Source organism: Pantoea sp. X-Soil-TKNS-1279, assembly GCF_059730565.1.
This window is the reverse complement of the sequence record NZ_AP035948.1, coordinates 1-115,343: the sequence shown is the minus strand read 5'-3', so window position 1 is coordinate 115,343 and position 115,343 is coordinate 1. Positions and strand designations below refer to the sequence as shown.

The 115,343-nt window shown below is 54.3% G+C and carries 111 protein-coding genes, 1 tRNA gene and 1 pseudogene (1 of these 113 running past the window's edge); 64 read left to right on the top strand and 49 right to left on the bottom strand.

All coding sequences use genetic code 11. The features are described from left to right. The 4 genes from fdhE to selB form a co-directional block, all read left to right on the top strand. Positions 1–774 carry the 3' portion of a formate dehydrogenase accessory protein FdhE gene (fdhE, locus tag AC6I8N_RS00565; protein WP_021183714.1) on the top strand. Its footprint begins 156 nt before the window's first position, so the window shows 774 of its 930 coding nt (coding positions 157–930); the start codon falls outside the window, past its left edge; the stop codon is at positions 772–774. Between the two features lie 114 nt (positions 775–888). Further along, positions 889–1,500 carry a glutathione S-transferase gene (locus AC6I8N_RS00560; protein ID WP_497829824.1) on the top strand — a complete coding sequence of 204 codons (612 nt, stop codon included), beginning with the start codon at positions 889–891 and terminating at the stop codon, positions 1,498–1,500. Positions 1,501–1,512: 12 nt separating this feature from the next. Continuing rightward, entirely contained in the window at positions 1,513–2,892 is a 1,380-nt protein-coding gene (gene selA, locus AC6I8N_RS00555; protein WP_497829823.1) for an L-seryl-tRNA(Sec) selenium transferase, read from the top strand. Continuing rightward, a complete protein-coding gene (gene selB / locus AC6I8N_RS00550) occupies positions 2,889–4,757 on the top strand; it encodes a selenocysteine-specific translation elongation factor (RefSeq protein WP_497829822.1) in 1,869 nt (622 codons plus the stop codon). The genes selA and selB overlap by 4 nt, the downstream gene beginning before the upstream one ends. Positions 4,758–4,869: 112 nt before the next feature. Here the strand turns inward: selB and glyS are convergent, their stop codons facing one another. Continuing rightward, positions 4,870–6,939 (bottom strand): glycine--tRNA ligase subunit beta, encoded by a 2,070-nt coding sequence (glyS, locus tag AC6I8N_RS00545; RefSeq protein WP_497829821.1) that lies wholly within the window; start codon positions 6,937–6,939, stop codon positions 4,870–4,872. A gap of 9 nt (positions 6,940–6,948) precedes the next feature. Next, positions 6,949–7,860, bottom strand: a complete 912-nt coding sequence (gene glyQ, locus AC6I8N_RS00540) for a glycine--tRNA ligase subunit alpha (protein ID WP_021183708.1) — start codon at positions 7,858–7,860, stop codon at positions 6,949–6,951. Between the two features lie 335 nt (positions 7,861–8,195). On the opposite strand from glyQ, the gene AC6I8N_RS00535 reads away from it, so the two are divergent. The 10 genes from AC6I8N_RS00535 (at position 8,196) to AC6I8N_RS00490 (ending at position 18,537) form a co-directional block, all read left to right on the top strand. Next, positions 8,196–8,588, top strand: coding sequence for a RidA family protein (locus AC6I8N_RS00535; RefSeq protein WP_021183707.1), 393 nt, complete (start codon positions 8,196–8,198; stop codon positions 8,586–8,588). Positions 8,589–8,597: 9 nt separating this feature from the next. Next, positions 8,598–9,569 carry a D-2-hydroxyacid dehydrogenase gene (locus AC6I8N_RS00530; RefSeq protein WP_497829820.1) on the top strand — a complete coding sequence of 324 codons (972 nt, stop codon included), beginning with the start codon at positions 8,598–8,600 and terminating at the stop codon, positions 9,567–9,569. A 150-nt stretch (positions 9,570–9,719) separates the two neighbouring features. Next, positions 9,720–10,613, top strand: coding sequence for a transporter substrate-binding domain-containing protein (locus AC6I8N_RS00525; protein ID WP_497829819.1), 894 nt, complete (start codon positions 9,720–9,722; stop codon positions 10,611–10,613). Positions 10,614–10,646: 33 nt separating this feature from the next. Continuing rightward, positions 10,647–12,173: an amino acid ABC transporter permease/ATP-binding protein gene (locus tag AC6I8N_RS00520; RefSeq protein ID WP_497829818.1), complete on the top strand. Its 1,527-nt coding sequence runs from the start codon at positions 10,647–10,649 to the stop codon at positions 12,171–12,173. Beyond that, on the top strand, positions 12,160–13,212 hold the full coding sequence (locus AC6I8N_RS00515) for an alpha-hydroxy acid oxidase (RefSeq protein ID WP_497829817.1): 1,053 nt from the start codon (positions 12,160–12,162) through the stop codon (positions 13,210–13,212). Before AC6I8N_RS00520 ends, AC6I8N_RS00515 begins: the two co-directional genes overlap by 14 nt. Beyond that, positions 13,212–14,138, top strand: coding sequence for an ABC transporter substrate-binding protein (locus AC6I8N_RS00510; RefSeq protein ID WP_497829816.1), 927 nt, complete (start codon positions 13,212–13,214; stop codon positions 14,136–14,138). The genes AC6I8N_RS00515 and AC6I8N_RS00510 overlap by 1 nt, the downstream gene beginning before the upstream one ends. After that, complete coding sequence (gene allB, locus AC6I8N_RS00505) at positions 14,135–15,511, top strand: allantoinase AllB (RefSeq protein WP_497829815.1); 1,377 nt, start codon at positions 14,135–14,137, stop codon at positions 15,509–15,511. The genes AC6I8N_RS00510 and allB overlap by 4 nt, the downstream gene beginning before the upstream one ends. 14 nt (positions 15,512–15,525) lie before the next feature. Further along, on the top strand, positions 15,526–16,281 hold the full coding sequence (locus AC6I8N_RS00500; protein ID WP_021183700.1) for a GntR family transcriptional regulator: 756 nt from the start codon (positions 15,526–15,528) through the stop codon (positions 16,279–16,281). Positions 16,282–16,315: 34 nt separating this feature from the next. Then, positions 16,316–17,431: a mandelate racemase/muconate lactonizing enzyme family protein gene (locus AC6I8N_RS00495; RefSeq protein ID WP_497829814.1), complete on the top strand. Its 1,116-nt coding sequence runs from the start codon at positions 16,316–16,318 to the stop codon at positions 17,429–17,431. A 110-nt stretch (positions 17,432–17,541) separates the two neighbouring features. Then, a complete protein-coding gene (locus tag AC6I8N_RS00490; RefSeq protein ID WP_497829813.1) occupies positions 17,542–18,537 on the top strand; it encodes an acyltransferase in 996 nt (331 codons plus the stop codon). Here the strand turns inward: AC6I8N_RS00490 and AC6I8N_RS00485 are convergent. The 3 genes from AC6I8N_RS00485 to xylA all read right to left on the bottom strand — a co-directional run bounded on the left by AC6I8N_RS00485 (position 18,522) and on the right by xylA (position 22,418). Beyond that, on the bottom strand, positions 18,522–19,454 hold the full coding sequence (locus tag AC6I8N_RS00485; RefSeq protein ID WP_497829812.1) for a GlxA family transcriptional regulator: 933 nt from the start codon (positions 19,452–19,454) through the stop codon (positions 18,522–18,524). The genes AC6I8N_RS00490 and AC6I8N_RS00485 overlap by 16 nt on opposite strands. A gap of 181 nt (positions 19,455–19,635) precedes the next feature. Beyond that, positions 19,636–21,078, bottom strand: a complete 1,443-nt coding sequence (gene xylB / locus AC6I8N_RS00480; protein ID WP_497829811.1) for a xylulokinase — start codon at positions 21,076–21,078, stop codon at positions 19,636–19,638. A 17-nt stretch (positions 21,079–21,095) separates the two neighbouring features. Next, positions 21,096–22,418 (bottom strand): xylose isomerase, encoded by a 1,323-nt coding sequence (gene xylA / locus AC6I8N_RS00475; protein ID WP_021183695.1) that lies wholly within the window; start codon positions 22,416–22,418, stop codon positions 21,096–21,098. A 366-nt stretch (positions 22,419–22,784) separates the two neighbouring features. On the opposite strand from xylA, the gene xylF reads away from it, so the two are divergent. The 8 genes from xylF (at position 22,785) to AC6I8N_RS00435 (ending at position 30,512) form a co-directional block, all read left to right on the top strand. Further along, on the top strand, positions 22,785–23,777 hold the full coding sequence (gene xylF, locus AC6I8N_RS00470) for a D-xylose ABC transporter substrate-binding protein (RefSeq protein ID WP_021183694.1): 993 nt from the start codon (positions 22,785–22,787) through the stop codon (positions 23,775–23,777). A 20-nt stretch (positions 23,778–23,797) separates the two neighbouring features. Next, positions 23,798–25,324, top strand: coding sequence for a xylose ABC transporter ATP-binding protein (locus AC6I8N_RS00465; RefSeq protein ID WP_036625761.1), 1,527 nt, complete (start codon positions 23,798–23,800; stop codon positions 25,322–25,324). After that, the gene (xylH, locus tag AC6I8N_RS00460; RefSeq protein WP_497829810.1) at positions 25,317–26,498 is read left to right on the top strand and encodes a xylose ABC transporter permease XylH; all 1,182 of its coding nucleotides are present in this window, start codon (positions 25,317–25,319) and stop codon (positions 26,496–26,498) included. The genes AC6I8N_RS00465 and xylH overlap by 8 nt, the downstream gene beginning before the upstream one ends. Before the next feature lie 93 nt (positions 26,499–26,591). Further along, positions 26,592–27,770, top strand: coding sequence for a D-xylose utilization transcriptional activator XylR (gene xylR, locus AC6I8N_RS00455; protein WP_021183691.1), 1,179 nt, complete (start codon positions 26,592–26,594; stop codon positions 27,768–27,770). A gap of 61 nt (positions 27,771–27,831) precedes the next feature. After that, positions 27,832–27,926 (top strand) — tRNA-Sec (locus AC6I8N_RS00450). A 175-nt stretch (positions 27,927–28,101) separates the two neighbouring features. Next, positions 28,102–29,280: a tyrosine-type recombinase/integrase gene (locus tag AC6I8N_RS00445; protein ID WP_415175174.1), complete on the top strand. Its 1,179-nt coding sequence runs from the start codon at positions 28,102–28,104 to the stop codon at positions 29,278–29,280. Further along, a complete protein-coding gene (locus AC6I8N_RS00440) occupies positions 29,281–30,108 on the top strand; it encodes a hypothetical protein (protein WP_497829809.1) in 828 nt (275 codons plus the stop codon). A gap of 119 nt (positions 30,109–30,227) precedes the next feature. Next, positions 30,228–30,512 carry a helix-turn-helix transcriptional regulator gene (locus tag AC6I8N_RS00435; RefSeq protein WP_415175176.1) on the top strand — a complete coding sequence of 95 codons (285 nt, stop codon included), beginning with the start codon at positions 30,228–30,230 and terminating at the stop codon, positions 30,510–30,512. Positions 30,513–30,571: 59 nt separating this feature from the next. Here AC6I8N_RS00435 and AC6I8N_RS00430 read toward each other — a convergent pair whose 3' ends face one another. After that, positions 30,572–30,745, bottom strand: a complete 174-nt coding sequence (locus AC6I8N_RS00430; protein WP_415175177.1) for a hypothetical protein — start codon at positions 30,743–30,745, stop codon at positions 30,572–30,574. A gap of 129 nt (positions 30,746–30,874) precedes the next feature. Between AC6I8N_RS00430 and AC6I8N_RS00425 the strand changes: the two genes are divergently transcribed. The 11 genes from AC6I8N_RS00425 to AC6I8N_RS00375 all read left to right on the top strand — a co-directional run bounded on the left by AC6I8N_RS00425 (position 30,875) and on the right by AC6I8N_RS00375 (position 40,602). After that, complete coding sequence (locus AC6I8N_RS00425) at positions 30,875–31,054, top strand: host cell division inhibitor Icd-like protein (RefSeq protein ID WP_497829808.1); 180 nt, start codon at positions 30,875–30,877, stop codon at positions 31,052–31,054. Continuing rightward, the gene (locus AC6I8N_RS00420; RefSeq protein ID WP_497829807.1) at positions 31,047–31,403 is read left to right on the top strand and encodes a hypothetical protein; all 357 of its coding nucleotides are present in this window, start codon (positions 31,047–31,049) and stop codon (positions 31,401–31,403) included. Before AC6I8N_RS00425 ends, AC6I8N_RS00420 begins: the two co-directional genes overlap by 8 nt. 28 nt (positions 31,404–31,431) lie before the next feature. Continuing rightward, positions 31,432–31,713 (top strand): hypothetical protein, encoded by a 282-nt coding sequence (locus tag AC6I8N_RS00415; RefSeq protein ID WP_497829806.1) that lies wholly within the window; start codon positions 31,432–31,434, stop codon positions 31,711–31,713. Continuing rightward, positions 31,710–32,087, top strand: a complete 378-nt coding sequence (locus tag AC6I8N_RS00410; protein ID WP_497829805.1) for a DUF5375 family protein — start codon at positions 31,710–31,712, stop codon at positions 32,085–32,087. Before AC6I8N_RS00415 ends, AC6I8N_RS00410 begins: the two co-directional genes overlap by 4 nt. Before the next feature lie 9 nt (positions 32,088–32,096). Beyond that, positions 32,097–34,769, top strand: a complete 2,673-nt coding sequence (locus AC6I8N_RS00405; protein ID WP_497829804.1) for a DUF927 domain-containing protein — start codon at positions 32,097–32,099, stop codon at positions 34,767–34,769. 411 nt (positions 34,770–35,180) lie between these two features. Further along, positions 35,181–35,927: a phage polarity suppression protein gene (locus tag AC6I8N_RS00400; RefSeq protein ID WP_497829803.1), complete on the top strand. Its 747-nt coding sequence runs from the start codon at positions 35,181–35,183 to the stop codon at positions 35,925–35,927. Further along, complete coding sequence (locus tag AC6I8N_RS00395) at positions 35,924–36,475, top strand: phage polarity suppression protein (protein WP_497829802.1); 552 nt, start codon at positions 35,924–35,926, stop codon at positions 36,473–36,475. The genes AC6I8N_RS00400 and AC6I8N_RS00395 overlap by 4 nt, the downstream gene beginning before the upstream one ends. Further along, entirely contained in the window at positions 36,475–36,753 is a 279-nt protein-coding gene (locus AC6I8N_RS00390; protein WP_497829801.1) for an ogr/Delta-like zinc finger family protein, read from the top strand. Before AC6I8N_RS00395 ends, AC6I8N_RS00390 begins: the two co-directional genes overlap by 1 nt. A gap of 642 nt (positions 36,754–37,395) precedes the next feature. Next, the gene (locus tag AC6I8N_RS00385) at positions 37,396–38,715 is read left to right on the top strand and encodes a serine/threonine-protein kinase (protein WP_497829800.1); all 1,320 of its coding nucleotides are present in this window, start codon (positions 37,396–37,398) and stop codon (positions 38,713–38,715) included. After that, positions 38,706–39,413 (top strand): PP2C family protein-serine/threonine phosphatase, encoded by a 708-nt coding sequence (locus AC6I8N_RS00380; RefSeq protein ID WP_497829799.1) that lies wholly within the window; start codon positions 38,706–38,708, stop codon positions 39,411–39,413. The genes AC6I8N_RS00385 and AC6I8N_RS00380 overlap by 10 nt, the downstream gene beginning before the upstream one ends. A 340-nt stretch (positions 39,414–39,753) precedes the next feature. Then, positions 39,754–40,602: a helix-turn-helix domain-containing protein gene (locus AC6I8N_RS00375; RefSeq protein WP_497829798.1), complete on the top strand. Its 849-nt coding sequence runs from the start codon at positions 39,754–39,756 to the stop codon at positions 40,600–40,602. Here the strand turns inward: AC6I8N_RS00375 and AC6I8N_RS00370 are convergent. Further along, positions 40,559–40,957, bottom strand: a complete 399-nt coding sequence (locus AC6I8N_RS00370) for a helix-turn-helix domain-containing protein (RefSeq protein WP_497830719.1) — start codon at positions 40,955–40,957, stop codon at positions 40,559–40,561. The two genes, AC6I8N_RS00375 and AC6I8N_RS00370, sit on opposite strands and share 44 nt — an antisense overlap. A 115-nt stretch (positions 40,958–41,072) precedes the next feature. Beyond that, on the bottom strand, positions 41,073–42,038 hold the full coding sequence (locus AC6I8N_RS00365; protein ID WP_497829797.1) for an alpha/beta hydrolase: 966 nt from the start codon (positions 42,036–42,038) through the stop codon (positions 41,073–41,075). Between the two features lie 223 nt (positions 42,039–42,261). Here AC6I8N_RS00365 and AC6I8N_RS00360 point away from each other — a divergent pair, with 223 nt between their 5' ends. Both AC6I8N_RS00360 and AC6I8N_RS00355 read left to right on the top strand, forming a co-directional pair. After that, positions 42,262–43,395, top strand: coding sequence for an EpsG family protein (locus AC6I8N_RS00360; protein WP_497829796.1), 1,134 nt, complete (start codon positions 42,262–42,264; stop codon positions 43,393–43,395). Between the two features lie 238 nt (positions 43,396–43,633). Then, positions 43,634–44,668 carry an acyltransferase family protein gene (locus AC6I8N_RS00355; RefSeq protein WP_497829795.1) on the top strand — a complete coding sequence of 345 codons (1,035 nt, stop codon included), beginning with the start codon at positions 43,634–43,636 and terminating at the stop codon, positions 44,666–44,668. 67 nt (positions 44,669–44,735) lie between these two features. Here AC6I8N_RS00355 and AC6I8N_RS00350 read toward each other — a convergent pair whose 3' ends face one another. After that, positions 44,736–45,728 (bottom strand): LacI family DNA-binding transcriptional regulator, encoded by a 993-nt coding sequence (locus AC6I8N_RS00350; RefSeq protein ID WP_013507234.1) that lies wholly within the window; start codon positions 45,726–45,728, stop codon positions 44,736–44,738. A gap of 392 nt (positions 45,729–46,120) precedes the next feature. Between AC6I8N_RS00350 and AC6I8N_RS00345 the strand changes: the two genes are divergently transcribed. Continuing rightward, on the top strand, positions 46,121–47,584 hold the full coding sequence (locus tag AC6I8N_RS00345; RefSeq protein ID WP_021183684.1) for a sugar porter family MFS transporter: 1,464 nt from the start codon (positions 46,121–46,123) through the stop codon (positions 47,582–47,584). A 50-nt stretch (positions 47,585–47,634) separates the two neighbouring features. Here the strand turns inward: AC6I8N_RS00345 and AC6I8N_RS00340 are convergent, their stop codons facing one another. The 5 genes from AC6I8N_RS00340 to AC6I8N_RS00320 all read right to left on the bottom strand — a co-directional run bounded on the left by AC6I8N_RS00340 (position 47,635) and on the right by AC6I8N_RS00320 (position 51,703). Beyond that, positions 47,635–48,768 carry an ROK family protein gene (locus AC6I8N_RS00340; RefSeq protein WP_497829794.1) on the bottom strand — a complete coding sequence of 378 codons (1,134 nt, stop codon included), beginning with the start codon at positions 48,766–48,768 and terminating at the stop codon, positions 47,635–47,637. Between the two features lie 116 nt (positions 48,769–48,884). Continuing rightward, positions 48,885–49,625, bottom strand: coding sequence for a replicative helicase loader DnaC (dnaC, locus tag AC6I8N_RS00335; protein ID WP_021183682.1), 741 nt, complete (start codon positions 49,623–49,625; stop codon positions 48,885–48,887). After that, positions 49,625–50,161, bottom strand: a complete 537-nt coding sequence (gene dnaT / locus AC6I8N_RS00330; protein ID WP_021183681.1) for a primosomal protein DnaT — start codon at positions 50,159–50,161, stop codon at positions 49,625–49,627. The genes dnaC and dnaT overlap by 1 nt, the downstream gene beginning before the upstream one ends. Before the next feature lie 103 nt (positions 50,162–50,264). After that, on the bottom strand, positions 50,265–50,933 hold the full coding sequence (locus AC6I8N_RS00325; RefSeq protein WP_497829793.1) for a hypothetical protein: 669 nt from the start codon (positions 50,931–50,933) through the stop codon (positions 50,265–50,267). Between the two features lie 74 nt (positions 50,934–51,007). Continuing rightward, complete coding sequence (locus tag AC6I8N_RS00320; protein WP_497829792.1) at positions 51,008–51,703, bottom strand: autotransporter; 696 nt, start codon at positions 51,701–51,703, stop codon at positions 51,008–51,010. A 143-nt stretch (positions 51,704–51,846) separates the two neighbouring features. Between AC6I8N_RS00320 and AC6I8N_RS00315 the strand changes: the two genes are divergently transcribed. From AC6I8N_RS00315 to AC6I8N_RS00275, 9 genes are all read left to right on the top strand, one after another. Beyond that, entirely contained in the window at positions 51,847–52,407 is a 561-nt protein-coding gene (locus AC6I8N_RS00315; RefSeq protein ID WP_208724484.1) for a DNA-3-methyladenine glycosylase I, read from the top strand. A 109-nt stretch (positions 52,408–52,516) separates the two neighbouring features. Further along, the gene (locus tag AC6I8N_RS00310) at positions 52,517–53,179 is read left to right on the top strand and encodes an OmpA family lipoprotein (protein ID WP_208724483.1); all 663 of its coding nucleotides are present in this window, start codon (positions 52,517–52,519) and stop codon (positions 53,177–53,179) included. A 154-nt stretch (positions 53,180–53,333) separates the two neighbouring features. Then, positions 53,334–54,326, top strand: coding sequence for a LacI family DNA-binding transcriptional regulator (locus AC6I8N_RS00305; RefSeq protein WP_021183676.1), 993 nt, complete (start codon positions 53,334–53,336; stop codon positions 54,324–54,326). Positions 54,327–54,392: 66 nt separating this feature from the next. Further along, positions 54,393–55,418, top strand: a complete 1,026-nt coding sequence (locus tag AC6I8N_RS00300) for a LacI family DNA-binding transcriptional regulator (protein ID WP_497829791.1) — start codon at positions 54,393–54,395, stop codon at positions 55,416–55,418. A gap of 209 nt (positions 55,419–55,627) precedes the next feature. Then, positions 55,628–56,374 (top strand): sugar phosphate isomerase/epimerase family protein, encoded by a 747-nt coding sequence (locus tag AC6I8N_RS00295; RefSeq protein ID WP_497829790.1) that lies wholly within the window; start codon positions 55,628–55,630, stop codon positions 56,372–56,374. Positions 56,375–56,384: 10 nt separating this feature from the next. Then, positions 56,385–57,326, top strand: coding sequence for a sugar kinase (locus AC6I8N_RS00290; protein WP_021183673.1), 942 nt, complete (start codon positions 56,385–56,387; stop codon positions 57,324–57,326). A gap of 108 nt (positions 57,327–57,434) precedes the next feature. After that, a complete protein-coding gene (locus tag AC6I8N_RS00285; protein WP_497829789.1) occupies positions 57,435–58,715 on the top strand; it encodes an MFS transporter in 1,281 nt (426 codons plus the stop codon). Positions 58,716–58,783: 68 nt separating this feature from the next. Then, entirely contained in the window at positions 58,784–59,758 is a 975-nt protein-coding gene (gene ghrB / locus AC6I8N_RS00280; RefSeq protein WP_021183671.1) for a glyoxylate/hydroxypyruvate reductase GhrB, read from the top strand. Between the two features lie 93 nt (positions 59,759–59,851). After that, positions 59,852–61,099 carry a valine--pyruvate transaminase gene (locus AC6I8N_RS00275; protein ID WP_021183670.1) on the top strand — a complete coding sequence of 416 codons (1,248 nt, stop codon included), beginning with the start codon at positions 59,852–59,854 and terminating at the stop codon, positions 61,097–61,099. On the opposite strand, the gene AC6I8N_RS00270 is transcribed toward AC6I8N_RS00275, so the two are convergent. After that, positions 61,096–62,550 (bottom strand): aminotransferase-like domain-containing protein, encoded by a 1,455-nt coding sequence (locus tag AC6I8N_RS00270; protein WP_208725475.1) that lies wholly within the window; start codon positions 62,548–62,550, stop codon positions 61,096–61,098. The genes AC6I8N_RS00275 and AC6I8N_RS00270 overlap by 4 nt on opposite strands. 227 nt (positions 62,551–62,777) lie before the next feature. Between AC6I8N_RS00270 and AC6I8N_RS00265 the strand changes: the two genes are divergently transcribed. The 10 genes from AC6I8N_RS00265 to AC6I8N_RS00220 all read left to right on the top strand — a co-directional run bounded on the left by AC6I8N_RS00265 (position 62,778) and on the right by AC6I8N_RS00220 (position 70,668). Beyond that, positions 62,778–64,244: a hypothetical protein gene (locus AC6I8N_RS00265; RefSeq protein WP_497829788.1), complete on the top strand. Its 1,467-nt coding sequence runs from the start codon at positions 62,778–62,780 to the stop codon at positions 64,242–64,244. A 17-nt stretch (positions 64,245–64,261) separates the two neighbouring features. After that, complete coding sequence (locus AC6I8N_RS00260) at positions 64,262–65,539, top strand: ATP-grasp domain-containing protein (RefSeq protein ID WP_497829787.1); 1,278 nt, start codon at positions 64,262–64,264, stop codon at positions 65,537–65,539. Beyond that, complete coding sequence (locus tag AC6I8N_RS00255; RefSeq protein WP_497829786.1) at positions 65,527–66,234, top strand: class II glutamine amidotransferase; 708 nt, start codon at positions 65,527–65,529, stop codon at positions 66,232–66,234. Before AC6I8N_RS00260 ends, AC6I8N_RS00255 begins: the two co-directional genes overlap by 13 nt. 5 nt (positions 66,235–66,239) lie before the next feature. Continuing rightward, the gene (locus AC6I8N_RS00250) at positions 66,240–67,040 is read left to right on the top strand and encodes a 2OG-Fe(II)-dependent halogenase WelO5 family protein (protein ID WP_497829785.1); all 801 of its coding nucleotides are present in this window, start codon (positions 66,240–66,242) and stop codon (positions 67,038–67,040) included. Positions 67,041–67,069: 29 nt separating this feature from the next. After that, a complete protein-coding gene (locus AC6I8N_RS00245) occupies positions 67,070–67,570 on the top strand; it encodes a YbaK/EbsC family protein (RefSeq protein WP_497829784.1) in 501 nt (166 codons plus the stop codon). Positions 67,571–67,590: 20 nt separating this feature from the next. After that, the gene (locus tag AC6I8N_RS00240; RefSeq protein WP_497829783.1) at positions 67,591–68,496 is read left to right on the top strand and encodes an EamA family transporter; all 906 of its coding nucleotides are present in this window, start codon (positions 67,591–67,593) and stop codon (positions 68,494–68,496) included. 217 nt (positions 68,497–68,713) lie between these two features. After that, positions 68,714–69,016, top strand: a complete 303-nt coding sequence (locus AC6I8N_RS00235) for a hypothetical protein (protein ID WP_497829782.1) — start codon at positions 68,714–68,716, stop codon at positions 69,014–69,016. Continuing rightward, the gene (locus AC6I8N_RS00230) at positions 68,973–69,467 is read left to right on the top strand and encodes a hypothetical protein (protein ID WP_497829781.1); all 495 of its coding nucleotides are present in this window, start codon (positions 68,973–68,975) and stop codon (positions 69,465–69,467) included. Before AC6I8N_RS00235 ends, AC6I8N_RS00230 begins: the two co-directional genes overlap by 44 nt. Further along, positions 69,460–69,780, top strand: a complete 321-nt coding sequence (locus AC6I8N_RS00225; RefSeq protein ID WP_497829780.1) for a hypothetical protein — start codon at positions 69,460–69,462, stop codon at positions 69,778–69,780. The genes AC6I8N_RS00230 and AC6I8N_RS00225 overlap by 8 nt, the downstream gene beginning before the upstream one ends. A gap of 15 nt (positions 69,781–69,795) precedes the next feature. After that, on the top strand, positions 69,796–70,668 hold the full coding sequence (locus AC6I8N_RS00220; protein ID WP_497829779.1) for a hypothetical protein: 873 nt from the start codon (positions 69,796–69,798) through the stop codon (positions 70,666–70,668). Between the two features lie 61 nt (positions 70,669–70,729). Here AC6I8N_RS00220 and ibpA read toward each other — a convergent pair whose 3' ends face one another. Further along, the gene (gene ibpA / locus AC6I8N_RS00215) at positions 70,730–71,146 is read right to left on the bottom strand and encodes a small heat shock chaperone IbpA (RefSeq protein ID WP_013507211.1); all 417 of its coding nucleotides are present in this window, start codon (positions 71,144–71,146) and stop codon (positions 70,730–70,732) included. Positions 71,147–71,434: 288 nt separating this feature from the next. On the opposite strand from ibpA, the gene AC6I8N_RS00210 reads away from it, so the two are divergent. Continuing rightward, a complete protein-coding gene (locus tag AC6I8N_RS00210; RefSeq protein WP_036625886.1) occupies positions 71,435–71,794 on the top strand; it encodes a YceK/YidQ family lipoprotein in 360 nt (119 codons plus the stop codon). Here the strand turns inward: AC6I8N_RS00210 and AC6I8N_RS00205 are convergent. The 10 genes from AC6I8N_RS00205 to dnaA form a co-directional block, all read right to left on the bottom strand. Further along, entirely contained in the window at positions 71,772–73,034 is a 1,263-nt protein-coding gene (locus AC6I8N_RS00205; RefSeq protein ID WP_497829778.1) for a YidR family protein, read from the bottom strand. The genes AC6I8N_RS00210 and AC6I8N_RS00205 overlap by 23 nt on opposite strands. 71 nt (positions 73,035–73,105) lie before the next feature. Continuing rightward, positions 73,106–73,915: a sugar-phosphatase gene (gene yidA, locus AC6I8N_RS00200; RefSeq protein ID WP_021183657.1), complete on the bottom strand. Its 810-nt coding sequence runs from the start codon at positions 73,913–73,915 to the stop codon at positions 73,106–73,108. A 90-nt stretch (positions 73,916–74,005) separates the two neighbouring features. Continuing rightward, positions 74,006–75,295, bottom strand: coding sequence for an MFS transporter (locus tag AC6I8N_RS00195; RefSeq protein ID WP_021183656.1), 1,290 nt, complete (start codon positions 75,293–75,295; stop codon positions 74,006–74,008). Further along, positions 75,292–75,786 carry a NanQ anomerase/TabA/YiaL family protein gene (locus AC6I8N_RS00190; RefSeq protein ID WP_021183655.1) on the bottom strand — a complete coding sequence of 165 codons (495 nt, stop codon included), beginning with the start codon at positions 75,784–75,786 and terminating at the stop codon, positions 75,292–75,294. Before AC6I8N_RS00190 ends, AC6I8N_RS00195 begins: the two co-directional genes overlap by 4 nt. 80 nt (positions 75,787–75,866) lie before the next feature. After that, complete coding sequence (locus AC6I8N_RS00185; RefSeq protein ID WP_497829777.1) at positions 75,867–76,793, bottom strand: dihydrodipicolinate synthase family protein; 927 nt, start codon at positions 76,791–76,793, stop codon at positions 75,867–75,869. A gap of 36 nt (positions 76,794–76,829) precedes the next feature. Beyond that, positions 76,830–78,029, bottom strand: a complete 1,200-nt coding sequence (gene rbsK / locus AC6I8N_RS00180; protein ID WP_208724465.1) for a ribokinase — start codon at positions 78,027–78,029, stop codon at positions 76,830–76,832. Between the two features lie 187 nt (positions 78,030–78,216). Next, a complete protein-coding gene (gyrB, locus tag AC6I8N_RS00175; protein WP_208724464.1) occupies positions 78,217–80,625 on the bottom strand; it encodes a DNA topoisomerase (ATP-hydrolyzing) subunit B in 2,409 nt (802 codons plus the stop codon). Positions 80,626–80,642: 17 nt separating this feature from the next. Next, a complete protein-coding gene (recF, locus tag AC6I8N_RS00170; protein ID WP_497829776.1) occupies positions 80,643–81,728 on the bottom strand; it encodes a DNA replication/repair protein RecF in 1,086 nt (361 codons plus the stop codon). An 87-nt stretch (positions 81,729–81,815) separates the two neighbouring features. Then, positions 81,816–82,916: a DNA polymerase III subunit beta gene (gene dnaN, locus AC6I8N_RS00165; protein WP_013507201.1), complete on the bottom strand. Its 1,101-nt coding sequence runs from the start codon at positions 82,914–82,916 to the stop codon at positions 81,816–81,818. Between the two features lie 4 nt (positions 82,917–82,920). Next, positions 82,921–84,321, bottom strand: coding sequence for a chromosomal replication initiator protein DnaA (gene dnaA, locus AC6I8N_RS00160; RefSeq protein WP_021183650.1), 1,401 nt, complete (start codon positions 84,319–84,321; stop codon positions 82,921–82,923). Positions 84,322–84,923: 602 nt separating this feature from the next. Between dnaA and rpmH the strand changes: the two genes are divergently transcribed. From rpmH to mnmE, 5 genes and pseudogenes are all read left to right on the top strand, one after another. Continuing rightward, positions 84,924–85,064 carry a 50S ribosomal protein L34 gene (gene rpmH / locus AC6I8N_RS00155; protein WP_003849659.1) on the top strand — a complete coding sequence of 47 codons (141 nt, stop codon included), beginning with the start codon at positions 84,924–84,926 and terminating at the stop codon, positions 85,062–85,064. Between the two features lie 15 nt (positions 85,065–85,079). Continuing rightward, positions 85,080–85,439 carry a ribonuclease P protein component gene (gene rnpA, locus AC6I8N_RS00150; RefSeq protein WP_036625704.1) on the top strand — a complete coding sequence of 120 codons (360 nt, stop codon included), beginning with the start codon at positions 85,080–85,082 and terminating at the stop codon, positions 85,437–85,439. After that, positions 85,403–85,661, top strand: a pseudogene (yidD, locus tag AC6I8N_RS00145) (membrane protein insertion efficiency factor YidD). Before rnpA ends, yidD begins: the two are co-directional and overlap by 37 nt. Positions 85,662–85,663: 2 nt before the next feature. Beyond that, on the top strand, positions 85,664–87,310 hold the full coding sequence (yidC, locus tag AC6I8N_RS00140) for a membrane protein insertase YidC (protein ID WP_013511118.1): 1,647 nt from the start codon (positions 85,664–85,666) through the stop codon (positions 87,308–87,310). An 80-nt stretch (positions 87,311–87,390) separates the two neighbouring features. After that, entirely contained in the window at positions 87,391–88,755 is a 1,365-nt protein-coding gene (gene mnmE, locus AC6I8N_RS00135) for a tRNA uridine-5-carboxymethylaminomethyl(34) synthesis GTPase MnmE (RefSeq protein ID WP_497829775.1), read from the top strand. 58 nt (positions 88,756–88,813) lie between these two features. Here mnmE and AC6I8N_RS00130 read toward each other — a convergent pair whose 3' ends face one another. Together AC6I8N_RS00130 and AC6I8N_RS00125 are read right to left on the bottom strand one after the other, a co-directional pair. After that, the gene (locus tag AC6I8N_RS00130; RefSeq protein WP_051337947.1) at positions 88,814–89,320 is read right to left on the bottom strand and encodes a hypothetical protein; all 507 of its coding nucleotides are present in this window, start codon (positions 89,318–89,320) and stop codon (positions 88,814–88,816) included. Positions 89,321–89,331: 11 nt separating this feature from the next. Continuing rightward, a complete protein-coding gene (locus AC6I8N_RS00125) occupies positions 89,332–90,438 on the bottom strand; it encodes an XRE family transcriptional regulator (protein ID WP_497829774.1) in 1,107 nt (368 codons plus the stop codon). A 269-nt stretch (positions 90,439–90,707) separates the two neighbouring features. Between AC6I8N_RS00125 and AC6I8N_RS00120 the strand changes: the two genes are divergently transcribed. Next, complete coding sequence (locus AC6I8N_RS00120) at positions 90,708–91,298, top strand: malonic semialdehyde reductase (RefSeq protein ID WP_021183644.1); 591 nt, start codon at positions 90,708–90,710, stop codon at positions 91,296–91,298. Positions 91,299–91,389: 91 nt separating this feature from the next. On the opposite strand, the gene AC6I8N_RS00115 is transcribed toward AC6I8N_RS00120, so the two are convergent. Further along, complete coding sequence (locus tag AC6I8N_RS00115) at positions 91,390–91,899, bottom strand: flavin reductase family protein (protein ID WP_497829773.1); 510 nt, start codon at positions 91,897–91,899, stop codon at positions 91,390–91,392. Positions 91,900–92,204: 305 nt separating this feature from the next. Between AC6I8N_RS00115 and AC6I8N_RS00110 the strand changes: the two genes are divergently transcribed. Further along, positions 92,205–92,963: a 4'-phosphopantetheinyl transferase family protein gene (locus tag AC6I8N_RS00110; RefSeq protein ID WP_497829772.1), complete on the top strand. Its 759-nt coding sequence runs from the start codon at positions 92,205–92,207 to the stop codon at positions 92,961–92,963. Positions 92,964–92,995: 32 nt separating this feature from the next. On the opposite strand, the gene AC6I8N_RS00105 is transcribed toward AC6I8N_RS00110, so the two are convergent. Further along, positions 92,996–94,309 carry an NCS2 family permease gene (locus AC6I8N_RS00105; protein ID WP_497829771.1) on the bottom strand — a complete coding sequence of 438 codons (1,314 nt, stop codon included), beginning with the start codon at positions 94,307–94,309 and terminating at the stop codon, positions 92,996–92,998. A gap of 139 nt (positions 94,310–94,448) precedes the next feature. On the opposite strand from AC6I8N_RS00105, the gene yieH reads away from it, so the two are divergent. Then, the gene (gene yieH, locus AC6I8N_RS00100; protein WP_208724458.1) at positions 94,449–95,108 is read left to right on the top strand and encodes a 6-phosphogluconate phosphatase; all 660 of its coding nucleotides are present in this window, start codon (positions 94,449–94,451) and stop codon (positions 95,106–95,108) included. 90 nt (positions 95,109–95,198) lie between these two features. On the opposite strand, the gene AC6I8N_RS00095 is transcribed toward yieH, so the two are convergent. The 19 genes from AC6I8N_RS00095 to mnmG form a co-directional block, all read right to left on the bottom strand. Beyond that, on the bottom strand, positions 95,199–96,437 hold the full coding sequence (locus AC6I8N_RS00095) for an MFS transporter (protein WP_208724457.1): 1,239 nt from the start codon (positions 96,435–96,437) through the stop codon (positions 95,199–95,201). 107 nt (positions 96,438–96,544) lie between these two features. After that, complete coding sequence (gene phoU / locus AC6I8N_RS00090) at positions 96,545–97,279, bottom strand: phosphate signaling complex protein PhoU (RefSeq protein ID WP_021183639.1); 735 nt, start codon at positions 97,277–97,279, stop codon at positions 96,545–96,547. 16 nt (positions 97,280–97,295) lie between these two features. Further along, the gene (gene pstB / locus AC6I8N_RS00085) at positions 97,296–98,069 is read right to left on the bottom strand and encodes a phosphate ABC transporter ATP-binding protein PstB (protein WP_021183638.1); all 774 of its coding nucleotides are present in this window, start codon (positions 98,067–98,069) and stop codon (positions 97,296–97,298) included. Positions 98,070–98,113: 44 nt separating this feature from the next. Continuing rightward, the gene (gene pstA / locus AC6I8N_RS00080) at positions 98,114–99,001 is read right to left on the bottom strand and encodes a phosphate ABC transporter permease PstA (protein ID WP_208724456.1); all 888 of its coding nucleotides are present in this window, start codon (positions 98,999–99,001) and stop codon (positions 98,114–98,116) included. Then, complete coding sequence (gene pstC, locus AC6I8N_RS00075) at positions 98,998–99,960, bottom strand: phosphate ABC transporter permease PstC (RefSeq protein ID WP_208724455.1); 963 nt, start codon at positions 99,958–99,960, stop codon at positions 98,998–99,000. Before pstC ends, pstA begins: the two co-directional genes overlap by 4 nt. 62 nt (positions 99,961–100,022) lie before the next feature. Beyond that, positions 100,023–101,066, bottom strand: coding sequence for a phosphate ABC transporter substrate-binding protein PstS (gene pstS, locus AC6I8N_RS00070; RefSeq protein ID WP_036625694.1), 1,044 nt, complete (start codon positions 101,064–101,066; stop codon positions 100,023–100,025). A gap of 176 nt (positions 101,067–101,242) precedes the next feature. Then, positions 101,243–103,072, bottom strand: coding sequence for a glutamine--fructose-6-phosphate transaminase (isomerizing) (gene glmS, locus AC6I8N_RS00065; protein ID WP_021183633.1), 1,830 nt, complete (start codon positions 103,070–103,072; stop codon positions 101,243–101,245). 144 nt (positions 103,073–103,216) lie between these two features. Then, positions 103,217–104,587, bottom strand: coding sequence for a bifunctional UDP-N-acetylglucosamine diphosphorylase/glucosamine-1-phosphate N-acetyltransferase GlmU (gene glmU, locus AC6I8N_RS00060; RefSeq protein ID WP_497829770.1), 1,371 nt, complete (start codon positions 104,585–104,587; stop codon positions 103,217–103,219). A 221-nt stretch (positions 104,588–104,808) separates the two neighbouring features. Next, positions 104,809–105,228 carry a F0F1 ATP synthase subunit epsilon gene (locus AC6I8N_RS00055; RefSeq protein WP_013511103.1) on the bottom strand — a complete coding sequence of 140 codons (420 nt, stop codon included), beginning with the start codon at positions 105,226–105,228 and terminating at the stop codon, positions 104,809–104,811. A gap of 24 nt (positions 105,229–105,252) precedes the next feature. Further along, entirely contained in the window at positions 105,253–106,650 is a 1,398-nt protein-coding gene (atpD, locus tag AC6I8N_RS00050) for a F0F1 ATP synthase subunit beta (protein WP_497829769.1), read from the bottom strand. Between the two features lie 30 nt (positions 106,651–106,680). After that, positions 106,681–107,547, bottom strand: a complete 867-nt coding sequence (atpG, locus tag AC6I8N_RS00045) for a F0F1 ATP synthase subunit gamma (protein ID WP_021183630.1) — start codon at positions 107,545–107,547, stop codon at positions 106,681–106,683. A 52-nt stretch (positions 107,548–107,599) separates the two neighbouring features. Beyond that, positions 107,600–109,141 (bottom strand): F0F1 ATP synthase subunit alpha, encoded by a 1,542-nt coding sequence (atpA, locus tag AC6I8N_RS00040; RefSeq protein ID WP_013511100.1) that lies wholly within the window; start codon positions 109,139–109,141, stop codon positions 107,600–107,602. A gap of 14 nt (positions 109,142–109,155) precedes the next feature. Then, entirely contained in the window at positions 109,156–109,689 is a 534-nt protein-coding gene (gene atpH / locus AC6I8N_RS00035; protein WP_013511099.1) for a F0F1 ATP synthase subunit delta, read from the bottom strand. A 14-nt stretch (positions 109,690–109,703) separates the two neighbouring features. Further along, on the bottom strand, positions 109,704–110,174 hold the full coding sequence (gene atpF / locus AC6I8N_RS00030; protein WP_497829768.1) for a F0F1 ATP synthase subunit B: 471 nt from the start codon (positions 110,172–110,174) through the stop codon (positions 109,704–109,706). A gap of 106 nt (positions 110,175–110,280) precedes the next feature. Next, on the bottom strand, positions 110,281–110,520 hold the full coding sequence (gene atpE, locus AC6I8N_RS00025; protein WP_003849523.1) for a F0F1 ATP synthase subunit C: 240 nt from the start codon (positions 110,518–110,520) through the stop codon (positions 110,281–110,283). Positions 110,521–110,570: 50 nt separating this feature from the next. Continuing rightward, positions 110,571–111,389: a F0F1 ATP synthase subunit A gene (gene atpB, locus AC6I8N_RS00020; protein ID WP_013511097.1), complete on the bottom strand. Its 819-nt coding sequence runs from the start codon at positions 111,387–111,389 to the stop codon at positions 110,571–110,573. A gap of 8 nt (positions 111,390–111,397) precedes the next feature. After that, positions 111,398–111,778: a F0F1 ATP synthase subunit I gene (gene atpI / locus AC6I8N_RS00015; RefSeq protein ID WP_021183628.1), complete on the bottom strand. Its 381-nt coding sequence runs from the start codon at positions 111,776–111,778 to the stop codon at positions 111,398–111,400. A gap of 713 nt (positions 111,779–112,491) precedes the next feature. Beyond that, a complete protein-coding gene (gene rsmG / locus AC6I8N_RS00010) occupies positions 112,492–113,109 on the bottom strand; it encodes a 16S rRNA (guanine(527)-N(7))-methyltransferase RsmG (RefSeq protein ID WP_208724451.1) in 618 nt (205 codons plus the stop codon). Between the two features lie 47 nt (positions 113,110–113,156). After that, positions 113,157–115,046, bottom strand: a complete 1,890-nt coding sequence (gene mnmG, locus AC6I8N_RS00005) for a tRNA uridine-5-carboxymethylaminomethyl(34) synthesis enzyme MnmG (protein ID WP_497829767.1) — start codon at positions 115,044–115,046, stop codon at positions 113,157–113,159. Between the last annotated feature and the right edge of the window lie 297 nt (positions 115,047–115,343).

The following is a 115,343-nucleotide window of genomic DNA, read 5'->3' as shown; positions in this document are numbered from 1 at the left end:
TATCTGCGCTTTGCCGCCGTGATCGCCCAGGCACAGGAAATCGTGCTGTATGACCATCCTCTCCAGCTCGATTTGCGTGCCCGCCTGGCGCAAAGTGCCGAACAGGGCATCCCGCCGCTGGATATTCACACTTACCCGCGCGATCCCCACTGGCAACGGCTACTGCATTCGCTGATCGCCGAACTGAAGCCAGAGATGAGCGGTCAGGCGCTGGCGGTGCTGGAGAATCTGGAGAAAGCCTCGGCGACTGAACTGGAGACGCTGGCGACTGCACTGCTCGAAGGTAACTTCGCCCAGGTCAGCAACGATAAATCACCGTTTATCTGGGCGGCATTATCGATCTACTGGGCGCAGATGGCGGCATTAATTCCGGGTAAAGCCCGTGCTGAATATGGCGAGCATCGTCAGTTCTGTCCGGTGTGCGCCAGCGTTCCGGTTGCCAGCGTGGTACATATGGATGTCGGTCAGCAGGGATTGCGTTATCTGCATTGCAATCTGTGCGAAAGTGAATGGTATGTGGTACGCAGCAAATGTTCTAATTGCGAGCAGACGCGTGACCTGCATTACTGGTCGCTGGATAGCGAGATGGCGGCGATAAAAGCCGAAAGCTGTGGCGATTGCGGCACCTACCTGAAGATGCTGTACCAGGAGAAAGATCCGGCGGTGGAGCCAGTGGCAGACGACCTGGCTTCACTGGTGCTGGATGCGCGGATGGAGCAGGAAGGGTTTTCCCGTAGTAGCCTGAACCCGTTTTTGTTTCCAGGCGAAGGGTAATTCTGCGTTTTACATATTTCCGCGCATCGTAGCGGCGCGATTTATCGCGCAATATCGTGTACCGTGCCCGAAAAAAACCGCGCGATTAAGCGCGCTACACCACGGAGGCGTTCGATGAAACTGATTGGCAGCTACACCAGCCCTTTTGTGCGTAAAATTTCAGTGATCATGCTGGAAAAGGGCATCGTCTTCGAGTTTGTTAACGAATCACCGTGGAACGCTGACAGCCATGTGCCGCATTACAATCCGCTGGGTAAAGTTCCGGCGCTGGTTGATGACAACAAGCTCACCTGGTTTGACTCGGCGATCATCGCCGAAGCCATCGAGCTACGAGGTGAAGCACCTCAGCTTTTGCCTGATGACCGCTGGCGCGCGTTGCAAATCCGCCAACTGGAAAAACTGGCCGACGGCATCAGCGATGCAGCCCTGCTGATTGTACGCGAACAAATGCGCCCCGGAGATCAGCAATCCGAAGAGGTTTTGTTGCGTAACCGGGAAAAAATCCTGCGCGGTCTGGATGCACTGGAAATCGCCGCCGCTCAGGGCGATCTGCTCAACAGCAACACCCTCAATCTGGCGGATATCGCCACCGGTTGCATGATTGGCTACATTAATTTCCGCCGCGTGGTGCCGAACTGGTGCGTCAATCGTCCGGCACTGATCAAACTGGCAGAGAAGCTATTTAAGCGGGAGAGCTTTGCCCGCACTGTCCCGGCCTCCAGTTAAAAGTTCTGCTTAATGAAAAATCTGTTTAGTCAGCTGCCTGCCATTGATAGCCTGCTGCGCGACCCCGCGTTGCAGCCATTAATTGATGATGCAGGCACCGCCTTTGCCACCCGACAGCTCCGCGCGATGCAGCAAGAAGCACGCGAGTATATCCAGCAACATCAGGGACTTCCCGCCTGGCACGCTAACTGGCCGGATGAAGCGCTGCGCCGCAGTGAGCAACAGCGCCAAAGCGCGTTGCGCCCGGTGTTTAATCTGACCGGCACGGTGCTGCACACCAATTTAGGCCGCGCCTGTTTAAGCGATGCGGCAATCGCGGCTGTCACCGCCAGTCTGCGCCAGCCGGTGACGCTGGAATATGCGCTGGATGATGCCGCGCGCGGTCATCGCGATCGCGCGGTTGCCGCCCTGCTGTGCGAACTGACCGGCGCGGAAGACGCCTGTATCGTCAACAACAACGCGGCGGCGGTTTTACTGATGCTGGCGACCCTGGCACCAGGGCGTGAAGTGGTGGTTTCCCGTGGTGAGCTGGTGGAGATTGGCGGTGCGTTCCGTATTCCTGACGTGATGCGCCAGGCCGGATGCCAGCTGGTGGAGGTCGGCACCACCAATCGCACCCATTTAAAAGATTATTGCGCCGCTATCACCGACGATAGCGGCTTGTTGATGAAAGTTCACACCAGCAACTATCAGATTCAGGGCTTCACACATGCGGTGTCCGAGGCTGAACTGGTGGCGCTGGCAGAAGAACACCAGTTGCCGGTCATCACCGATCTCGGCAGCGGTTCGCTCATCGACATGACCGCATACGGTCTGCCCGCTGAACCCATGCCGCAGCAGTTGATAGCGGCGGGCGTCAGCCTGGTCAGCTTTTCCGGCGACAAACTGCTGGGTGGCCCGCAGGCGGGGATCATCATCGGCAAAAAAGCGTTGATCGCCCGACTGCAACAACATCCACTAAAACGTGCGCTGCGCGTCGATAAAATGACGCTGGCGGCGCTGGAAGCGACACTGCAACTCTATCGTCACCCGGAGAATCTTGCGGTTGCGCTACCCACGCTGCACCTGCTGACGCGTCCCGCAGCGGAAATCAGGCAACTGGCGGAACGCCTGCTGCCTGCTCTGGAGAATACGTATGGCGAGGATTTTTCGCTGACGATCGCCCCTTGTTCGTCACAAATCGGCAGCGGATCGCTACCGGTAGAACGTCTCCCCAGCGTTGCTATTACCTTCAGCCCACGCGACGGTCAGGGCGGCACGCTACACGCCCTGGCACAACGTTGGCGCGCCCTGCCGCAGCCGGTCATTGGCCGTCTCCAGGAAGGCAAGCTGTGGCTCGATTTGCGCTGCCTGACAGATGAAACCGCCTTTCTGCGGAATCTGCTGCCATGATCATCGCCACCGCCGGACATGTTGATCATGGCAAAACCGCGCTGCTACAGGCGCTGACCGGCATCAATGCTGACCGTCTGCCAGAAGAACAACGGCGAGGCATGACCATCGACCTCGGGTATGCTTACTGGCCGCAACCCGATGGCCGGGTGATCGGTTTTATTGATGTGCCAGGCCATGAGAAGTTTCTCGCCAATATGCTGGCGGGCATCGGCGGCATCCACCATGCGTTGCTGGTGGTGGCCTGTGACGATGGCGTGATGCCGCAAACGCGTGAACACTTGCAGCTACTGAGCCTCGCCGGCCAACCACCACTTAGCGTGGCGTTGACCAAAGCGGATCGGGTCGACGGCGCACGCATTGACGAAGTGCAGCAGCAGGTCGCGCAGCTCACGCAACAGCTGGGCTGGCCTGATGCCGCGCAATTTGTTACCAGCAGCACCACGTTGCAAGGTATTGATGCCCTGCGCCAGCATCTGATTGGGCTGACGGAACCCCCGTTTACTCCCCGCTACCGTTTTCGCCTCGCCATCGATCGTGCTTTTACCCTCAAGGGCACCGGGCTGGTGGTGACGGGTACGGCGCTGGCCGGAGAAGTCCACATCGGCGATACCCTGTGGCTGACCGGCGTCAACCAACCAGTGCGCGTGCGCGCCCTGCATGCGCAGAACCAGGCCGTGAGTTACGCGCAGGCCGGGCAACGTATCGCCTTAAATATTGTTGGCGAGGTGGAAAAAGCGCAAATCACCCGAGGTGACTGGTTGCTGAGTCAGCAGCAGGACCAGGGCACCACGCGACTCACGGTAGCGATTAACCTGCTGCACCCCCAGAAAAATGCGTCTCAACCGGTACACGTCCATCACGCCGCCAGCCATGTCACTGGCCGTTTAACCTTACTCAGCGAGCAGCTGGGAGAACTGGTTCTCAGCACCCCACTGTGGCTGGCGGATAATGATCATCTGATCATTCGCGACAGCAACGCGCAGCACACGCTGGCGGGTGGACGGGTGATTCTGCTGAACAGCAAAAAACGCGGTAAACGCCAGCCCGATTACCTGACCTGGCTTGAGCAGCTGGCGCTGTCTGATGATGATGAAACCAACCTGCGCGCCCATCTCAGGCATCAACCGGCTGACGACAGTGAACTGGCCTGGGCGCGACAGCTGACCCCGACCGCGATGGATGCCCTGCTCGCCCGTATTGCCCCGGTGCGTTTACATCATGCGTTGATGGACCCGGACCAGGCCAGCCGCTGGCAGCAGCAATTGTGCGACGCGCTGGCGCATTTTCACCAGCAGCACCAGGAACAACCGGGTATTGGTCACGATCGCCTGCGGCGCATTGCGCTGCCACAGGCCCCGGCCGGGCTGGTGCTGGCGTTAATCGAGCAGATGCTGGCGCAAGGGGTGATTCAGCAACGCCACGGCTGGTTGCACCTCCCCAACTTCGAACCGCGCTTTAACCCGCAGGAAGAGATGTTATGGCAGCAGGCTGGGCCGCTGTTTGGCGACCAGCCACTTTGGGTGCGGGATATTGCCTCCGCACTCCGGCAGGATGAACTGACGGTTCGCGCCCTGCTGCTGACTGCGGCACGGCTCGGTCATATCACGGCGATCGTGCGTGATCGCTACTATCGCAGCGACCAGATCCAGATCTTCGCCGATCTGATTCGCCAACGCGCTGCGCTGGGTGGCAGCACCACCGCCGCCGATTTCCGCAACCAGCTTGGCACCGGGCGTAAAGTGGCGGTGCAGGTTCTGGAATTCTTTGACCGCAGCGGTTTTACCCGCCGTCGCGGCAATGAGCACCTGCTGCGCGATGCGCGGTTGTTTAACGCCTGTTCCTCCGAACAGGCAATTTCGTAGCGGCGCGATTTATCGCGCAATTCAATGAACTGAACCGGCAAAAAAGCGCGATAAATCGCGCCGCTACACGAGCAAGGGGGCGTTTTACACGCCCCCAGTAACGCATACTGACTTACTGCAACAGCGAAATATCCGCCACTTGCAGGAACAGCTCGCGCAGTTGGGCCAGCAGCGTCAGACGGTTAATACGTACCGCCTGGTCATCCGCGTTGACCATCACTTTGTCGAAGAAGTTATCGACCGATTCACGCAGTTGCGCCAGTTCAATCAACGCATCCTGATAGCGGCCTTCTGCGAAGTACGGTTGCAGTTTGCTGCTCAGGGCCGTCACGAAGGTTGCCAGTTGGATCTCTTCGTTCTCTTTCAGCAACGAAGCCTGCACGCTGTCGTTCAGGGTTTCGGTCGATTTCGCCAGAATGTTGGAAACACGCTTGTTGGCTGCTGCCAGCGTGGTTGCCGCTTCCAGCGTACGGAAGTGCGAAACCGCCTTCATGCGGGCATCGAAATCTGCCGGACGAGTCGGACGACGTGCCAGCACCGCCTGAATGGTGTCCACGCTGTGGCCTTCTTCCTGATACCAGGTACGGAAACGACCCAGCATAAAGTCGATCACATCATCCACAACCTTCGCATTGCTCAGCTTGCTGCCGTACAGACGCACGGCTTCCTCGGTGAGGGTTTGCAGATCGAGCGGCAGGTTCTTCTCCACGATAATACGCAGCACACCCAGCGCAGCACGGCGCAGCGCGAACGGATCTTTATCGCCTTTCGGGTGCTGACCAATCCCGAAGATGCCCGCCAGGGTATCCATTTTGTCGGCAATCGCTACGGCACAGGCAACCGGGTTGGACGGCAGTGCATCACCGGCAAAGCGCGGTTGGTACTGTTCATTCAGCGCCACCGCCACATCTTCCGCTTCGCCATCATGACGCGCGTAATGCATGCCCATCACACCCTGGGTGTCGGTGAACTCGAACACCATGTTGGTCATCAGGTCGCATTTGGACAGCAGGCCAGCACGGGTCGCGTGATTCACATCAGCACCAATTTGCGCGGCAATCCAGCCAGCCAGCGCCTGAATACGGTCGGTTTTATCACGCAGCGTACCCAGCTCTTTCTGGAACAGCACGGTTTCCAGACGCGGCAGATGATCTTCCAGGCGCTTTTTGCGGTCGGTATTGAAGAAGAACTCGGCATCGGCCAGACGCGGGCGCACCACCTTCTCGTTACCGGAGATAATCTGCTGCGGATCGCTGGATTCAATGTTGGCAACGAAGATAAAGTTTGGCAGCAATTTGCCGTCGTTGGCGTAAACCGGGAAGTATTTCTGGTCACCTTTCATGGTGTACACCAGTGCTTCTGCCGGTACGGCGAGGAACTTCTCTTCGAACGTGGCGGTCAGTACCACCGGCCACTCCACCAGCGAAGTCACTTCTTCCAGCAGGCTGTCGCTCAGGTCAGCATTGCCGCCCAGCTTCAGCGCCGCTTGCTCGGCATCGGCTTTGATCTGTGCTTTACGGGCCGCGTAATCCGCCACGACCTTGCCGCGTTCCAGCAGCAGTTGCGGGTACTGATCGGCATGGTCGAGGGTAATTTCTGGCTCGCCCATAAAACGGTGACCACGGATCACGCGATCGGACTGAATTCCGAGAATGGTAGCCGGGATCAGCTCATCACCCAGCAGCAGCGTAACGGTGTGCACCGGACGCACAAACTGCACGTCACTGGCACCCCAGCGCATCAGTTTCGGGATCGGCAGCTTACTGAGCGCGGTCGCGATCATCGCAGGCAGCAGCGTCTGGGCGCTTTCGCCCTGCACCTGCGCACGATATACCAGCCATTCGCCTTTATCGGTGCTCAGACGCTCGGCCTGATCAACGGTGATGCCGTTACCACGCGCCCAGCCTTCAGCGGCTTTGGTGGCATTGCCCTCAGCATCAAACGCAGCGGCGATAGCCGGGCCACGTTTTTCAACTTCGCGATCCGGCTGTGCAGCCGCCAGGCTTGCCACTTTCAGCGCCAGACGACGCGGAGCAGCGAACCAGCTCACCTCACCATGCGCCAGTCCGGCGGCATCCAGTTCAGCGGTAACGTGCGCAGCAAAGGCTTCCGCCAGGCTGCGTAGCGCTTTCGGAGGCAACTCTTCGGTGCCAATTTCCACCAGGAAAGTTTTATCGGTCATGGCTGCCTCTTACTTGTTGTTATTGCACATCGGGAAGCCCAGCGCCTCACGGGAGGCGTAGTAGGCTTCTGCCACGGCTTTGGTCAGGGTGCGAATGCGCAGAATGTAGCGCTGACGCTCGGTGACCGAGATCGCCTTACGCGCGTCCAGCAGGTTAAAGCTGTGCGCGGCTTTCAGGATGCGCTCATACGCCGGCAACGGCAGTGGTTTTTCCAGCGCCAGCAGGTGCTGCGCTTCTTTCTCGTACTGCTCGAAGCAGGTGAAGAGGAAGTCCACATCAGCGTATTCGAAGTTGTAAGTCGACTGCTCCACTTCGTTCTGGTGGAACACATCGCCGTAGGTGGTTTTGCCCAGCGCGCCGTCGCTCCAGGTGAGATCGTAGACGCTGTCCACGCCCTGGATATACATCGCCAGACGCTCCAGACCGTAGGTGATCTCGCCAGTCACCGGCTTACACTCCAGACCGCCGACCTGCTGGAAGTAGGTGAACTGCGTCACTTCCATGCCGTTGAGCCACACTTCCCAGCCAAGACCCCAGGCACCCAGCGTCGGGTTTTCCCAGTTGTCTTCCACGAAGCGAATGTCGTGTACGGTCGGATCGATACCCAGCTCTTTCAGCGACCCAAGGTACAGCTCCTGAATGTTGTCCGGTGAAGGTTTGATGATCACCTGGAACTGGTAGTAGTGCTGTAAACGGTTCGGGTTTTCACCGTAGCGTCCATCGGTCGGACGACGTGACGGCTGCACATAAGCAGCAGCAATTGGCTCTGGCCCTAATGCGCGCAGGCAAGTCATCGGGTGAGAGGTGCCAGCGCCCACTTCCATGTCCAGCGGTTGGACGATGGTGCAGCCCTGACGCGCCCAGTAATCCTGCAAGGTCAGGATCAGGCCCTGAAAGGTCTTGGTATCAAACTTTTGCATGTTGAATTCGCACGCGATACGGGTGGATTAAAAAAGAGTGCGACAGTATACCCTTTGGTCGCGCAATGTGCAGCCGGAAATCCTGACGGTGGCATCGCGGGTAAAAACCATTAAAACGCAACAATAAGAAAATCGTATACGATTATAGTCACTCCATCACATCCCGCCCCAAAACCAATTTTAATGATTTAAAATCATACAGATAAATACATGCCACATCTGCACCACTTCGTGATGCACATCACCTTTTTTACCTCATGGTCAAAAATCGCACATTGACACTTGTATAATCGTATACGAAATTGCGGTGAAACGAATTTGATGAGAATTTGACCATGAAAACCGCGATTGCCTATCCCGGCATGAATGCCAACGACCGCCCGATGGGACCAGCACCGCTCTCTGCCGCCGTATTGCATGAGCCGATGCTGTTTATCTCCGGCCAGGTCGCGATTGATCCCTATAGCGGCCAGATCATCGGTAACGATATCGCCAGCCAGACCCGTCAGGTGTTGAAGAATGTTGGCGACCTGTTAAGCGCCGCACAGATGACTTTCGACAACGTGGTGCGCGTGACCATTTTTCTCACCGACCTCAGCACTTTTGCCGCCATGAACGAGGCGTACAGCGAATTTTTCTCGTTCCCGTTCCCGGCGCGCGCCACCGTCGGCATTCAGCTCAACCATCCTGACCTGCTGGTCGAGATGGAAGTCACCGCGATGCGTTAAGGAGCGGCGATGCATATCCATATTGAAAACGATGCCACCGGCCCGGATGCACTGCAACTCCCCGTTGAACTGCTGCGTCAGCGGCTGGAGACACACCCGCAACTGCGGAGCCACTTCACGCTGACCGAAAACAGCGACGCCACGCACAGCGCCACCTTCCTCGCGAATGCCGACATTCTGTGGGCCGGGCGCAAGCTGGCGCTCGACCAGTTCGCAGCCCCTCGCCTCAGTTGGGTACAGGTGATGTCAGCGGGTGTCGAGCAGTGGCTGCCTCATTTGCCACAAGGCGTGACGCTGACCAACGCCTCGGGGGTACATGGCGACAAAGGCGCGGAATTTATTTTGATGGCGGCACTGATGTTTAACTTCGGCATCCCTGGATTTCTTCAGGATCAGGCCCAGCGGTTATGGCGTCCGAGCTTCGGTGGCTGTGCACGGGGCAAAACCGTGCTGCTGCTGGGTGTGGGCGGCATCGGCTCCGCAGCGGCCCGGTTGCTGACGGCGCAGGGTTATCGCGTGGTTGGCGTCACGCGCAGCGGCGAATGTAGCGCTCCGGTGGAACGCTGCATCAGCATCGATGCCATCGATGAAGTGCTGCCGCAGGTGGATGTGTTGGTATCAACGCTGCCACTGACGGCGCAAACCCGCCGGTTATTGGATCGTCGCCGTCTCGACCTGCTGCCGAAGCGGGCGGGGATTGTGATTGTTGGTCGCGCCGATGTGTTTGATTACAACGCGATGCGCGAGAAGTTAAACGCGGGCGAACTGGCAGGCGCGGTACTGGATGTCTATCCGCAGGAACCGCTCCCCACTGACGACCCGCTGTGGCACACCCCCGGTGTGGTGATGACGCCGCACTGTAGCCTCGACGATCACGCCGCTTACCTTGAGGGTTGCCTTGAGGTGTTTATCGATAACCTGGTGCGCTTCCGCAGTGGTCGGGCGCTGCGTAATCAGGTGGATGTTGCTCGCGGATATTAAAGGACGCGTGATAAATCACGCCGCTACAAAACATGGGAAATTTTACGCGTAGCGGCGCGATTTATCGCGCGAATTTAAAACAGCACCAAAAAGTTCATAAATCAGAAGGTCATCGCTTAACCATTCACCATGCACCAGGGGAACCTTATTATGAAATTTGCACGCCTCGCTTTGTTGTTATCTGGCCTTACCGGCACTTTGCTGGCTGGCCTGTCCAGCGCCCATGCGGCCACTGATCCGATCAAACCCACCGCCAGCGACTTCGCCGCCATGGCGCAGTGCAAAACGCTGCAAACCAAATATCCGTCACTGAAAGGCAAAGATCTGGTGGTTGGCCTTGGTGGCTACACCAAAGGGTTTGAAGCGCCGTCAGAGAAAGATCCCAGCATCATTGAAGGTCTTGATCCTTCGCTGTTCGAACGTATCAGCAGCTGCCTCGGCGCAAAACACAGCTACCAGAACGGTTCGTTCAACGTGCTGCTGACCTCCATCGCCAGTGGCCGTGCTGATATCGGCCCGATGCTGTACGTCACCGATGAACGCCTCAAGCAGATCGCCTTCGTTGCGTCGGTACAGGTGCAGGATGGTTCCGTGGTCGCCAAAGGTAACCCGAAGAAAATCAACAGCGTTGATGATCTGTGTGGCAAAACCGTCGCCGCTGCCGCAGGCACCTACGAAGCCAACAAACTGGTTCCAGAGCAGAGCGCCAAATGCACCGCCGCCGGGAAACCGGAAGTCAGCATGCTGATGGTGCAGAACACCGACAACAGCATCCAGGCAGTGAAAAGCGGTCGTGCCGACGTTTACCTGACCGAAGCCGGTTCAGCCCGCGCCATCGCCAAAGCTGATGGCACGCTGGACAGCGCCTTCACCGTGGATCTGCCAATTATGGTGGGCTTCCCGATTGCCAAAGATAACGCCACGCTGCGCAGCGCGGTACTGGATGCCATGAAGGTGATTCAGGAAAGCGGCGCACAGAAAAAACTGCTCGATTACTGGGGCCAGGGCAGCAGCGCCGAACGCCCGGTGGTTGCACGCGGTTAATTACGTTCCTGAAAGCCTGCCGGAGATAGTGTGGTGGATGATTTCTTAAAATATTTAACCCTGCCTTATCTCTGGCAGGGCGCCGTGATCGCAGTTGAACTGCTGGTCGGCGCGTTAGCGGGCGGCATTGTGATTGGTTTTTTCCTGGCGCTGGCCAGCACCTCTAAGTATCTGTTTATTCGCTTACCGGTGAAGATTTATATCTATACCCTGCGCGGCACCCCGGTGCTGCTGCAACTGATCCTGCTGTACAACGTGCTGCCGGAATTTGGCTTGCGCTTCAGTCCGTTCACCAGCGCGCTGCTGGCATTGATGATTAACGAAACTGCCTTCTGCGCCGAAATCATTCGTGGCGGCATTATGGCAACCGATCGCGACCAAAGCATGGCGGCGCAGGCGTTTGGTTACTCGCGTACTAAAGAGATGATCCATGTGGTGATCCCGCAGGCATTGCGCGCCATCCTGCCGACGATGGGCAACGAAACCGTTGGCCTGCTGAAATCCACCTCGCTGGCCTCGGTAGTGGGCGTCAATGAACTGACCATGCGCGGCCAGGCAATTGTGTCGCAAAACTTCCTGTTTATCCCGGTGCTGGTCGCTTCCGGCGGTATCTATCTGATTCTCTCCACGCTGCTGGCCGGTGGTCAGTGGTGGATGGAGAAATTCTATAACCTCGACGAACGCGCCCGTCGCGCCCGCGCCCGGCTGGCATCGCTGCCGCAGGAAGCCGACATCACGCCGATGCACCTGCCAAAACGCCGTTGGGATACGCAAACCGCCGCGCCGGTACTGGAAATCGATAATCTGTGCGTCGAATACGCCGGGAAAACCGTTCTGAACCACCTGTCGCTCACCGTGCGTCGTGGCGAAGTGGTGGTACTGCTGGGCCGTTCTGGTTCCGGTAAAAGTACGCTGCTGAAATCGATTCTGGCGCTGACGCCGCGCCTGAAGGGCACCATTCAGACCGAAGGGCATTTTATGGGCACCGATGCCAACGGTAAGCCGCTGGCGCAGCGTCACCTGCCCGTTAACCGCGCCAAATCAGGCATCGGCATTGTGTTTCAGCACTTCGCCTTGTTCGATCACCTCACCGCGCTGGAAAACGTGATGAGCATTTTGCTGCGCGTCCAGGGTGCGCAGCCGGAAGTGGCACGCGCCAAAGCGATGCGCGCACTGAAAATGGTCGGCCTTGGTGATTTTGCGGCTTCGCTACCGCATGAATTGTCCGGCGGGCAGAAGCAACGTGTCGGCATTGCCCGCGCCCTCGCCGCCGAACCACAAATCCTGCTGTTTGATGAACCGACCTCGGCGCTCGATCCCGAACTGGTGCGAGAAGTGAACCAGACCATGCGCAGCCTGGCGCAAACCGGTATCACCATGATCATCAGCACCCACGATATTGCTTTTGCCGCTGGCGTCGCTGATCGCGTGGTGTTTCTGCAAAACGGCGCGCTGATTGAAGAAGGGCCACCAGCGATCCTGAAAAACCCGACCACGCCAGCCTTTGCCACTTTCCTTGAACACGAAAACGCCACGGAGGCGCAGCATGCTAACGCCTGAATTACCGTTTGAACACGCGGCGCGCGAGCGCCTCGGCGAACCGTTGTTTCGCTATATGCAGGGGCTACCGGCGGATGCCTTTGGCGACGAAAATGATGCCAACCATCTGGCGTTGCGCCGTTTCCGCCTGCTGCCGCGCGTGTTGCAGGGCAACGAAAGCATCGACACGCACATCACCCTGTTGAACCAGACATGGGCGGCCCCCATTGGGGTTGGAGCCTTTGCCGGGGACCGTATTTTCCATGAAGAGGGTTTGCTGCCAATTGCCCGCGCCTGCAAACGTCTGCAACTGCCGCTGGTGATCTCCGAAGAGACGGTGACGCCGCTGGCGCAGATTGGTGCGGAGTATGACCGCTGCTGGCTGCAACTGCGCGCGGCAGGTGAGGTCGCGCGGATTAAAGCGTTGATTGATCAAGCGGCAGAAAGCCACTTTAAAGCGATCGTGCTGACGGTGCTGGCACCGGTCCATCCGGTCGCTGGCCTACAACCGGGTGGGTTCTCGGTCGGCGATGCATTGAAACAACGCGGCTGGCACACCATCGGCGGCACGCTACCGGGGGTGGAACCCCTGCCGGCGTTTCCGGTATGGCGTTGGCAACAGATTGATGAAGTGGCAACGCACTGCGCCGATCGCGGTCTGCCGCTGCTGCTGAAAGGCGTGTTGCATCATGATGATGCCGCCCCGGCAGCGGCGCACGGCGTGAGTGGCTTGATCGCCTCCAACATCGGCCTGCGCCAGAGCGCGCGCTGGGTGACACCGGTCGATCAGTTACCCGATTTGCAGGCGGTGACGCGCCTGCCACTGCTGCTGGATGGCGGTATCCGCAGCGGCAGCGATGCCGTGGTCGCACGCTGCCTCGGTGCAACCTTATCACTGAGCGTGCGCCCGGTTATCACCGCGCTGGTCACTGGCGGAGAGACAGCGGTGTTTGACCTGCTTTCCGGCTGGATCAACGCCATCAGCGCCATCAGCCACTGGTGCGGGGTCAGCGACATGAACACGCTCAACGGCAGTTTTGTCACGGAGGCGCGTGACTGATGCATCACTTAATTTTCAATCAGGGCGATGCCAGCGAATCACGGATTTATTACTGCGCCCACTATCTGGCAGAAAGTCTCGGCCTGTATGCCGCGCAGCGGCTGAAAGTCTCCTTCACCACCAGCGAATCCGGTGGACATACCATTCAGGGCGGCCAGGTGCCTGCGGTGCTGAGTCGTGAGGCTGATTTAACCCTCGGCGGCCCGATGGTGGTGATGAAGCATTACCAGCAGCACGGTGCCGAGTTGCAGTGCTTCTGCGCCTCGGTCGCCGCCAACCCGTGGTTTCTCGCGGCGGCCCGACCCCAGCCCGATTTTCAACTGCGCGATTTGCGTGGCAAGCGGGTGCTGGATGTGGGTAACGTCGGCACCGCCAGCCTGACCTTTCGCTGGCTGCTGGCCCAACATGGCCTGCTGGAGGATGTCAGCATCCTGCCCGGCAGCGGCAATGCCGAAGATGACTTTGCGACCGTGGCAACGGGCGAGGTGGATTACGCGTTGCACGCCATGCATGCGCTCGCGCCTGCCATCACCCGTGGACAACTGGCGAGCGTGATCAGCCTGGCGGGCCTGTGCGGCAGGGTGCCGTGGAGCGCCTATATCGCCCGCAGCGATGTACTGCACGAGAAAGCAGAAGCCTTTGCCGCCTTTGCTACGGCAACACAGCAGGCGCTGGCGTGGATCGCGCAGCATGACGCCACTCACCTCGCTGAGCGGGTGAAACCCTGGTATCCCGATTATCGGTTTGCTGCGCTGGTCAGCGGGCTGGCGGCCTATCAGCAGGCGCAGGTGTTTGCGCCGGATAGCCGCATCCCGCGCGCCGAATTTGACCACTTCAGCCAGTTACTCGGCGCTATCGGCTGGCTCGATCCTTCTCAGCCCGTACCTTATGACGCGCTGGTGACCCAGGCAGGAGCAGAATCATGAAACAGTTAATTATCAACGGCCTGGTGGTGACAGAAAGCGGTGCCGCACCGGCAGACCTGTTAATCGAAGCAGGAAAAATCAGTGGCATTCTGACGCCAGGTGCTTACGACGGCACGGTGGATAACCTGATTGATGCCAGCGGTCTGATCGTGCTGCCGGGGGCGATTGACGTACACACCCACTTCACTGGCTCGCATGATTTCCCCGAACAGGAGCTGCGCGAAGGCACACGCGGCGCGGCGGCGCATGGCGTGACCACTATCGTCGAAATGCCCCACTCGTTACCGCCCGCCACGTCGCTCGCCAGCTTTACCGCTAAACGCAGTTGGCTGGCTGAGAATTGCTCGGTGGATTACGCCATGTGGGCCGGGCTGGATGGTCGCAACGTCCACGAACTGGCCGCGCTGGATCAAGCGGGCGCACTGGCATTCAAAGCCTTTCTCTGTAGCGGCGCGCCGAATGGTGATGCCACGGATGCGAAAGGGTTACCGCGCCTTGACGATGACGGCCTGCTGCGCGCCATGCGTGAACTGGCGACCTTCGACGGTTTGATCGGCGTTCATGCCGAGAACCACGACATTCTGATTGGTGCAGGTAGCGAACTACGCCGCGCCGGGCGTAAAGATATCCGCGCCCATGCGCTGGCCGGGCCAGAAATTGCCGAGATTGAAGCGGTAGGACGCGTGCTGGCGATTGCCGCAGAAACCGGCGCGCGCTGCCATATCGTCCATGTCAGCTCGGCACGCGCCGCCGAAACCATCATCGCCGCCAAAGAGACCGTGCGCGCCAGCTTCGAAACCTGCCCGCACTACCTGATTCTTGATGAGGAAGATCTGGTGCGCATCGGTCCCAATGCCCGCTGCGGTCCGCCGATTCGTCCACGTCCGGTCGTCGATGCGCTGTGGCAGGTGCTGCTGCGGGGCGATATCGACATGATCGCTTCCGACCATTGCCCCTACACGCCGGAGCAGAAGCTGGCCGGTGAATTCAGCATCTGGGATGCCGGTATGGGCCTGACCGGAGTGGAAACCCTCAGCCCGATGTTCTTCAGCGCGGCGCATATCGACCGTGGCCTGCCGCTGACCGAGTTTGCCCGCATGACCGCCAGCGGTCCGGCCAAAGCCTTCCGACTGTGGGGCAAAAAAGGGGCCATCGCGCCGGGCTTTGATGCCGATCTGGTGTTTTACGACGCCAGCCAGAGCTGGACGGTGAACGGGGAAAATTTCCAGGGGCTGGGCAAATGGAGCGCATTTGAAGGCATGCGCTGTCAGGGTAAAGTGGTGCGCACGCTCATTCGTGGCGTCACCGTTTACCAGGATTCCCAGATACAGGTTGAACCTGGCTTTGGTCAGTTCGTGACCCGTCAGGCATAAACAGGATGATTACCATGGCAGGAAAGTCGACCCGTAATAAAAACAGCGCCCCACTGGCACTGGAAGAACAGACCGAAAACAGCTGGAACGCGGCGCGCCCGCGTACCCTGGTCGATCATGCAGTAGATGCCATTCTTAGCGCCGCCTCCCGCGGCCTGATTCTGCCCGGCGACCGCATTGCCGAGCCGGACCTGGTGGCGAAACTTGGCATGAGCCGCGTCCCTATCCGCGAGGCGCTGCGCATTCTCGAAAGTCAGGGCATCGTGACCAGCGAACCGTATAAAGGTATTCGTCTGATGGAGATCTCCCATCAGCGGCTGGAGCAGATTATCGATGTGCGAATTCCACTGGAAACGCTGGCCTGCCGCCGGGCGATTGAAGCCGGGCGCAACAGCGCCGCGCAGCTCACCCAGTTGTACCAGGGCGTCGCCGCTATGCAGATGATGATGCAACGCGAGGATGTGTATGGCTTTGCCTCAGCGGATACCGATTTCCATCGCACGCTGTGCAGCTTTGCCCAGAACCCGGTGTTGAGCAATTTGTGGGAGTCGATTGCGCGCCAGCTTACGGTGATTTTCGGCCTCTCCACCATGGGCAAATCGATGAGCGACATTATCGAAGAGCATCAGCGGCTGATTAACGTGTTCGCGGAAGGCGATATCGCCAAAATGACCGACGAGATTGAAAACCATATCCGCATTCAGGCTCTGGATGTGGACTACGAAACCATTATTTCGCAGCGCCGACAGCAACGTTCCAGCGCCGGTTGACGCCTTTTTTTGCTTTTACACCAGGATAACCACGATGAAGATTACCAACGTCGAGGCGTTTTACCTGCGCCTCCCGGTCATTGAACAACGCACCGACAGTTCACAGGATGCGTTGTTGATTAAAATCACCACCGATGCCGGGATTACCGGCTGGGGCGAGGTGGATGGCAGCCCCTATGTCACCAAAGCCATCATCGAAGCCCCCTATTCCCACACCATGGTCACCGGCCTGAAATCTCTGCTGATCGGTGAAAACCCGCTGGAAACCGGACGGTTGTGGAAAAAAATGCATCGCGCCACCATCTACTATGGTCGCAGCGGTGCCGTGTTGCAGGCGATGGCGGGCATTGATATCGCGCTGTGGGATATCAAAGGTAAAGCGTTGGGTAAACCGATTGTCGAGCTGCTGGGCGGCGCGCTGCGCGACAAAATGCGCGTCTACTCCTCCAATATGTTCCAGTTCAGCGTGGCCGACACCGTGGCGCGTGCGAAGCACGCTATCGATACCGGTCATACCGGGGTGAAATTTGGCTGGGAGCCGTTTGGCACCGATGAAGCACTGGATTTACGCTATCTGGAAGCGCTGCGCCGCGAGATGGGCGACAGCGTGGATCTGATGCTGGACGTCGGTCATGTGTGGGATGCCAAAACCACCCTCCGTCGTAGCCAACGTTATGAACATCTGAACCTGTTCTGGATTGAAGAACCGTTACACCCGGACAACTACGCCGGTTACGGCCAGGTCTCGGCAGCCTGCCAGCAGCACATTGCGGCGGGCGAACAGGAGTGCTCAGTGGTAGGCTTCCAGCGCCTGATCGATGAAGGCGGTATCGATATTGTGCAGATTGACCTGACACGTACCGGCTTTACTCAGGCGATGGAAATTGCCAGCTATGCACACAGTCGCGGTCGTAAGGTGTGCAATCACAACTTTACCACCGATATCAACACCGCCGCCTCGCTGCATTTCCTGTGCGCGATTGAGAATGCGCTGGTGATGGAATATTGCGTCGAGCCGGGTGAGATCAGCCGTTCGCTGGCGAAAAATCCGGTACGCATCGCTGATGGCTACGCCTGGTTGCCTTCCGAACCCGGCCTCGGCGTGGAGCCGAACGAAGCGGTGATCGAAAAATTCCTCGTGCGTGATTAACCGTCCACGCGCCAGCAGCCAGATGGCTCTGAATTTCAGGCCCAAAGGTTGTTGGCGCGCCTGTCGCTGACTACCCTTCTCCACCAGGACGCTCTGCGCACGGGGAAGCTATGTCGCAAAAAATTTACTGGATCGACAACTTACGCGCCATCGCCTGCCTGATGGTGATCATCATTCATACTACCACCTGGTACATCACCGGGCCGCTGGCGGTCACCGGCATCAGTTGGGACGTCGCCAACCTGCTCAATTCCGCCTCGCGCATCTGTGTGCCGCTGTTCTTTATGATCTCAGGCTATCTGTTCTTCGGTGAGCGCAGCGCACAAGGACGGCATCTGCTGCGCCTCGTGTTGTGCCTGCTGTTCTACAGCGCGGTGGCGCTGGCGTATATCACCTGGCTGACGCCGATCAGCGAAGGGCGGTCGCTGCTGAAATTGTTGCAGAAACCGGTGTTTTATCACCTGTGGTTTTTCTTTGCGATTATCGGTATTTACCTGCTGTCACCGTTGATTCAGGTAAAAAATGTGCCACCACGCTATGTCGCGCTACTGGTGGTGGTACTGGTGGTGCTCGCCAATCCCAATACCATCAACCAGTCGGTTGGCTCGTTCCATTGGTTGCCGGTCAATTTGTATGTCAGCGGCGACACTATTTATTACCTGTTATACGCGCTGTTGGGACGGGCGATTGGCTGTATGGACACAGAAAAACGCGGCATAACCGGGCTGGCGGCACTGGCGTTTATTGCCTGTGTGGCGGGGATTGCGCTCGGCACCAAACAGATGCTGCGCATAAACGGAGCCTTCAATGATACCTGGTATCTCTACTGCGGGCCGCTGGTGTTTATTGCCGCCATCAGCGTGCTGATCTTGAGCAAAAACGTCCTTAATCGCCGTAGTTTGCCAATTTTAGCCACCATAGCGCGTTATTCCCTGCCCATTTACGGCTTTCACGCGCTGTTTATCCATTTCCTGCGCACCAATCATTACGACGATATGGCAAATCCGTGGATCGATTTGCCTTGGGTGTTTGGGGTGACGCTGCTTGGCAGCTTAGGCCTGGCAATGCTGCTCAAACGGGTGGATAAACATCATCTGGTGAGTTGATCGTCCCAGCGCTGCCTGGCACGACGCAACTGTCGTGCAGAAGAGAAACCGGCCGCCAGCGCGGCTTTTTCCGCAGCTTCGCCCTGTTGCTGGCGTTGCCGGGCAATCACCAGCCGCAGTTGCTCGTGATATTCGCGCACGCTGATGCCGAGATGCTGGCGGAACAGACGCGTCAGATGCCGCTCGCTGACGTGGGCACGCTCAGCCAGTGCCGGTAATGACCAGTCATGTTCAGGGTGTGCAATCATCACATCCTGCGCGCGGTGAATCGCCGGGTGCAGGTGATTACGGTAGCGCAGCCACGGCGAGAGTTGCGGATCATCACCGGAACGGCGGAACCACACCACCATCTCGCGTGCCACCGCCAGCGCCTGACGCGCTCCGCATAGCCGGTTAATCAGATGCAGCGCGAGATCAATACCCGCGGTGATCCCGGCGCTGGTCCAGATGCCGCCATCTTCAATAAATACGCGATTCTCTTTTACCCGCGCCGCCGGGGCCGCCGCCTGCAAACGCGGCAGCACTTCATGATGGGTGGTGCACAGCACACCATCCAGCAATCCCGCCTGTGCCGCCAGCAATGAACCGGAGCAGACACAGACCAGGGTGATGCGCTGGGCTTCAATATCCGCCCGTTGCTGCCGCAGCCAGTCACGCGCCAGCGTCGCCGCCGGGGTGTCATAGCAGGTACGCGAATCATGCACACCGGGCACCACCAACAGGCTGTTAGCCGGTAACCGTTCGGGCAGTGGCGCGATATTGCTGATGGTCATGTGGGTGGAACCGAGCACGCTGGCTTCCGGGCCGATGTAATGCAGCGAGAAGTGACCGCCAGCCAACTGGAAGGTTTCGGCCGGGCCGGTGAGATCAAGCACCATAACGCCGGGTAACGTCAGGAAAAATACGGGTTGCGGCATGGGTATACTCCGGTTAGTTCCGTTTACGTCCCGCATTAAACCCGTAGCGGCGCGATTTATCGCGCATTTCCGAACACGCTGTCGGTAAAACACGCGCGATAAATCGCGCCGCTACGTCAGTGCTCATCTTACCTGACTTTATGGCCAGACCCATGCCAATTCCGGCCATCATGCTGACGTATCAGGACATCAACGGCTTCAGTTGCTGATAGAGCCGGGCGAATACCTCACGTTGTGGTTGATAAGCCTGATGGCGAGCCGTATCCGGCTGATGGCGTTGCGCCAGTTCCGGTGTGGGCAGTTCGCAGTTGGCATCGACGGCCAACTGCGCCAGGCGTGCCGCCCCCAGTGCCGGGCCGACTTCACCACCATGACAATAATCCAGCGTCAACCCGCTGATATCCGATAACATTTGTCGCCAGTAAGCGCTACGTGCGCCACCGCCAATCAACATCACCGTCTTTGGCTGGACGCCACATTCGTGTACCGCATCCATGCCCTCCGCCAGGGCAAATCCCACCCCTTCCAACACCGCTCGCGCCAGTTCCGGCCGGCCATGCTGATGCGTCAGGCCAAAAAATGCCCCCTGCGCCTGTGGATTGTTGTGCGGTGTGCGCTCACCCGAGAGATAAGGCAAAAACCAGACCGGTGAGACATCGCTGCTCGCCCGTTCAGCTTCAGCCAAAAGCTGAGGTACATCTTCGCAGCCGGTGAGTTTGGCCGCCCAGTCCAGACAGGAGGCCGCACTGAGGATCACCGACATCAGATGCCAGCGCTGTGGCAACGCATGGCAAAAACTGTGTACCGCGCGCTGTGGGTTGCTGAGATAACCATCACTCACGAGGAAGTAGACGCCGGAGGTACCGAGCGACAGCATCCCCTGCCCCGGCTCGACCATGCCAACACCCACCGCCCCGGCGGCATTATCACCACCGCCCGCCACCAGTGGCACTGGCTGCATCCCCCAACGGCTGGCGATGTCAGGTCGGAGCGTACCGGTTACCTGATTGCCCTCGAACAGCGTTGGCATCTGGCTACGATGCAGGCCACAGGCATGAAGCAATTTATCGCTCCAGTCACGCTGGGCCACATCCAGCCACATCGTCCCCGCCGCATCCGACATATCCGTGGCGAAGTCGCCGCTTAAGCACCAACGCAGATAATCCTTTGGTAGCAAAACCTTAGCGATGCGGTTGAAAATTTCCGGCTCGTGCTGCTGCACCCATAATAGCTTGGGTGCCGTGAAACCGGGCATCATCAGGTTACCGGTGATGGTGCGTGAATCCGGCACCTGCTGCTCCAGTTGGCGGCACTGCTCACTGCTGCGTCCGTCGTTCCACAGGATCGCCGGACGTAGTACCTGTTGCTGCGCATCTAACAGCGTCGCACCATGCATCTGGCCGCTCAGACCCATCGCCTGCACATGACCAAGGTCATGTCGCTGCGCCAGCGCCTGCATTGCCTTATCGGTTGCCAGCCACCAGCTTTCGGGATCCTGCTCGCTCCATAAAGGATGCGGGCGCGACACCTGCAACGGCGCGCTTTCCACGGCAAGCACCTGCCCTTGCGTATCCAGCAACGCGACCTTAACGCCCGAGGTGCCCAAATCGATCCCGATAACCATGCTGTTCTCCTGAAAGGTTAAAAATCAAAAAGGTAATGATTGACCAGGTTTTCCAGTTGTTCCTGACGTCCACTGCGGTGCTGCGGATTAAATTGCTGTTGCTGGGCATGCTGAGCAAGCGACGCCAGGGAGAATTCCCCTTTCAGGATCTGCTGACCAAACTCACCGTTCCAGCCGCTGTAGCGCTGCGCCACGCGTTTATCCAACTCGCCATCAGCCACCATCCGCGCCGCGACTTTCAGTGCCAGCGCCATAGTATCCATCGCGCCAATGTGACCGTAAAACAGGTCATATTTATCGGTGCTCTGACGCCGCACTTTGGCATCAAAGTTTAAGCCGCCGGTGGTGAATCCGCCCGCTTTGATGATCTCGTAGAGTACCAGCGCATTTTCTTCGACGCTGTTCGGGAACTGGTCGGTATCCCAGCCGCACTGGATATCGCCACGGTTGGCATCCACCGAACCAAAAATCCCCAAGGCAATCGCGGTGGCAATTTCATGATGGAACGAGTGACCGGCGAGCGTGGCGTGGTTGGCTTCCACGTTGACTTTGATCTCTTTCTCCAGGCCAAACTGTTTCAGGAAGCCATATACCGTTGCCACATCATAATCATATTGATGTTTGGTCGGCTCCTGCGGTTTTGGCTCAATCAGCAACATGCCCTGGAAGCCGATTTTGTGTTTATGCTCGACCACCATCTGCATAAAGCGACCAATTTGCTCACGCTCCTGGCGCAGGTCGGTATTCAACAGGGTTTCATAACCTTCACGGCCACCCCACAACACGTAGTTTTCACCGCCGAGCGTTTGTGTTGCCTGCATGGCACTGCACACCTGGCTGGCGGCCCAGGCAAAAATTTCCGGATCAGGACTGGTGGCGGCACCCGCGCCATAGCGGGGATGGGTAAAACAGTTGGCGGTGCCCCACAGCAGTTTCACCCCGGTTTCCTGCTGTTTTGCCAGCAGTTTATCGGTCATTACCGCAAAGTTATCACGGTAGGTCTTCAGCGAGTCGCCTTCCGGAGAAACATCAACATCGTGGAAGCAGTAGTAAGGCACGTTCAACTTATGGAAGAACTCAAAAGCCACATCCGCCTTCAGCAACGCCCGCTCAAGCGCATCACCATTCTTCTGCCAGGGGCGATCAAAAGCGCCGACACCAAACATATCCGCACCGTTCCAGCAGAAGGTATGCCAGTAGCAGGCGGCAAAACGCAGATGCTCAGCCATAGTTTTACCGAGAATCACTTCATCAGGATTGTAGTGACGGAACGCCAGAGGATTATGGGTGTTGGTCCCTTCATAACGAACGCGATCAAGCTGGTCGAAATAGGCGTGCATGTTTTGCTCCTTAGCATGAGGACCCGAATGGTCAGCTGTGAGCCATTATTGTGGTGATGCGTTCTGCCGCTTCTCAATTACGATATTTCACACTTAACTTAAGATAATTATTATTTGTGCGTTAGCTCGCAAAACAATGTCGTTATTTCATTGCACTCCAACCCGCAATCCCGCTGCAATTCATTTTTCCGAAAACCGCCAAATATCGATCGCGCTCAAAAAATCACAAATAAACCAAAAAACGTAATGGCCGGATAAAAATCAGTAATTGATGTTGCCGGAAACTCAGGTCAACAATTCAACCGCCCTGTTCATAGCCTTATACCCTAAACAACGACAATAGCCTCCACCTACAGGATGAACACCATGAACATGAAGAAAACGCTGTTAGCCGTCTGCGCGGCCCTGGCACTTGTCAGCCACGCTGGTGCGGCAAAAGAAGTGAAAATCGGTTTGTCGATGGATGATTTACGCCTGGAGCGCTGGCAGAAAGACCGCGATATCTTTGTAAAACAAGCGGAATCTCAGGGTGCCCAGGTGTTTGTACAATCCGCCAACGGCAACGAAGAAACGCAGATGTCGCAAATTGAAAATATGATTAACCGCGGCGTGGATGTATTGGTGATCATCCCCTATAACGGCCAGGTATTAAGTAACGTGGTGGCCGAAGCGAAGCGTGAAGGCATTAAAGTTCTGGCCTATGACCGTATGATTAATAACGCCGACATTGATTTTTATATCTCTTTTGATAATGAAAAAGTGGGTGAACTTCAGGCCGAAAGTATTGTACAGCAAGTGCCAAAGGGGAATTATTTCCTGATGGGCGGCTCGCCGGTTGATAATAACGCACGTCTGTTCCGCGCCGGTCAAATGAAAGTCTTAAAACCTTACATTGATAATGGCAGCATCAAAGTCGTGGGTGATCAGTGGGTTGATGCCTGGTTACCGGAAAATGCGCTGAAAATTATGGAAAACGCCTTAACCGCGAACGGCAACCATATTGATGCCGTGGTGGCTTCCAATGATGCCACCGCCGGTGGGGCGATTCAGGCGCTGAGCGCGCAGGGGCTGGCGGGCAAAGTGGCGATTTCCGGCCAGGATGCCGATCTTGCCGCCATCAAACGCATCGAAAATGGCACGCAGACCATGACGGTGTACAAACCCATCACCCAACTGGCGACCGAAGCGGCAAAAATCGCCGTGGAACTCGGTGACGGTCAGACACCTGCCAGCAACGGCAAACTTAACAATGGTTTAAAAGATGTGCCGTCCCGTCTGCTGACACCGATCCAGGTTAATAAAGGCAATATCGAAAGCACCGTGATTAAAGACGGCTTCCACAAGCAGAGCGAACTCTAAGCGCAGACCGCGAAGGAGAGATGTCGATGTTGCTGGAAATGAACCATATCACTAAGCGCTTCGGCGCGGTGAAAGCGGTGGATGACGTCAGCCTGCGGCTGGATGCAGGCGAAGTCATGTCGCTGTGCGGCGAAAACGGTTCGGGAAAATCGACACTGATGAAGATCCTGTGCGGGTTATACCCGCACGGTGACTTCGACGGCAGTATCCATTTTGCCGGTGACGAAATTCAGGCGCAGACCATCCGCGATACCGAGCGCAAAGGGATTGTGATTATCCATCAGGAGCTGGCGCTGGTAAGGCAACTGACGGTGATGGAGAACATTTTCCTCGGTGCCGAACTGGGGCGCTACGGCATGGTGGATGACGAAACCATGACGCTGCGTTGCCAACAATTACTGGAACGGGTCAAACTCAATGTGTCGCCAGACACGCGAGTGGGCGATCTCGGCCTCGGTCAGCAGCAACTGGTAGAAATCGCGCGCGCGTTGAATAAACAGGTACGTCTGCTGATTCTGGATGAACCCACTTCGTCGCTGACCGAGCAGGAAACCGAAGTGCTACTCAGCATTATCAAAAACCTGCGCGAACACGGCATCGCCTGCATCTACATCTCGCACAAACTCAACGAGGTGAAAGCGATTTCCGACACCATCTGCGTGATCCGCGACGGCCAGCACATCGCCACGCGCGATGCTGCCGGGCTGAGCGAGGATGACATCATCACCATGATGGTGGGCCGCGAGCTCACCGCGCTCTATCCCCATACGCCACATGAAATCGGCGAGACGATATTGCAAGTCGATAACCTCACCGCCTGGCATCCCGTTAACCGCCATATCCGCCGCGTCAACAATGTTTCCTTCAGCCTGAAACGCGGCGAGATTCTTGGCATCGCAGGTCTGGTAGGGGCTGGCCGAACCGAAACGGTGCAATGCCTGTTTGGTGTCTGGCCGGGGCGCTGGCAGGGCGACATTACGATCAACGGCAGTAAGGTGCAGATTCACGACTGCCGCGACGCCATTGGGCATGGCATTGCGATGGTGCCGGAAGATCGCAAAAAAGATGGCATCGTGCCGCTGATGGGGGTGGGCAAAAACATCACCCTGGCGGCGCTGGATCAATTCAGTCAGCGCCTCTCCACGCTGGATGAGGCACGAGAACAGCATGCGATTAACGACGCCATTGCCCGGTTGCGGGTCAAAACGTCCTCGTCAGAACTCCCTATTGGTCGCCTGAGCGGTGGCAATCAGCAGAAGGCGATCCTCGCCAAATGCCTGCTGCTTAACCCACAAATTTTGATTCTCGATGAGCCAACGCGCGGCATCGATGTCGGCGCGCGTCAGGAGATCTATCTGCTGATCAATGCGCTGGTACAGCAAGGGATTGCGGTGATTGTCATCTCGTCCGAGCTGCCCGAAGTACTGGGCCTGAGCGATCGGGTTTTGGTGATGCATGAAGGGCAAATCAAAGCCGATCTGATTAACGATAACCTGACTCAGGAGCAGGTGATGGAAGCCGCCCTGCGGAGTGAACACTATGCTTAAGACCGAAAGTACACAACGCGGCCTGACGACGCCGGGTAAAGCGGGCGCGGGTAAATTTCCGCTCCCCAATTTGCAGGTATTGGTGATGCTCGGGGCAATTGTGTTGATTGCCCTGTTCTTCACCTGGACCACCGACGGGGCCTGGCTTAGCCCGCGTAACGTCTCCAACCTGCTGCGCCAGACCGCCATCACCGGCATCCTCGCGGTTGGCATGGTGTTTGTCATTATTTCGGCGGAGATCGATCTCTCCGTCGGCTCCATGATGGGCCTGCTCGGTGGTGCGGCGGCGATTTTCGACGTCTGGCTCGGCTGGCCGCTACCCTTAACCATTGTGGTCACGCTGGTGCTGGGATTGCTGCTCGGCACCTGGAATGGGTGGTGGGTAGCCTACCGCAAAGTGCCCTCGTTTATCGTCACGCTGGCAGGCATGCTGGCCTTTCGCGGCATTCTGGTCGGTATCACCGATGGCACCACCGTCGCACCAACCAGCCCGGCGATGTCGCAGATTGGCCAAAGCTATCTGCCTGGCGGGGTCGGGTTTGGTTTCGGTTTTGCCGGTCTGGCGCTGTTTATTGTCTGGCAATGGCGCTTACGCCTGCGTCGTCAGCAGCTTGGTTTATCCCAACCCGCAGCGGGTGGTGCGGTCGCGCGTCAGGCCATCACCGCCATTCTGGTGTTGGGCGCCATCTGGCTGTTGAACGACTATCGTGGCGTGCCAACGCCGGTACTGTTGCTGGCGCTGCTGTTGTTAGGCGGGATGTTTATGGCAACGCGTACCGCCTTTGGTCGCCGTATCTACGCGATTGGCGGCAACCTGGATGCAGCACGGCTCTCCGGCATCAACGTCGCGCGCACCAAGCTGGCGGTGTTTGCCATCAATGGTGTGATGGTGGCGATTGCGGGTTTAATCCTCAGCTCACGATTGGGTGCGGGTTCACCTTCGGCGGGTAACATTGCTGAACTGGATGCCATTGCCGCTTGCGTTATCGGCGGCACCAGCCTGGCAGGCGGTGTCGGTTCTGTCGCTGGCGCGGTGATGGGCGCGTTTATTATGGCTTCGCTGGATAACGGCATGAGCATGATGGATGTTCCCACCTTCTGGCAGTACATCGTCAAAGGGGCGATTCTGCTGCTGGCGGTGTGGATGGATACCGCCACCCGACGTCGGGTGTAATCGCGTGGGCGATCACAATGTGGCGCAAATTCTTTCTGCTCCTCAGCCAGCCGTGCTATGCAATGCGCTGGGGGTTTAAGGGAGCGCGCCACTATGCATGAGAAACGATTTCGCATTACGTTACTTTTCAACGCCAATAAGGTGTATGACCGCCAGGTGGTCGAAGGCGTTGGCGAATATTTACAGGCGTCGCAAACTGACTGGGATATCTTCATCGAGGAGGATTTCCGTTGTCGTATCGACAATATTCGCGAATGGCTGGGTGATGGCGTGATCGCCGATTACGACGACAGTTCAATCGAAAAATTACTGGCGAATGTGCCGGTGCCCATTGTTGGGGTGGGCGGTTCCTACCACCAACAACAGGACTACCCGCCGGTGCATTACATCGCCACCGATAACGCCGCGCTGGTTGAGAGCGCCTTTTTACATCTGAAAGAGAAAGGGATAAACCGCTTCGCCTTCTATGGCCTGCCGGCTTCCAGCGGCAAACGCTGGGCGCAGGAGCGGGAGCATGCCTTCCGCCAGTTGGTGGCACGCGAGCGCTATCAAGGGGTGGTTTATCAGGGCATGGAAACCGCGCCGGAAAACTGGCAGCACGCGCAAAACCGCCTGGCTGACTGGCTGCAAACGCTGCCGCAGCAAACCGGCATTATTGCCGTCACCGATGCCCGCGCCCGCCATCTGTTGCAGGCTTGCGAGTATTTGAAAATCCCGGTGCCGGAAAAACTCACCGTTATTGGCATCGACAACGAAGAATTGACGCGTTATCTGTCTCGCGTGGCGCTCTCGTCAGTGGCCCAGGGGACGCGTCAGATGGGATATCAGGCTGCCAAGCTGCTGCATCGGTTACTGGATAAACAGTCCCTGCCGCTGCAACGTATTCTGGTACCCCCGGTAAAAGTGATCGCCCGCCGCTCCACGGATTTCCGCTCACTGCGTGACCCGGCGGTGATTCAGGCGATGCATTACATCCGCTTTAACGCCTGCAAAGGCATTAAGGTCGAACAGGTACTGGACGCCATCGGCATCTCCCGTTCCAATCTGGAAAAACGCTTCCGCGATGAAACCGGCGATACCATTCATGCGATGATCCATCGCGAAAAACTGGAGAAAGCGCGTGAATTGCTGGCCAGTTCTTCGTTAAGTATCAATGAGATCTCTCAGATGTGCGGCTACCCTTCATTGCAATATTTCTATTCGGTCTTTAAAAAGAGTTACGCCACCACCCCGAAGGAGTATCGGCAACATTACGGCGAAAACGTGCTGTGACGCACGAGTGAGATCAACAACTTCACACTGTTTGCCGCTATAATTCTGCGGCTGCGGTAAAGGAAGATCGTCGTCTCCGGTGAGGCGGTCGGATTTCAAATCCGATTGGGGCCGCCAGCGGTCCCGGGCAGGTTCGACTCCTGTGATCTTCCGCCACTCTTACTCTTTTCACGTCAACAACCGTCAATCAAAACCATTAAAATCTGCTAGTTATGTTGAAACCCTCCTCTTATGATGTCAATCTATGTCTACTCAAATCTACCCCCATTTTGGGGTATTTTAGGGGGTTAGAAAATACCCCATAAAATTGATACCCCCAGAAGGAGACGGAATGCCCTTAACTGACGTCAAGGTGCGCACAGCAAAACCGCTGGATAAGCCCTACAAGCTCGCAGACGGCGGCGGCCTGTACTTACTGGTCAATCCCAATGGTTCCCGCTACTGGCGAATGAAGTACCGCGTTTTAGGACGTGAGAAATTACTATCTATCGGCGTCTATCCTGACGTACCACTTGCAGTTGCTCGCCAGAAACGAGATGAGGCCAGGCGAAGTCTCGCGGCTGGAGATGATCCGGGAGCGATGAAAAAAGCCGAAAAACAAGCAAAAAAAATCGCTACTGCAAATACGTTCGAAGCGATCGCGAGGGAGTGGCACAAAGCTAAAGCTGACCGCTGGTCACTTCGCTATCGTGAGGAGATTCTAAGCACGTTCGAAAAGGATATCTTTCCCTTTATAGGCATGAAACCGATTGCTGACATTAAGCCGCTGGAACTGCTTGAAACGCTGAAGAGAATGGAAAAACGCGGTGCATTAGAAAAAATGCGTAAGGTGCGCCAACGCTGCGGCGAGGTTTTTCGCTATGCGATTATTACGGGCAGAGCTGAATATAATCCAGCACCTGACCTGGCAAGCGCATTAGCCATACATAAAAAACAGCATCTGCCGTTTTTAACTGCTCAGGAACTCCCGGCATTCTTAAACGATCTGGCTGGATATACCGGAAGTGTTATAACTAAAACAGCTACTTATTTGATCATGTATACCGGTGTAAGGACTCAAGAGTTACGCTTCGCTCGCTGGCAAGATATCGACCTCGAGAAGGCGGTATGGGAAGTACCAGCAGAACATATGAAGATGCGCCGCCCTCATAAAGTTCCGCTATCAAAACAGGCTGTATCTCTACTCAAGCAACTTAAACCGATAACCGGTCATTATCCGTTAGTATTTATTGGCCGTAATGATCCACGTAAGCCTATTAGCAAAGAAAGTATTAATCAGGTCATTGAGCTATTGGGCTATAAGGGAAGACTGACCGGGCATGGCTTCAGGCATACTATGAGTACAATCTTGCATGAGCAAGGTTATGATTCTACATGGATAGAAATGCAATTGGCCCATGTGGATAAAAATGCCATCAGGGGAGCTTACAACCATGCGCAATATTTTGATGGCCGTAGAGAAATGATGCAGTGGTATGCAGACTATCTATCAAAAGCAGAGGTAGCATAAATGGATTTATTTAAAATAAAAAATACTGACTCATTATTACGTGAGAACTACCGATTATCAGACGCCGCTGAAATAATCGGATGTGATGTTAAAGACATTATGTGGTATGCGTATAAAAAAAACATCGAAGTTTGCATGGAGTTTCATGATGATAAGTATGAAGTTACTAGTGGACTAAGTGCAGATGTTAGCGGCTTAGATTTTATTAGCAGTCTTAAATATTTACCTAGAGATAATGATGGATATTTAATCCTATCTGAAAAAAGTCAACTGAGAATTAATCTAGATGAAATAAGATATGATGAGGCTGGCTATTTAATTTGCAATATAAAAGGCTACTTCTCCGTAGATAGTTATTATAAAAAATTATGGCTCAAACATGAAGGGCAAGCCGATGAATGGCCGGAGTTTTTTATCCCCTCCGATGGATGCAACCTTAACTTCCCAGTGAAAATATACGTTCATTATAATGAGCGCGATGATTTTTATCTTTTTGAAACTTTATGGATCACAAAAAAACAGATTGGGAATTTTATAACAGCTGTTGAACAGGATAAAATGCCTCAAAAGAAAAACGATTATAAACGGCAATCTGAGGTTCAAAAAAACAAACATGCAGTACCAAGAGCTGAGGTTCTAATGGCAATCGTTTCTCTTTTTCATCGCAATATGAATTTGCGCAGAGAAAGTCCTGCTTCAATAGCTGAATACCTCTTCGAACATGCGCATCAATTTTGGCCTGAAAAGGGCGTTCCACCGTTGAGCTACGATACAATCGTCAGCCTCTTACGCACCTGCATGAAAAAAGAAGGATTAACATTTAATTAACAACCATGGTGACTAAAACTCTCATTAACTACTACATTAGTCACCTGTTACTTATTGAAATCGTAAGATAAATTTCCCCGTATTGAAGCGAGTAGACTTGAACATACGGAGAATGAACTATGACCCTTTCCACCAATATCGTGACTGCACAGCGCCCCTCTATGGATGCTCTGATTGATATGAAGTTTATCACCGCAGACTGCATGTTAAGTGACAAATGGATTTATCGCCTTATCTCACAAGATCGCTTTCCTCGTCCTATAAAAATTGGCCGCATGTCACGTTGGCGCGCGGCCGATTACTACGAATGGCGTGATCAACACGAAACTAGTTCTATCGAGAAATTTGAGGACATGAGAAGGCAAGCAAAGAAACTGCAACGAGCAAGTAATTATGCGGCCTGATACAAAGCCGCAAAATGAAAAATCTTTCTAAAAAACGAATTTGCGCGCTCTTGCACCTGCTAACCGTTAGGATCAATTCCGCGTGATTGCAGTTCCTTGCGTAATACACGTTTTATCCATGCAGCAAGGGCAGTATCGCCGTCTTTACGCATTTCATTTTCCAACTGCTGCCGGAATTCATCTGTTAAGCGCATCTGAAATGGGGGCGAACGTTTTTCTTGTGGTGTTGACATGGTAATTACCCTAACTTATGATGACCTACATGGTAATTACCATTGTAGTTATCATAAACCCAAAAAACAATGCCCGCCTGTGCTGCAACACATAACGGGCATCTAACCAAACATACCTGGAACAACAATATGGCTACATCAAAGTCTACCTGGATATTTGCGGCAATCAACCGTTCTCAGTTGTCCTGCCGCCCCGTCATGCTGCGTATTACTGCCATTGACGAGCGCAGCGCCCGCAGCCGAATGGCGGCTGATTACATCCTGCTCTTTGCGGGCCGCCTGCCCTGCCACGGAGGCCGTCATGCGTGAATATCCGCAACGCGGCGAACGCTGGCAGCATTCGCAGGGCTGGACGGTTACGGTACTGCGCCTGTCCGCTGCGCCTTTCTCAGTCGCATCCGTTAATCCTGAGTTCAGTCACGAGGTGCTCTATCGCTACGACAGCGACGGTCAGGTGACCTCATCGCCGCTGGCATGGTTTGAGGAAAACTATACCCGGCTTGCCGGAGCACCGCGCCGTTTCAGCGCCCCGACCGGAGGCAGCAGCGGGTTCAGCCCGTTTAACCTGCATCCCACGGTGAAATACGAGCGCTGGCGGGAGCGGCCAGCACGGCAGCCCGCCGAACCCGACGCCAGTCACTACTCAAACTACCTCTGACACACAGCCAGCTTTAACGGAGTAAACCATGACAATGTCAATCGGGCACAACGGTGCTCAGGGCATCCCCTTGCCTGAAAACGGTGCTTTTAACGCCTTTGCTTACGGCCTGCCGGAGGACGCATTTGAAAAGCTGACCCGCGCAAAGGAAGCCTGCGACCTGCTCCAGCTCCTGTTTTCCGAACATCCCTGTTCAGGTTCATTAACCGCGCACAGCGTACCCGGCGTGGCCGCGCTGATGGAATACCTGCGCGCCGACCTGACCGACGTTACGCGCTGCTGCGCACTGATTGAGGAGGCCCGCGCATGAAGAAGCCACAGGTATCTGTTTTTCCGGCGGAGCTGACCACAGCACTGTACCGCCGCGCCATCGCCTCAGCATGGCGGGCAAAGCATCTTGCCGCCACCGGCAGCGAGATGCGCGGCCCGCATCGCATGACGGTGGAGCGTATCGAGATGGCCATCGCGCTGCACATTGAGAGCGCAATGGTGAACGAGTACGGCGAAGCGCGGGGCGCGGCTGCGGCGCTGGCTCTGCTCACGGACATGGTGGAGCCAGCGCTCCTCACTGCGCCGCCGGTGCTGACGCCGCGCGGATGCGAAGTCATGACCGAACTCTACCGCACGCTTCCCGCGGCTTTTGAAAAGTTCTGCGGCACCGGCGCGTCGCTGTACCGGCATTAAGGAGGCGTTATGACAGTACAGTCAGTATCAGACATCGCTGCTGCTGCGCGCGGCCGCTGGCCGGTCGTTTTTCAGTTGCTCGGCGTCAGCGTGCCGGACGGCGGCAGGCACGGCCCCTGCCCGAAGTGCGAAGGTAAAGACCGTTTTCGCATGGATGACCTTGAGGGGCGGGGGACGTGGATTTGCAGCCACTGCGGCAACGGTGACGGCCTTGACCTGGTGAAGCTGGTGACAGGCAAAGGCGTGAAACAGGCCGCGCAGGAGGTGGCACAGGTGCTCGACGTTCGTGATGTGCAGGACATGCCGCTTAAGCCAGCCAGAGAGAAAGCCCCGAAACGCGACATGGCCGCCACGGTGGAGGCGCTGGTGAAAGCCAGCCACACGGGCGAAAGTGTTTATCTGACCGGTAAAGGCTTTGCCGGTTATCCGGGATGCCTCACCGGCAGTGCGCAGCGCATCAGCGGCACAGCCTTTCCGGCAGGTTCCCTGCTGCTGCCGCTGACCACAGCAGACGGTGCAGTGACCGGCGCGCAGCTTGTTGCCCCCACAGGTGAGAAAAGCCTGCTGCCGGGAAGCACCATGAAGGGCGCGTTTGTGGCGCTCAGCCCGCTGCCGTCTGAGTCGCCAGTGCAGGTGGTCATCACGGAGGGCTACGCCACCGCGCTCACGGTGAGTCAGCTTACCGCCGGGTGCGTTGTGGCCGCGATATCGGCGGGCAACCTGCCGAACGTGGCGCAGGCGCTGCGGGCACGCTGGCCGGAGGTGAAAATCGTCATCGCCGGTGACAACGACTTTCAGGATGCGGGTGAGAACCCCGGCAGGGCGTTTGCGGAGAAGGCAGCAAAAGCCGTCAGTGGCTGGGTGAGCCTGCCGCCGGGCGAAATCAAAGCCGACTGGAACGACTTTCACCGGGAGCACGGTGTGACCCGCACCCGTGAAGCCTTCCGTAACGGTCTGGTGCTGTGCGGTGAGGGCCGCACGCAGCTGCCGCACGGGTTCCGGCTGACGCAGGAGTATCTCTGGTATGAGAAGCAGGTGCAGCGCAACGGCGAAACGGAAATCCAGAACGTCAAAATCTGCAACCCGCTGCGCGTCACGGCCATTACCTGCGACGCCGACGGCGGCAACTTTGGCCGCCTGCTGGAGTGGGAGGATACGTGGGGCGAGCGCCGCCGCTGGGCCATGCCGATGGAAATGCTCAGTGGCAGCGGCGAGGAGCTGCGCCGGGTGCTGCTGGTCAACGGCCTGTCCTACATCAGCACCACCGGCGAGGCCCGTGCGCGCCTGATGGAGTACATCTCGCTGTGCAAGCCGGAGCGCCGCGTGACCTGCGTGAGCCGCACCGGCTGGCATGGTCAGGTTTACGTCCTTCAGGACGAAGTGAGCGGCGACGGTGCAGACGGCGTCATTCTCCAGACCACCTCCGTGCAGGGGCGGGACTTCCGCGTGTCCGGCTCGGTGGAGGAGTGGCGCGAGCACGTTTCCCGCTTCTGCACCGGCAACTCCCGCGTGGCGTTTGCGGTCAGCCTCGCCTTTGCCGCCCCGCTGCTGAGGCTGGTCGGCATGGACGGCGGCGGCTATCACCTCAAGGGGGAATCCACTGACGGCAAGACCACCACCATGAAGGCGGCGACCTCCGTATGCGGCGGGCCGGACTACTGGCAGACATGGCGTGCGACCGGCAACGCGCTGGAGGGCTGCGCCAGCCGCCGCAACGATGCGGCCATGATGCTTGACGAAATCCGCGAGGTGGACGGGCGCGAGGCAGGCAACATCGCCTACATGCTGGCAAATGGTCAGGGTAAGGGCCGTGCCGGTACGGACGGCGAGCTGCGCACCCGCAAGCAGTGGCGGCTGCTGTTCTTCTCTACCGGCGAGCTGTCACTGACTGAGCACGCCGCGAAAGCCGGTGAGCGCACCTTTGCCGGAATGGAGGTGAGAATGATCCAGATACCCAGCGACTCCGGGAAATTCGGGGTGTTTGAGGAGCTGCACGGCTTTGAGAGCGGCAAGGCGCTGGCCGAGCATCTGGAATGGGCAACGGCCAGCTACTACGGTGCGCCGTTCCGCGAGTGGCTGAAGGCGCTGACCGCCGACCTGAACGGGCTGACGGCGCAGGCGAAAACGCTGCTGAAGGAGTACACCGCCGCCCTCACTCCACAGGATGCAGGCAATCAGGTGGGCCGTGCGGTTAACCGTTTTGCCCTGGTGGCAATGGCCGGAGAGCTGGCAACCCGGCTCGGCATTACCGGCTGGCAGGAGGGTGAAGCGCTGCGGGCAACCCGCGTGTGCCTCAGTGCCTGGCTGAAAGACCGGGGGCATACCGCCAACCAGGAAGACATTGCCGCGCTGGAGCAGGTGCGCAGCTTCTTCACCGCTAACCAGTACAGCCGCTTTGCCGACTGGCACGACGAGCGCAACCGCCCCGGCAACATGGTGGGCTGGCGCAGGGTGGAGAAAGGCAGCACGGCACAGGGCACGGAGGCAGTCACGACGTTCTATGTCATGCCGTCCGGGTGGAAAGAAATCTGCCGGGGCTTCGATCCGCGCAAGGTGGCGCGCCTCTGCGCAGACCGGGGGTATCTGCTGGCCTCTTCCGACGGCAAGTTACAGACCAGTATCCGCCCGCCAGAGATGAACGTGCGCAGGCTCTACGTCTTTAACAGCGAGGTGCCGGGCTGACGTTAAAGGCTTTGCGTGAGTCTTATTTTTAAAGGGTAACAGGTGTAACGGGTGTAACAGCGGCATCCGGTAAGGGCTGAGCCTGTTACACCTGACAAAAAGGTGAGGTGTAACGGGTGTAACAGTGGCCGCTTCCTGCTGTTACACCCTGTTACCCACTATGTTACACCGCAGATTTCATAAAAATCCCTTTCAGTTCAGTGATGTAACACCTGTTACCCGTGTTACACCGGAAAAAGAATGCCAGTGAGGTCAGCGCCATTTAAACCCTTTTTTCTGGCTGGCCGGTTTTCAGGCGCAGCGGTAATGCCGCCCGGCGTTGTACCAGACACCACACACGGCCCGCAGATAGATGACCTGTGCCAGCCACGGCACAATTGACTGACCGAAAATAACCCGACAGGAATTATCATGAACGAGAAAAACACCGCTGCCACAGCAGCCGCACTGCCTGCCGCCACGCAGGCCGCGCTTGAAAAGGTAAACATCACGAAAGCCGCCTGGCTTGAGGCGCGCCGTAAACAGGAGTCAGCAGCCGCACAGGCCGGAATCATCCGCCAGCGCCGCAGCGAGACGGAAGCCAGCGCAAACGCCCAGAACGACGAATGGCGCAGGCTGTTCCGCGAGAACGGCGGCGTGATGACGCCGGAAATGAAAAAGCTGCGCGCTGAGGTGGCGCTCGACCGCGAGTCGCTGGAAGAATTTGACGCCCTGCTGGCCGCGCATGAAAGCGAAAACGAGTTTCTGCCGTGGGAAACCGCAGACCGGGCACACGAATACATTAACGCCCATGACCGTCTGGCAGAACACCGCGCCATGCATATCTGGCAGGACTTCATGCGGGCGAACGGCAGGCAGCTGATACAGACTCTGAGCCTGCTGAAAATCACGCTCGGACGCAGCGCCGGTAGCGGTTCCGGGGTTGTGTATTCCGTCAACGACCCGGAAACCGTGCTGAAGGACTTCATCAGCAGACACATTACCCAGCCAGCGCTGGCCGGTGATGCGCTGCCGGAAAATGACGTGGTGTTTAAGCTGGCGGGGATTTTCCCTGAGCACGCCGCCAGAGTGGATAACGGTAAGGCACCGAATCCGGCAGCGCGCCACAGAATACTTGTGCGCCGACGCGAGACAGCGAAGAAGGAGAAAGCACTGTGACCATTGCCACCACACCTGCACAGGCGCTGGACCAGTTCCGCGCCGCCCGGAGCCAGTGGCAGACGCACCTGACGTCCCGCACTGATGCGGAGCAGGCGCTGAGCGCGCTGCTGGCCGCCGGTGAGAACACATCCGGTTACGGTGAACGGGTGCCGCTGCTGCGTGAGCGCATCGCGGTGCTGGACTGGCAGATTAGCTGCGCCGCCCGCGAGGGCGTGTATGCGCAGAGGCTGGTGCTCGAAGCCTGTACAGAGGACGCGCTCAGTGCCTTTATGACTGAACACGGCCCGGCGCTGACCTCTGCGCTGGCCCCGTTCCTGAACGGTCCCGGCGGGCCGGAGGTGGCCACCCGGCTGCTGCGCAGCGCTGTACTCCGTGAGGCGCTGCGGGCACGCCCGGCAGTGGCAGAGACTTACCAGGACGCGCTGAACGAAACCGGCCTGATGCCGGAGCCGGACATGCTGCGCGATGGTCGGGGCAGCTTCACGCCCGCACAGCACCTGCGCTTTCAGCAGCGGCTCAAACAGCTGCCACAGGAGAGTGTGTAATGGCCCTGAAATGCCCGGAGTGCGGCACCACCGCACACACCCGCACAAGTGCTTACGAGTCAGCAATCGTCAAACGCACCTGGTATCAGTGCACCAACCTTGACTGCTCCTGCACGTTTACCGCGCTCGAGAGCGTCGAGAGAATCATCATGAAGCCACAGAAAGCGGCAGAGCCGGAGCGCGCCGGGGCACAGGAAATCGCCGGGCGGCAACCGCAGACACTGAACCGCTACGGCTCCGCCAGTAAACTGTCCAGGCGTCAGCAGGCCCCCGTCTGAAAATTGCTTAATCCTTCTCTGAACCGGCCATCGCGCCAGTTTTTTTGTGCCTCTTTTTCCTGGCTGGCCTTCTCATGCGCGAGTGCATGTCTATGCTGCATGAAAATGCATGAATCCCTGCACCCTGATCATCCCCGCGCAGGCCAGACGGGGCGCGGTCCGGGACCATTCATGCAGGTGCATGAAAACCGCTCTATAAAGCGGGCAGGCGTGGCGGGGGTACGAGCGCGCGCAGCGGGGTAAAGCATCATTCCCGGCGAGTCTTCATATGTCTAATCGCTAGTCAATTTAGTATCAACACATTGCTTCTGGGTTCAAATTTAACTCAAATCCTCGACCCAAATTGTATCCTTCTCAATTATTTTTTACTCTAACCCTAAAGTATTTCTGGATAGTGGCGAGTATAAATAAGTATGCGCATAAGGAAGTAAACTACTTATGAAAGCTATGCTATTAAGAGTAAGGGTAACAGTTTCGAGGCGTTAAGGGTTATCGGATCTCCTCTTGCAGCATCATTTATACTTATACATCACACAGCCGAGGTGGCAGGGAAAGCATTACAGCCAAGTTTCATAAACAACTGGTCAAAAAATGACACACCGCTACCCATAAGCTCTGAAATTAACTATTGAAGGATATGATATGTTTAGAGAATTAGGCAGGATTGGTAGCGGTGGTTTCGGAAATGTCGATCTTGTTGCTGATGAACTTAATAATAGATTTGCGAGAAAAACATTTAGCGTTAACCAACCTTTGCCTCCAGAATTAGTGGAGAACGTAAAAAAAAGATTTATCCGCGAGGCAAATGTTCAATTTGGATTTCGCCATAAGAATATAGTACCTGTCATTATAAGAGAACTTTCTGCCGAACCCCCTTATTTTTTAATGCCTTTAGCTTCCTCTAGCCTTGATAAAGATATAAAAACTAGCAAAACCTTAAATGGGGCATTCATCACTGCAATAATGGATATTCTGGCAGGTTTAGAGGAACTTCACTCGATGCAAATTTATCATCGAGATTTAAAACCTCAAAATGTTTTACGGCTAGAAGAAAACTCAGGAAGCTATTATGCAATCAGCGATTTCGGTTTGATGTCTATAAAAGACACACAACTATCAGCTCTTACCCAAACAGGTATGCGTATGGGATCTGACTACTACACAGCCCCCGAAATTGTTGCAGACCTTCGCAGGGCAAGCCCAGCGTCTGACATTTATTCAGTTGGTTGTATACTGCATGATTTTGTAGGTACAGGGGAAAGAATTCCTTGTAATGAAATTAATGACGATGCAAGTGCGTATGCTGATATTATCAGAGCTTGTACACGCAGAGATCCAGCGAGACGTTTCTCTAGCGTTGCAGCTTTAAGGGATGCAATACTCAGTGTAGATCCTAAAACAGTAACTGTTTTTAATGCCGAAATTAATAACTTCATGGATTATTTGTCAAGCGTTGAACCCTTGCATGAAGAAGTATGGAAATCAATTATATCATATATTGAAGATAACTATGGGACGAATGAAGTAAGTACTATACTTCATAAGATTGATTTAAATAAAATTAAAGAGCTTATATCATTAAGTCCCTTATTAGCTTCACGATTAGGCCAGCAATATGCAACATGGGTTGCTAACAGCAGCTTTTATTTTGAGCAGTGTGATGGCATTTGTAATCGCCTTTGTGAATTTCTGAATGTTCCAGATCTTAGCTGCCAGTCAGAAGCTCTCATGGCCTTACTCTTTATGGGCACTTCTCATAATCGTTGGTATGTCGAAAGGACTTTTGTCATGGCAGCTGGTCCTGAGATGTCGCTTCCATTAGCACGAAGAGTTGCTTTGGAGATGAGTATACTAGAGGGTAAAATGTGCCGTGCTGTAAGTCATCTTAATAGCTCTATTGGGGTTTCATATGAGATACTCCATCCGGAAATTGTAGCCATGATACAAAGAGTTTGCCGTTGATAAACATATACTCATACACATCGGAAGGACCGAGGAAGACCAATCAAGATTGTATACTGCATACGCAGATACCTGATCGCGGCCTTCTATGTTGCGTTGCTGATGGTGTAGGCGGTAATCAAGGCGGCGAAATTGCATCCAAACTTGCTACGCAGGTTTTCGATAAGGAACTTCGAAAGGAAGATGTCACTTTGCATGATTGTGCAATGATCGCTCATAATGAAGTGTTGGCGATGGCGGCATCAGATGAAAACCTGTTAGGTATGGCTACAACAATTACTGCTGTACTTATAAGTGGTCACAGTCTTGTTGGTATCAACTGTGGTGATTCCAGAACATACCTCCTTAGAGGTAACGGCTTAATGCAGCTTTCAATCGATCATAGTGAGGTCGCGAGGCTGCTCCAATCAGGGAAACTGACTAAAGAGGCTGCTTTCGACTACCCTCGTAGGCATATTTTAGAAAGTGCCATAGGAGCTCATAAGCCACTAATAATACAAGATTTTGAGCACAAGCTAGAAAAGAAAGATCGCGTGGTCCTGATTTCAGACGGGGTTTATTCGGTCCTATCTAAGAAGGAAATTCGAGATATATCAATAAGAAATGAAAATGTCGAGGATTTTGGAGAAGAGCTCATTACTCATGTTGTAGATAGAAAAACTTCTGATAACTTTTCTATCATAATTATTGAAATTTAGATTTATCAAAAATGTTGATAACATATAAACTTATTAAACACTCCATCAGAATCAATAAGTTAAATAAATTTTAGTTAAAATATCTTTAAATTAAACTTTATCTTTAAGCCCATTAAGTATGGCCCTTTTATTTCAGGGTATTCAAGAGTAAAACTCTAGCTAGTAAATTAACATCAGGAAATGAGTTATGTGTTGCTGAGAAGGTGACAGACTTGGGGGTTCTTTTGGGGGTACTAAATTCACAAGCTCAATAAAAAACATAAAAAACAAACACTTAAAAAATACTGAGACTCCTGTGATCTTCCGCCACCTTGTTCACGCCTGACCTTCAGGAAAACCCATGTTAATCCACCCATCCGATAACATCCCTTTTGCGGGTGACCCACGCAGAGACGAGTTGCGTCAACGGCTACTGGAACCGAATGCGCCGAAGGTGATTGCCGTATCGTTGTCCAAAGAGTTGGATCGGGAGAGCCACACACATCGTCATGCTGCCGGACAACTTTATTGCCTGAAACAGGGGTTGATGACGGTTAACACGCCATCCGGTATTTTTGCCAATCCACCACGTTTAGTCGGTTGGATCCCACCGCACTTCGAACACGCGATCGTTGGACCTGGGCAGGTGTTGGGGTGGACCGTATTGATTGACGAAGATCTCGCCGCGCCATTGCCTGATCATCCGGTATTGTTATCCTGCCCGGCAGTGCTGGAACCTCTCGCCGAACGGCTGGCGACCTTAACGCCAGAATTTTGGGGCAGTGAACGCTACAACCGGTTGGGGGAAGTTTTCCTCGATGAACTCTATGAAGCCACCGTCCAGCCTCTCACTCTGCCTTTACCTGAAGATCCGCGTCTGCTCCAGATAGCGCGTTTGCTAATCGACAACCCATCTGACATACGTACCGGACCCGAGTTGGCACGCTGGGCAGGGCTTAGCCCCAGAAGTCTGAGCCGCCACTGGGCCAATGCCACTGGCATGAGCCTGGCAAAATATCGCCAGACCTCACGCCTGTTGAAATCGCTGGAGGGACTCGCCGCGGGCAACAGCGTGCAGCAAGTTGCCTGGCAGGTTGGATTCGAGAATGTCAGCAGCTACATCAGTGCGTTTCGTCATGCCTTCGGCTCGACACCGGGAAAATATTTTACCGCACCGGATGACCATGCGAACGCAACATCAGCAGGCTAGCCGGACCATCAATATGCGGCAGGCTGTGCTGATATTTGCGACGAAATGCCCTTGGCGGTAGGTTGAACATGCGGCGAAAGGTGCGGCAGTAAGTCTGCTGTGAGTCAAAGCCAAACTGCAACGCAATATGCATCAGAGGGGTATTGTCGGTTAACAACGCAATCACCGACGCCGTGAGCTTCCTCTCGCGAATGTAGGTTCCCAGTGCGATACCGGTATAACTGCGGAACAAGCGTTGCAGATGCCACTGCGAATAACCCGCCCGTTGTGCAACGGTTTCCAGAATCAGTTTTTGTTCGATATTAGCCTCAATCCACAGCAGCAACTGATGTATGAAGGCCACGTTAATATCCATCATTCCTCCTGATGCGGTCAGTCAGGAGGATTATAAAAAGTCGGCAATTGGCTATGTTGATGCTTAAGGCCAATCAATATCGATAACTCGCCAAATTGTGCACACGAGTGCCAGGTCAGGGTTGCTTCACCAGACTCGCCTGCCAGTCACTAAACAGCGTCGGCCAGTTTTTTGCCGGGATATTCTGTTTTTTCACAATGCCGAAACCATGCCCGCCCTGCTGGAAAAGATGTAGTTCAACTGCCACCTTATTTTTACGCAACGCCTCAAACATACGCAGTGCGTTTTGCGGCGAGGCCGTGCCGTCATTCAGCGCCTGAACAAGAAAAGTGGGTGGCGTATGGGCAGTCACGCGGTCTTCCTGCGAGAAGCGCTGTTTGATGTCGTTGCTGATGTCTTTGCCAAACATCGCCGCACGCGTACCGTTATGAGTCACACCATCCTGTAGTGACAGCACCGGGTAGATCAACGCCGCAAAATCGGGGCGGGCGGAAACCTGATCGACGTCATCCCGTGGTGGGTAATTGGTGGCATCAGGATCATTGCTGACGTTTGCCGCCAGGTATGCGCCAGCGGAAAAACCCATCACTCCTATTTGGTCTGGCGCAATACGATATTGAGCAGCACCGGCGCGAATCAGGCGCATAGCACGCTGAACATCAGCAAAAGCATTATTTCGATTAACGTCAGATCCGCCACGCGGCATACGGTAAAGCAGCACAAAAGAAGAATAGCCTTTTTTACTCAGAACCTTCGCGACATCTAACCCTTCAAGATCTTGCATAATATACGAAAATCCCCCACCCGGAATGATTAGCACAGCCGAATGATTAATTTTACCGGCGGGAGGAACATAAATTATTTCTGGAGAATCGACTTTTGTGACAGCACGATTATTATCTACCGGGTTTTTACTAAAATTAATAAATGTATTATTTCCTGACACTTCATTTGGCCAGATCGGAATTTCCTTATTGGCAAAGGCGCAGGGAAGATAAAACAGGAAAATCAATGCAGATAAAAAAGATGACTTCATCTCTCCGGCTCCAAATCCTGAATAAAAACAATGATAAGCATTCATTCTGAGTGCCATGACGACACAACATTCTGAATCAGAATCCTGTCCCAGAAGAAAAAACTAACATTATAATAAGTCCAATTGAATCTGTAGGGAAAGATAGCAAATAATGACCACCTTTTTCACTCAATATAATACCGGACCAGAAAAAATTAGACTTTTCTCATGTTTACGTTAACAACACCCTATGTTATAAGTAAATTTTAAACTATAAGAATCTGTGACCATGGGAATTTACTGGATCATAAGCCTGAGTTTGACTTTTATTGCAATCGTTGAAGTCATGCTGAGTAAAGATGAAAACACAGCGCGAATCCGATCATATATTTATTTTGTTGCCGTGGTCGTGCTTTTTACCTTTGGCGGGATTCGTGGTCTGGGCACGGGCCTGGATGATTTTCAGTATCGCCAGTTCTTTTCTCAATTCATCGATCAGATTATTATCGAAGGGTTCTGGAATGCCGTTGTCAATTTCCGCTATGAACCGGCTATTTATGCCATTGCAGGCTTCACCAGAATATTTACCGCTAACCCGGATATTTTTATCTATGTCTTTACCATGATAGCGGTCTGCGTCAACGCACATTATTTCCGTAAGCTGACACCATTACCGTTAGTTGCCCTGGCTGTTTATTCTGCGCACCTGTTTATCAATAAAGACATGAACCAGATCCGCTTTGGTTTGTGTTCCGCGTTTCTGATGGGCTTTGTCTATCATTTCGCGCGCAGAAGTAGACCAGGGATGATCACCACCTTCATTCTGTCGTTTATCAGCCATGCTACGGGTATTGTGGCACTGCTGATCCCAATAGCATTAATTGTCAGAAAAAACAAATATATTCCGATACTTATCGTCGTCGCCAGTCTACCCCTGGCCTTTATGGGAAGTTCGGCGTTAATTTCTCTTATTTCCAGCCATATCGGTTCTCTGGGCGACAGGGCAATGGGCTATGCCAACCAGGATTCCGCGCAGGAACAAGGCATCATTACGCTTTCCAACCTGAAAAATATTGGCTTCGTCTTCATTTTTAGCTTTCTGCTGCTAAGTGACAAAATAAAGAATTTCGACGAAGAAAAGTTTCGCCTCTACTACATTCTGGTCATTACGTTTGCCATTGGTAGTGGTTTAAGGATGGCATTGCAGGATTATGCCTCTGGTGGCCGTTTGGCAAACTATCTTTTGCAGGTTGAGCCGGTACTTATTTCTCTGTGTATCTGGGAAACCAGGAAAGCAATGAAGGTTCTGGCCGTGGGTATTACGGTACTCATGGTTCTTTACTATCTATATTACAATACCATTTCAAGTAAGCAGTCGATTACTGGCTACGAAGTTTCACGTACCTTCCAGTTATTCCGCTAATTTCTAATGCGCTGGGATCCAATGCCAGCGCATCTTCCTCTATTTAAGAATACCCCGATGGACACATAAGGAAAATCCGAATATCTTCCCTCATCAGGGCTTCACTTGATTTTTGAACCTTTTAAAACTCTAATAGTAGTACATCTGCGTCAGCAGTGATCGGAATATTCCTAACAACTCATGTAAAATCTAATAACGATTTTACTGGCGCAACGTCACTCAATGAAAGAATGCAGATATGAACGAAAAAAATAACTTCGACATCGTCCGACTATCGCTCGCCTTTATCGTGTTACTGGTGCATTCGGCAGAAGTGACGAGAAATGCTGACATTCGTTTCCTCTCGCACTTCCTGAATAGTGATTTTGCCGTAAGAGGATTTTTCGCAATAAGTGGTTTTCTTATTGCAAAAAGTTACTTGAGAAGTAAATCGCTGACCTCCTATTTTATTAAACGTGCACAACGCATTCTCCCCGCCTATATATTCGTGGTGATTATGTGTTTCGTGATTGGGATGTGCGTCACCACGCTGCCTCTGGTCGATTTTCTGAAGAACAAAGAATCGATTAAGTATCTCATTGCTAACTTTTCGTTCCTCAACTTCATCCAGCCTTCGCTACCCGGAGTGTTTACCAATAACCCCAACCAACCGATGGATGGTTCGCTGTGGACGATTAAGGCCGAGCTGACGCTTTACGTACTGCTGCCCTTTGTGCTGCCGCTGATGAAGAAGAGCCCGTTGAAAGTCTGGACGGCGATTTTCGTCATCTCCAGCCTGTGGTTCTTCTTTTTCTCGATGGTGTATACCGGTCCGAAAGCCGATACCCTGGCGAAACAGTTTATTTCGCTCGCCTCTTTCTTCTTCTTTGGCAGTCTGCTGGCAACGCATCAACCCACTTTTGACCGCCTGAAAGAGATCACCATTGTTTCGCTGGTGCTGTTTTTGTTGTTCAAAAACACCGACTACTCCTTCCTTATTGAACCCATCGCGTTCTCTTCCGTGGTGATTCTGTTCTGCACCAACCTGTGTAGCGAGATTAAAATCAGCCAGTATGGCGACCTGTCTTACGGCATGTACCTCTACCACTGGCCAATTATTCAGCTGCTGCAACACTTTGGGGTTTTCACCGCCAACGCTTACCTGGGCTTGCTGATGACGATAGTTATCACCCTGGCGCTGGCCTACACCTCATGGAATTTGCTGGAAAGCCGCTTCCTGAAACGCGCGCACCACACCCCTCCCTCCATCGCCGGCAGCACCGCACGCGATTAAAGCGATTTATCGCGCAAATGAAAACAGCGCGATAAATCGCGCTGTTACGGGGTGTGGGTATTGTGATTCAGATGGTGGCACCCATCGATAAACGATAGTGCAGGTTAACCTGTTCGATGGTCGGCAGATGGTTAATCTTTTTGATGACAATCTCTGTCGCCACTTTACCCATTTCAAAACGTGGCGTGATGACACTCGCCAGGCGGGGCGTGGTGACCTGACCAATTTCCAGCCCGTGGAAACCGGCGATTGCCATCGATTGAGGCACCGCAATGCCAGCGGCATGGCACTCCTGCAACACCCCCACCGCCAGATCATCATTGGTACACAGAATCGCGTCCATATCCGGATAGAGCTGGCGCGCCAGTGTCATCATGCCGGTACCAATCGACACTGAGGAGACTTTGTTCGGCACAATGCGCCCTTCTGGCAACCCCGCCGCTGACACCGCATCACAATAACCGGCGTAGCGTTGTTCATCACGACGGTCCGACATGGAGCCAAAGTAGATTACGCGTTTTTTGCCGCTTGCCAGCAACATTGCCGTCATGTCGTAACCAGCACGATAGTTGTCAAAACCCACATTGATACGATCGCGCGCCTCGGTCAGCCCCATCACCTCCGCCACCGGGATACTGGCCGCTTTGAGGTATTTTTCTGCGCGTACGGTGTGCACCGATTCTGTGAGGATCAGCCCTTTAATATTCAACGCCAGTACCGTGGCGATTTGTTCCTCTTCTCGTTGCGGGTTGTAGTCGTAATTGACCACCAACGTTTGATACCCCTGAGCGCTGGTCACCGATTCGATACCCGCCAGCAGGTCGGCAAAGATTTGATTATTAAAGGAAGGAATAAGCACACCAATGCGCGGTGGGCTGGAACTGGTCTGAGCAAGGTTGTCAGGATCGGGCGTATAACCGATCTCGGCAATCACACTGGCAATTTTGTCGGCCGTTTCCGTTTTAACTTTTTCCGGCGTACGTAAATATCGGCTCACCGTCATCTTGGTGACCCCCGCCAGGGTGGCAATATCATCCAGAGTGATGCGCTGCGTTTTCATCGCGATATCCGCAAAGACGGCCTTTCAATCAACGTATTATGCCTGCTGCCCGGAAAAAAATGAAACCACGGAGTGCCGCTGCTACAGCCCCTTTTCAACGCGTCTTTTCAGAATGAAAATTCCAGCAAAAAGCAAGCCGTGCAACCTCCCCCTTCGGCAAAAATGACAAAAAACCTATCATTTCATCTGGATAAACATTTGTCGATTTAACTCAAACCATAATTTTCGCAACACGCCTCACACATTTCGGAAAAAATGATCCAAAAATATTCATTTAGAAAATATATTTCAATATTGAGTACCCTGCGTGAAGAAACGGAACATCGACAACCTACAACATTCCTCTTTCTGGACAAGCAACGTTCAGGCCGTAGAGACAAGGGGCTATAACAATGAATACCAGGCAAAAACGCTACAACATGAAGTATGTCATCCTCTGCTGTACCGTCGCCGCATTTGGCGGACTGCTGATGGGGTATGACTCTTCCATCATCTCCGGTGCCATCGAACCATTAAGTGAATACTTCCAACTGACGCCAGCAGAAACCGGCTGGGCAGTGTCTAACATCCTGCTTGGCAGTCTGGTCGGCTGCTTTATCGCGCCACGTTTGAGCGATGTGCTGGGACGTAAAAAGTCTCTCGCCATCACCGCGTTACTGTTTACCGTTTCGGTCATTGGCACCGCCATTGCGCATAATTTCACGGTGTTCGTCATTTTCCGCATGATTGGTGGCCTGGCAATCGGCCTCGCTTCGGTGATCTCTCCCATATATCTGGCCGAGCTGTCACCCTCCAAATTTCGTGGCCGCACCACGGCGCTTTATGCGGTGTGTTGTGTCGGTGGACAATCGGTGGTGCTGCTGACCAACTACTTCATCACCAAATCGATGCTGCCTGACGCGATGATCGCCCTGGGCTGGCGCTACATTCTGGCGACAGCGCTGGTGCCGTGTGCGCTGTTTATCTTCTTTATCGCCTTTATCCCGGAATCACCACGCTGGAACGTGCTGAAAGGCAAGTACGATGCCGCGCTGGATACGCTAACCAAAATCTCCAATCGCGAACATGCGGAGAGCGTCTTTAGCGAGATCAAACACTCGTTCTCCGCTGAGACGGCAAGCCAGCATAAAGCGCGCTTCCGTCTGGATAAAACCACCGTGCCTTTGCTGGTGATCGGCATCGGTCTGGCGGTAGGCAACCAAATCAGTGGCATTAACGTGATTCAGTATTTCGGTCCGACGCTGCTGAAGAACGTCTCGGGGAGTGTCGATTCGGCGTTGTTACAAACCTTCTGGCTGTCGGTCTGTCAGTTCATCGGCGTGCTGGCCGGGATGACGCTGATTGATAAAGTCGGACGTCGCAAGCTGCTGTTGCTTGGCGCAATCACCTCCTGCATCTTCCTCGCTTACTCGTTTATTGCCTTCTACTATCATCTGCCTGGCCTGCTGCCGGTGATCGGCTTGTTCGCGTATATGATTTTCTTCGGCATGACCTGGGGACAGATTGTCTGGACGGTGCTGGGTGAAATCTTCCCGACGGAAATTCGCTCCATCTGCGTCGGGATCTCGATTTGTGCGATGTCGATGGCAAACTTTGTCATCAGCACCACCTTCCCGATCATGAACAGCAATCCGCTGCTGATCGACATGTTCCACGGTGGTTTCCCGCTGCTGCTGTTCGCAATCTTCTCACTCGGTATGTACTTCTTCACTTTCCGTTATTTACCGGAAACCGCTGGGGTATCGCTGGAGAAAATTCACGGTCTGGTGCTGGAAAAGTTTAATGTTGAGGCCGAAGTGCCGGCCAGTACCGGCAGCACGAAAACCAGTGAATCGCTGAATATTCCGCGTCATTAACACATATAGCGGCGCGCGATAAATCGCGCCGCTACGCATCGGAAGGGAGGTTAATCCATCCGCTGCTCATACTGTTCAATCACTGCCAGCGCCAAACCGTTGGCAGGATCAATACGCTGCGGCAGAAAATGCAGCGCGGTATGGGTGAAGGTAAACGCCAACGTACTCGCCTCCGCCGCCTGCTGTACGGCTCTGGTAAAGACCGGGCAGGCATTCCACGCGGCATCAATCATTATGCTGGCCGGATTAAGCAGTAGCATCACCTGACTCAACGCACTGCCGAGCTGCGCCCCTGCCTCACTTAATACCGCATCCACAATCGCCGGTTCACTGTCACGATTTTGCCAGCGCAAACCCGGCTTGCGGCGCAACAGTTGCTGTTGAATGGCTGGCTGACTGACCAGCGCTTCCAGGCAACCCAGGCGGCCACAGCTACAGCGTGGGCCGTCAGGCTGTACGGTGAGATGCCCAACTTCACCCGCGGTCCAGCTGCTGCCGGTAAACACTTCACCGTGCTGAACCAACGCCCCGCCAATCCCTTCGGCAATACGGAGATAGAAATGGCTTTGGCTTTTGTCTAACGCCAGTTGCTGCACCGACAGCAAAGCCGCTGCCTTGACGTTATTCATGATGCGCAGTGGCAGGTCAATCCCGCGCCGTAGCGGCGTCAGCAGATCAACATCCTGCCAGCCAAGATGGGAAGAAAAATGCATCCAACCGCGTTGCGGATCGACGATGCCAGGAAAACCGATCGCGATGCCAATCAGTTCCGGGTGCGCTGCACGCAGGGCCTGGCTGCACTCCACCAACTCCTGGAGCAGTAACGCCGGGTCGCTGGTTTCCGAACGCCAGGTTTGCTCGGCAATCACCTGCGAGAAATAGTCGCAAACTCGCCAGTGTATCGCCTGCCGTTCGACCATAATGCCCGCACTTTTGAGTTTCTCCGGGCGGAGCGATATCTCGATTTTCGGTCGCCCGGCAGCCGCGACACTCACCGGCCCCAGTTCGTTAATTAACCCCTGCGCCAGCAGATCATCCACAATCAGCGAAACGGTATTTTTGCTGAGGGTTAATGCCTGGGCTAAATCCTGGCGGGAGGTCACTCGGGTTTGCCGCAGCTGCGTCATCACCCGCTTCAGGTTATTCAGTCTTAGTAACGCTGGCCCTTTGCCCATCGTTTTCATGACAACCTCAACCGGCAGAATGGTAGAGGTTCAGTGTAGCAGTGTACGGGTGCGCTTTATCTCAGACTTTGTTGTCATTTTTGACGTAGCGCACCAGATAAAATGAGGTTGGATAATTAATACTCATCGCCGCGCACGCGGCTGCGGTAACTTTCCCAATCGAAGCGTACCCACAAGCTGTTGCCCAGGCGCATACGGTCCATTACGCGCTCGCCCAATAGCGCGTTCATACCGGCAGGGTCGAGGTTTGACAACATGCCCGTCGGGCGTTTCGACGAGGAGCGGCGATCAACAATCTGGTTGATGATCACTTTTTCATAGCGTGATTCGCTCTGCATACCGATCTCATCGATCACCAACAGATCGACGGTGCTGAGATCCTGCAACAGGCGTTCTTCGGTGATATCGCTGCCACCGCTGAAGGTGCCTTTCATGCTCGACATCAAATCTGCCACGGTGACAATCAGCACGCTTTTACCGCGAATAATCAGATCATTGCCGATAGCCGCCGCCAGATGGTTTTTACCGGTGCCAGGGCGGCCGGAAAACACAAAGCTGGAGATACTGTTATCAAAACCCGCAGCGTATTCCCTCGCCAGACTCAACGCTTTGCGCTGCCCTTCGTTTTCCACCCGATAGTTGTCGAACGAGCAATTCATATGCAACTCACGGATACCGGAACGGCCCATGATGCGCTGCATTTTCATTGCGCGGTTTTCACGCACAATCGCTTCAGAACGCAGACGACCCTGCTCCTGATTCCAGGCCAGCAGCTCCTCGCCACTGGTGAATTTTGGCTTTACCTCTGTCGGCATCAGTTTTTTCAGGCGGTTGAATAGATCGTTCGGCGTTTTCATCATTCACCTCGAAAACCATCGGGAATATCATAATCAGTATTGCTGATCTGCGTGATATCGCGCTTCGGCTGACCGCCATTGGCGGCCCGGTTCATCTGCACGCTACGCGCCAGTTTCTGTTGCCACTGCACATGATGAAACAGACGACCTTCAGCCTGCCAGTAAGCCACAAAGGTCGCCAGCTCAGCCGCCGTCACCGGTTCACTCAGCGCCACACCCCAGATTGCCGCCTGACGTTGAAAATCGGCATCGGGCTGCCAGCCCGCATACATGGCAAATTTACCGACCGGCGTCGCTATCGGGGCAAGCGGAGTGTCAAACAAACTGTCATCCAGGGTGACATCGTTGGGTTGCTGCGCGGCGGCTTCCAGCGCCAGCAATTGCGCCAGCCGTTGTGGCGTCAGCGCATAAAACGCCGGCGCGTTATGCTGCAACACCGCCAGCGTGCCGTTTTCTGCCTGTTGCAGCACCGCGATCGGGTCATGGCAAAAGCCATCTAACCCGACCAACGTAGAAGTTAAGATTTTGACTGACATGAAGAAACCTGACGTTGACAAACCCAGTGCGTCGAACGAATTTCCTCGTCCGACGCTATGGTTGCAGTGTACCTGTTTTAGCGCGCAGGATCGCCAAAAAAGGTTAGCGGGTAGAGATCTGAGCCTGGGCGTGATTCATATTGGAACTCGCTTTGGCAGCAGCCGGGGCGTTAGCGAGTTGTGGACGGGTTTGCCACAAATAACGCACCGAGGCGATGAGGCAAAGACTGTAACCCAGCAGCTCACTGCCTTCCTCAGCCATATTTTTCACCACGCGGTTGTAGCCATCCAGCATCAGATGCTCCCATAGCTGGTGCATACCAAACAGGCGAGAGAACACCAGCACAGCCAGCAAGCCACTCGCCATCATTTGCCAACTCCGGTGCTGAACCAGTTCGACCAGGCCCGGTAAAATCTGTTTAGGCTGACGCAAGGCCATTGCCAGTGAGGCTGCGGTGACTGCCAGAGCAAACCATACCCAGCAGCCATGCTTGATGATGTCGAACAGAAAATCCAGCTCGCGGATCAGCATGCAGGTAAAGAATCCACCCACCAGAATCAAAGCGGGTCGCTGGCGTGAGGCGATAAAAAACAGTCCGGCGTTAATTGCCAGCATGATTTCTTGCGTCACTTCGGTGAATGAAGTCTCCTTCATCGCATCGTTCATCCAGTTGACGTCGATGTAGACCATCGCCATCGCAAAAACTAAAACCAGCCCACTGATGAAAAAAGCCGATAATTCACGGCCAAGTATAAATAAATTGTCGCGCATGTTGTTACCAATGATAATGATTAGCATCCTTATTATATTTTTATCATCCTTATTTACTTCTCATTTTATGCCGATTAAAAACTGGCGCTGACGCCGAGGCTATAAATGAACTGCTCACCGCTGCTCATGGCACCGTTTTGCGAGAATGAGGCAAAAGCCGACAGATGTTGCCCCAGCGGCATATTGGCGCCGACGCTGACATCCATCCAGTTGTTCTCCCGTGCGATCCCCTCATCACTGCGCGGGGTGAAATTCATCTCCCCCAATTGGTGGCTGTAGCTAATCTGTGCGTAAGGGGCTATCCAGCCAAGGCTGGAATCAACGCGCCACCCCAATGATGCAATGTGATCATCTTTATCAGGTTCAACGAATTCGCACTGCGGGCAGCTCAGCGGTGACGAGTCGACAGCGTATTGCGCCACCGGCCCGGTCGTGAGCGTCTCATTGACAGGTAACTGCCAGCCTGCCGACATGCGATGAGTAAAAGGGTTGGCACCGACGCTGGCCGCTTCGGTATGGACGCTGACCATGGCCTCACCCGGTGCATTCAGCGCGGCATCCATCAGATTATTGGTGCTATTTTCTGTCAACATCAGGTGATTTTGGGAAATTTTTTCGGCAAGTATGGCGTTGTAATCCGGCGAAGCTACCGGCTGATCCTGGCTGTTCTCATCCCAGGCCAATACCGGGCAGGACACGGCAAATAGCCATGCACACCCCATCACCAGCGCAAGATTGTGCTGGCCTGACCGCTGACTTTTCTGCAACATGAAAGACTCCTGACGAGCCAGATAGGAACCGGGCGTTTAGGTATTGGATATAACAGTTATCGGCGCCCTTTGATTAACTATTAACCGATTATTGAATACGTCAAGGGAAACGAAGTATTTTCCTCTGCTTAAGGAGTGATGCAATGCAACGATGTGGCTGGGTAACACAGGATCCGCTCTATCTGACGTACCACGATACTGAGTGGGGTGTACCGCAAACCGATAAGCGCGCCTTATTTGAAATGTTATGTCTTGAAGGGCAGCAGGCGGGGTTGTCTTGGATTACCGTGTTAAAAAAACGCGCCAACTATCAGCGAGCATTTCATCAGTTTGATCCGCAGGCCATCGCGTCAATGGATGAACAAGATCTCGATCGCCTGATGCAGGACAGCGGGTTAATTCGTCAACGCGCCAAGCTGGCGGCGATCATTACCAATGCCCGCGCTTATCTGGCGATGGAAGCCAACGGAGAGGACTTTTCCCGCTTTATCTGGGAATTTGTCAATAACACGCCAATTTTACACAATTATGCCGACTACAAACTGGCCCCCACCACCTCCGATCCTGCTATAGCACTGTCAAAAGCGCTGAAGAAGCGTGGTTTCAAATTCATCGGCCCCACGATTTGTCACTCGTATATGCAGGCTTGTGGCTTGATTAACGACCATCAAACCGATTGTTTTTGCCATCCCGCTAACCGTTAAGGCATTTCTTTACAATTTAAGACTTATTCTCACGTTTTTTCCCATGATTTGACGGCATAATCAGCACCGTTTTGGGGGTTTTCCCCCATTTAAATCTAAGGGACTTTTAATGAATAAGCACATTGTTGCACTTGCCTTGTTACTGAGTGGCAGCCTGGCCCTGTCCGGCTGTACAACTAACCCCTATACCGGCGAATCGCAGGCGGGTAAATCCGGCATTGGCGCTGGTCTTGGCGCAGTGCTGGGCGCGGGTGTTGGCATGATGTCGTCATCGAAAAAAGATCGCGGTAAAGGCGCACTGATCGGTGCGGCGTCTGGCGCAGCATTAGGCGGCGGTATCGGTTATTACATGGATGTGCAGGAAGCGAAACTGCGCGACAAAATGCGTGGTACCGGCGTCAGCGTGACGCGTCAGGGCGATAACATCGTGCTGAATATGCCGAATAACGTCACCTTTGATTCCAGCAGCAGCAACCTGAAACCGGCGGGTGCCAACACCCTGACCGGCGTGGCGATGGTGCTGAAAGAGTATCCAAAAACGGCGGTCAACGTGACCGGATATACCGACAGCACCGGCACGCGCGCACTGAATATGCGTCTGTCGCAACAACGTGCTGAAAGCGTGGCCAGCGCGCTGATTGTGCAGGGTGTCGAAGCCAGTCGTCTGCGCACCCAGGGCCTGGGGCCGGATAACCCGGTTGCCAGCAACAGCACCGAGGCAGGTAAAGCACAAAACCGTCGCGTTGAAATCACCCTCACCCCACTGGGGTAATAATAAATGGGCCTGCATTGACAGGCCCATTTTGTCTTTTTTTACGCCACTTTTGGCACTTGCTGCTACCCATTACTGTCAAATATTATCAACCGATAGAGCCGCCGATTTCTTTATGTTAGCTTGATCAAAAATTGATCAATGGAAGCCCATCATGTCGCTGAAAGCCATCGCCTCCGTTCTCGGACTTTCCGTTACCACCGTGAGTCGTGCACTGAATGGCTATGATGATGTGGCAGAAGTTACACGCAAACGTATCGAAGAAGAAGCCAGCCGCCGCGGCTATCGCCCCAACGCCGCAGCCCGCCGTCTGAAGACCGGCCGCGCCAACACCGTCGGACTGGTGTTTCCCGACAGCTCCCTGCCCCTGAGCGACAGCCATTTTATTGAATTGCTGCAAACACTCGACCAACGCCTTGCCCGCGATGAAATCGACCTGCTAATGCTGGCCGATAAACCGCAGGACCAGCAACGCACCTTGCGTATGCTGCGCAGTGGTGCCATTGATGCGTTGATCGTCACCCATGCCATGCCGCAGGACATTCGCCTGCAACGGCTACAACAAAAGGGGTTTCGCTTTCTGTCACTCGGTCGCAGCCAACTGGCACAACCTTATGCCTGGTTTGATTACGATAATTACGCCGGGGTAAAGCTGGCGACCGATCACTGCCTGGCCGCGGGATTAACCCGCCTGGCGTGGCTGGGAGGCAATGAACCCAGCAGCTTTGTGCGCGATCGCCGCCGGGGTTTCCTTGATACCGTCACTCAACATCAACCGCTGCCTGTTCCGTTGATGGCTACCGTACCGCCCTCACGCCGCGCCGGATATCAGCAAACCGCGACCTGGCTGGCTGAGGGACAGCAGCCACAGGCGATCATCACCGATTGCAGCCCGCTGGGAGAAGGGGCCGCGATTGCGCTGCAACAGGCCGGACGGCTCAGCGGCCCACAGGCGATCCGATTGTTTGTCTACGACGGGCTGCCGCATGATTCCATCATCGACCACCCGGTCAACGCCATCCTGCAATGCTCACAACAGCATGTGGGTGAAAAACTGGCGGAGATGGTGCTGCAACTGCTGGAGGGGACACCGGTCAATCAGCTACAAACCTTGTGGCAACCGCGTCTGCACCTCACTTCTGACTAGCCGATTCTTGCAGAGCGGCGTTCCTGTGGTAGTCTTCGCCTGTTTCTTTTGAACCAGGTGTATGCAATGAAGACCAGGCCGCCCCGCGCGACTATCAGCGATGTTGCCCGCACGGCAAAAACCGGTAAAACCAGCATTTCACGCTACCTCAATGGCGAACAAAATCTGCTGTCGCCCGATCTCAAAGCGCGTATCGAACGCGCCATCGCCGAGCTCGACTATCGCCCAAGCCAGATGGCACGCGGGCTGAAGCGTGGCCGTACCCGCCTGATTGGCCTGATCATTGCCGACATCACCAATCCCTATTCTGTTGATGTGCTGAGCGGCATCGAAGCCGCCTGCCGCGCCCACGGTTTTACCTTGCTGATGTGCAACACCAACAATGAAGTGGATCTTGAGCAGCATTATCTGCAACTGCTCAGCAGCTACCAGGTGGAAGGCATTGTGGTAAACGCCGTCGGTATGCACGAAGACATCCTCAAACGCCTGCAACAGTCGATGCTGCCGATGGTGCTGATTGACCGTAAAATCCCTGATTTCGCGTGTGATGTGGTGGGCCTGAATAACCCGGAAGCGGCACAACTGGCGACAAAACATCTGCTGGCTAATGGCTACGAAGCGCTGTTGTTCCTCAGCGAACCGCTTGGCAGCGTCAATACCCGCCGTGAGCGTCTGGCGTCGTTCTTCAGCACCGTAGCAACCCAACCTGCGGTACAGGCGGAAAACGCCGAAGTTGCGCTGCACCAACCTGAGCAGATGGATGCCACCCTGCGCGATTTCCACCAGCGCCATACTGGAAAACGCTGTGCGGTGATGGCGGCTAACGGCGCACTAACGCTGCAAGTAGCGCGCGCGTTGCAACGGCTGAACCTGAGCTGGGGCGAGTCCATCGGTCTGCTCGGTTTCGATGAACTGGAGTGGGCCGCGCTGGCAGGCGTCGGCATCACCACCCTCAAACAACCCACCTGGCAAATCGGTTATGCTGCGCTGGAAAAAGTCATTGCGCGTATTGAAGGCGATGACCATCCCGTCACAGAACAAGTGTTTTCCGGCGAGCTGATCGTGCGTGGCTCCAGCCAGCGGCTGGGTTGATCGAAGCGGCGCGATTTATCGCGCAATTTTGAGCCATCCCGGGTAAACCCCGCGCGATAAATCGCGCCGCTACGAATCTTGCCTCCCCCAACTCATGGCTCACTTCGTGAGCAGGATCATACTTCCGACGTCTGCATCTTCCCTTTGGAACCGGTTCCATCTAACGTTTTTATAACGTTTGGGAGGCCGTGGGTGCCCGGAGAGATGAGATGAAACCAGAAATCATTGTTGTGACCGCTGCTTACGGCAGCAGCAAAGTGGCAGAACTTGGTGGTCAGTCGGCCCTGCTGCCGTTGATTAAACAAGCGGGAGCGGATGGCGTGGAGATTCGCCGCGAGCTGTTCAGCGCGGAGGATTTATCGCAGCTTCCCGCTCTGGGTCAAGCCATTACCCGCCAGGGATTAAGCGCCTGCTATTCGGTGCCGGAAACGCTGTATCTGGCCGATGGCGCACTGAACCCGCATCTGGCGCAGTTCCTGTCCGAAGCACAACAGATTGGCGCGCAGCAGCTGAAACTGTCGCTCGGTCACTTTATCGATCTCCATACCACCGCCTTAGCCACCGTGCTGGCCGCTTCTCCCGTCAAACTGGTAGTGGAGAACGACCAAACGACCGACTGCAAACTGGCTCCGATGCAGCGCTTTTTCCATCAGGCGCGCGATGCGGCGCTGCCGCTGGAGATGACGTTTGATATGGCGAACTGGCGCTGGACCGGCGAAGACGCACGTCTGGCCGCGCAGCGATTGAGCCATTACGTTGGCTACGTGCATGTCAAAACTGCGGTACCGCATCGCGACAGCTTCCGTGCTATCGCGCTGGATGACAGCCCTGAAGACTGGCGCGCCCTGCTGCACGCTCTGCCTGCGGATGCGCCACGCGGCATTGAATTCCCGCTGGAAGGCGACGATCTGTTGGCGGTAACACGCCATTACGTTGACCTGCTGCGCGCCCGTTAAGGAGTTGCTGATGACCACCCAACTTGATGTCGTCACCATTGGCGAGGCGATGGCGATGTTTATCGCGCAGCAGACCGGCGATCTGGCCGCTGCTGACCACTTTATCAAACGGATCGCCGGTGCCGAGCTGAACGTGGCGATTGGTCTGGCGCGCCTCGGCTTACAGGTCGGCTGGGTCAGCCGCGTCGGTGATGACAGCTTTGGCCGTTTTACCCGGCAACAGCTGGAAAAAGAGGGCGTGGATCACCGCTGCGTCACCACGGATGCCCGCTACCGCACCGGTTTCCAGCTTAAATCGCGCGTCGAAGATGGCTCCGATCCCGAAGTGGAGTATTTCCGCAGCGGTTCCGCAGCCAGCCATCTGTCACCGGATGATTTCAACGCCGATTACTTCGGCAACGCACGCCACCTGCATCTGAGTGGCGTTGCGGCCGCGATTTCCGACAGCTCGCTGGCGCTCTGCAAACATGCCGCCAAAGAGATGCGCGCGCACGGCAAAACCATCTCGTTCGATCCAAACCTGCGTCCGGTGCTGTGGCGCAGCGAAGAGGAGATGCGCAAGCAGCTGAACCTGTTGGCGGAATATGCCGACTGGGTGCTACCGGGCGAGAAAGAGGGACTGATTTTGACCGGCTACCGCCAACCGGAAGCCATCGCTGATTTCTACCTCGATAAGGGGGTCAGAGCGGTGGTGATCAAAACCGGCAGCGATGGTGCCTGGTTCAAAACCGCCGCCGGTGACAAAGGTCTGGTGGCGCCGATTCGCGTCGACAAAGTGGTCGATACCGTGGGTGCCGGTGACGGTTTTGCCGTCGGCCTGATCAGCGCCCTGCTGGAAGGAAAAACGCTGCCGCAGGCAATGCTGCGCGGCAACAAAATTGGTTCGCTGGCCATTCAGGTGGCGGGCGACAGCGAAGGACTGCCAACGCGCGCCACGCTGGGCGATTACTAATTCCGTCGCGGTAACCTCCCTCTCCCTTATGGGAGAGGGTCGGAGTGAGGGTCATCAACCGCAGAGGACCACGCGATACATCGCGCCGCTACACTTGAGGATAATCCTATGAAAACGCAGACAATCGCACCAAAACGCTGGTGGTTTATCATGCCCATCGTGTTTATCACCTACAGTCTGGCGTATCTGGACCGGGCGAACTTTAGCTTCGCCTCCGCCGCAGGGATTAACGACGATCTGGGTATCACCAAAGGCATGTCATCGCTGCTCGGTGCGCTGTTCTTCCTCGGCTACTTCTTCTTTCAGATCCCCGGCGCGGTGTATGCCGAGCGCCGCAGCGTGAAGAAGCTGATTTTTTGCTGCCTGGTGCTGTGGGGGCTGTGTGCTTCGCTGACCGGGGTGGTCAGCAACATCCCGATGCTGGCCGCCATCCGTTTTGTACTCGGCGTAGTGGAAGCGGCAGTGATGCCCGCGATGCTGATCTACATCAGCAACTGGTTCACCAAATCCGAACGCTCACGCGCCAACACCTTTCTGATCCTCGGTAATCCGGTGACGGTGCTGTGGATGTCAGTGGTGTCCGGCTATCTGATCGATTCCTTTGGCTGGCGTGAAATGTTTATCTTTGAGGGGATTCCGGCGGTGATTTGGGCCGTTGCCTGGTGGTTTTTGGTGCAGGACAAACCGTCGCAGGCGAAATGGATGAGCGAGGCGGAGAAAGCGGCGTTGCAGGCGCAATTGCAGAAAGAGCAGCAAGGGATCAAAGCGGTACGTAACTACGGGGAAGCCTTCCGTAACCGCAACGTTGTTCTGCTGTGCCTGCAATATTTTGCCTGGAGCATCGGCGTGTATGGTTTCGTGCTGTGGCTGCCTTCGATCCTGCGTAACGGCACGCAGATGGGGATGGTGGAAGCGGGCTGGCTGTCAGCGGTGCCCTATCTGGTCGCCACCATTGCGATGATCATCGTCTCCTGGGCATCGGATAAGATGCAGAATCGCAAACTGTTTGTCTGGCCGCTGCTGCTGATTGGTGCGCTGGCGTTCCTCGGTTCTTACCTGGTCGGTTCCAGCAATTTCTGGCTGTCCTATGCGCTGCTGGTGATTGCCGGTGGTGCGATGTATGCCCCATACGGCCCGTTCTTCGCCATCATCCCGGAAATGCTGCCGCGTAATGTGGCCGGTGGCGCGATGGCGCTGATTAATAGCATGGGCGCACTCGGATCCTTCGTCGGATCATGGATAGTAGGCTATCTTAATGGCGCAACCGGCAGCCCGTCGGCTTCTTACATTTTTATGGGCGCAGCGTTGCTGGCATCGGTGTGGCTGACGTTGATAGTCAAACCCGCCGAAAACAAAGCGCCGCCGCTGCACGGGGCCAAACACGCCTGAAAGCGTAAGCGAAAATGACTTTTCCGGGCGACGTTGTCGCCCGTCACTCGTTCTACAGGGAGCAAAAGATGAAACCTGCTGTGATTCTTTACAAGAGCCTGCCGGATGACCTGCGTGCCAAACTGGACGCGCATTTCACCGTGACCGAAGTCAGCGATATTTCGCCAGAAAGCGTCAAACAGCACGCGGCGCAGTTTCAACAGGCGCAGGGCCTGCTGGGTTCCGGCGGTAAAGTGAATGGCGATTTGCTGGCACAGATGCCGGCGCTGCGTGCCTGCTCTACCGTCTCGGTTGGTTATGATAATTTCGATGTCGCGGCACTCAGCCAGCGCGGCGTGGTGCTGATGCATACACCAACGGTGCTGACTGAAACTGTAGCCGATACTCTGATGGCGCTGGTGCTGAGCAGCGCGCGCCGCGTCACCGAGCTGGATGCCTGGGTGAAGGCTGGACAGTGGCAGGCCAGCATCGGCCCGCAACATTACGGCGTGGATGTCCATCATAAAACCCTCGGTATTCTGGGTATGGGGCGTATCGGCATGGCTGCGGCGCAACGCGCGCATTTCGGCTTTGGCATGAACATTCTCTATAACGCCCGCCGCCAGCATAGCGAAGCCGAAACGCGTTTCGGCGCACGCGCCTGTGATTTAGAGACTTTGCTGAAAGAGAGTGATTTTGTCTGCGTTATCCTGCCGATGACCGAACAGACGCACCATATGATCGGCGCGGCACAGTTAAAACTGATGAAGCCGAGCGCCATTTTGATCAACGTTGGCCGTGGCCCGGTGGTGGACGAGCAGGCGTTGATAAGCGCGTTGCAAGACGGCACCATCCACGCCGCTGGTCTGGATGTGTTTGAGCAGGAGCCGGTGCCTGCCGATTCCGCGCTGCTGAAGCTGCCCAATGTGGTGACATTACCCCATATCGGTTCCGCCACTCATGAAACCCGCTACGGCATGATGAGCGATGCTGTCGATAACCTGATCGCGGCATTAACCGGCAAAATCGAGAAGAATTGTGTCAATCCAGAGGTTGTGAAATAAGGCTTTGCACCTTTTCCCCGCCTGACCATTGCGCCCGCCTGTTACGGGCGCTATGGTTGTCCCCAATCAGTCATCACAATGTTTTAACCTGCTATGTCTTTTTCTCAGTTCGGCGACAAATTTACGCAACATTCCGGCATCTCACGTCTGATGGAAGATATGGGGGAAGGATTGCGTACCCCCGGCACCATCATGCTCGGCGGCGGTAATCCGGCACAAATCCCGGAAATGAATGACTATTTCCACCAGCTTTTGCAGCAGATGCATCAGGAAGGCAAACTGAGCGAAGCGCTGTGCAACTACGACGGCCCACGCGGCAAAGCGTTGCTGCTTGATGCGCTGGCGAAGATGTTACGCGACGAATTTGGCTGGCCGCTGACGGCGCAAAATATCGCCCTGACCAACGGCAGCCAGAGCGCATTTTTCTATCTGTTTAATCTGTTCGCCGGACACCGCGCCGACGGCAGCAAAAAACGCGTACTGTTCCCGCTGGCACCGGAGTATCTCGGTTACGCCGACGCCGGGCTGGAGGAAGGGCTGTTTGTTTCTGCCAAGCCGAACATTGAATTGCTGCCGGAAGGCCAGTTCAAATATCACGTTGATTTTGACCACCTGCCGCTGAATGATGATATCGGTCTGATTTGCGTTTCGCGTCCGACCAATCCCACCGGCAATGTCATCACCGATGACGAGCTGTTACAACTGGATGCGCTGGCGCAGCAACATGAAGTTCCCCTGTTGATCGATAACGCCTACGGCGTGCCCTTCCCCGGCATTATCTTCAGCGAAGCGCGCCCACTGTGGAATCCCAACATTATTCTGTGCATGAGCCTGTCGAAACTCGGCCTGCCGGGGGCGCGTTGCGGCATTATCGTTGCCGATGAAAACACCATCAGCGCGATCGGCAATATGAACGGCATCATCAGCCTGGCACCGGGGAGCATCGGCCCGGCGATGGCGAACGAAATGATTGCGCGCGGCGATTTATTGCGCCTGTCAGAACAGGTGATCAAGCCGTTTTATCAGCATAAGGTTAGCGAGACGATCGCCATCCTGCGCCGCTATTTGCCGGAAGATCGCTGCCTGATCCACAAACCAGAAGGGGCGATTTTCCTCTGGCTGTGGTTCCGTGACCTGCCGATCAGCACCGAAGCGCTATATCAACGGCTGAAGGCGCGCGGCGTACTGATGGTACCGGGGCATTTCTTCTTCCCGGGCCTGGAACAGGAGTGGCCGCATACCCATCAATGTATGCGCATGAATTATGTGCCAGACGCAGCCAGCATTGAACACGCGGTGCAGATTCTGGCGCAAGAGATCGAAGACGCCTGGCGCGCCTAATCCTGCTTCGCTTCCAGCAATGACAGCTGGCACCACTGTGCCAGTTGTCGAATTGCCTGCTCCACTTCCTCATTCCAGCCGAATCCGGCGTTCAGTCGGAAGCAGTGATCATAGCGGTGGTCGGTGGCAAAAATATGCCCCGGCGCAATGCCAATCCCGGCATTGCGTGCTTTGAGAAACAGCGCACGCACGTTTAACGCCTGCATCGGCATCTCCACCCACAGTACGTAGCCGCCTTCGGGATCAGACACGCGCGTTCCTGCCGGGAAATAACGCAGCACCGCCTGACGCATATGGTGAATCTGATTCGCCAGTTCACGCCGCAGCTTACGCAGATGGGCATCGTAGCCGCCATTACGCAGCAGCTCGGCAATCGCCGCCTGCGACAGCACCGAAGTCCCCATCGTCGAGGTGTATTTCAGCGAGGCGATTTTGCGCATGTAATTGACGCTGTGCACCCAGCCAATACGGATACCTGGCGCCACGGTTTTCGAGAAGCCGCTGCACAGAATGACGTTCGGGCTGAAGGCGCGCATCGGGAACGGACGGCGTTCACCAAAGGCGGTATCACCGAAGATATCATCCTCAATGATCACCACATCGTTTTCGTCGGCCTGGCGTGCAATGTAGGCCTTTTGTTCGTTGGGGATGCTTTTGCCAAGCGGGTTATTGATGTTGTTGAGGCTGAGATACGCCTGCACCGCTTTGCGCTGGAACAACGTCGTCAGTTTCTCAACGTTGACGTAGCCTTCCGCGCCCGCCTCCACTTCAATCACCCGTAGATTGAGGTTGTGCAGCATCTGCAACAACACAAAATAACAGGGTGATTCCACCGCCACGATATCACCTGGACGAGTGGTGGCGCGCAGCGACAGTGAGATCGCCTCAATACAGCCGTTGGTGATCAGGATGTCATCGGCGTTGATGTTGCAGCCATAATCCACCGCACGGCGGGCAATTTCCGCCTTCAACGGTGCATAGCCAGTACCCTTAACGGTATTCCCGAGCAGCGCCGGTTTGCTGTACCCCATCTGACGCATCAGCAGACCAATTTTCTTTACCGGATACAGCGAGATATCGCCGTTTGCCAGATCCAGCCTTACGCGACAATCCGAACCCACCATCGCCAGATGCAGTTCGGTCTGCTCATCCAGTGGTGCGATTTCACGCGGTTGTTCATGGCTGACCAACGGCAACTTTTTGTCGGCCTTACGTGGTGCCACAAAAAAGCCGGACTTGGGACGTGCCACCGCATAGTGTTCATCCTCAAGTGTGCGTAATGTTTTGAGCGCGGTGGTCATACTGACTCGGTACTGCGTAGCCAGCGTGCGCACCGAGGGTAAGCGACTGTCTGGCGGCAGCGATCCGCTGTGAATCGCCTGTTTGATCTGTTCTGCTATCTGACGGTAACGACTGCTCTGACTCTCCTGTTCTTCCGTCTCACCCGCCATCTGTTCCACCCCATATCGTGCTGATCTGTGCGTATCCATCAGATTACATTCAAAGTAGTTTAGGCTGCATCTGTTAAATCAATCACCTTGCGTATCGGTGGCTGGCACCCAGCCGCGCAGCATGAAGACTGAGACATTCATTCCCAAGCACCTTCGTGGCCCTTTACCCGCAATGTTGCCGTGTTCAAGGCAATAGCGATTTTATTAGCCAAAGGAAAAAGTGAAAAATGAATAATCTGTCCACCATGATGAGAGAAATTGAAGGATATCTATCCCCCGCCATTCTCGCATCTGCTCAGGCTTGTTCCCGCCGTTTGCTCGCCGCGCTACCCGATACGCACCACCCCGAAAACAACCGCGTGTTGCTCGCCTATGGCGGCGGCAAAGACAGCAGCTATATGGTGGCGTATGTCCGCTACATCCAGGGGTTGATCTGGCAACAGCGGGGGAGCACCTTTCAGCTCCGCATCAGCACCAACCGCCACGCGGCAATGAACGACAGCGTGATGGAGAATATCGATCGCGTTTATCGCGCGCTGCATATCCACCATGACGACTTTACCGAATGTCTGGTGACCGACGGATTACAGATTCGCCCTTTTTCCCGTTATTTGCCGATGCCGGAAGCGGTACGCCAGCAGAATCGCAACGATGTGCTGATGAACGGCCACCGCTTCCGCGCCGATGCACGCTCCACCTTTTGCAACGCCTGCAACCTCAGCATGGTGAACTCCTTTGGCCTCGCGGCGCACTACGATGGCGGGGTGGATATGATCATCACCGGCGATTCGCCACAGGAACAAACCGCTTACCTCGCCTGGGCGCGCCACCTCTCCCGGCTGTTTAACGCACCGGTGGCGGATAAATCACGCGGCTTTAGCGGCTTTCTGCAAACCCTGGATGGCGTGGCGCAACGCTACTTTAGCGATGTCTACGGTGTCGATCAGGTTACCCCCGCGCACCGCATCACCTGGCAGCTTGAGCGCGATCCACTGTTCTTCAATATCTATCAGGACACCGCGTATGAAGCGGGTGCGCACTGGACGCTGCTCACTGAGTTTATGCAGTTCCGCTTCGATGAACTGATGTTCAGCTTCTCGGAATCAGACTGCGGCAACCCGACATTAATGGCCCATATTCGCGGCCTGCGCGCAGAAACCCTGTTGCAGCGTAGCTACGCCGAAGGCGTGCGCGAATATGCACGCTTTGCGCTGGGATTGATGCAGCAAAAAGATTTTCCACCACAGCTGATCAGCGAAATGGCGGCACGTTATCAGGACGATGCCGCGATTGCGCGTGCGCGGCAGCGGGCAACGCAGTTTGCCGAACAGGCATTTGGTCTCGATGAAACCCAGCTGGTGTGCATGATTTATTCGCCGTTTATCGCCGGTGGCCGCCAACTGAAAGCCTGGCTGCAACAGTTGCCGGACGCGCCGGAAGAAGCGGCGGTGCGTGCCTTGCTGGAAGGCAACAGCAACCATCTGCTGTTGGCACAACAACTGGAGCAACTTTCCGGCCTGACCATCGTGCAGATGCGTCACTGCTGGCAAAGCGCGCAGGTGAGTTCATTGCTGGATAACCAACAGCAGGATGCCCTGTCGCGCGTGCTGCGCTTCGACCCGCACAAAGCGGTGATCCAGGTTAACAATGGTGTCCTGCAGGACATCGTCACAGAAGTGATTTCCGGGCGTTAACCCGGTAAGGCCAACCGATGAGAAAGATTTTCCTGCAGATTGGTGCCACCCGCGACGGGCAAAATCCGTACTGCGCGGTGGCAAAGCGCGAAGGTTATTTCACTGTTCTGGCGGAGATGGGGGATTTTGTCGATTACCAGTCCCTCAGCCAGACCTTGCCGTTCGATCTGATCGTGCGGCTGGATCGACCGGAAAACCCCTGGGATGTGTTACAGGCGTGTCTGCATGCCGGGCTGCTGGAACATCCACAGGTAGTGCTGGCGGGCTTTGAAGCCTATAACGCCAGCGCCGGTCGGGTGCGTGAGATGCTGGCTGGCCCGGATGCCGGCCCCTGCTTTATCCCGCCGGACAAATACGCGCAACGCATGGCGCTGCGTAAGGCCTGGCCGCGTTTCCCTCAACCAGAGTTTCGCTTTTTTGCCTCGCCGCTCAGTATCCGCGACGCGCGGGAAGCGCTGCTCTACCCCTGCGTGATCAAGCCGGTCGATGGCGGCGGCGGCCTCGGTGTCTGGATGGTCGAGGAAGCCAGCCAACTGGATACCGTGATTAACAAACTGGTCGATACCATGAATTACGGTGGACGTGGGTTCTCGGGCTATATCGTCGAGAGCTGGCTGTGCGGCGACGAATATTCATTACAGGGCGTGGTGGATAACGGCCACGCGGTAGCCCTGACCTGTTGCCAGAAGGTGATTGAGCATCACAGCGACGCCGATGGCAGCATCAGCTTTTACGAATCCGGCCATGTGGCGATGGCCGCACAGCAACTGCCTGCGGCCTTTGCCAGCCTGATGAGTTTCTGTTGTGAAACTTTTGGCTACCGTCAGGGCGCTTTCCATATCGATTTCATCGTGGTCAATGGCGAACCGCATTTTCTCGAAATGGGTTTCCGCCTGTCGGGCATGGGTGTGGTGAACCTGGTTGAGGAAGTGACCGGCATCAACTGGGCCGACGTGGCATTTCAGATCGAAGCAGGACACGGTATGCCTGAGCTGCATTTCAATCAACAGGCGTCGGCGGTAGGTCGTCTGCGTTTGCGCCAGCCGCTGCAATATCACCAGGCAGAAAGCTGGATCGCGCAACAGCAACGCGGCCAGCTACTGCCACCGCTCAATCTGCCCGCACTGGAGGTATCACCGCGATCCTCATTGTATGCCGATTTGACCCGACATGCGGGCATCCTCGCCACCTTCCGTCTGCCGGGTAACAGCCGCGACGACATTCTGGCGACCTTCCATCAGATTCTTGCGGTTCCGTCTTTTGCCACACGGGGGGATTTGCTATGTGCAGAATGATTCTGGCGCACGGTCAGTTTGATGCCGCTGCGGTACTGGAGGCGGCGCGCGCCATGAGTTGTGGTGAAACCGCGACCCATGATGGCCCAATCAAGCAGCACCCAAACGGCTGGGGAATGCTGTGGATCGAGCAGGGAAAAATTCGCACGCTACACGGCACCGGCATGTTTGCCGATGCGCTGCCGGGTATTGATGTCGATCGCCTGCGTGGCCGTTTTCTGGCGGTGCATGTGCGCCATGCCACCTTGAGCAAAAACCACGGTATCGAATTTTCGCATCCGCTGTGGCGCACCAGTGGCCAGACGCAGTGGTACATGATGCACAACGGCTTTTTACCAACGGTTTACCAGCAGCTCGGCATGGCGGAGTCCCGCTTCGATTCGGCGGAATACCTTGAATACATCGTTGACCGCGCGACCCCGGCTGATTTCACCCGCGATTATCTGCGTGACAAAATGGTACAGGTAGCACCTGGCGGCAGTGCGGCCAACGCGATTTTTGTCACCCGCGAGAAAGCCTGGGCATGGCAATGGCATCCCACAGATACCCCTTATCCCGATTATTTCACCCTGCATCACTACAAACAGCACGACCGCACCTTTATCTCTTCTGAACCCATTGCAGCACTGGGCACGGCGTCGGAATGGCGTCGAATGAGTAACCATGAACTTCATGAAATTCCTTTGTCGGAGTGAACAGCATGGCCATTTTCAATCAGATACGCGTGATTAACCCCAAAATGTTTGTGGAAAGTACCTGGCTGGATGACATTGTGACTGCGCGTGTACCGCTGCTGGTACTGCGTAATTTCCTGACCCCGGAAGTCCGTGAAGCGGCAGTGGATGACCTGCAACTTTGCCGCGAGAAGGTGCGGGTGTCGCACTATCCCAATGGTGCACTCACCACCCTTGGCCCCTATCTGGCGAAGCACACCGCTGCGCCGGAAAACTATTTCACTGAATTACGCGACATCCAGCCCGCTTTGCCGCCCTCGCTGCACTGCCTGCGTGACCAGGTTTACAACTGGGTGAAACACGCCTTACGGCTGGAGAGCCTGAAAACCGCCACTGATCCCCGGCATGGCGACTATGCGGGTTCGATCGTGCGTTTCCATGCCAACGGCGTCGCCAACCCATTGCACAACGACAACATCGTGCGCGATGCGGCAGGCAGCGGCCTGGCGGTCACCGACATTTTGCATCAGCTGAGTTGCGTGGTGTGCCTGCAAGAGTGCAACGCCGGTGGCGAACTGCGCATCTTTAATAAGAAATGGCAGCAGGTGGATGAGCGTTTCAAAACACCTGGCGAACTGGGCTACCAGAGTGGCGTTGTTGAACATTGCGAGACTTGTGAGTTTTCACCGCGCAGCGGCGATATCTATCTGTTTAATCCTGCTTTTTATCATGAAATTGATCGGGTGGAAGGCGATACGCGCATCACTATGGGCTTCTTCTTTGGTCTGACCGACAAAAAGATGAAGCACGCGATTGCCTGGAGTTAACCCGTGGCCCGTCATACGAGGAGATGAAGATGACAACCTATGAAAAATTGATCGCGCAGTTGGAGCAACATCAGGCGAATTTCCGTGTGGTCGAGCATGAGGCCATCGGTCAGACCGATGTCATCAGCGAGATCCGCGGCAATGAGCTGAATCAGGCTGCGAAGGCGATGGTGCTGGAGGTGACCATGCCAGAAGGGGCGGAGTCCCGTTATCTGCTGGCGATTGTCCCCGGTGATTGCAAAATCAACTTCAAAAGCGCGGCGCGTGCCATTGGCGGCAAGAAATCGAGCTTCGCCGCACCGGAAAAAGCCCAGGAACTGACGCAGTGCGTGATGGGAGCAGTGCCCCCCTTTAGTTTTGATGACCGGCTGGCGCTGCGCGTCGACACGCGTCTGCGCGATGTCGGTACCCTGTGGTTCAACGCAGGTGAACTGGAGCGCTCGGTAGCGCTGAATGTGAATGATTATTTTCGTGTAGTCGGCGATGAATGTTGTGCAGAAATCGCCACCCCCGTGACGGCGACCGCCTGATCGCGGCAGAAGGAATTGTTATGTCAGTTAAAGATCTATTATTAGCCCTGTGTGTCGTGCTGGCCTGGGGTGTCAATTTTGTGGTGATTAAGTTGGGGCTGCATGGCATGCCCCCGTTTTTACTGGCGGGACTGCGTTTTACTCTGGTGGCATTCCCGGCGATCTTCTTTGTTAAGCGACCAAACATCCCGCTACGCTGGCTGGTGGTGTACGGCATGACCATCAGCTTTGGTCAGTTTGCATTTCTGTTTCTTGCCATCAAACTTGGCATGCCCGCCGGGCTGGCGTCGCTGGTGGTGCAGGCTCAGGCATTTTTTACCCTGCTGCTCGGCGCGCTATTGCTGGCTGAGAAGCTGCGCTGGAACCATATCGCCGGGATCGTAGTCGCCACCCTCGGTATGTTTATGCTTGCCACTGCCGGTATGGAGGGGCAAACCACCGCAGGGATTACGCTGACCACGATGATGCTGACGCTGGCCGCAGCGCTGTCGTGGGGGTTAGGCAATATCACCAACAAGATTATCCTGCGTAACAGCAAAGTCCCGGTAATGTCGCTGGTGGTGTGGAGTGCGCTGGTGCCTATGCTGCCCTTCTTCGCCTGCTCATGGTGGTTCGAGGGTGAGGCGGCGATAGTCAGCAGTCTGGTGCATATTTCACTGCAAACCGTGTTGGCACTGATCTACCTGGCGTTTGTCGCCACCATTGTCGGTTATGCCATTTGGGGCAATTTGCTCAGTCGCTATGAAACCTGGCGCGTCGCTCCGCTCTCGTTACTGGTGCCGGTGGTGGGGATTCTCAGCGCAGCATTGATTTTGGGAGAAACCCTGTCGATGCAGCAAATGTTAGGCGCTACAGTGATTATTCTCGGTCTGCTGATTAATGTATTTGGCGGAATGGTGAGTCAGCGATTTCTCATAAGAACGTAGTACTGCGCCCGGGTATGGGGAGATTCTGCCCCGATACCCGGGTTAGGTATCAGTGTCATCTGGCATATTTTTTCTTTCCTGACCCGAACCCCCTTCCCTTTCGCATTAGTCGAAACTAAATAACACTATAAAACAATGACATATGAAAAAGGTACAAATTGTACTTTTGCACCAGCACCGTCTGTGTCATTATTCATGAAACAGACGAGGTGTGCTTATGAAAATATCATGTCATCTGCAAAAGAGAATGTCGGAAAGAAACATATCGTTTGAAGTCATTAATCTGGTGATGTCTCTGGGTTCTTTTAGTAATAACAGCGAGAGACTCATATTGGATGAAAAAACACTGGCTCTGGCGATAGAATGCATCAACTCATTAAAAAGACAATTAATCACTTTACAGCAAAAGAAAGGCGCTAGCATCGCATTAACGGATGATTTGCTGATGACTTCTTTTTTCCACTACGGTAAAAAAAATGCTAAAAGTAAACAAAGACAAAATTTTAAGCAATTCAGCTGAAAGCACAATTGTATTACCCGTCCCACCTCAGAAAATTAATCTGAAGATTCACCGTGCAGATTTAAAATTTATTGATGAAATGGCACTCAGACTGGATACATCTCGCTCTGCCATTTTAAATAACATCATTAGAAAAATTCTAATTGAAAAATTAAAATCTGAAGTCACAGAATTTGATAGTCAGGTATTGTTAGCAACTGAGGCTGATAAACTATCACCACAACATATCATTGATGGATGTAATGATCTTGAAGAAAGTTGGATTTTTGAAGTGGCGCGGGAAGAGATCAAAGAAAGCATCTTCTATAAGTATAACAACTTCAAACTGTCAGCGCAGGATCAGCAAACTGATTTATTAAGCAAGGAAGAAATTTATTTAATGAAACATTCTGACGAGCATAACTACTGTAAAATTCTTATTAAAGATAAAATTGGTAATAAAAATGATTAAAAATCAAATTGAAAAAATGAAGAATAACATAGTGAAAGATTCTCGTGAACTTTATGAAACGGTATCTATCAAGTTACCAGCGAAAAGCTATGCCATGCTGGATTTGTTGAGTCGACTCAGCTCTGAACCAAAAACATCACTGCTCACTAAAGATATCTCTGATACTTTATACCGTATCGTTGCTTCTGAAGGTGAAGAGATTGAATTAATTGAAGAGTTAATAAATAAGGTTGATCCTTCTGATTATCAGGAGTCCTTTATTGAGCAACTAATCAACAGCAACATCATTCATATTACCTCAGAGAATGAATAAGTAGAAGGGATTAAAATGCGCCTGGTATACGTTACAAAATCAACATTACATAAGATTGGTGGCATTCTTGATATACCCTATGAACAATCGCTCAAAGCTGGAGAAGCCATCAATAAAATAATAAAACCACATACTAAGGAAAATTTATTCAGTGCCCCAGAGTTGAAAGCAATGGCGAAAATCATTGCAGTAAATGAGATACTTAACACAGAAACAGCAGACAATATAAAACTCATGAACCAGAGAAAAGCTGAGTCTGAGACACGTCTGCAAAGAGTCATCTTCTATCGTGAAAAGCTTATCTACCATTTTTATGAGAATTGCCCAAACCTGCTGTCTGATTATGAGAACTTTTCAATACCCGATGAAATCCCTGAACACAGGATAGATGAATACCGTCAATATTTTATCAAAAACAAAGAGCTTTTTTATAAGGATGAAGCAGCTTACTATGCTCGGGCGAATGCCTTCTTCCGAGTTCATATGAGTCCAATACAAAAAAGCCGACACGCCAATAGCGGTAAAAGATTAGCCTCGAGCCAAAGCCTGTTACAATCTTTCGATGACAAACATGAGGAAAAATACATCGATCAGACACTATCTTTCTTTCAGGAGTACAAATCAACCGTAAAAAAATATGGTCAAGCATCTCATATAAGAGATGATTTACTCAAAAAGAAAAAAATGTCACAAGAAGAATATGACATCATTACAGAATGGCATTTACTTAAAAGCAATACCAAAAGCGAGATTATCAGTACAATAATTAAAATAAACCACCGAAGCGAGCAGTTGTTTGCTGAAGAAGTAATGATCGCATTGGGTTTTAATGGTTGTGCAACCTGCAAAGCGCTCGGTGATAAAGCAGTTGTCTCAGCACATGCATAAAAAACCGCAATCCTTCAACTGGACTGCGGTTGTCGAGGGCTGTGGCAACGCAGCCTGACCCTTACTTCAGAATTTCAATCCGACGCGGTTTCGCCTCTTCGGGGACGATGCGTTCCAGGTCGATGCTTAACAAACCATTCTCCAGACGCGCATCGCGCACCACGATATGGTCAGCCAGCTGGAATTTACGCTCAAAGTTACGCTCGGCGATGCCCTGGTACAGGTATTTACGTTCCTGCTGCTCCTCGGGATGCGCACCGCGCACAACCAGCATGTTGTCATGAGAGGTGATATCTAACTCGCTCTGGGCAAAGCCCGCCACGGCAATGGTGATGCGGTAGTGGTTTTCATCCACCAGCTCAACGTTATACGGAGGATAGCCACCATTGGCCTGGTTCTGATTTGATTCCAGCAGATTGAACAGACGATCGAAACCAATTGCAGAACGATAAAGCGGAGAGAGATCAAAATTACGCATATTAGGACTCCTGAAAATCAGCAAGTTTTGGCAACCTTCCACCATGGACAGGTTGTGCGGCCCGTTGCTCTCCCTGTCGGCGAAAGCAGCGTGACCGTTCCTTAAAAGTGGGCGCTATTTTTTCACTTTCAAGGTTTCACGAGGAATTTCTTGCAGCAATTTTGATGAAATAGCATACACTCAGGTCATTATTCGCCTGGACAGAAAGACATCAACTCAGAGTGATGCTTAATCAGGTGACACACTCCAGCCAGGGCCATGCCATGACTGAAGGGATGAAAGAAGATGATGAAAATGATGAAACGCTTTTTGCTGCCCGGTCTGTTGATCTGTGGCGCAGGTATGACCTCCGGTTGCTCCAGTCTTATGTCTCACACTGGCGCGAGCCAGGGTTATTATCCCGGTACCCGTGCCAGCGCGGAGATGCTAACTGATGACCAAACCAGTTGGGCAATGAAGCCATTACTCGCTATCGATCTGCCTTTCTCTGCGGTGATGGACACCCTCCTGCTGCCGTGGGATTACTTCCGCCATGACGATGACAAATCGATCGATTCACCACGCGAGCGCGTGCTGCAAAGCGAAAAACTGGCCGGGACTCAGGCGAGTCTGGCAACCGCCGCTTCTATGCCTGCGGAGTCGCACTGACGCAGAACAGCTGCCGCCAGCCGTTGATTTCTCGCATATAGGCGATCTTTCCTCCATCCGGCGACCAGACCACCGCATCACCTGACGGCGGCTGGTCACTGCGCTGCGTCAATCGCGTGCATTTGCCGCTCGCCAGCTCGCATCGCATCACGCTGTTGTCACAGACAAAGCTGATGGCCGCACCGGAAGGATGCCAGCTAAAGGCTGACTGGATGCTACTGGCTAGCTGCGTCACCTGATGTGGTTTACCCCCGTTGGGCGACACCGTCCACAGCTGCACCACGCCGTTTTTATCCGCCATCAGAAAAGCGATAGCGCTGCCATCCGGTGCGGCACGTAACCAGTGGCGTGGCTGTAACGCCAGCCCCTGCGTATGGGTAACGCGTCGTTGCTGTACCCCGGACGGCGGCGCTGGCAATGTATCGGGCGTCCCCTGTAGGGGAGAAGCACCTGACTTCGCGTAATCCGCCAGCGCAGTTGGCAGATCGACCACAAACACTTCCGGTACTTTTTCGCCACTCACTGAGCGGGTATCACCAATAAACGCGATGGCCCAACGTTGCCAGCTGCCATCCGGCTTTTGATAGCCGCGATCGCCTATCCAGCACTCCTCGTAGGCACGATCGATTTGATCACTGCCCGGCAGGGGATCACGTTGCGTCTGGCTGACCAGCACACAATAATGGCTTCCCTCATATTCACGCGGATGATGTTTTGACGGGCATACCGGATGCAGCGGCACAGCAACACCGACGTTACGCAGATCTTCGGCCACATCTTTTTCATGCATCACATGATCGTTGTAGGTAAAACTCAGACGCGAACCGTCCGGGCTGAAGACATGAACATGCGAACCACCGCGCAATGCGCCAGGCGTAAAGGGAGCGGTGATATCGCAGGCATCAAGATTCTCCGCGATCCCCTGCTGCACAATCACGCCACGCCGATGGTGGAAATCGTAATGCCAGTGCGCATCGGGATGTTCCGGGCCGTGGATACAGACATAGCGTGGCGGGAGATCCGGGCTGACGGTCACCACGCCAACGTGCGCGCCGTCGCGTGCCTGGTACAACACCTCAACTGCACCGCTTGCCACATTGACGCGTTCAATGGTCAGGCTGGTAAAGGAAGCACCGGAAGGACGGACATCAAACGCCAGCCACTGGCTGTCGGCGGTCCAGACATTGATATTGGTTAGTTGATGATGACGTTCTGCAAAGGTGAGTTGTTTTTCTGACATGGGGTAGCCTTAGATCCTGTAGCGGCGCGATTTATCGCGCCGCTACAGGATTTGCATAGATCAAAGGAGAATTACAGCACCAACTCTTCGATCGCGTACGCCACGCCATCTTCCGCGTTGGTTTTGGTGATGAACTGCGCAATACTTTTTACCGAGTCAATCGCATTGCCCATTGCCACCCCGGTTCCGGCATACTCAATCATCGCCAGGTCGTTTTCCTGATCGCCAATCGTCATGACTTCTGCGGCTTGCAGGCCGAGTTTTTCCGCCAGCATTTTCACGCCATAACCTTTGTTGACGCGCGGATCGAGGATTTCGAGATAGTAAGGTGCGCTCTTCAAAATAGTGTAGCTGTCGCGGGCGCGGGCCGGCAGCGCAGCCACCGCCTTATCCAACAACGCAGGTTTGTCGATCATCATCAGTTTCGGGAAGCGCGTCGCCGGGTCCATCTCTTCCACGGCACGATAACGCACCGGGATGCCGGTCAGGCTGGCTTCGTGGATGGTGTACTCACTGATATCTTTGTTCGGCGTATACAACGAGGAGTGGTCAAACGCATGGAAATGGACGCCAAGTTCGCGCGCCAGTTGCTCGACGTAGAGAAAATCATCAAAACTCAGCGTCACTTCCGCTACGCTTGCGCCGGTATCGGCGCGTTGGACCAACGCGCCATTGTTGCTGATGCAATATTGACCCGGTTGCTGTAAATCCAGTTCTTGCAGGTAGCGCTCGACACCGACAAAGGGGCGACCTGTGGCCAGCACAATGGCAACACCTTTATCGCGTGCACGGGCAATCGCGGATTTTACTGCCGGGGTGATCTGGTGGTACGGGTTAAGCAAGGTGCCGTCCATATCGATCGCAATCAGTTTTATCGCCATAACATCCTCGTTAATTCAGAGTTTGCATCCATGCTAGCGCGATTCAGCTCACATTGACCAGTTTATCGACGCCAGACGGCATTCTGCGTATCATTTCGCCTGGAGTGGCTTGCGCACAAACAGGCCGTAGCTCAGCGCACCAATCATCAGCAATCCCGCGCCCAGCAGGAACACGTTGGTGAACTTGCCGGTAGTATCAAGGATGATGCCAGTGACGATCGGGGCCATTGCCGCCCCCAGGAAGCCACCGAAGTTCTGGATCGCCCCCAGCGATGCAACCTGTGATTTTGGCGCGATGTCACTCGCCAACGTCCAGAGCGCCCCCTGCGGCATCTGCGAGCAGAAATAGCCGAGCGCCAGCAGACCAATCGCCAGCGGTGTGCTATCGACAAAAGGAATCGGCGCGACAAAACAAGCCGCCAGCGCTGCACCGGTGACGATAGGGATTTTACGCGCAGTGATAGCACGCACGCCGTTACGCACCAGGCGATCGGACAGCATGCCGCCCACCAGCACACCCAGAATGCCGCACAGGAACGGAATCGAGGCGATCCATCCGGTTGCTTTCAGGCTGAAGCCGAGGGATTTTTCCAGATATCCCGGCAGCCAGGTGAGGTACACCCAGATGGTGAACATGATGGAGAAGTTACCGATCACCATAAACCAGGTGGTGCTGTGACGGAATAATGCGCCCCAGCTCGCTTGCGCGCGTTCTTCCGGGGCAGCGACGCTGCGCTGTCCGGCATGCAGCAGCGCATCTTCACGCGCATCCGGGTCGCGATAGAATTTCCACCACGCCAGCAGCAGTGGAATCCCCATCAGACCAATGGCAACGAACATCCCACGCCAGCCAAAAGTCAGCAGCAGCACGGTAAGAATCGGTGGCGCAATGGCGTTAGCGATTTGCGAACCGGTATTGATGATCGCCGTCGGCAGGCCTCGTTCATTATCACCAAACCAGCGATGGGTGATTTTGATGCCGGAGGTAAAGAATGGCGACTCCGAGACGCCCAGCAGCATACGCAGGCCATAGAAGAAGCTGTAGCTGTTTACGAAAGCCGCCAGCACGGTAAAGCTGGACCATAACCCCAGCGCCCAGGAGAACATTCTCTTCGGACCAAACTTATCCACCAGCCAACCCGCCGGCAGGTTTGCCAACGCATAGGGCCAGAGAAACGCCGACAGCAGCAGGCCCATCTCGGTCTGCGAGAAACCAAACTCTGCCGCGATGGTGGTGTTGGCGATACTCAGGTTGGCACGATCGAGGTAGTTCACCACCGCTGCCAGCAGCAGGATGGTAATGATTCCCCAGCGTAATTTGCCCACAAGCGTGGGCTGCGCCACTGCGGCGCCGGACAAGGTATTCACCGAGGTTTTCATTGTGTTGCCCCCACCGCGTTAAACAGGCTGAGGTTAATTTTGATCACCGCTTTACGGATCGGCTGCGCATCAGGCGCGGCACAGCAGGGACGATGCACGTCATGCGGGAAAAACAGCGCGAACATGCCCGGCGTCAGAGTGATCATCGATTCATCAATTGTGTCCTGATAAAACACCACGTCACGCTCAGCGCGCAGATCTTCAATGATGACATGCTGCGGATGCGCCCGCGCCACGCCAATGTTCTCGCGTCCAGCCAACAGGTACTGAATATCAACGTAGTTAAAATGCGACTCGGCACGGCGATCGCTGGCCGGTTCGGTGTCCATTTCCTGCACCAGGCAGAACATCTGGTTATCCGGCAGCAAGTCATACTTGCCGGTGGCCAGTTGGCTGAAATCGGTGTCGGCTATCCAACGTAACGCCTGGTCGACGATGGGGTGGAAGGCATGGCGCTCACGCGCCCAATCCTGGCTATCACATACAATCATGGTGTTTTCCCTGTCGTTATCATTAATGGGTTCAGGTACAGCCGTAGCGGCGCGATAAATCGCACCGCTACGTATTTTTCTCAGAGGTTTTCGATACGTTGCTGCCAAATCTGGCTGCCATCGCGGATCTGGTCGAGCAATACGCCCAGTCCCCAGAATTTCTCCAGCACGTTGTCTTTATTAACGCGGCAATGCTCGCTGGCGAAGGTGCCCAGGCGTTGATGGTAGATTTTGGCGTTTTTCGGGTAACCGAGGGTTTCCGTCACCGCGCTGAGCGACAGGAACAGCGAAAGCTCGTGGGCTTTCTCCGCCTGCTGCGCGCCCTGGTGGTACAGCCAGTGATACAGCCCCGGATGGAAGTTGGTGAAGACGCCGCTGAAACCTTTGGAACCGGCCTGCATGGCTGGCCAGGCGATGGCAGCGTTGGCGTTGATCACCGCCAGCGGTGTCCCTTCTGCCAGCTGCACGCGACGGGTCACGGTCGGCAGATCGCAGCTCACATCCTTCAGCACCACAAAACGGCCGCTGTTGGCGCAGAAGCTGAATTCTTCATCGCTCAACAGACGACGGTACGGAGCCGGGCATTCATACAGGCCCAGCGGCAGGGTGTCAGGCAGCGCCTCCAGCAAATGATTGAGGTGTGCGTAGAAGGTTGCGCTGCCCTCATTTTTCGGGTCGAGATGGTTAGTCACCAGCACCAGCGCATCGATGCCGGTGTTCGCCATCGCCTGCAACTCGGCGGTTTGTTGCGCCAGATCGTCGCTGATATGGCCGGACGCAATCACCGGCACGCGACCCTGTACTTTTTCCACCACAAATTTCGCCAGCGCCACGCGTTCTTCGAGGCTTAAGAACTGCATTTCGCTCGACTGACATACCGCGAACAATGCATCGACACCTTCCGCCAGATACCAGTTAATCAGGCGCTCCAGCCCCGGATAATCAACCTGGTTGTCTGCCGTAAAGGGGGTAAGCATAACCGGCACAATGCCTTCGATTTTTTTCATGTTCTCTCCTGCCAGCGGTTCCACCGCTGTGATTTGTTATCGTTGATGAAGTCGGGCCATAACCTGCTGTCGATCCGGCATATTGCTGGCACCTTCGCGCTCTACCGCCAGCGCGGCAAAGGCCGATGCCCAGGTGGCGGCCTGCAACAGGCTTTGCCCCTGCGCCAGCGCGGCGGCCAGCGCACCGTTGAAGGCATCGCCTGCTCCGGTGGTATCGACGCTCAACGCCGGGAAGGCCGGAATATGATGAAATTGTTGGTTATCAAGCAGTAACGCACCGCGTGATCCCATAGTGATGATGACGCGTCGCGCGCCCAGTTCGACGATGGCCTGTGCGGCGGCACGCGCGCTGGCTAAATCGACGATTTCGATGCCAGACAGCAACGAGGCTTCGGTTTCATTGGGGGTTAGCACGTCAATCATCGCCAGACAGCTCAACACCTCGGCGGAAAACGGTGCGGGGTTCATAATCACCCGCACCCCGAGCGTATGAGCGAGACGAATCGCGCTGCGCGTGGCCTCAAAGTTGTTTTCCAGTTGCAGCAGCAGCACGCTGGCATCCGACAACTCGTGGGTCATCTCGGCGATTTCGTCGTCGGTGAAGGTTTTGTTCGCGCCGGAATAGATGGCGATCATGTTCTCGCCATTCTCCTGCGAGACGTAAATGATGGCGCTTCCGGTCGGCTCACTATCCGTCTGGTACAGACGGAACGAGTGGATGCCAGAGGCCGACAGATGGTCAAACGCAAACTTGCTGAACTGATCGGTGCCAACTTTGGCGACAAAATGTACCCGCGTACCGGCACAACTGGCCGCCATCGCCTGGTTGGCCCCTTTGCCGCCCGGACCGAGGGTGCTGCCGAGCGCCAGCAGCGATTCGCCGCCGCGAGGAAAACGTGCAACTTTAGCCACGATATCGACATTAAAGGCACCAAGAATGCAGACTTTGCCGTTTTTTACCGCAGATGTTGCGCTCGGACGTCGCGCCTGCAAACGCTCCAGCAACACTTCAAAATTTCCGCCACTTTCGCTGATCAATTTTTCCTGGAGGTTGCGGCGCAGGGCAATCGCCCCGCCATAGCAGCGTTGTACCAATCCCTGACGCGCCAGTGCGCCGAGATCGGTACGAATAGTTTCGCGTGTAACGCCAAGCTGGCTTGCCAGCCCATTAACCGTTACGCGATCCTGTTCATCCAGCCATTTAAGTATTTGATTACGTCGCTCTTCCAGAAACATGCGTCATCCCCTCTGCTTCGCCCAAAGCGTAAGGGAGTGGACAACAGATGTAAGTGACACGGATCGCAGCGCACGGGAAAAAACGGAAGCAAACAAAAGCTAACGCAGATGTTTTTTAAGCAGAAAAGGAAATGTCAGGCGGGTAACAAACAAAAAACCCTTCCCGATTGGGAAGGGTTTTGGCACATCAGATGTCGATGTTGGCGGCTTTCAGCGCGTTCTCTTCGATGAAGGCGCGGCGCGGTTCTACCGCATCGCCCATCAGCGTGGTGAACAACTGGTCGGCGGCGATGGCGTCTTTGATGGTGACGCGCAACATGCGGCGGCTGTCCGGGTCCATAGTGGTTTCCCACAACTGCTCCGGGTTCATCTCGCCCAATCCTTTGTAGCGCTGAACTGACAGGCCACGGCGGGATTCTTTCACCAGCCAGTCAATCGCCTGTTCGAAGCTGGTTACTGGCTGACGACGTTCGCCACGCTCAATAAACGCATCTTCCTCAATCAGGCCGCGCAACTGCTCACCAAGGTCGCAGATTTTGCGGTATTCAGGACCAGCGATAAATTCGCTGTCCAGCGGATAATCGGTATCCACCCCGTGAGTACGTACACGCAGTACCGGCTCAAACAGGTGCTGCTCACGGTTAGCGCGCACCTGAGCAACGTAGGTGCTGCCATGCGCTTCGCGCTCGGTCAGATAGGCCACCAGACCATCCAGCCAACCTTTCACCGCGGCTTCATCGCTGAGGTCGCTCAGGGTCGGATGGTAAATCAGCCCACGCAGCAGCGCGAGCGGATAGCGGCGCTCCATACGTTTGATCATGCGCTGGGTGCTGTTGAAGCTCGCTACCAGATTTTCCAGCGGTTCGCCTCCCAGTGCCGGGGCGCTGGCGTTGGTGTGCAGGGTTGCGCCATCAAGGGCAATCGCGATTTGATATTGATCCATCGCTTCGTCGTCTTTGATGTACTGCTCCTGCTTGCCTTTCTTCACTTTGTACAACGGCGGCTGCGCGATGTAGACGTGACCACGTTCCACGATTTCCGGCATCTGACGATAGAAGAAGGTCAACAGCAGCGTACGGATGTGCGAACCATCGACGTCGGCATCGGTCATGATAATGATGCTGTGATAACGCAGTTTGTCCGGGTTGTATTCGTCACGGCCAATGCCGCAACCCAACGCGGTGATCAGCGTCGCCACTTCCTGCGAAGAAAGCATCTTGTCGAAACGCGCTTTCTCTACGTTGAGGATTTTACCTTTCAGCGGCAGAATCGCCTGGTTCTTACGGTTACGTCCCTGCTTGGCCGAACCGCCTGCGGAGTCACCCTCCACCAGGTAGATTTCGGACAGCGCCGGGTCGCGCTCCTGGCAATCCGCCAGTTTGCCCGGCAGACCTGCGAGGTCCAGCGCACCTTTACGACGCGTCATCTCACGAGCACGACGTGCCGCTTCACGCGCACGCGCCGCATCGATAATTTTGCCAACGACGATTTTCGCGTCAGATGGATTTTCCAGCAGATACTCCGCCAGCAGTTCGTTCATCTGCTGTTCAACCGCCGATTTCACTTCTGAGGAAACCAGCTTGTCTTTGGTCTGCGAGGAGAATTTCGGGTCCGGTACTTTTACCGATACCACGGCGATCAGACCTTCACGCGCGTCATCACCGGTGGCGCTGACTTTGGCTTTTTTGCTGTAGCCTTCTTTGTCCATGTAGGCATTCAGGGTACGCGTCATCGCCGCACGGAAGCCCGCAAGGTGCGTACCGCCATCGCGCTGTGGAATGTTGTTCGTGAAGCAGTAGATGTTTTCCTGGAAACCATCGTTCCACTGCAATGCCACTTCCACACCAATGCCGTCCTTCTCGGTAGAGAAGTAGAACACGTTCGGGTGAATCGGGTTTTTGTTGCGGTTGAGATACTCAACAAACGCCTTGATCCCCCCTTCGTAGTGGTAATGATCCTTCTTGTCATCGCGCTTATCTTCAAGGCGAATTGACACACCGGAGTTGAGGAACGACAGTTCACGCAGACGTTTTGCCAGGATGTCGTACTCAAATTCAGTCACGTTGGTGAAGGTTTCATGGCTCGGCCAGAAACGCACGCGCGTACCGGTAGCATCGGTATCACCCACCACCGCCAGCGGGGCCTGCGGCACGCCGTGGACGTAGGTTTGCTGATGCACTTTGCCATCACGACGAATGGTCAGTTCCAGTTTCTGCGACAGGGCGTTAACCACGGAAACACCCACGCCGTGCAGACCACCGGATACTTTATACGAGTTGTCGTCGAACTTACCGCCCGCGTGCAGGACCGTCATGATCACTTCGGCCGCCGACACGCCCTCTTCCGGGTGAATACCCGTCGGGATGCCACGACCATCATCCTGTACCGATACGGAATTATCGGCATGAATGGTGACCACGATGTCACTACAGTAACCGGCGAGCGCTTCGTCGATGGCGTTATCCACGACCTCGAATACCATGTGATGCAGACCGGTGCCGTCATCCGTATCGCCGATATACATGCCAGGGCGTTTGCGTACCGCATCAAGCCCTTTCAGAACTTTGATACTTGAGGAGTCATAAGAATTCGACATCAACGTTTCTCGCTCATTTAATCTTCAGGTTGAACTGCTATTTTACCCTGTTCCACGCGGAACATCTTGCCCTTTTCGTCACTCATGTCGATTACATGCTCGACACCAATGGCACTGACAAACACCTGCGCCTGCGTGGCTTTCAATCGCTCCGCTAACAGGCGGCGACGCACGTCATCCAGCTCTGAAGCAAAGTCATCAATCAGGTAGAGGCAACGGCGTCCACTGCTGCGCGTGAGATATTCCCCCTGCGCCAGGCGCAGCGCGCACATCAGCAGTTTTAACTGGCCGCGTGAGAGTAAATCTTCCACCGGCGTACCCTCGGCACGAATGCGGAAATCCGCTTTGTGCGGGCCGCTGGCGGTGTAGGTTAGCGCGCGATCGCGCTCGAAATTACGTTCCAGCAGTTCGCCGTAGTCGCTCTCCTTGTCCCAGCCGCGCTGAAAGGAGAATGCCAGCTCAAACTCAGGCAAGAACTGGGCACAAGTCGCGGTGATTTCGCTGCAAATGGCTTCGCTGTATTCCGCACGCCAGGCGCTGATTTGTTCGGCCAGCGGCACCAGTTCCTGATCCCACGGACGAATCTGACTGTAACGCGTCACCTGGCGCAGTGCGGCATTGCGTTGCTTCAGCAAACGACGCAAGTTGCTCCAGGCGTTGAAAAAACCGGGGGCGGCATGAAAACAGCCCCAGTCGACATAGGCTCTACGGTATTTGGGGCCGCCGTTGAGTAAAGTAAACCCCTCGGGGGTGATTAACTGCATCGGCAACAACTGCGCCAGCTCGGCGACTTTATGGCCGTCGCTACCGTCGATACGTACCTTGCTTTCACCGGCGCGATTTTTGGTCAGCCCGACCGCCAACTCGCGCTCGTCACCTTCGATGCGACCATGCAGCACGAAGGCTTGTTGATCATGACGAATGACCCGTCCGGCCTGCAAACTGCGAAAGGCACGGCCATGCCCCAGGGTGTATATCGCCTCCAACACGCTGGTTTTGCCGCTGCCGTTGGCACCCACGAGGAAGTTAAACCCCGGCGCTAATGTCAGATCGGCCTGTTCGATGTTACGAAAATCTTTAATCAGGAGGCGGGTTAAAGCCATCAATCAATCCAGCTTTGGAGGACAAGAAGAGGGTGTTTACCAAACTTCAACAAACCAGGCCTGGCTTACTTGCCAGGCCTATATTTTCTACAACCGCATTGGCATGACAACGTAGGCGGCTGCCGGGCTGGCAACATCCTCGATTTGCACACTCGATACGGAGTCAGTCAGTAGCAAACGCACATTTTCGCACTTCAGCGCGTTCAGCACATCCAGCACGTAACTCACGTTGAAACCAATCTCCAGCTCGCTGCCGTTGTAGCTGACATCCAGCATCTCTTCCGCTTCTTCCTGTTCCGGGTTGTTGGCGGTGATTTTGAGCTGATTTTCGGTGATATAGATGCGAACACCGCGGAATTTCTCATTCGACAAAATCGCCGCACGCGCAAACGCCTGCTTCAGCAGATCGCAACCGGCTTCCAGCGCTTTGTCGGGATTTTTCGGCAATACGCGGCGATAATCCGGGAAACGACCATCAACCAGCTTCGATGTGAAAATAAAATCGCCGACGTGGGCACGGATGTTGCTGCTGCCGATTTGTACCTGTAACGGGGTTTCGCCGCCGTCAAGCAGACGTACCAGCTCAATCACCCCTTTACGCGGCACGATCACCGAATGGTTAGGTAACGCCTGACCGATAGGCATCGAGCAGACCGCCAGACGGTGACCATCGGTTGCGACGGTGCGCAACTCTTCCCCTTCGGTTTCAAACAGCATGCCGTTGAGGTAGTAACGCACGTCCTGATGCGCCATCGAAAACTGCGTAGCTTCAATCAGACGCTTCAGCGTGGCCTGCGGCAGGGTGAATTCCACCTCGCTTTGCCAGTCATCCAGATTGGGAAAATCACTGGCGGGCAGCGTGGAGAGTGAAAAACGGCTGCGGCCAGAGCGCACCAGCATTCTGTCGCCTTCCAGCGTCAGGGTGATCTCTGCGCCATCCGGCAGACCGCGACAAATGTCGAGGAATTTACGCGCCGGAACCGTGGTCGCACCAGGTTCATGCGGCTGCGTTAACGCCACGCGCGCCACCATCTCCATTTCCAGATCGGTGCCGGTCAGCAGCAGGGTGCCTTCATTAACCTGCAGCAGCAAATTTCCGAGGATCGGCAGCGTAGGACGCCCACCAAGCGGGCCGCTGACTTGTTGCAGCGGTTTCAGCAACTGCTCACGTTCAACAATAAATTTCATAGCGTCAGGAAGATAAAGTTCGAATGAGGTTAGAGAAATCTTCTTTGATGTCGTGGCTCTCTTCACGCAACTGCTCGATTTTACGGCAGGCGTGAAGCACGGTGGTATGGTCGCGGCCACCAAACGCATCACCAATTTCCGGCAGGCTATGGTTGGTCAACTCTTTCGCCATCGCCATCGCCATCTGACGTGGACGTGCTACCGAGCGCGAACGGCGCTTGGAGAGCAGATCAGCCACTTTAATTTTGTAATACTCCGCCACCGTCTTTTGAATGTTGTCGATGGTGACCAGCTTTTCCTGCAACGCCAGCAGATCGCGCAGCGCTTCACGCACGAAATCGATGGTAATGGCGCGGCCGGTAAAGTTGGCGTTGGCGATAACGCGATTCAGTGCGCCTTCCAGCTCACGGACGTTAGAACGCAGACGCTTGGCAATAAAGAACGCCACTTCACCCGGCAGGCGAATGTCGTTTTCATCAGCTTTCTTCATCAGGATCGCAACACGCGTCTCAAGCTCCGGCGGCTCAATCGCTACGGTCAATCCCCAGCCAAAGCGCGACTTCAGACGATCTTCCACGCCGTTGATCTCTTTGGGGTAACGATCCGAGGTCAGGATGATCTGTTGATTGCCTTCCAGCAGCGCATTGAAGGTGTGGAAAAACTCCTCCTGCGATCGCTCTTTATTGGCAAAGAATTGGATGTCATCGATTAACAATGCATCGACGGAGCGATAGTAACGTTTGAACTCTTCAATGGCGTTGTTTTGTAGCGCTTTCACCATGTCCTGCACAAAACGTTCGGAGTGCATGTACACCACTTTGGCATTGGGCTTGCGCGCCATAATGCCGTTGCCGACCGCATGTAACAGGTGAGTTTTGCCCAGACCCGTGCCGCCATAAAGGAACAGCGGGTTATAAGCACCACCCGGATTATCCGCCACCTGGCGTGCCGCCGCGCGCGCCAGTTGGTTAGATTTACCTTCAACGAAGTTGTCAAAGTTATGGCGGTTATTCACATTGGAGCGGTAAGTTACATCCGCTGGCGCGGGGACAGAGTCCCAGCTTGGGCGCAGCGTTTGCGCCGGAGCCGGACGGCTTTGCGCCGGAGCCGGCGCGCTAACGCTGGCCATCGCAGGCTGGCTGGCCGCAACTTGCGCCACCGGGCGCGTGCCCACCTCAAAACGCAGCAACGGCACATCCGCACCGCAGAATTCATTCAGCAGCCCATTGATACTGTTGAGATATTTATCCCGAACCCAGTCGAGTACAAACCGATTTGGTGCATATAAGGCCAGCGTATTGTCGTTCAATTCAGCTTGCAGAGGACGAATCCACATGCTGAATTCGGTGGCAGGAAGCTCATCCTGCAAACGGGCAAGACACTGTTGCCAAAGCGTAAGTGACACGGCGGACTCCACTCGTACAAAATCGATAAGAATTTTAGGCGCTAATAAAAGAAACGTTCGTTTTTTGACACAGGCGATCAGAAAGCGCCTGCGACCGCTATCCGCGGTAGCCTCCCTGCGATCTCAGAGTGGATCGTCAGCGGAAGGGCGGATCATAGCGCAAAGCGGCACAGAGATCTCCCCTTTCTACACAGTTTTGATCCAATTTATCCACAGGGTGCGGAAGCGCTAAAGAGTTTACGCCTTCTGGCGAAAAAGCGAGCGGGGATCAGGATGAAAGCTGTAAATTTTCTGCCCGTGTCTCGTTTTCCGCAAAAAAAATCCGCCGATCGATCGCAAGAAGATCCTGCTCGATCCTTGCGCTTTAACGTATAGCCCGTATAATTCTCCACCCCGGCGTTGTCGCGTTCAGCCCAATGCCCGGAATCAGCGGGCTGTATCCGGGTTTTCCTGGTACCGCGACCAGCGAAGTAAATTGACTCTGGACTGTACAATTATTACAATCCCGCCTCTTTATTAAAGACACATTGAGGCGTCGGTCGATTTACTGGCCCGAAAACGCGTCACCCAGTGAAAATTTTCAAGTTTAGGTAGAAATCGCCATGAAACGCACTTTTCAACCGTCCGTACTGAAGCGCAACCGTTCTCACGGCTTCCGTGCACGTATGGCTACTAAAAATGGTCGTCAGGTTCTGGCACGTCGTCGTGCTAAAGGCCGTTCTCGTCTGACCGTTTCTAAGTAATAAAAGCTAACCCTCGTGGTTAAGCTCGCATTTCCCAGGGAGTTACGTTTGTTAACTCCCACTCATTTCACTTTCGTCTTCCAGCAGCCACAAAGGGCTGGCACGCCGCAAATCACCATCCTCGGCCGCCTTAACTCGCTGGGGCATCCCCGCATCGGTCTCACCGTCGCCAAAAAACATGTTAAACGCGCCCATGAACGCAACCGGATCAAGCGATTGACCCGCGAAAGCTTTCGTCTGCGCCAACATGAACTGCCCGCGATGGATTTTGTGGTCGTGGCTAAAAAAGGGGTTGCTGACCTGGATAACCGTGCGCTGGCGGAAGCGTTGGAGAAATTATGGCGTCGTCACTGTCGCCTGGCTCGCGGCTCCTGATCGGCCTGATACGCGTGTATCAACGCGCCATCAGCCCACTGCTGGGACCTCATTGCCGGTTCCATCCCTCCTGTTCGCAGTATGGAATTGAGGCCTTACGTCGGTTTGGCGTAATAAAAGGCAGTTGGTTGACGATTAAACGCGTATTAAAATGCCACCCTTTGAACCCGGGTGGCGACGATCCTGTGCCGCCAAAAAAACTTTGAAACCAGAGAACATTAACGATGGATTCGCAACGCAATCTCTTTCTCATCGCTTTTCTGTTCGTGTCTTTTATGATCTGGCAAGCCTGGCAGACGGACCATGCTCCGCAGCCGCAGCAAACCCAGACCACGCAGACCACTAACAGCACAGCGGGTGATGCCGCCACTTCCGGCGTTCCCGGCAGCGGCCAGGGCAAAACGATCACCGTTAAGACTGATGTCCTGTCTTTAAACATCAACACCCGTGGCGGCGATATTGAGCAAGCCTCACTGCTGACGTACCCGGATAAACTGGGTTCGGATGCACCGTTCCAGCTGCTTGAAACTACCCCGGCGTTCATCTATCAGGCGCAGAGCGGCTTAACTGGTCGCAACGGTCCGGATAACCCGAACAATGGCGCGCGTCCGCTTTTCACCACCACTCAGGACCACTTTGAGATGGCGGAAGGTCAGACTGAGCTGCGCGTACCGCTCACCTGGACCGGCGAAAACGGTGTGGTCTACACCAAAACCTTCGTGTTCAAACGCGGCGAATTCGCTGTAAATGTTGACTACAACATCAATAACGCCAGCCAACAGCCGCTGGAAGTCGCGATGTTTGGTCAGCTGAAGCAGACTATTGAAGTCCCGAAACACCGCGATACCGGCAGCAACAACTTTGCTCTGCACACCTTCCGTGGCGCAGCGTACTCGACCAGCGATGCGAAATACGAAAAATATAAATTCGATACCATCAATGATAACGAGAACCTGAACACCACCACCAGCAACGGCTGGGTGGCGATGTTGCAGCAATACTTTGCTACCGCGTGGGTTCCACGTACTGAAGGCACCAACACCCTGTACACCAGCAACCTGGGTAACGGCGTGGCAGCCATCGGTTATAAATCTGCACCGGTAACTATCGCCCCTGGCGCACAACAGAATCTTGGCGCGACCCTGTGGGTTGGCCCGGAAATTCAGGACAAAATGGCGGCCATTGCGCCTCACCTGGATCTGACCGTAGATTACGGCTGGTTGTGGTTCATCTCTCAGCCACTGTTTAAGCTGCTGAAATTTATCCACAGCTTCATCGGTAACTGGGGCTTCTCCATCATCGTTATCACCTTCATCGTTCGTGGCATCATGTACCCGCTGACCAAAGCGCAGTACACCTCGATGGCGAAGATGCGCATGCTACAGCCGAAGATTCAGGCGATGCGTGAGCGTCTGGGCGACGATAAGCAGAAGATGAGCCAGGAGATGATGGCGCTGTACAAAGCGGAGAAGGTCAACCCGCTCGGTGGCTGTCTGCCGCTGGTGATTCAGATGCCAATCTTCCTTGCCCTGTACTACATGCTGTCAGGCTCGGTTGAACTGCGTCATGCGCCGTTTATTCTGTGGATTCATGACTTGTCTGCGCAGGACCCGTACTACATCCTGCCGGTTATCATGGGTATCACCATGTTCTTCATTCAGAAGATGTCACCGACTACCGTGACCGATCCGATGCAGCAGAAGATCATGACTTACATGCCGGTTATCTTTACCGTCTTCTTCCTGTGGTTCCCGTCAGGTCTGGTGCTGTACTACATCGTCAGCAACCTGGTTACCATTCTCCAGCAGCAGCTGATTTATCGCGGCCTGGAAAAACGTGGTCTGCATAGCCGCGACAAGAAGAAAGCGTAACGTCCAGCTCCCACGAGCCACGACGTATACTCAAGGGGCGGCATTTATGCCGCCCTGTTTTTTTGCAAAAAAGGTGATTTATGAGCCACAGCGATACCATCGTCGCCCAGGCGACACCCCCCGGACGTGGCGGCGTCGGCATCCTGCGTATCTCCGGTGCCAAAGCCGCTGACATCGCGCAAGCCGTGCTGGGCAAACTGCCGAAACCGCGCTATGCCGACTATCTGCCGTTTACCGATAGCGATGGCAGCGTGCTGGATCAGGGCATTGCGCTGTGGTTCCCCGGACCAAACTCCTTCACCGGTGAAGATGTGCTGGAGTTGCAGGGCCACGGTGGCCCGGTGATCCTCGACCTGCTGCTGAAGCGTATTGTGGCGCTGCCCGGCGTACGCATCGCACAACCAGGTGAGTTTTCTGAACGCGCCTTTCTGAATGACAAGCTCGACCTGGCTCAGGCAGAAGCCATTGCTGACCTGATTGATGCCAGCTCAGAGCAAGCGGCACGTTCGGCGGTGAACTCGTTGCAGGGGGCATTCTCCATCCGCATTAACGCGCTTGTGGAAGCACTTACTTACCTGCGCATCTATGTGGAAGCCGCTATCGACTTTCCTGATGAAGAGATCGACTTCCTCTCCGACGGGAAAATTGAAGCTCAGCTGAATGCGGTGATCGGTGACCTGAATGGCGTGCGTGCTGAAGCACGCCAGGGTAGCCTGCTGCGCGAGGGGATGAAAGTGGTGATCGCCGGACGTCCAAACGCCGGAAAATCCAGTCTTCTCAATGCATTAGCCGGACGAGAAGCCGCAATTGTCACCGATATTGCCGGAACGACGCGTGATGTACTGCGCGAACACATTCATATCGACGGAATGCCATTGCATATCATCGATACCGCCGGTTTACGCGATGCCAGCGACGAAGTAGAACGCATCGGTATTGAGCGTGCCTGGCAGGAGATTGAGCAGGCTGACCGTGTGTTGTTTATGGTGGATGGCACCACCACTGATGCCACGGAAGCGGCGGCCATCTGGCCCGATTTTGTTTCGCGTTTGCCAGCCGAACTGCCGATCACCGTGGTACGAAACAAAGCCGATATGACAGGCGAGTCCCTTGGTCTGTCTGAAGTAAATGGTCACTCACTTATTCGCCTCTCCGCCCGTACCGGCGAAGGTGTGGATACCCTGCGTGATCACCTGAAACAAACCATGGGCTTCAGCGGCAATATGGAAGGTGGCTTCCTTGCTCGCCGTCGCCATTTGCAGGCGCTGGAACTGGCGGCAACTCATTTGCAACAAGGCAAAAATCAGCTGCTGGGAGCCTGGGCGGGCGAGCTGCTGGCCGAGGAGCTGCGTCTGGCACAACAGGCGTTGAGCGAAATTACCGGTGAGTTCACCTCTGATGACTTGCTGGGGCGGATTTTCTCCAGTTTTTGTATTGGTAAGTAATGAGGATTGAGGATAAAGGAACGCATTATTGTTGCCCGGAAGAATGCGCTCCTTTTCTTTAAAGCAGACCTAATCTGATATTCTGACTGGTATTCGAATGCCACTGCTGTGTGTAATTTTTTGCGAGTTTGGGATAAAGATTTATCGACTTAAGCAAACTTTCTAAAGATACCATCTGCTCCAGCCAGCCAATTTTATGTGCTACCCGCATCGCGGCTTTATCAGGGCTGGCAAGGAGCCAGCAAGCCTGCCCAGCTTTGCTGGCATAAATCAGCAAGTCTTGCTCACCAGGGTCGAGCCCCATAATATCGGGATGAGAAAAGGTACAACGTATTCTGTCTGGCTCAGTAACTGTATAAATGTGAGCCATTGACTGGGATAACTGGCCGAAGTCAATTTGCTGAGGACTGGTTCGATTTTGAAAACCGGTTTGCGTTTCTTCCATAACAGTGGCTACGGTATGGAACTGATATTGCTGACTTAAAGCTGGCCAGCAGGATACTCGATGAGCTTCAATAATAACATTAGTATCAATTAAGACTATATCGCCAGCTTTTATCGTCATGCTAAGTCCATTTAGAGATCAAAGGGAACGGGCTTGTTATAATCCAGCATTAGCTGCTTAAGCTCTTCAATAGTTAAACCTGTCACTGTCGCCATTTTCCTGACAGAGATTAAGCCACTGTCGAGCGCTTTCGCAACGTACTCAACAAACTGCTGATTATAAAGGCGAGGTGTCGTTATATCCCTTGAGTGACCATTGTTCACCATAAGACTATCATCAAATACTTTGGCATCATTTTCAGATATTTTCTTTAAACTGACCAGACGCCATTTTAGTGCTTGCGATGACACCTGGAATTTATCAGCAAGTGCATTAAGAGTCAGTTCACTCAGTGGCTCATCAAGCATTGCAAGATATTTATCTACACTTTTTCCCGGCATAAGGAGGGCGCTGGCAAACGCATCAGCTAATCTTTCCTCATGTGGTTTTTTTGTTTTCGAATATGCGTATTCAATATGCCGTGGTGGTAAAGCATCCCAGGTTAGACAATGAAAGACTTCATGGGCAATATCAAAATTACGCCGCCCCGAGACTTCACTCCTGTTAACTAATACAACACTCACATCCTTATGTCTGATTGCTGCACCTGAAACATCGTTAGGGGCATCAATATAGAGCATGAGAATGTTGAATCGCTTAAGTAAACGAGACTCCAGGTTTTCAGCAGGAAACTCCCCTAATGCCAGTTCATCTACGAGATGCTCTGCACAACGCTGCGCCTCTTCCAGAGTACTATCTTTATCTAAAGTGAGCCGGGGAAAAATGACGCTCGGTGCTTCTGTAGAGAAATGTTGGCGTAAGTCTCGATAGAGAGCTACGAGGCGATTAGTCTTCTTTTCAAACTCTACCAGAATGACATCGGTTGCATCGCTTTGCCGCCATGAGTATTCAACTTCGCCAACCAAAGAATAGGGATCGGCAAACTCCTCAAAACTGATATCAAGATAAGCGAGAGCGAGCATAAGCTCTTCCGGTTGGAGATTTCTGGCACCTTTTTCAATCGCAGAGAGGGTTTGCCTGTCTTTAAAACCCATCACTTCGGAAAGAACTTCCTGATTAATTTTTTTTGCTTCCCGCCAGGCAGCCAGTCTGCGACTAAAGAATTGATTATTATGCATAAAGCACCCCACTAGAAAACTCGAAAATCACAGATTCGTCTTTACTAAAGAAGATGATCTTATTCTTGCATTTTTATTTTTGCAAGATATTGAGGTGAAAAAATAAGCTGGGGTAAATTGAAAGATAGTGTCGCTTTGTGATTTGGTTACCCGCTGCGTTTGCAGTATAACGATCTCTGGCAGTGCCAAAAGTGCACCGACTGATCCAGGCCATTCCTCTATTCATGCTAAACATTGGGCTCAATTTGATGCCTGAAAAGGAGAGAAACATGAGTACACCGCTCGACAGCCTCGCTCTGAATACCCTATTCAATGAGGCTCGCACCCACAGCTACTGGCAGGAAAAACCCATTTCAGAAGAACTGCTTAAACAGCTCTATCAGTTGACGGCGCTGGGTCCGACTTCTGCTAACTGCTCACCGGGTCGCTTTGTATTTGTTACTTCTCAGGAAGGGAAAGAGAAGTTAAAGCCAGCACTCTCCTCCGGTAACCTGGAAAAAACCATGAAGGCACCGGCTACGGTGATCGTCGCCTCAGATCCCGAGTTCTATGAAAATCTGCCGAAACTGTTTCCGCACGGTGATGCGCGTAGCTGGTTCACCAGCAACCCGGAATTGGTCAAAGAGACAGCGTTTCGTAATAGCAGCCTGCAAGCAGGTTACCTGATCATGGCCGCGCGCTCGCTCGGTCTGGACGCTGGCCCAATGTCTGGTTTTGATCCAGCCAAAGTCAACGCCGCCTTCTTCAGCGACAGCAAATGGCAGGTTAATTTGCTGATCAACCTCGGCTATGGCGAGGCCAGCAAGCTGCATGCGCGTCTGCCACGCCTCGGCTTCGATGACGTGTGCAAGTTTGCCTGAACAACGCTTGAATGAATGCGTAACAGCGCGATTTTTCGCGCTGTTTTTCAGAATTGCAGAGGCGGCCTGATTAGCGTGATAAATCGCGCCGCTACAGATCCAGCGAATGAAAACCACTGTTGAAGTAGACCATAGGCTCGGCAGCTTCCCCGGCCAGATTGATACCGACAATCCGTGCCAGCAGCACGCTGTGGGTATGCCATTCCACCACTTTTTCCAACTGACAATCAAAACTCACCAGGGCATCGGCCAGCACTGGCGCGCCTGTGGTGATCGTCTGCCAGTTGCCGGTCTGGAAACGTTCCTCACGGCGTGATGACTGACTGAACTGAGCACACAAATCCGCATGTTGCTCACGCAGTACGTTGACGGCGAAATGGCCCGCCTGCAAAAAATAGGCGTGGCTGGTGGCACTTTGATTGACACATACCAGCAAGCTCGGCGGTTCCGCTGCCAGTGAACTGACTGAGGAGGCAATCAGGCCATATTTTTCACCCGCGTGTTGCGTGGTAACCAGCGAGACACCTGAAGCCAGACGGCGCATACCATGACGAAAGTCATCCAGAGAAATTGATTCCTGGTGTGATGAAGTAACTGACATAAAAAACTCCGACGTGCGTTATTCTGCGATGAAGCGCGGCTGAAATTTAGCGATCATAATTTTCTCATCAGCCAGCTTTTTTTTTACCGCACAAATCCTACACCACATCAGGCTATTCAGCATCCATTCAGGCATTTATCAGCAAACTACTGCCATGAAACAGCGGCTGATGCGGCGTCAGCGCATTGTCATGACTTTCGGCGTTATCTGAAATTCAGGTATTCCATGTAATGCCGGATGCAAAGCCATGAGAAAATTCTTACAATAGACTTGATGATTATCCGACCATTTTCACGGAGCGACAGATGGCTAGTCATTTTGTTCGTTGGACGGGTAACCCGCCCCTCTCCTCTGAGACAATGCGGGTCCCACAGGATGTGATCAATAGCGCACAGCGCCTGCCCGACAAGCGTCGGGGACGCTTTCTCGCCGCGCGTGGGCTGTTGGCGCAACTAATGTTACGCGTCTATGGTATCAATGAATTACCACCGCTTGTGACCACCAGCAGTGGACGCCCTTGTTTTGCCGATTCTGCCCTGCCTGATTTCAGCATTGCCTACGCCGGGAATATGGTGGGTGTACTGCTGGCCGAAGAAGGGGGACGTGCCGGGCTGGATATGGAAATTGTACGCGCCCATAGCCGCCAGACTCAGGATACATTAACGCAGGGTCTCTCTTCCGGAGAGAAAGCCTGGATTAATGCGCAGCAGGATTTTATGGAAGCGGTAACGCAAATCTGGACCCTGCGCCAAAGCATCCTCAAACTCACCGGAGAAGCCGAAAGCGGTATCGATTCGCTGCGACTGCATCCAGCCGCAGGACGTCTGCGCTCCAGTGTATTTCCTGATATTCAGGCGGTGTGCGATGCCGAACCGACGCTGGTCTGGTCCTGTGCGCTCTCCCCCGGCACCGAACGGCTCCGACTGTGGGAAATTGATGCCAACCATCAATGGATGCCGTTGCGCGACGTGGAGATAAGTAAACCAAATATCGGACCACGCACGCTACGCCTGACCAGCCTGCCAAGCGAACGCACCACTCCCCAGGAAATGGGACATCTGTGACTAAACAGGCCGCTTATGCGGCCTGTAACGTGTTAGTGGGCATCAATAAAGGCGATTTTCAGTACAAACAGCAGCGCGACCACCACTACGCACGGACTGATTTCACGCCAACGGCCAGTCCCCAGTTTCATTACGCAATAAGCAATAAAGCCCAGCGCAATACCTTCCGTGATGGAGAAACTGAACGGCATCATTACCGCAGTGACAAACGCCGGAACCGCTTCAGTGAGATCATCCCAACGCACCCGTGACAGCGATGCCGTCATCAATACACCGACGTAGATTAACGCCCCCGCTGCCGCGTAGGACGGCACCATCGCCGCCAGCGGCGACAGGAACATCACCAGCAGGAACAGAATGCCGGTGATCACCGCCATCAACCCGGTGCGCCCGCCAATCGCTACGCCAGAAGAACTTTCGATATAAGCAGTGACGGAAGAGGTGCCGATCAGCGAACCCGCCACCGAGCTGATACTATCCACAAACAGCGCCTGCTGCATACGCGGGAAGGTACCTTTTTCATTGGTCAGTCCCGCTTTGTCGGTCACACCGATCAGCGTGCCGGAGGAATCGAACAGGTTGACCAGCATAAAGGAGAAAATCACCCCGGCCATACCGATATTAAGCGCACCTTTGAGATCAACTTGCCCAACGACAGCGCCCACGGATGGTGGTGTCGCGAAAATACCGGTGAACTTCACATCGCCAAGCAGCAAGCCAATCGCCGTGGTCACCACAATCGATACCAGTACCGCCGCATGAATGTTGCGAGAGGCGAGAATAGCGATAATAAAGAAGCCAAGTGCCCCCAGAAGTACGCTATGTGAGGTCAGGTTGCCCACCGTCACCAGGGTGTCGGCATTTGACACGATAATGCCGGCATTTTTCAGTCCCATCATGGCGATAAAAAGCCCGATGCCCGCGGTGATGCCAACACGCAGACTCAGCGGGATATTGGCGATCATCCAGTAACGCACGCGCAGCAGCGTGAGGATCAACAATCCCAGCGCCCCCCAGAAGATCGCGCCCATCCCGATCTGCCACGAATACCCCATTGCACCGACGACCACAAAAGCAAAGAAGGCATTCAGTCCCATTGCGGGTGCCAGCGCCACCGGCAGATTCGCCACCAGCCCCATCAGGATGCTGCCGAATGCCGCGATCAGGCAGGTGGTGACAAACACCGCCTGGGTGTCCATGCCAGCGGCACCCAGAATCTGCGGGTTGACGAAAACGATGTAAACCATCGTCAGAAAGGTGGTGAAACCGGCGATCACTTCTGTACGCACGGTGGTGCCGTGTTCCTGCAACTTAAAGACGCGTTGCAACAGACCCTGCTTGTTCATAGCTTATCCCGCTGAAAAATTTAACGCGCGTATCCTATAGATTTTGACTGACCAGCACACTGATTTTTCGCAAGCGTTTGCTCGGTGCGCACAGTGCGTTAGAGTGACAGCTTCTTGTTTAGCAAAAGGATGATGTCTGATGTCAGTTGAATGTGTTTTTTTTGATTGTGATGGCACGCTGGTCGACAGTGAGGTGATCTGTACACAATCCTACGTCAACACCTTTGCCCGCTACGGTATTGAACTCTCACTACAGGAGATGTTTGAAAAATACAAAGGGGTAAAACTCTACGACATCATCCGTGATGTTTCTGCGGAACATCAGACTGAATTGCCGATGGATGAGGTGGAAACGGCGTACCGCGCCGAGGTAGCACGCTTATTCGATTTAGAACTGAAGCCCATTGCCGGAGCGAAAGCGCTGGTGGAACAAGTCAAAGTCCCGATGTGCGTCGTCTCAAATGGTACGGTGAAAAAGATGCAACATTCATTGGGGCTGACCGGCATGTTGCCGTACTTTGCGGCACATCTTTACAGCGGTTATGACATCAACCACTGGAAGCCGGACCCGGAGTTGATGTATCACGCCGCAGAACAAATGCAGGTACCGATTGAGAAGTGCATTCTGGTGGATGACTCCGAGGCCGGTGCCCGCGCGGGGATCGCCGCGGGCATTCCGGTGTTTTATTACTGCGCCGATGCGCATAACCCGGAACTGGATCACCCGCTGGTGACCCGATTTGATGATATGACGCAGCTACCCGACTTGTGGCGCGCGCGCGGTTGGGCGTTGGTGTAACTGTCCACAGGGTCCCGTAGCGGCGCGATTCATCGCGCGGGGTTTTCCCGCAGCACGCAAGATCTTGCGTGATAAATCGCGCCGCTACGCTCAGCCTATCGCGCCGAGTGAATCCTCATTGCCCTGCTTCTTCGGCAATAAAAACAGCGTCGCGACGATATCCAGCAGATAAATCAGCGCCAGCAGGGTAATCGCTGCCGCGAATGAAATTTTCGTTGCCAGTAAGCCAATAACCAGCGGACCAAAACCCCCTACACCACGTCCGAGGTTAAACAAAACGTTCTGCGCCGTAGCACGCGCCTGGGTTGGAAAGGTGTCGGAAATCAGCGCGCCATAACCGCCAATCATGCCATTCACAAACATCCCCATCAGCGCCCCGGTAAACAGCATCACGGTGGGATCACGTAGCTGAGCGTAAATGACCACCATCACGACCGCACCGAATTGATATAGCAGGAAAATTTTCCAACGTGCGAAGCGATCCGCCAGTACACCGAACAGCCAGATGCCAAAAGTCATGCCCACGACAGTGACGGCGGTCCACAGGCCGGATTTGGTCAGGCTGAAACCGAAGCTGGAGGAGAGATAACTCGGCATCCAGATCATCAGTCCGTAGTAACCAAAGTTCTGCACCGAGCAAAGAATGAAAATCCCCAGACTGGCTTTGCTGGTGGCGCGATCGCTAAACAACAATCGAATACGCGCCGCAAACGACAATTGCGGCGTTTTGGCCACATGTCGGGTAAAGCCTTCCGGCTCGCCCATGCTGCGCCGAATCACAAACGAAACCAACGCAGGCAGCAGGCCCACCAGGAACATTCCGCGCCAGCCAATCACGCTCAGCAGTGGCGGCGTGATAAAAGCCGCCAGCAACACCCCCAGTTGCCAGCCGATACCGACCCACGCTGAAGCACGGTTACGCTTCTCCTGCGGCCAGGCTTCAGCAATCAGCGCCATGCCGATACCGAATTCTCCCCCCAGCCCCATTCCGGCAAAGGTACGATACGCCAGCAGATCCCAATATCCCTGTGCCACCGCACACAATCCGGTGAATATTGAGAACATGAGAATGGTGACGGTGAGAATGCGGATACGGCCAAAGCGGTCGCTCAGATGACCAAAAACAATTCCGCCGACCACGGCACCAATCAGCGTCCAGGTGACCAGCGAACCGGCCTGAGAAGGATCGAGCGCCAGCGAGACGCTGATTGCCGGTAACATAAAGCCGAGGATCAGCAGATCGAAGCCATCCATCGCATAGCCACTGACGGCGGCCAACATCGCTTTTGCCGGGGTTACGCTCTGTTTCTTGTGTGGGGAGAGGGACATGCAGCAGCACCTTGCAGTAAAAAGTGCGCCAAGTATAAAGAGCGGAAAGACTTGAGACCAATCAGAAATGGAGATGGCTGCCAGTAAAACCAGCAGCCACGGGGTTATCAGGAAGGTTTGTTGCTGCCATCGTCGCCGGACAACAATTCATCCAGCTTGTCGCCGCCAACATGACGGAAATCCTGGCCCTTCACAAAATAGAAGATGATCTCACAGATGTTCTGGCAGCGGTCACCGATACGCTCAATGGCACGGGCACAGAACAGCGCAGTCAGTACGCTGGGGATGGTACGCGGGTCTTCCATCATGTAGGTCATTAATTGACGCACAATACCCTCGTACTCTTTATCCACCTTCTTGTCTTCGCGGTAGATATCGATCGCCGCGTTGAGATCCATGCGCGCAAAAGCATCCAGCACATCATGCAGCATCTGTACGGTATGGTGACCGAGTGATTCCAGGCTCACCAGCAGCGGCAGATGTTGCTGGCTAAATTTCTCCAGCGCGGTGCGGCTGATTTTTTCCGCCACGTCCCCAATACGTTCCAGTTCAGAGATGGTCTTGATGATCGCCATCACCAGACGTAAATCGCTGGCGGTAGGCTGGCGCTTGGCGATGATGCGCACGCAGGCTTCATCAATCTCCACTTCCATCATGTTGACCTTCTGGTCGCCGTCGATGACTCGCTGCGCCAGATCGCCATCCTGGTTATGCATCGCGGTAATGGCGTCGGTAAGCTGCTGCTCCACCATGCCACCCATGATCATCACCTGAGTGCGAATGTGTTCCAGCTCCGCGTTGAACTGACCGGAGATATGTTTGTTCAGATTTAAATTATCCATGTGCGTCTCCGTCAAATCAGCCGTAACGACCGGTAATGTAGTCTTCTGTCTGCTTTTGCGCTGGCTTGGTAAACAGCGTATCGGTATCGCTGAATTCAATCAGCTCACCCAGATACATAAAGGCGGTATGATCGGAACAGCGCGCCGCCTGTTGCATGTTGTGGGTCACAATCACTACGGTGTAATCCTGCTTCAGCTCGGTGATCAACTCTTCGATACGGCCCGTGGAGATGGGATCCAGCGCCGAGCATGGCTCATCCAGCAGCAACACTTCCGGGCGAATCGCAATGCCGCGAGCGATGCACAAACGCTGCTGCTGACCGCCGGAGAGACTGTAACCACTCTGATGGAGCTTGTCTTTGGTTTCATTCCACAGCGCTGCTTTCGTCAGCGCCCACTGCACGCGCTCATCCATATCAGCACGCGACAGCTTTTCAAACAGACGGACACCAAACGCGATATTGTCGTAAATCGACATCGGGAACGGCGTAGGTTTCTGGAACACCATGCCGACACGGGCGCGCAACAGGGCAATATCCTGGCTTGACGCCAGAATATTGTCCCCATCCAACAGAATCTCACCTTCTGCACGCTGCTCAGGGTAGAGCGAATACATTTTATTGAAGGTGCGCAGCAGGGTCGATTTACCACAGCCGGATGGCCCGATAAACGCGGTGACCTGGTTCTTTGCGATGTCCAGATTGATGTTTTTCAGCGCATGGAATTTCCCGTAATGGAAGTTCAGATTGCGCACCTGAATTTTGCCGGCAGAAGAAGTTGCCATACTCATTGCTCGTCTCTCATGTACCGCGCTGCCATAGCCGCGCCGGGAAATTAGTGTTTGCTCTTAGAGAAAATCACGCGTGCCAGGATGTTCAGCAGCAATACGCACAGGGTGATGATCAGCACACCCGCCCACGCCAGACTTTGCCATTCCGCAAAGGGACTCATGGCAAATTTAAAGATGGTGACTGGCAGGTTGGCGATCGGCTGCATCATGTCGGTGCTCCAGAACTGGTTCGACAGCGCAGTAAACAGCAACGGTGCGGTTTCACCGGCAATACGCGCAATCGCCAGCAGCACACCGGTGATAATGCCGGAGACTGAGGCCTTGAGGGTGATAGCTGAAATCATCTTCCATTTCGGCGTCCCCAGCGCATAAGCGGCTTCACGCATGCTATCAGGCACCAGACGCAGCATATTCTCAGTGGTACGGATCACGATGGGAATCTGCAACAACGCCAGTGCCACCACGCCTGCCCAACCGGAGAAGTGCTGCATCTGCGCCACCACGATGGTGTAAACGAACAACCCCACCACAATTGATGGTGCAGACAGCAGGATATCGTTAATAAAACGAATCACCTCTGCCAGCCAGTGCTTGCGACCATATTCGGCAAGGTAGATCCCCGCCATGATGCCCAGCGGTGTGCCAAAGAAGGTTGACCAGAAAATCAGTAAACCACTGCCTGCAAGGGCGTTCGCCAGGCCACCGCCAGCGGTATTGGGTGGCGGGGTTGATTCAGTAAACAGCGACCAGGAAAGGCCATCAATACCACGGGAAATGGTGGTAAACAGGATCCAGATCAGCCAGAACAGACCGAATGCCATCGTCAGCAGCGACAGGGTCAGCGCGATTTTATTTTTGGTACTGCGCCATGCCTGCATTTTGCGACGCGAGGCTTCCAGTTCAGCGCGGGCCTGCAATTCAATGGTTGTCATGACCGGGCTCCTTCACTTTTCGCCAAACGCAAAATCATCAGTTTGGAGATCGCCAGTACGATAAAGGTGATGACAAACAGGATCAGCCCCAGCTCCATCAATGCCGCCACATGGACACCGGATTCTGCCTCAGCAAATTCATTCGCCAGTGCCGAGGTGATGCTGTTGCCCGGCATAAACAGCGATGCGCTGTCGAGCTGGTAGGTGTTACCGATGATAAAGGTCACCGCCATCGTCTCACCCAATGCACGGCCCAGACCGAGCATCACACCGCCAATCACACCGTTTTTGGTGAAGGGCAACACGATACGCCAAATCACTTCCCAGGTGGTGCAGCCAATACCGTAGGCCGACTCTTTCATCATCACCGGGGTCTGTTCGAACACATCACGCATCACCGAAGCAATGTACGGGATGATCATGATGGCGAGGATAACGCCTGCCGCCAGGATACCGATCCCAAAAGCCGGGCCGGAGAACAGCGCACCCACAATCGGGATATTCGACATGATGTCGCCAACCGGCGTCTGAAAGTACTCGGCAAAGAGTGGCGCGAAAATAAACAGGCCCCACATGCCATAGACGATGCTGGGGATGGCCGCCAGCAGCTCGATTGCAGTGCCGAGTGGACGACGCAGCCAGCCTGGTGCCAGTTCCGTCAGGAACAGGGCGATACCGAAGCTCACCGGAACGGCGATGAGCAGCGCAATCAGCGAGGTTACGACGGTACCGTAAATCGGCACCAGCGCACCAAATTGTTCGTTAGGCGCATCCCAGGTTTTGGTCCACAGGAATGAGAAACCAAATTTCTGGATACTGGGCCAGGAGGAGAAAATCAGGGAGACGATGATGCCACCCAGCAGCAATAACACAATCAGCGCAGCCAGTTTCACCAGCGCGCCGAAGATCATGTCACCTTGTTTGCCAGGGGCTTTAAACGTCGGCTTAGTGGCAGCCATAGAAGTCTCTGTTCTCAGGGGAAGTCAGGGTGGCCAGCCTGTCGGCTGGCCAGGTCATTCACTTACTTGTACAGCGCTTTGCCGGAAGAATCTTTGATGTTGGCTTTCCAGGCATCACGAATCTGCGTGGTCACGCTTTCTGGCAGAGCTGCGTAATCCAGGCTGGTCGCCGTTTTTCCACCATTTTTGTAAGCCCAGTCGAAGAACTTCAGCACTTCGCTACCTTTCTCTGCATTTGCCTGATCTTTATAAACCAGGATGAAGGTGGTGGAAGTGATCGGCCATGCATCGTTGCCTTTCTGGAAAGTCAGGTCCTGGGCAAAAGATTCGCTCCAGTTCGCGCCTTTGGCCGCGTTAGCAAAGCTGGTTTCGCTCGGTGCCACAGCTTTGCCATCAGCATCGTGCAACTTGGTGTAAGTCAGGTTGTTCTGCTTGGCATACGCGTACTCGACGTAGCCGATTGAACCCGGCAGACGCTGGACGAATGCCGCCACGCCGTCGTTACCTTTACCGCCCAGACCGGTCGGCCAGTTTACGGTGTTGCCTTTACCAATTTTGCTGTTCCACTCTTCGTTCACTTTAGACAGGTAGCTGGTGAAGACGAAAGAGGTACCGGAACCGTCAGCGCGGCGTACCACGTTGATGTTGGTATCTGGCAGTTTCACGCCCGGGTTGAGTTTGGTGATCGCCGGATCGTTCCACTTTTTGATATTGCCCAGGTAAATGTCACCAACGGTTTTACCGTCGAGGGTCAGCTGACCAGACTTCACGCCAGGGATGTTAACTGCCAGAACCACACCACCGATCACGGTCGGGAACTGGAACAGGCCATTTTTTTGCAGATCTTCATCTTTCATCGGCGCATCTGACGCACCGAAATCGACGGTTTTGGCGATGATTTGCTTCACGCCGCCCGAAGAACCAATACCCTGATAGTTAACTTTGCTACCGGTGGCTTGCTGGTATTCTGCTGCCCACTTGGCATAAACCGGTGCCGGGAACGTCCCGCCTGCGCCAGTCAGATCGGTTGCTGCAAAAGCAGAGACCGCGCTTACTGCGAAGGTGGCGGCGAGGATTCGGGCTACGGTGCTACGCATCAGTGTCATGTTCCCTCCAGGGGAGTTAAAAAAATCAGGCTCTATGCCATTTTAGTAAGAGTCATTGATTGCTGCTGGAGGGAAAATAGGACAGTTTGATGACAGTCAAATGTACGAAATATGACAGTTTTATGACACCGTTTAAAAATGAAGCGGGACCCTTGCAGTCCCGCTTTTCTTACTGATTATTCAACAGTCACTGATTTCGCCAGGTTACGCGGTTGATCGACATCGGTGCCTTTAATCAACGCGACATGGTAGGAAAGAAGTTGCAGCGGCACGGTGTAGAAGATTGGCGCAATCACCTCTTCCACATGCGGCAGAGAGATAATCTTCATGCCATCGCTGTCGCTAAAACCTGCATCCTGATCGGCAAATACATACAGCAGACCGCCGCGTGCACGCACCTCTTCGATGTTGGACTTCAGCTTCTCCAGCAGTTCGTTATTCGGTGCTACCACGATTACTGGCATATCGGCGTCAATCAGCGCCAGCGGGCCATGTTTCAACTCCCCGGCCGCGTAGGCTTCCGCGTGGATATAGGAGATCTCTTTCAGCTTCAGCGCGCCTTCCATGGCGATCGGATACTGATCGCCACGGCCAAGGAACAACGCATGATGCTTGTCAGAGAAACCTTCTGCCAGGTTTTCGATCACCTTATCCTGCGCCAGCATCTGCTCAATACGGCTCGGCAGCGCCTGTAACCCATGGACAATCTCGTGTTCGGTATCAGCAGACATGCCATGCAGGCGGCCCAGTTTCGCTACCAGCATCAACAACACGGTGAGCTGCGTGGTAAAGGCTTTGGTGGAGGCTACCCCGATCTCGGTACCCGCTTTGGTCATCAGTGACAAATCGGATTCACGTACCAGCGACGACCCCGCCACGTTACAGATGGCCAGCGAACCCAGATAGCCCAGCTCTTTCGACAGACGCAGCGCGGCCAGCGTATCGGCAGTTTCACCGGACTGTGACAGGGTGATCAGCAGGCTGTTTTTACGCACCGCCGATTTGCGATAGCGGAATTCAGAGGCAATTTCGACATCGCAGGGAATGTTTGCCAGTGATTCGAACCAGTAACGCGAAACCATACCGGAGTTGTATGAGGTGCCGCAGGCGATAATCTGGATATGCTCAACTTTGCTCAACAGAGCTTCCGCTTGTGGGCCAAGCTCGCTGAGATCGACTTCACCGTGGCTGAAACGACCGGTTAAGGTGTTTTTGATCGCCATCGGCTGTTCATAAATCTCTTTCTGCATGTAGTGACGGTAAATCCCTTTGTCGCCGGCATCATACTGGACGTTAGATTCGATCTCGGCGCGAGTCACTGGCGTGCCATTGCGATCGACAATAGTCACTTCGCGGCGGGTAATCTCAGCGATATCGCCCTCTTCCAGATAGATGAAGCGGCGTGTCACCGGCAGCAGTGCCAGCTGATCGGAAGCGATAAAGTTTTCGCCGACGCCACGGCCTACCACCAGCGGGCTACCGGAACGCGCGGCCACCAGCACGGAGGGATCGCGGCTGTCCATAATCACCATGCCATAGGCGCCGCGCAGTTGCGGAATCACCCGCAGCACCACTTCACGCAGCGAACCGCCTTGTTTCTGTTCCCAGTGCACCAGATGTGCCACCACTTCGGTGTCAGTTTCTGACGCGAATGAGTAACCGCGCTCAATCAGCTGCGCACGCAACGGTTCATGGTTCTCAATGATGCCGTTATGCACAATGATGATGTGCTCAGAGATATGCGGATGCGCATTGGCTTCTGAGGGTTCACCGTGGGTAGCCCAACGGGTATGAGCAATACCGGTGCCGCCAATCAACGGCTGCTGTTCTGCCGCTTCTGCCAACTTTTGCACTTTGCCCAGGCGACGCAGACGCGTCACATGGCCTTGACGATCAACGACGGCCAAACCCGCCGAATCGTAACCGCGATACTCAAGACGACGCAGACCTTCCAGCAGAATTTCTGCAATGTCGCGCTGTGCTACTGCACCAACAATTCCACACATAATAGTTTCCTGACTTCATGGCTTTCGGCCATTGCGTTGTCATCTGACCTGATATCCGGCATCGCCGGTTCCCCGAGCCTTGTAGAGAGTGGGGATGTAGTTATATTTACTGCTAACAGGCCGATCTTTGTCGGCCATTAAAAATTACTTTTTCTTTTCCGGGCGCTTCCAGCCCGCTTTCTGGTTCTGTTCTTTGCGGTTGTAAACCAGAACAGCGGCGGGTACGTCTTTCATCACCGTGGTGCCCGCCGCAATTGTCGCGCCACTGGCGACAGTCACCGGAGCCACCAGCTGGGTATCGGAACCCACAAACACGTTGTCGCCAATGATGGTTTTAGATTTATTCGCGCCATCGTAATTACAGGTGATGGTGCCAGCGCCGATATTCACATCGTCGCCAATCTCCGCGTCGCCAAGATAGGAGAGGTGACCGGCTTTGGAACCTTTTCCAAGGGTGGCTTTCTTCATTTCAACGAAGTTGCCAACGTGAGCCTTCTCTCCCAGTTCGCTTCCGGGGCGCAAACGAGCAAACGGACCAACGGTACAAGCCGCGGCCAGATTGGCATCCTCGATCACCGAATACGCGCTGATTTCACAATCATCAGCAATCACGCTGTTTTTGATGATACAACCCGCCGCAATTTTCACCCGATCGCCCAGGGTGACCTCGCCTTCGATAATCACATTGGTATCGATTTCAACATCGCGTCCGTGTTTCAACGTGCCACGCAGATCGAAACGTGCCGGGTCACGCAGCATCACACCTGCCAACAACAGTTTCTCGGCCTGTTCAGCCTGGTAAGCACGTTCCAACGCGGCCAGTTGCAGGCGATTATTTACACCGTCGGTTTCGCTGATGCGCGCCGGATGGACAGCCTGCACCAGACGCCCTTCCTGATGTGCCATCGCAATAATGTCGGTGATATAGAACTCGCCTTGCGCGTTGTTGTTATTCAACTGTGACAGCCAGCGTTTGAGATCACCACCGTTAGCAATCAGGATGCCGGTGTTAATCTCCTGAATCTTCAGTTGTTCGGGCGAAGCATCTTTTTGTTCCACGATCCCGGTAATGGTGTCGTTTTCACGCACGATACGGCCATAGCCGGTGGGATTGTCGAGCACCACGGTGAGCAGACCTATGCCACCCGCAGGTTTAGCGCTACGCAGGCGCTGCAACGTTTCCAGGGAGATCAACGGAACGTCGCCGTACAGCATCACAATGTCTTCGTCATCTGCGAACCAGGGGGCTGCCTGCTGCATCGCATGCCCGGTGCCAAGCTGTTGCGCCTGTAACACCCAATTCAGGGTGTTACCAGAAAGCTGAGCTTTAAGTTGATCGCCGCCGTGGCCGTAAACCAGATGGATTTGCTGTGCGCCCAACCCGGTTGCAGCATCAATCACATGCTGGACCATGGGTTTTCCTGCCAGGGTATGCAGAACTTTGGGGAGATCGGAATACATACGGGTGCCCTTGCCAGCGGCAAGAATCACCACACTCATCGCACTTGTAGACATAACTATCCTGACTCTGTTTTAGCTTTCGAAAGTTTAAGGTTTACCTCTGAGATTACTACATTTTTCTCGGATCGAAATTAGAGGATGACGAAAGGCAGTGCGCAATAAATTGCGCCGCTACGGTATGTGCAAAATATCGCGTTGTTTTTATTTTTTCCGGAACCGCAGGCAAAAAAAATGCCAGCCCAATGGGCTGGCACTTCGTGACGCATAAAGCCTGATTACATCGCTTTTTTGGTCAGCTCGATAACACGCAGCTTCGCGATAGCTTTCGCCAGTTCGGCAGAGGCCTGAGCATAGTCCACGTCGCCGTGGCTGCTGCTCATGTGTTCTTCTGCTTTACGTTTCGCTTCCAGCGCGCGCGCTTCGTCGAGGTCTTCACCACGAATCGCGGTGTCGGCCAGAACGGTGGTGCTGCCCGGCTGAACTTCCAGCACGCCGCCAGAGAGGTAGATATACTCCTCTTCGCCATGCTGTTTAACGATGCGAATCATACCAGGCTTGATGGCAGTCAGGAGCGGGGCGTGGCCAGGGTAAATCCCCAGCTCACCTTCGCTACCTGACACCTGGATTTTCTGCACCAGACCGGAGAACATTTGTTGCTCCGCGCTGACAACATCCAGGTGATAAGTCATAGCCATATCATTCCTCCCGGGAAACCGTTATTACAGTTTCTTCGCTTTTTCCACGGCTTCGTCGATCGCGCCAACCATGTAGAAAGCCTGCTCTGGCAGATGGTCGAATTCGCCTTCCATGATGCCTTTGAAGCCACGGATGGTGTCTTTCAGCGTTACGTACTTACCTGGAGAACCGGTGAAGACTTCAGCAACGAAGAACGGCTGAGACAGGAAGCGCTGAATCTTACGTGCGCGTGCCACCAGCAGTTTGTCGTCTTCAGACAGCTCGTCCATACCGAGGATGGCGATGATGTCTTTCAGTTCCTGGTAACGCTGCAGCAGAGACTGCACGCCACGCGCAACATCGTAGTGCTCCTGACCAACGATCAGCGGATCCAGCTGACGGCTGGTAGAATCCAGCGGGTCAACGGCCGGGTAGATACCCAGGGATGCGATCTGACGGCTCAGCGTTACGGTTGAGTCTAAGTGGGCGAAGGTGGTCGCCGGAGACGGGTCAGTCAAGTCATCCGCAGGGACGTAAACGGCCTGTACGGAGGTGATTGAACCCGTCTTAGTGGAGGTAATACGCTCCTGTAACACACCCATCTCTTCAGCCAGCGTCGGCTGATAACCTACCGCTGAAGGCATACGACCCAGCAGTGCAGATACTTCTGTACCGGCCAGGGTGTAACGATAGATGTTGTCGATGAACAGCAGAACGTCACGGCCTTCATCACGGAATTTCTCCGCCATAGTCAGACCGGTCAGTGCTACGCGCAGACGGTTACCCGGCGGCTCGTTCATCTGGCCATACACCAGCGCTACTTTGTCGATAACGTTGGAGTCAGTCATTTCGTGGTAGAAGTCGTTACCCTCACGAGTACGCTCACCCACACCAGCAAATACCGAGTAACCTGAGTGCTCAGCCGCGATGTTACGGATCAGCTCCATCATGTTTACGGTTTTACCAACACCGGCACCACCGAACAGACCGACTTTACCGCCCTTAGCGAACGGACACATCAGGTCGATAACCTTGATGCCGGTTTCCAGCAGTTCCTGCGAGTTAGACTGATCTTCATAAGAAGGCGCGGCACGGTGAATAGAGGAAACCTCTACTACGCTGCCGTCTTCTTCAACCAGGTCGCCTTTCATGTCGATCGGCTCACCCAGCACGTTCATGATACGGCCGAGGGTTGCTTTACCAACCGGAACCTGGATCGGTTTTTTCAGGTCGGCTACTTCCAGACCGCGCTTCAGGCCGTCAGAAGAACCCATGGCGATGGTACGAACCACGCCACCACCCAGCTGCTGCTGAACTTCCAGCACCAGACGAGCATCACCATTCTTAACCTCAAGAGCGCTGTACACTTGCGGTACGGCATCCTGAGGGAATTCGACGTCAACTACGGCGCCGATAATCTGGACAATCTTTCCAGCTGCCATCTTGAATCCTCTACCTAATTCCAAACCTGGTTAAACCGCGGAGGCTCCCGAGACGATCTCGGTAAGTTCCTGGGTGATGCTGGCCTGACGAGCTTTGTTGTAAACCAACTGCAGCTCTTTGATCAGATTTCCGCCGTTATCGGTTGCGGCTTTCATCGCCACCATACGTGCGGCCTGCTCACTGGCCAGGTTTTCCACCACACCCTGATAAACCTGCGATTCGACATAACGACGCAGCAGAGTATCCAGCAGCGCCTTCGGATCGGGTTCGTACAGGTAATCCCAGGTCTTCGCCTTCATCTCTTCTTCACCTTCCGCTGGCGGTAACGGCAGCAGTTGGGTAATGGTCGGAGTCTGAGACATGGTGTTATTAAATTTGTTGCTGACGATATACAGCTTGTCGATACGGCCTTCATCATAAGCCTGCAACATCACTTTTACCGGGCCGATCAGTTCAGACAGTGAAGGTTTATCACCCATGCCTGTGACCTGCGCCACGATGTTGCCACCAACAGAACCGAAGAAACCAAGCCCTTTTGAGCCGATAATCGCCAGATCGCTCTGTACGCCTTTATCAGTCCAGGCTTTCATTTCTGCCAGCACTTTTTTGAACAGGTTAATGTTCAAACCACCACAAAGCCCGCGGTCAGTCGAAACGACCAGGTAGCCGACGCGCTTAACGTCGCGCTCATCCAGGTAAGGGTGCTTGTATTCCAGATTGCCTAACGCAAGGTGACCAATCACTTTGCGCATGGTATCTGCATACGGACGGCTGGCCGCCATGCGTTCCTGCGTTTTACGCATCTTGGAGGCGGCGACCATTTCCATCGCTTTGGTGATCTTCTGCGTGTTTTTCACGCTTCCGATCTTGGTACGTATCTCTTTTGCGCCGGCCATTAGCTTCTCCTCAAAGCCTTGCGGCCTGCCTTTTCAGACAAGCCGCCAGACATTACCAGGACTGGGTTGCTTTAAACGTTTCGAGGAGGCCTTTCAGCTTCTCTTCGATTTCGTTGTTGTAGTTACCCGCCTGATTGATTTCAGCCATCAGCTCAGCGTGGTCGCGGTCAGCAAACGCCAGCAGCGCTGCTTCGAAGCTACCAATTTTTGCCAGCTCAACGTCGTTCAGGAAGCCGCGCTCTGCAGCAAACAGCACCAGACCCTGCTGCGCAACGGACATCGGCGCATACTGTTTCTGTTTCAGCAGCTCGGTCACTTTCTGACCGTGGCTCAGCTGTTTACGAGTCGCATCATCCAGATCGGAAGCGAACTGAGAGAACGCAGCCAGTTCACGATACTGTGCCAGTGCGGTACGGATACCACCAGACAGTTTCTTGATGATCTTGGTCTGAGCAGCGCCACCAACACGGGATACCGAGATACCCGGGTTAACTGCCGGACGAATACCGGAGTTGAACAGGTTAGATTCCAGGAAGATCTGACCATCGGTGATTGAAATCACGTTGGTCGGAACGAACGCAGAAACGTCACCCGCCTGAGTTTCGATAATCGGCAGTGCAGTCAGTGAGCCGGTCTTACCTTTCACTTCACCATTGGTGAAACGCTCAACGTAATCAGCGGTTACGCGTGATGCACGCTCCAGCAGACGAGAGTGGAGGTAGAACACGTCGCCAGGGAATGCTTCACGACCCGGCGGACGACGCAGCAGCAGAGAAATCTGGCGGTAAGCAACGGCCTGCTTGGACAGGTCATCGTACACGATCAGCGCATCTTCACCGCGGTCACGGAAGTATTCGCCCATTGCGCAACCCGCATACGGTGCCAGGTATTGCAGAGCAGCAGATTCAGAAGCAGAAGCGACAACGACGATGGTGTTAGCCAGTGCGCCATGCTCTTCCAGCTTACGTACCACGTTAGAGATGGTAGAGGCTTTCTGACCAATCGCAACGTACACGCATTTGATGCCTGAATCGCGCTGGTTGATGATGGCATCGATCGCCATCGCGGTTTTACCGGTCTGACGGTCACCGATGATCAGCTCACGCTGGCCACGGCCGATTGGAATCATCGCATCGACAGATTTGTAACCAGTCTGAACCGGCTCATCAACGGACTGACGGTCGATAACGCCCGGTGCAATCACTTCAACCGGCGAGAAGCCGTCGTTGTCGATTGCGCCTTTACCGTCGATCGGAGCACCCAGGGTGTTCACTACGCGGCCCAGCAGGCCACGACCAACCGGCACTTCCAGAATACGGCCAGTACACTTAACCTTCATGCCTTCGGCGAGGTCAGCGTACGGACCCATCACCACCGCACCTACAGAGTCACGCTCGAGGTTCAGGGCAATAGCGTAACGGTTACCCGGCAGGGCAATCATTTCACCCTGCATGACATCGGCCAGGCCGTGTACGCGGATGATACCGTCACTTACAGAAACAATAGTACCTTCATTGTGAGCTTCGCTCACGACATTGAACTGAGCAATGCGCTGCTTGATCAGTTCGCTGATTTCGGTGGAATTCAGTTGCATATGCTCCAGTCCCCTTAAGACTGCAAGACGTCTGCCAGACGCTCAAGACGGCCGCGCACGCTGCCATCAATCACCAGATCACCCGCACGGATGACCACGCCTGCCATTACAGACTTATCAATTTTGCAATTCAGCTTAACTTTGCGTGACAGACGTTTTTCCATCGCGGCGCTGATTTTGGTCAGCTGGCTGTCACTCAGCGTACTGGCAGAAATCACATCAACTTCGGCTGTCGCTTCGTGAGCGTCACGCAGTTGAATGAACTGTTCCAGTACAGCCGGAAGCGCTGTCAAACGTCCGTTTTCCGCCATCACCTTAATCAGGTTCTGGGCGTATTCATCCAGTTGATCACCACAGACTGCGATGAAAGAAGCAGATAATGCTTCTGGTGCTAAGGCACCAGCAAGGAGATCTGCCATCTGTTCGTTGCCAGCCACTTCTGCGGCAAACGCCAGCATATTTTGCCAGCGTTCAATACTTTGATGCTCAACAGCAAAGTCAAAAGCTGCTTTGGCGTAGGGGCGAGCTACAGTAATCAGTTCAGACATCAGCCCCTCCCTCCTTACAGTTCAGCGACCAGTTTATCAACGATGTCGCTGTTAGCAGCTTCATCCACGGAACGTTCGATGATCTTCTCGGCGCCAGCTAATGCCAGCAACGCGACTTGCTTACGCAGCTCTTCACGGGCACGCGAACGCTCGGCTTCGATTTCTGCCTGCGCCTGCGCCACGATGCGGTTACGTTCAGTTTCGGCTTCAGTTTTCGCTTCGTCCAGAATCTGTGCACGGCGTTTGTTCGCCTGCTCGATAATGACCTGGGCTTCATCTTTGGCTTTTTTCAGCTGGTCGGTCGCATTGGCCTGCGCGAGATCCAAATCTTTCTTCGCGCGTTCAGCAGAAGCAAGGCCGTCAGCAATTTCTTTCTGACGCTTTTCGATGGCAGCCATAATCGGCGGCCATACGTACTTCATGCAAAACGCGACAAACAGGATGAACGCGATGGCCTGGCCGAGGATTGTTGCATTAATGTTCACAGCACAATGCCTCTTATTAAGTTAACTTGCTCTGCCGTTATCAATGATAAGCGGCAGAATCCGTTTCTCACCACACCGGGTGCCGTGAGAAACAAGGCTACAGGCTTTAGGCGACAGCAAACATCACGTAGAGACCCAGACCAACAGCGATCATCGGGATAGCATCCACCAGACCCATTACAACAAAGAACTGCGTGCGCAGCAGAGGAATCAGATCCGGCTGACGCGCTGCGCCTTCCAGGAATTTACCTCCGAGGATGCCGATACCGATCGCAGCACCGATTGCCGCCAGGCCCATCATCACAGCGGCAGCCATGTACAGCAGATCCATATTCAGGTTTTCCATGACAGTCTCCAGTTTGTTTCAGTTAAAAGCTAAGTAGTTGAGATAAAAAATCAATGTTCTTCAGATGCCATCGACAGATAGACGATCGTGAGGACCATGAAAATGAAAGCCTGCAGCGAAATAATCAGGATGTGGAAAATGGCCCACGGCACATTTAACACCCACTGCGACCACCACGGCAGCAGACCGGCAATCAGGATAAAGATCAGCTCACCCGCATACATGTTACCGAACAGTCGCAGACCGAGTGAAACCGGTTTGGACAGCAGGCTAACACCTTCAAGAATCAGGTTGATGGGGATGAAGATCGGGTGATTAAAAGGCTGCAGCGTCAGCTCTTTGGCGAAGCCACCTACACCTTTCATTTTGATGCTGTAGAACAGAATCAAAATAAATACGCCCAACGCCATAGACAGCGTGATGTTCACGTCTGCAGACGGCACGACACGCAGCGCCGGCAGGCCTAAATAGTGCTCGCCGATAAACGGCAGCAGGTCGATAGGCAACAGATCCATGAAGTTCATCAGGAAGACCCAGACGAAAATCGTCAGAGCCAGCGGGGCGATAAGTTTGCTTTTACCGTGGTACATGTCGCGCACGTTGTTATCAACGAAACCGACAACCAGTTCGATAGCCGCTTGTAATTTCCCTGGCACACCGCTGGTGGCGCTTTTTGCCACTTTACGGAACAACACCAGGAAGATAAGTCCCAGCACCAGAGAGAAAAACATGGAATCGATATTTAATACCCAGAACGTCGCGGGAGCGTCGTGCGGATTCACTAACTCGAAAGTACGCAGGTCCAGCTGAAGGTTATTCAGGTGGTGACCTATGTATTCTTGCGGAGTAGAGATTTCTCCTGCAGCCATGATGCCTCTTACCCTTTGTTGTTAATTACAGCCGGTGCGACGATCTGCACCACCAGCACCGATAACCAGGTGATTGCGAGAGGCCAGAAGACCGCTCCAAACACACCCAACGCCACAATGAGAAAAATAATGGTGGCGAACACCTTTAACACTTCACCGAAGGCGAAGCTCCAGGCTACGCGCCCTTTGGCCGGTGTTTGCCCCTGCAGGCGCCAGGCTAAAAACATAAACAACACATTCGGCAGCCAGGCTGCCACTCCACCGGCGATGGCGGAGGCACCCCAGATGACATCTTTCAGGGTAAACAACGCACCGATTACGACAAAAGTCACCAGCTGAATAAGCAGCACGGTTCGGGCCAATTTCACACTGTAAAGAGACACTGACATGGTGCTGAACTCTCCTGCCCCAAACGGGGTATGTCGCGTGTCGTATAAGACTGCCTTTACTCATTTGAGTCAAGCAGCAAAAGCCGTGCAAATTATACGGGCCGCACCTGCGATTTCAATCGCTAAGTAGCGAAAAGGTGAACAATTATTTAAATTTCTTTCCGGAGGGCTATTTCTCAAAAGATTCACATCCAGGATAGAGGGATTCAGCCGGTGAAATTGCGCCTGCTGCTTGCTTTTAAAGCGTGCTTCAGATCACATTATAAGCATGTGGGCAAGATGTGATTTTGTTTTGAACAAAGAAATATCGATTTCAAAGCAGGTGCAACTTCATATTTTTCAGAAAGATAAAATTATATTCATGCCACATCGACTGGATTAACGATAAAAACACTCTATTGACATCTCCCGGCGCAATAAAAACGTAAAACTGATATTACGTACGCCGATTTATTGCAGAGTTATATTTTCCGGCGTGACTATTGTTTTCCGTAAATACACCCAGAGAAGTGATCTAACTGATAATAAAATGTGAATTAAACGTTAAATGTAACAGAGCTTTTCGGATAATTTCTAATGGGAATGTTAACTCGCTTCCCCTGCCCTGCTGAATAAATCTCTTTATCGTCCAGCGTTCGATTGCTGTTTTTTTATCCACCCGGTGGAGTAACTCAAATGGTATGGATTGGTATTAATCCATACCATTTTAGGGGCTATTGCCGGGCAATGACCACCAAATGACGCTCACCGTCCAGTTCCGGTACCTGCAACGGATAAATCTGCTGCACCACAAAACCCGCCGGTAAGGTTGTAATTTCATCATCCGGGCGGACGCCTTTCAGGGCGTAGAAGTGACCTTGTGCCGAAGGCAGATGATGACACCAGTTCACCATATCCTCAAGTGAAGCAAAAGCACGGCTGATCACACCATCAAAAGGCGGCTCAGCCGGAAACTCTTCCACACGGCTCTGCACCGGGGTAACGTTAGTAAGTCCTAACTCATGTTGAACCTGGCGCAGGAAACGTACGCGCTTACCCAGACTATCGAGCAAGGTAAAATGCGCTTGTGGACGCACAATCGCCAGCGGAATACCCGGTAATCCAGGTCCGGTTCCCACATCAATAAAGCGCTCCCCCTGTAAATGCGGCTCAACCACAATACTGTCGAGAATATGGCGTACCAGCATTTGCTGTGGATCGCGCACCGATGTCAGGTTGTAGGCCTTATTCCATTTATGCAGCAACTCAACATAACCAACCAGTTGTTGTTTTTGTTGATCGGAGAGGGAAATGTTTGCCGCTTTCAGCAGCGCGGAGAGTTTGTTAATCACGACGAGAATTCCATTAACGGGGGCGAGCCGGCCCGCCCCGTGGTAAATCATGCGCTTTTACGCAGCAGACCCTGTTTTTTCAGGTAAATCAGCAAAATGGAGATCGCAGCGGGCGTAATGCCTGAAATGCGAGATGCCTGGCCGATCGAACTGGGTTTGTGGTCGTTGAGTTTTGCGATCACTTCATTCGACAAACCATTCACCTGACGGTAATCAAGATCGGTGGGCAGTAACGTGTTTTCATTGCGCTGCTGGCGATCAATTTCTTCCTGCTGGCGGGCAATGTAACCTTCATATTTCACCTGGATCTCAACCTGCTCAGCGGCCTGTTCATCCGCCAGCGCCGGGCCATAGCTGTTAAGTGACGTCAGCAATGCGTAAGTCATTTCCGGGCGACGCAGTAAATCTTCACCGCTGGCTTCTTTCGTTAGCGGTGCGCTGAGAATACTGTTCACTTCCGCCACGTTTTCTGATTTCGGATGCACCCACTGATCGCGCAGACGCTGGCGTTCCAGCTCAATCGCTTCCAGTTTCTGGTTGTAACGCGCCCAACGCGCATCATCCACCAGACCCATTTCGCGACCGGCTTCGGTCAGACGCAGATCGGCGTTGTCTTCACGCAGCATCAGACGATATTCAGCACGGGAGGTAAACATACGGTAGGGTTCTTTCGTCCCCAGCGTACACAGATCGTCAACCAACACCCCCATATAAGCCTGATCACGACGCGGTGCCCAACCATCTTTGTCCGCAGACTGACGGGCGGCGTTCAGACCAGCCAATAACCCCTGGGCTGCCGCTTCTTCATAACCGGTGGTGCCGTTGATCTGGCCGGCAAAGAACAGACCCTGGATATATTTACTTTCCAGCGTCGGTTTCAAATCGCGTGGGTCGAAGAAATCATACTCGATGGCATAACCCGGACGGACAATCTTCGCGTTTTCCAGACCTTTCATTGAACGGACGATTTGCATCTGCACATCAAATGGCAGACTGGTCGAGATACCGTTCGGGTAAATTTCGTTGCTGGTTAGTCCTTCCGGCTCCAGGAAGATCTGATGTGCGTTACGATCGGCAAAGCGCATGACTTTGTCTTCGATCGACGGGCAATAACGCGGGCCGATCCCTTCGATCACCCCGGCATACATCGGGCTGCGATCGAGGTTGTTGCGGATCACATCATGCGTTTGTTCGTTGGTATAGGTGATCCAGCACGGTACCTGCTGCGGATGCTGCGACACATTGCCCATGAACGAAAACACCGGCATCGGGTTGTCACCATGCTGCGGAGCCAGCTGGCTAAAGTCGATGGTGCGAGCATCAATGCGCGGCGGGGTACCGGTTTTCAAACGGCCTACGCGCAGAGGCAGGGCTCGCAGACGTTTTGACAGCGGGATAGATGGCGGATCACCCGCACGGCCACCGCTGTAGTTGTCCATACCGATATGAATTTTGCCGTCAAGGAAGGTCCCAACGGTCAGCACCACGGTTTTGGCACGAAACTTCAGACCCATTTGGGTCACAGCACCGACCACGCGATCGTTTTCCACAATCAGATCATCAACCGCCTGCTGAAAGATCATCAGGTTAGGCTGATTCTCCAGCGCGGTACGGACTGCCTGACGATAAAGCACACGGTCTGCCTGAGCACGGGTCGCGCGAACCGCCGGGCCTTTGCTGGCGTTTAGTATCCTAAACTGGATGCCTGCTTTGTCGATTGCCGTTGCCATCAAACCGCCGAGGGCATCCACTTCCTTCACCAGGTGTCCTTTGCCGATGCCACCGATCGCCGGGTTACAGGACATTTGTCCAAGCTTATCAATGTCATGGGTGAGTAACAGGGTTTGCTGACCCATTCGGGCAGCGGCCATTGCGGCTTCTGTGCCCGCATGACCACCACCAATTACGATGACGTCAAAAGGATCTGGATAAAACATGAAGTGGTACCTCGTTAATATTCGGACAGGGATCATTGCCCTGGGCGGTGGATTCTACTGAAATTCTGTCTGCGGTGAAAGCCGTGGGATCCTGGGGTTTAAAAGAAAGGATCTTTATTCTTTGAATGATCTTCCTGTTAGATCTCTTATTAGGATCGCCGCTCTCTGTTGATAACCCGGAAAAACAGTTATTCAACAGCAGGTTGCTCAGGATCGTTTGCTGTGAATGATCGGTGATCCAGATCCGTATAAGCTGAGATCAAAAGCGGGACTTACCCACAGCTCAGAAAAGCATCA

Excerpts from the sequence above, each read along its gene's own strand:
- AC6I8N_RS00535 (WP_021183707.1), top strand. The coding sequence starts at position 8,196 with ATGAAAACCGCGATTGCCTATCCCGGCATGAATGCCAACGACCGCCCG.
- xylB (WP_497829811.1), bottom strand. The coding sequence starts at position 21,078 with ATGGTTATCGGGATCGATTTGGGCACCTCGGGCGTTAAGGTCGCGTTG.
- AC6I8N_RS00095 (WP_208724457.1), bottom strand. The coding sequence starts at position 96,437 with ATGTCCCTCTCCCCACACAAGAAACAGAGCGTAACCCCGGCAAAAGCG.
- atpH (WP_013511099.1), bottom strand. The coding sequence starts at position 109,689 with ATGTCTGAACTGATTACTGTAGCTCGCCCCTACGCCAAAGCAGCTTTT.
- AC6I8N_RS00300 (WP_497829791.1), top strand. The coding sequence starts at position 54,393 with ATGAAGACCAGGCCGCCCCGCGCGACTATCAGCGATGTTGCCCGCACG.
- AC6I8N_RS00210 (WP_036625886.1), top strand. The coding sequence starts at position 71,435 with ATGAAAATGATGAAACGCTTTTTGCTGCCCGGTCTGTTGATCTGTGGC.
- AC6I8N_RS00285 (WP_497829789.1), top strand. The coding sequence starts at position 57,435 with ATGAAAACGCAGACAATCGCACCAAAACGCTGGTGGTTTATCATGCCC.
- AC6I8N_RS00195 (WP_021183656.1), bottom strand. The coding sequence starts at position 75,295 with ATGAAAACCTCGGTGAATACCTTGTCCGGCGCCGCAGTGGCGCAGCCC.
- AC6I8N_RS00125 (WP_497829774.1), bottom strand. The coding sequence starts at position 90,438 with ATGCATAATAATCAATTCTTTAGTCGCAGACTGGCTGCCTGGCGGGAA.
- AC6I8N_RS00205 (WP_497829778.1), bottom strand. The coding sequence starts at position 73,034 with ATGTCAGAAAAACAACTCACCTTTGCAGAACGTCATCATCAACTAACC.
- AC6I8N_RS00440 (WP_497829809.1), top strand. The coding sequence starts at position 29,281 with ATGGATTTATTTAAAATAAAAAATACTGACTCATTATTACGTGAGAAC.
- AC6I8N_RS00260 (WP_497829787.1), top strand. The coding sequence starts at position 64,262 with ATGAGAAAGATTTTCCTGCAGATTGGTGCCACCCGCGACGGGCAAAAT.
- AC6I8N_RS00270 (WP_208725475.1), bottom strand. The coding sequence starts at position 62,550 with ATGGCGGGTGAGACGGAAGAACAGGAGAGTCAGAGCAGTCGTTACCGT.
- AC6I8N_RS00315 (WP_208724484.1), top strand. The coding sequence starts at position 51,847 with ATGCAACGATGTGGCTGGGTAACACAGGATCCGCTCTATCTGACGTAC.
- dnaC (WP_021183682.1), bottom strand. The coding sequence starts at position 49,625 with ATGAAAACGCCGAACGATCTATTCAACCGCCTGAAAAAACTGATGCCG.
- AC6I8N_RS00255 (WP_497829786.1), top strand. The coding sequence starts at position 65,527 with ATGTGCAGAATGATTCTGGCGCACGGTCAGTTTGATGCCGCTGCGGTA.
- mnmE (WP_497829775.1), top strand. The coding sequence starts at position 87,391 with ATGAGCCACAGCGATACCATCGTCGCCCAGGCGACACCCCCCGGACGT.
- AC6I8N_RS00465 (WP_036625761.1), top strand. The coding sequence starts at position 23,798 with ATGTCGATGTTGCTGGAAATGAACCATATCACTAAGCGCTTCGGCGCG.
- AC6I8N_RS00240 (WP_497829783.1), top strand. The coding sequence starts at position 67,591 with ATGTCAGTTAAAGATCTATTATTAGCCCTGTGTGTCGTGCTGGCCTGG.
- AC6I8N_RS00560 (WP_497829824.1), top strand. The coding sequence starts at position 889 with ATGAAACTGATTGGCAGCTACACCAGCCCTTTTGTGCGTAAAATTTCA.
- AC6I8N_RS00405 (WP_497829804.1), top strand. The coding sequence starts at position 32,097 with ATGACAGTACAGTCAGTATCAGACATCGCTGCTGCTGCGCGCGGCCGC.
- atpD (WP_497829769.1), bottom strand. The coding sequence starts at position 106,650 with ATGGCAGCTGGAAAGATTGTCCAGATTATCGGCGCCGTAGTTGACGTC.
- xylA (WP_021183695.1), bottom strand. The coding sequence starts at position 22,418 with ATGCACGCCTATTTCGACCAGCTTGATCGCGTTCGTTATGAAGGGACC.
- allB (WP_497829815.1), top strand. The coding sequence starts at position 14,135 with ATGAAACAGTTAATTATCAACGGCCTGGTGGTGACAGAAAGCGGTGCC.
- glyS (WP_497829821.1), bottom strand. The coding sequence starts at position 6,939 with ATGACCGATAAAACTTTCCTGGTGGAAATTGGCACCGAAGAGTTGCCT.
- AC6I8N_RS00230 (WP_497829781.1), top strand. The coding sequence starts at position 68,973 with ATGCTAAAAGTAAACAAAGACAAAATTTTAAGCAATTCAGCTGAAAGC.
- phoU (WP_021183639.1), bottom strand. The coding sequence starts at position 97,279 with ATGGATAATTTAAATCTGAACAAACATATCTCCGGTCAGTTCAACGCG.
- AC6I8N_RS00275 (WP_021183670.1), top strand. The coding sequence starts at position 59,852 with ATGTCTTTTTCTCAGTTCGGCGACAAATTTACGCAACATTCCGGCATC.
- dnaT (WP_021183681.1), bottom strand. The coding sequence starts at position 50,161 with ATGTCAGTCAAAATCTTAACTTCTACGTTGGTCGGGTTAGATGGCTTT.
- pstC (WP_208724455.1), bottom strand. The coding sequence starts at position 99,960 with ATGGCTGCCACTAAGCCGACGTTTAAAGCCCCTGGCAAACAAGGTGAC.
- AC6I8N_RS00325 (WP_497829793.1), bottom strand. The coding sequence starts at position 50,933 with ATGCGCGACAATTTATTTATACTTGGCCGTGAATTATCGGCTTTTTTC.
- xylR (WP_021183691.1), top strand. The coding sequence starts at position 26,592 with ATGCATGAGAAACGATTTCGCATTACGTTACTTTTCAACGCCAATAAG.
- AC6I8N_RS00445 (WP_415175174.1), top strand. The coding sequence starts at position 28,102 with ATGCCCTTAACTGACGTCAAGGTGCGCACAGCAAAACCGCTGGATAAG.
- yieH (WP_208724458.1), top strand. The coding sequence starts at position 94,449 with ATGTCAGTTGAATGTGTTTTTTTTGATTGTGATGGCACGCTGGTCGAC.
- AC6I8N_RS00385 (WP_497829800.1), top strand. The coding sequence starts at position 37,396 with ATGTTTAGAGAATTAGGCAGGATTGGTAGCGGTGGTTTCGGAAATGTC.
- AC6I8N_RS00425 (WP_497829808.1), top strand. The coding sequence starts at position 30,875 with ATGGCTACATCAAAGTCTACCTGGATATTTGCGGCAATCAACCGTTCT.
- AC6I8N_RS00430 (WP_415175177.1), bottom strand. The coding sequence starts at position 30,745 with ATGTCAACACCACAAGAAAAACGTTCGCCCCCATTTCAGATGCGCTTA.
- pstA (WP_208724456.1), bottom strand. The coding sequence starts at position 99,001 with ATGACAACCATTGAATTGCAGGCCCGCGCTGAACTGGAAGCCTCGCGT.
- AC6I8N_RS00120 (WP_021183644.1), top strand. The coding sequence starts at position 90,708 with ATGAGTACACCGCTCGACAGCCTCGCTCTGAATACCCTATTCAATGAG.
- AC6I8N_RS00295 (WP_497829790.1), top strand. The coding sequence starts at position 55,628 with ATGAAACCAGAAATCATTGTTGTGACCGCTGCTTACGGCAGCAGCAAA.
- AC6I8N_RS00235 (WP_497829782.1), top strand. The coding sequence starts at position 68,714 with ATGAAAATATCATGTCATCTGCAAAAGAGAATGTCGGAAAGAAACATA.
- atpI (WP_021183628.1), bottom strand. The coding sequence starts at position 111,778 with ATGTCAGTGTCTCTTTACAGTGTGAAATTGGCCCGAACCGTGCTGCTT.
- AC6I8N_RS00435 (WP_415175176.1), top strand. The coding sequence starts at position 30,228 with ATGACCCTTTCCACCAATATCGTGACTGCACAGCGCCCCTCTATGGAT.
- AC6I8N_RS00490 (WP_497829813.1), top strand. The coding sequence starts at position 17,542 with ATGTCGCAAAAAATTTACTGGATCGACAACTTACGCGCCATCGCCTGC.
- AC6I8N_RS00355 (WP_497829795.1), top strand. The coding sequence starts at position 43,634 with ATGAACGAAAAAAATAACTTCGACATCGTCCGACTATCGCTCGCCTTT.
- AC6I8N_RS00265 (WP_497829788.1), top strand. The coding sequence starts at position 62,778 with ATGAATAATCTGTCCACCATGATGAGAGAAATTGAAGGATATCTATCC.
- AC6I8N_RS00320 (WP_497829792.1), bottom strand. The coding sequence starts at position 51,703 with ATGTTGCAGAAAAGTCAGCGGTCAGGCCAGCACAATCTTGCGCTGGTG.
- AC6I8N_RS00400 (WP_497829803.1), top strand. The coding sequence starts at position 35,181 with ATGAACGAGAAAAACACCGCTGCCACAGCAGCCGCACTGCCTGCCGCC.
- xylF (WP_021183694.1), top strand. The coding sequence starts at position 22,785 with ATGAACATGAAGAAAACGCTGTTAGCCGTCTGCGCGGCCCTGGCACTT.
- AC6I8N_RS00110 (WP_497829772.1), top strand. The coding sequence starts at position 92,205 with ATGGCTAGTCATTTTGTTCGTTGGACGGGTAACCCGCCCCTCTCCTCT.
- AC6I8N_RS00245 (WP_497829784.1), top strand. The coding sequence starts at position 67,070 with ATGACAACCTATGAAAAATTGATCGCGCAGTTGGAGCAACATCAGGCG.
- ibpA (WP_013507211.1), bottom strand. The coding sequence starts at position 71,146 with ATGCGTAATTTTGATCTCTCTCCGCTTTATCGTTCTGCAATTGGTTTC.
- glyQ (WP_021183708.1), bottom strand. The coding sequence starts at position 7,860 with ATGCAAAAGTTTGATACCAAGACCTTTCAGGGCCTGATCCTGACCTTG.
- AC6I8N_RS00105 (WP_497829771.1), bottom strand. The coding sequence starts at position 94,309 with ATGAACAAGCAGGGTCTGTTGCAACGCGTCTTTAAGTTGCAGGAACAC.
- AC6I8N_RS00365 (WP_497829797.1), bottom strand. The coding sequence starts at position 42,038 with ATGAATGCTTATCATTGTTTTTATTCAGGATTTGGAGCCGGAGAGATG.
- AC6I8N_RS00525 (WP_497829819.1), top strand. The coding sequence starts at position 9,720 with ATGAAATTTGCACGCCTCGCTTTGTTGTTATCTGGCCTTACCGGCACT.
- rpmH (WP_003849659.1), top strand. The coding sequence starts at position 84,924 with ATGAAACGCACTTTTCAACCGTCCGTACTGAAGCGCAACCGTTCTCAC.
- AC6I8N_RS00510 (WP_497829816.1), top strand. The coding sequence starts at position 13,212 with ATGCATCACTTAATTTTCAATCAGGGCGATGCCAGCGAATCACGGATT.
- AC6I8N_RS00530 (WP_497829820.1), top strand. The coding sequence starts at position 8,598 with ATGCATATCCATATTGAAAACGATGCCACCGGCCCGGATGCACTGCAA.
- mnmG (WP_497829767.1), bottom strand. The coding sequence starts at position 115,046 with ATGTTTTATCCAGATCCTTTTGACGTCATCGTAATTGGTGGTGGTCAT.
- AC6I8N_RS00305 (WP_021183676.1), top strand. The coding sequence starts at position 53,334 with ATGTCGCTGAAAGCCATCGCCTCCGTTCTCGGACTTTCCGTTACCACC.
- atpG (WP_021183630.1), bottom strand. The coding sequence starts at position 107,547 with ATGGCCGGCGCAAAAGAGATACGTACCAAGATCGGAAGCGTGAAAAAC.
- atpB (WP_013511097.1), bottom strand. The coding sequence starts at position 111,389 with ATGGCTGCAGGAGAAATCTCTACTCCGCAAGAATACATAGGTCACCAC.
- AC6I8N_RS00515 (WP_497829817.1), top strand. The coding sequence starts at position 12,160 with ATGCTAACGCCTGAATTACCGTTTGAACACGCGGCGCGCGAGCGCCTC.
- AC6I8N_RS00360 (WP_497829796.1), top strand. The coding sequence starts at position 42,262 with ATGGGAATTTACTGGATCATAAGCCTGAGTTTGACTTTTATTGCAATC.
- AC6I8N_RS00290 (WP_021183673.1), top strand. The coding sequence starts at position 56,385 with ATGACCACCCAACTTGATGTCGTCACCATTGGCGAGGCGATGGCGATG.
- AC6I8N_RS00055 (WP_013511103.1), bottom strand. The coding sequence starts at position 105,228 with ATGGCTATGACTTATCACCTGGATGTTGTCAGCGCGGAGCAACAAATG.
- yidA (WP_021183657.1), bottom strand. The coding sequence starts at position 73,915 with ATGGCGATAAAACTGATTGCGATCGATATGGACGGCACCTTGCTTAAC.
- AC6I8N_RS00420 (WP_497829807.1), top strand. The coding sequence starts at position 31,047 with ATGCGTGAATATCCGCAACGCGGCGAACGCTGGCAGCATTCGCAGGGC.
- AC6I8N_RS00185 (WP_497829777.1), bottom strand. The coding sequence starts at position 76,793 with ATGAAAAAAATCGAAGGCATTGTGCCGGTTATGCTTACCCCCTTTACG.
- AC6I8N_RS00375 (WP_497829798.1), top strand. The coding sequence starts at position 39,754 with ATGTTAATCCACCCATCCGATAACATCCCTTTTGCGGGTGACCCACGC.
- atpA (WP_013511100.1), bottom strand. The coding sequence starts at position 109,141 with ATGCAACTGAATTCCACCGAAATCAGCGAACTGATCAAGCAGCGCATT.
- AC6I8N_RS00500 (WP_021183700.1), top strand. The coding sequence starts at position 15,526 with ATGGCAGGAAAGTCGACCCGTAATAAAAACAGCGCCCCACTGGCACTG.
- AC6I8N_RS00410 (WP_497829805.1), top strand. The coding sequence starts at position 31,710 with ATGAAGAAGCCACAGGTATCTGTTTTTCCGGCGGAGCTGACCACAGCA.
- glmU (WP_497829770.1), bottom strand. The coding sequence starts at position 104,587 with ATGTCTACAAGTGCGATGAGTGTGGTGATTCTTGCCGCTGGCAAGGGC.
- AC6I8N_RS00340 (WP_497829794.1), bottom strand. The coding sequence starts at position 48,768 with ATGAAAACGATGGGCAAAGGGCCAGCGTTACTAAGACTGAATAACCTG.
- AC6I8N_RS00390 (WP_497829801.1), top strand. The coding sequence starts at position 36,475 with ATGGCCCTGAAATGCCCGGAGTGCGGCACCACCGCACACACCCGCACA.
- recF (WP_497829776.1), bottom strand. The coding sequence starts at position 81,728 with ATGGCTTTAACCCGCCTCCTGATTAAAGATTTTCGTAACATCGAACAG.
- pstB (WP_021183638.1), bottom strand. The coding sequence starts at position 98,069 with ATGAGTATGGCAACTTCTTCTGCCGGCAAAATTCAGGTGCGCAATCTG.
- AC6I8N_RS00485 (WP_497829812.1), bottom strand. The coding sequence starts at position 19,454 with ATGCCGCAACCCGTATTTTTCCTGACGTTACCCGGCGTTATGGTGCTT.
- glmS (WP_021183633.1), bottom strand. The coding sequence starts at position 103,072 with ATGTGTGGAATTGTTGGTGCAGTAGCACAGCGCGACATTGCAGAAATT.
- xylH (WP_497829810.1), top strand. The coding sequence starts at position 25,317 with ATGCTTAAGACCGAAAGTACACAACGCGGCCTGACGACGCCGGGTAAA.
- gyrB (WP_208724464.1), bottom strand. The coding sequence starts at position 80,625 with ATGTCGAATTCTTATGACTCCTCAAGTATCAAAGTTCTGAAAGGGCTT.
- AC6I8N_RS00225 (WP_497829780.1), top strand. The coding sequence starts at position 69,460 with ATGATTAAAAATCAAATTGAAAAAATGAAGAATAACATAGTGAAAGAT.
- AC6I8N_RS00130 (WP_051337947.1), bottom strand. The coding sequence starts at position 89,320 with ATGACGATAAAAGCTGGCGATATAGTCTTAATTGATACTAATGTTATT.
- AC6I8N_RS00220 (WP_497829779.1), top strand. The coding sequence starts at position 69,796 with ATGCGCCTGGTATACGTTACAAAATCAACATTACATAAGATTGGTGGC.
- pstS (WP_036625694.1), bottom strand. The coding sequence starts at position 101,066 with ATGACACTGATGCGTAGCACCGTAGCCCGAATCCTCGCCGCCACCTTC.
- AC6I8N_RS00415 (WP_497829806.1), top strand. The coding sequence starts at position 31,432 with ATGACAATGTCAATCGGGCACAACGGTGCTCAGGGCATCCCCTTGCCT.
- dnaN (WP_013507201.1), bottom strand. The coding sequence starts at position 82,916 with ATGAAATTTATTGTTGAACGTGAGCAGTTGCTGAAACCGCTGCAACAA.
- AC6I8N_RS00495 (WP_497829814.1), top strand. The coding sequence starts at position 16,316 with ATGAAGATTACCAACGTCGAGGCGTTTTACCTGCGCCTCCCGGTCATT.
- atpE (WP_003849523.1), bottom strand. The coding sequence starts at position 110,520 with ATGGAAAACCTGAATATGGATCTGCTGTACATGGCTGCCGCTGTGATG.
- selA (WP_497829823.1), top strand. The coding sequence starts at position 1,513 with ATGAAAAATCTGTTTAGTCAGCTGCCTGCCATTGATAGCCTGCTGCGC.
- AC6I8N_RS00310 (WP_208724483.1), top strand. The coding sequence starts at position 52,517 with ATGAATAAGCACATTGTTGCACTTGCCTTGTTACTGAGTGGCAGCCTG.
- rbsK (WP_208724465.1), bottom strand. The coding sequence starts at position 78,029 with ATGTTTCTGGAAGAGCGACGTAATCAAATACTTAAATGGCTGGATGAA.
- AC6I8N_RS00190 (WP_021183655.1), bottom strand. The coding sequence starts at position 75,786 with ATGATTGTATGTGATAGCCAGGATTGGGCGCGTGAGCGCCATGCCTTC.
- AC6I8N_RS00345 (WP_021183684.1), top strand. The coding sequence starts at position 46,121 with ATGAATACCAGGCAAAAACGCTACAACATGAAGTATGTCATCCTCTGC.
- AC6I8N_RS00250 (WP_497829785.1), top strand. The coding sequence starts at position 66,240 with ATGGCCATTTTCAATCAGATACGCGTGATTAACCCCAAAATGTTTGTG.
- AC6I8N_RS00370 (WP_497830719.1), bottom strand. The coding sequence starts at position 40,957 with ATGGATATTAACGTGGCCTTCATACATCAGTTGCTGCTGTGGATTGAG.
- yidC (WP_013511118.1), top strand. The coding sequence starts at position 85,664 with ATGGATTCGCAACGCAATCTCTTTCTCATCGCTTTTCTGTTCGTGTCT.
- ghrB (WP_021183671.1), top strand. The coding sequence starts at position 58,784 with ATGAAACCTGCTGTGATTCTTTACAAGAGCCTGCCGGATGACCTGCGT.
- AC6I8N_RS00350 (WP_013507234.1), bottom strand. The coding sequence starts at position 45,728 with ATGAAAACGCAGCGCATCACTCTGGATGATATTGCCACCCTGGCGGGG.
- selB (WP_497829822.1), top strand. The coding sequence starts at position 2,889 with ATGATCATCGCCACCGCCGGACATGTTGATCATGGCAAAACCGCGCTG.
- AC6I8N_RS00115 (WP_497829773.1), bottom strand. The coding sequence starts at position 91,899 with ATGTCAGTTACTTCATCACACCAGGAATCAATTTCTCTGGATGACTTT.